Raw genomic sequence first — 115,343 nt, 5'->3', positions numbered from 1 at the left:
CCTCCAGCAACCCCTTCTTTGCCGAAGTGGTGCGCGGGGTGGAGCGCTACTGTTTCGAGCAGGGCTACAACCTGATGCTGGGCAACACCGAGGGGCAGGCCGAGACGGCGCTCTCCTACCTCAAGATGATGTTGCGCAAGCGGGTCGATGGCCTACTGATCATGTGCAGCGAGGGCCAACAAGAGGTGTTCAACCAGCTCGACTGGCTCAAGAGCCTGCCGGTGGTGGTGATGGATTGGGGGCTGGTCAGCGAGGATGTGGATCTTATCGCCGACAACTCCTTCCACGGCGGGTATCTCGCAACCCGCCATCTGATTGAGCTGGGCCATACCGCCATCGGCTGCATCACCGGCCCCCAGAGCCGCGCCCCCGCCAACCAGCGCCAAGCTGGCTTTGAGCAGGCGTTGCAGGAGGCGGGGCTCACGATCAATCCAGAGTGGATCCAGGAGGGAGACTTTGATTGCGCCAGCGGCTTTGCCGCCATGGAGCGGCTGTTGGCTCTCCCTGCGCGCCCCACCGCCCTCTTTGTCTGCAACGACATGATGGCGATGGGAGCCATCAGTGCCGCCCATCAGGCGGGCATTGTGATACCGCGGGATCTCTCCATCGTCGGCTACGACAACGTGGCGCTGGCGCAATACCTCTCGCCGCCGCTCACTACCGTCAACCAGCCCAAGGAGGAGCTGGGACGTCTGGCCGTCACCCGCCTGCTGGCGCGGATCAACGGCGAGGCGGTGGAGAACCACCTGATCACCGTCGACCCGGATCTGGTGATCAGACAATCCTGCGCCCCCCTGCCCGCGCAATCGTAACGGGCACCCGCTACCGGACAAAAACGCCGCGGAAAACAAAATCACCACACAACAAAAAGGCGACTCACCGAGTCGCCTTTTGCTTTTCTGCTATCCCGGATGCCTAGCGTTCACGCATCTCCATCCAGTTGTGCCCCTCGACCTGCCTCGGCTGATGGATGCCGCACGCCTCCAGCAATTCATCGACATAGGCGGGCACCAGCAGGGAGGCAGGCCCATAGCGCTTCTCGTCAAACTGGCTGCCCACCTCGCTCGGCTCGAGATTGAGCTCGATGGTATGGGCGCCGTTGAGGCCCGCCTCGTGGACAAACCCGGCGGCCGGATAGACAGCCCCCGAAGTGCCGATGGAGATAAAGAGATCGCACTGGGCCAGCGCGCTGTAGATCCGATCCAGTCCGAGCGGCATCTCGCCAAACCAGACCACATGGGGGCGCATCGGCTGGGGAAACTGGCAGCAGGAGCAGAGCTCATCCTGATGGAGATCGCCGCGCCACTCGATCACCTGACCGGACTCGGGGCAGCGGGCCTTGAGCAGCTCGCCGTGCATATGGATGAGGTTCTTGCTGCCGGCACTCTCGTGCAGATTGTCGATGTTCTGGGTGACCAGGGTGACCGAACCGGGTAAGAGACGCTCGAGGCGAGCCAGCGCATAGTGGGCCGGATTGGGATGAACCTGGGGCTGTTGCAGCTGTTTGCGGCGGGAGTTGTAAAAGCGCAGCACCAGATCGGGGTCCCGGGCATACCCTTCGGGGGTCGCCACATCCTCAACCCTGTGCTCTTCCCACAAACCGTCGCAGGCACGAAAGGTCTTGATGCCGGATTCCGCCGATATCCCCGCTCCGGTCAGGATCACGATATGTTTATATGACTGCGCCATAAGCTGCTCCGTCTATCCCCGCACAATAAATGTGACCTTAGCACAGGGAAAAAAGTGTCACTATTCGCCCTTGGTCTTAAGCGGCGCCGCTGGCGGCACTGACAACCAGCCATCCAGTACCGACAGATCCAGCCTGACAAAGACCATCTCCCGCCCGGTCACCAGCGTCAGCGGCAAGCCAAGGCGCTTGAGCAAAGTCAGCATGGGACGGTTCTGGGCCAGCACTTCCGCCGTCCACTCGCGGATCCCGTCCGCCCTGGCCAGCAACGCCAGCGCCAGCAGAATGCGCCGCCCCGCCCCCTTGTGCTGAAAGTGATCCGCCACGATGCAGGAGAACTCCGCCCGATCGGGATGAAGACGGCGGCGGATCGATTGCGCCTGCGCCAGCGGCTCACCGGCGAGATCGGTCAACAGCAGCGAGATCTGATGTTCGGGATGGTAATTGAGAAATTGCGCGACCTGCTCCGGTAGCGGCGCCCGTTTCGGGCGCATAAAGCGCAGATAAATGCTCTCTTCGCTAAGCGCATCATAGGCCGCCAGTATGCGGGCTGGCGCCACACCGTGCAGCTCGCGCAGCAGGCAAGGCACATCGGATACCTGCATCGCCAATGGCAGCGCGGCCCGGGATTCTGGATGGGGCCAACCCTCCAGCCCTTTGCCAAGGCGCTCCCGGTGCATGGGCCAGCAGAGGTAGCGCGCCATGGCTTACCAGCGCCCCGTGATACCGCGCTCTCGCCACAGGTCGACATCGAGCAGGTTGTAAGGGTCATCCAGATAGACGGCGATCCCCAGCTCCCGAACCCGGGCCATAAAGCGTCCCAGCAGGGAGTCGCCGGTCAAGGACTCCATCTCCGGCAGGATCCCCTGCCCCAGCAGCAAGGCTTGCAGCGGCAGACGCTCCAGCAGATCGAAGGGCAAGTGCTGGCTGTTGTCGAGCAGCAGCGCCAGCTTGCTCCCCGCCAGACTGGCTTGCAGCACCAATGCGAAGCGATCGGCATTGCTCAGCAGGTGATCACGCCGGTGGATCAGCAGGGTCAATTCGGATGGCGCACGCGACTGCTCCGCCAGCCACTCCTTGAGGGCATCCCAGCGGCTGGGCAAACCCGTCACCGCCAACCAGACCGGATGTGGAGTCGCGGGGCTGGAGAGCAGACCAAGCTGGCCTTGCACCTCCCCCTGCCAGCTACGAATCGTGCGGCGCTGGCCACTCAAGCGCTGCTGACGCAACGGCCCCAGATAGAGTCGGCGCAGCAACCTGAGCAACGCATCGCAGTCGAGGGGCTTGGCCAGCGCCGCCAGAATATTGAAACCGGCATCGTGCAGCAGGCGACGGGCACCGTCGATCAGCGTCTGCTCATGGGCCGAGAGCAGCACGATAGGCAACCCCTCTTGCTGCAACCTGGGCTGGCTCATCAGCAGGCTGATGGCATCCTGCTCCACCAGACTGAGATCGCACACCAGCAGGCGGGTATCGCCCGCCGCCAATGCGGCAAGACAGGCCGCCTCATCCTGTACCCACTGGCAAGATAGCCCCAGCGCGGCGATGGTTTGCTGCAACTGCATCCCCTGAAACGGGTGATCCTCGAGCAGCACGATCTTGTTGGCCGCCAGCCAGCAGCACCAGTCACGGTAACTGGCCGCGAGCCCTCCCAACCAATCCTCGCCGATGGCATAAATGCCCTGATGCGACTGCATTTGGGGAAAATAGTCTGCCTGCTGATGAGCGGCGGGATCGTAAAGCGCGATGGCGCCGGCCGCAAACAGCCCTTCCCACTGCCAGCAGGCATCCGGTTGGGTGCGGTGCAACGTCACATAGGAGGGTAGTGTCGTGGCGCTGGCCAGCGCATGAGAGACGCCGTCGAGGGCATAAAGCACGATGGGGCAAAATCCTGCCGCCTCGTGCTCTTCTGCATCGAGCAACGCCAGTAATTCTTCATCAGTGATGATCATCTTGAGCCCTCTTTGAAAACTGCTGGCTGAACTCATCCAATGCCCGGTTCAATCTGGCTTGCAGCGCCGGATGGGGCGCTTGCTGCCACTCTTCAATGACCACCACCAACGCAGTCGCCCCTACCATTCTGGCGGCCCCCTTCAACTTGTGTAAAGCAGCATTCACGCCAACTTCATCTTCTTCTGTGCAACAGCGATCAAGTTCGGCCAAATCATCACGGGTCGCCTTCAGATACAGGGCGGCCAGTTCATCGCTCAGCAGCGAGACAACCGGTGTCGGGGCGACAGCATTGCTCCCTGATCTGGCAATATGACGCAGCAAGGTTGCCAGCTCCTTGAGGGCGACCGGCTTGTCCAGATGACCATCGCAACCACAGGATTGCAGTTCATTGGCAGCCTGTTCGCTGAGATCCGCGGTGATCACGTAAACCGGCAGACGGGCCCAACGCGCTGATTGGCGCAACGCTCTGCACAGCTCGGCGCCGTTCATCACCGGCATCTGCAGATCGGTCAACACAAAGTCCACCTCGTGCTGCGCCAGCAGAACCAGCGCCAACTGCCCGTTGGCGGCAGTGATAACGCTGGCACCAAGTTGCCCCAGTTGCAGGCTGATCAGCTCGCGATTGACATCGTGATCTTCCACCAACAGGACCCGCATGCCAAACCCGGGCTGGGTACCGGCGATCGGCTGTTCAGGGGTTAATCGCGGTTGCAGCAGGGTAATGATGGTGCCGGGTACCCAGGACTCCCCCTGCCACGCCCAATAGTAGAGCCCCTGTTCGTCCACCTCCGCTTGCAGCGTATCCACGGCGTTGCTGACGGTGGCGATCCCCAACCGGCTGAGCCAGGGCGAAAGGGCCTCTGCCTCATCGTGAGGTAAAGAGAGCGCCAGTTGCCGCACTCTGGGCTGCCACTCCGGCTCCTGCGCCACCTGTTTGAGGGGTAACTCGCAGAAGAAGCGGCTGCCGCCTCCGACGCGCCCCTCGACATCGATAAGGCCGCCCATCTGCTCGATCAGCTGCTTGCAGATCGCCAGACCAAGGCCGGTGCCTGGTGCCCGCAGTTGCCCTTCAACGGCAAACTGTTCGAATGGCATAAAGAGCGTGGGGCGCATCCTGGCGGTGATCCCCGGCCCCTGATCATCGACCCCGAAGCGCAGGGTCGCGTCTGCCAGCTCGGCCCACAGCACCACCTCACCACGCTGGCTGAACTTGATGGCATTGGAGAGCAGATTGTGAAGCACTTGCCGTACCCGGTGAGGGTCGAGGGTCTGCAGGGCAGGCAGCGCCGGATCCAGTCGAAGGCGCAGTTGCAATCCCTTGGCCCGCGCCTTGGTCCAGTGCACCGCCGCCACGTGCTCGCACAGCTCGGCAAAATCGGTAGGCTGGGGCGAGAGGGAGAGTTGGCGGTTTTCATTGCGGCTAAAATCGAGCACATCGTTGAGCAGGCCGAGCAACTCGTCCCCCGCCTGCCGTACCCGTGCCAGTGCCGACCCTTGCTCCTGTGACAACGGCGTCGTGGCCAACCACTCCAGCAGGCCGAGAATGGCATTCATCGGTGTGCGGATCTCGTGACTGATGGCGGCCAGAAAACGGCCCTTCGCCTGCACCGCCTGCTGCGCCTGCTCATGAGAGTGCTGCAGTGCCTGATCCTGCTCGACCCGGGCGGTGGCATCCTGCATCACCGCATAGATCCGCCACCCCTGCGGCTGACTGCGGCCACGGCCATAGAGCTGCAACCAGCGCACACCCTTGGTGGGATGGTGGTAACGCAGGGTGAACGCGAAGGGTTTGCCTGCCTGCAACATGGCGAACATCTCGCGCCGCACCCGGCTGCGATCCTCGCGTTCCAGCATAGCGAGCACCCGTTTGGGCTCACGGCGGATCTGCTGGCTCGCCAACCCCAGCAGCTCATAACAGCCGCGGCTGATAAATTCGATGGCCCCCACCCGCCCCCGCTCGAACATAAACTGCAGCACCACGCCGGGCACGGTATTGGTCAGGGCGCGCAGACGGCGCTCTGCCTGACGCAGGAAACGGGCCTGCTCACGCAGCACGCTGATATCCGACAGGGCGATGAGATCGGTAGCGGGCGCCTGCTTGTCCAGCCGCAGCGGATGCTGGGCATAGGCGAAGACCTGATCCCCCAGCACCAGCTCCCCTTCGCTCTTCTGGGGCTGTACCGGCGGCAACATCAGTTGCTGCGAGTAGCGCAGGGCCAGACGTCGCCCCTGCTTGTTGGATTTGATCACCTTGCCCTCACTGTTGCGCAGATAGACGGGCACCGGCAGCGCCTGAAACATGGTTTCGCGCAACTCGCTCTCGATGGCCAGCGCCTTCTCGGCGGCGTGACGCTGGGCCACTTCCCGTGCCAGTTGCTGGCGAGAACGCCAGATCCCGCCGATGACGATACCGCTGATCAGCAGTGCCATGGCGATGGAACCAAACCAGGCGGCATAGCTCACGCCGGGCTGCTGCACGACGAGCAAGCGGCGCCAGCGCTGGTTAAGCTCATCGATCTGGGTGCTGGTCAGGGCCATCAGGTTGCGATCCATCACCCCGGCCAGCTCGGTCTGGTCTTTGTTGATGGCAAAACCCAGGCCGAAGCGATCCTCCAGCTCCTCGATATCGAGCCCTTCCAGCAGGTTGGTGCGCTGGGGATATTGCAGCTGATAAAGCTCGCTTAGCATGGAGTCAGCCTTGCCCTGTTTGATCACCGCCAGCCCTTGTTCCAGTCCATCGGTACGAAGCCACTCCTGATCACCGAGCAGGGCGAGCAGGGAGGGATCGTAGAGGGATTCCGGCACCAGAATGCGCTGGCGCTTGAGCTGGGTGATGTGATCGGCGACCACCTTGCGCTTGCTGATCAAGGCAAACCGGTTGATGGAGATCGTCCGGCTAAAGATGAATTCGTCCGTCAGTGCCGGGGACTCCGGTAAACCGGCCATCATGTCGGCCTCACCGCGGCGCAGCTTTTCTATCGCCTCAGCCTTGCTGGCGGCAGCCACCAACTGGTATTTCAGGCCGGTCTCCTGGGTGACCCAGCGCAGCACATCCGCACTCCACCCTTTCGCCTCCCCCAGCTCATTGACGCCGCTATAGGGCATCAACTCGGGATTAACCACCAGACGGACGGTGCGCCCCCGGCCAGAGAGCCAGGCCTGTTCGGTATCGCTGAAGTGCAACTGGTTGACATAGAGCGACCCTTGATCGAGGTAGCGACCCAGATCGGCATAGAGGCTGCCGGCAGGCATGTAGCGGATAGCGGTATCGATCAGGCGAGCCAGTTCCGGTTCGCCACGCATCATCAAGCGATAACTGACCACCCGCTCATCCCCCAGCAACCTGCGCAGTCGCAAGCCATCGGCGGGAAATTCGCGCATCAGATAACGCAATTGCAGGTAGTCACCCAGATAGGCATTCCCTTTGCCGCTCTCCAGCGCCGAATAGAGATCTTCCCCCTTCGGCAGTTGCCTGATCACCGCATTCGGGTAGAGCGCCCTGAGCATCCTGCCGGAGCTGGTAGCAGCCGGAACCAGAAAGGTCGCATGTTCGAGATCACCACGGTAGAGAATGGCGGCATCCGTCTCCATCATCGCCCGGCTGACCAGCATATCGGGCAACACGGTCGAGATCGGACCGACATGAGGGACTATGTCGCAGTGGCCTCGCAGCAGCGCATCGCGCACCGCTTGCCAGTCGGGCAGTTCGTGTACCTTGAGCGGGACTGGCAGCACGGCGGCCAGCTTGGCGATCCGATCCTTGAGCAGACCTCCCCCCGCTAACAAATAAGGGGGCGGAAGGGTTGCGGGATAACAGATCTCCAGCTGGGTGATGGAGTCGACATAGGCCTGGGTCGCCGGTGCCAGCGGCAGCACTGTGGTCTGCAATCTCGTAGACTGCGGCGGCTTGGCTTGCAACGGCATGACCAGCACACTGGTCAGAAGCAGAAGGGGAAATTTTGTCATCTGAAAACAAAAGCCAGGCATCTGCCTGGCTTTTTATCACTCGTTGGGTTCAACATTTTCTACCCTGGCCTTGAGCTTCTGGCCAGGCCGGAAGGTCACCACGCGACGGGCGCTGATAGGAATATCCTCGCCCGTCTTGGGGTTGCGTCCGGGACGCTGATTCTTCTCACGAAGGTCAAAGTTACCGAAGCCTGAAATCTTGACTTGTTCACCACGCTCTAGCGCCTGTCGGATTTCCTCAAAGAAGGCTTCCACCATATCTTTGGCTTCACGCTTGCTCATCCCGAGTTGGGTGAACAGGTGCTCTGCAATGTCGGCTTTGGTAAGCGCCATAGATCAATCCCTCAAGGATGCATTCAACTCTTCACCAAGGGCCCGCACGACATTGTCTACGGTCTCGGCAATCTCTTTCTCCTCCAGGGTGCGCTGGGTATCTTGCAATACAAGACTGATGGCCAGGCTCTTCTTGTCCTCTGCCATACCAGCACCCTGGTATACGTCAAACAAGTTTATTCCAACTACCTGATTTCCGCCAACTTTTTTAATTACCGCAAGCACATCACCTGCCAGAACCTGACGATCGACCACGACGGCGATGTCGCGACGGTTCGCCGGGAACTTGGAAACTTCGGCAGCCACCGGCACCTTGGCCGGGGTCAGCTTGTCCAGCTCCAGCTCAAACATCACCGCACGGCTCTTGAGGCCCAGCTTCTTCTCGAGGCTCGGGTGGATCACGCCGATGTGGCCGATGATCTCGCAATTACGCAGGATGGCTGCGCTCTGGCCCGGGTGCAGGGCGCTGTGCTCGGTACGCTCGAAGGTAAAGGTGGCCCCTTCGGCGGTCAAGTCCAGCACCGCTTCCAGATCCCCTTTCAAATCAAAGAAGTCGGCTGCGCGGGTTTTGATGTCCCAGTGCTCGTCACTCTGGTTGCCAGTGATGATACCGGCCAGCATCGGCTCTTGACGGATGCCGTTCTCGGCGCTTTCATCTTTGATGAAACGCAGACCCTGCTCGAATAGACGCACGCGCGGCTGCTGACGGTTCTGGTTGTAGACGACGGCTTGCACAAGACCCGGGAACAGAGAGACGCGCATAGCGGACATCTCGACCGAAATCGGGTTCGGCAGCACGATGGCATCGCTCTGCGGGAACAGGGTTTGCTGGGTCTTGGGATCGACGAAGCTGTAGGTGATCGCTTCCTGGAAACCGCGGTCAACCAGCAGGTCACGCACGCGCTTCAGGGTCACCTGCCCTTCTGCCTGCTCAACCATCGCCAGAGAGGCGGCGGGTTTGAGGTTCGGGATATTGTTGTAGCCGTAGATGCGGGCCACTTCCTCAATGAGGTCTTCCTCGATAGCGATATCGAAACGCCAGGAGGGCGCCAGCGCAGTCCAGCCGTCAGCATCCACAGTGACCTGCATGCCGAGGCGAGTCAGGATCTCAACCACTTGGGCATCAGCCACGCTGATACCGATCACCTTGTCGAGCTTGCTACGACGCAAGCGGATGGGTTCCGCTTTCGGCAGATGGGCATCGGATTTGACCTCGATGACCGGACCGGCTTCGCCGCCACAGATATCCAGCAGCAGGCGGGTGGCACGATCCATCACCTTGGCTTGCAGCTCGGGATCCACCCCGCGCTCGAAGCGATGGGAAGAGTCGGTGTGCAGACCGTAAGCGCGAGCACGACCGGTGATGGAGAGCGGCGCAAAGAAGGCACACTCCAGCAGGATGTCGGTAGTGGTCTCGGAAACACCGGTGCGATTGCCGCCGAAGATGCCGGCCATGCAGGCAGGGCCTTTGGCATCGGCAATCACCAGAGTAGTCTCTTTGAGCTTCACTTCGTTGCCGTCGAGCAGAGTCATCGGCTCATCGCTACGAGCGCGACGCACCACCAGTTCCCCTTCAAGCGTCGCCAGATCGAAGGCATGCATCGGCTGACCGAATTCCAGCAGCAGGTAGTTGGTGATGTCGACGATAGCGTCGATGGAGCGAATGCCGCCACGACGCAGCTTCTCTTGCATCCAGAGCGGGCTCTGGGCCTTGAGGTTCAGCCCCTTGATGACGCGCCCCAGATAACGGGGGCAGTCGGCTGGCGCCTCCACCCGGATCGGGAAGGTCGCATCGATAGTGGCAACAGCTGGCGCCCAGGTCGGCTCGACCACGTCCACGCTGTTGAGCACACCGATCTCACGGGCCAGACCGGCGATACCGAGGCAATCGGCTCGGTTCGGGGTCAGATCCACGTCGATGGAGACGTCGTTCAGATTGAGGTAGTCGCGAATATCGGTACCGATGGGGGCATCGGCCGGCAGCTCGATGATGCCATCGGCTTCAACGTCGATACCCAGCTCACTGAAAGAGCAGAGCATGCCGTGAGACGGCTGGCCACGCAGCTTGGCTTTCTTGATGGTGAAATCACCCGGCAGGGTCGCCCCTACTTTGGCCACACACACTTTCAAGCCCTGACGGCAGTTCGGCGCACCGCAGACGATATCAAGCAGCTCGGCCTCGCCCACGTTGACCTTGGTCACCCGCAGCTTGTCGGCGTCCGGGTGCTGGGCGCACTCGACCACTTCACCCACCACCACATTGTTGAACTGGCCAGCCACCGCTTCCACGGCGTCCACTTCCAGACCGGCCATGGTGATCTGCTCGGCCAGTGCATTGTCACTCAACTCGGTGCGGACCCACTCCATCACCCAGGATTTGCTGAATTTCATGTTCTCTCGCCCTTACTTGAACTGCTTGAGGAAGCGCAGGTCGTTTTCGAAGAAGGCACGCAGGTCGTTGACCCCGTAACGCAGCATGGTCAGGCGCTCAACGCCCATGCCGAAGGCAAAGCCGGAGTATTTTTCCGGATCGATACCAACCGAACGCAGTACGTTCGGGTGCACCATGCCGCAGCCCAGCACTTCCAGCCACTTGCCATTCTTGCCCATCACGTCTACTTCGGCACTCGGCTCAGTGAACGGGAAATAGGAAGGACGGAAGCGAATGGTCAGGTCTTCCTCGAAGTAGTTGCGCAGGAAGTCGTGCAAAATGCCCTTCAGCTCGGTAAAGCTGGCATGCTCGTCAACCAACAGACCTTCAACCTGATGGAACATCGGGGTGTGGGTCATGTCGTAGTCGTTACGATAGACGCGGCCCGGTGCAATGATGCGGATCGGCGGCTGTTGCTGCTGCATGGTGCGGATCTGCACACCGGAGGTGTGGGTACGCAGCATCAGATCAGGATTGAAGTAGAAGGTATCGTGATCGGTACGCGCCGGATGGTGAGCCGGAATATTCAGCGCATCGAAGTTGTGGAAGCCATCTTCAATCTCGGGACCACGGGCCACCTTGAAGCCCATCTCGCCAAACAGGCGCTCGATGCGTTCGATGGTGCGGGTTACCGGGTGCAGACCGCCATTCTCGATGCGGCGGCCCGGCAGGCTGACGTCGATGGTCTCTGCGGCCAGCTTCTGGTTCAGCACGGCGACTTCGAGTGCTTCACGACGCTCGTTCAGGGCATCCTGAACCTGCTGTTTGGCCTGGTTGATCACGGCGCCCGCGGCGGGACGCTCTTCGGCAGACAAGGCACCCAGGCCCTTCATCTGCTCGGTAAAAAAGCCCTTTTTACCCAGATATTTGACCCGGATTTCGTCGAGGGTAGCGATATCGCTCACGCCCTCAATTTCGGCTCTGGCTTGGCCGACTACTTCTTCAAGCTGTTGCATGTCTTCCTCGTCACCACTCCCGGTACAGGAGCCTTTAGGCTAAATAAGGTCAAGAGGGGAATAATACAAAAAAAGCCCCTTCGCTGACCATAGTTAAGGTGGGCTTTTCTCCCTACAAATCATTTTGTTATATCAAGCGAGTCTCATCGGCTCACCGCCACTCTTGAAATAGTGGAACAAACATCTAGTTTGTTGGCATATGAACCATTTGTAGAACAAGTCATCTCGCACATATCACCTTGTGTGGAGAAATCTGTAGCGCGTGTAAAACAGTGGACAGAATATGGACGGGAGAATGGAAAAAGTGATGTAAAACCGTGAATGACAGATACAAAAAAGGAGGCCTGAGCCTCCTTTTAACGTTTATAACAGGACTGGATTAAACCAGAGCTGCTTTAGCTTTTTCAACCAGGGCGGTGAAAGCCATTTTGTCGTGAACGGCGATATCGGACAGGATCTTGCGATCGATCTCGATAGAAGCCTTCTTCAGACCGTTGATCAGACGGCTGTAGGACAGACCGTTCTGACGGGCTGCAGCGTTGATACGCGCAATCCACAGCTGACGGAACTGACGCTTTTTCTGGCGACGGTCACGGTAGGCATACTGACCAGCTTTGGTTACCGCTTGTACCGCTACGCGGTAAACACGGGAACGGGCGCCGTAGTAACCTTTGGCGGCTTTCATTACTTTCTTGTGACGAGCTCGAGCAGTCACACCACGTTTAACTCTTGGCATTTTTCACATCCCCCCTTATGCGTACGGCAGACAAGCGACAACACGTTTGTGGTCGGCAGCAGAAACCATGAATTTCGGTCCCAGCTGACGCTTACGCTTGCTGCTCTTCTTGGTCAGGATGTGACGCAGGTGGTTGTGCTTGCACTTGAAGCGACCCGAGCCAGTCTTTTTGAAGCGCTTTGCAGCACCCCGGTTGGTTTTCATCTTCGGCATTTCATACTCCGCATTGTGAGTGACAACAAAATCGCAAGGCGAACCGACTCACGGGCGAACCCGTGAGTCAATTTCTTGTGGGCCTTAAGATTTCTTCTTGGGTGCGAGGACCATCACAGCTTGACGGCCTTCGACTTTCGGGAACGACTCGACTACGGCCAACTCTTCCAGATCGTTCTTGACGCGCTCCAGAACCTTGATACCAAGATCCTGGTGTGCCATTTCACGACCACGGAAGCGCAGGGTGACCTTAGCCTTGTCCCCGTCTTCCAGAAAGCGAACCAGGTTGCGTAGTTTTACCTGATAGTCGCCTTCGTCAGTGCCAGGACGGAATTTGATTTCCTTGACCTGGACGACTTTCTGCTTTTTCTTCTGTTCTTTGGTTGTTTTGCTCTTTTCGTAGAGGAATTTGCCGTAATCCATGATCCGGCAAACGGGCGGCTCAGCATTTGGACTGATCTCGACCAGATCAACTCCGGCCTCTGCGGCCAAGTTCAGAGCATCCTGAATGGTGGTGATGCCGATGGCTTCACCATCCAGACCAGTCAGACGAACTTCTTTCAGACGGATCTCTTCATTGATCCGGTGAGCGCGGGCTTGCGGTTGCTTGCCCAGTTTTTTTCCGCCTTTTATAGCTTATTCCTCCACTTTCTTTTGTCCGCGGGTCTGAACTTCCTGGGTCAACAGAGCGATGAACTCTTCAACAGGATAAGTGCCCAGGTCAGCCCCTTTACGAGTCCGTACTGCAATCTTACCGGCTTCAACTTCTTTATCGCCGCAGACCAGCATGAAAGGTACTCGTTTCAAAGTATGCTCGCGGATTTTAAAGCCAATCTTCTCATTTCTCAAGTCCGCTTTTGCGCGAATGCCCGCATCATTCAATGCTTTGGCTACTTTCACCGCATAATCGGCCTGATTATCCGTGATATTCATGACCACAGCCTGAGTCGGCGCCAACCAGGTTGGGAACAGACCAGCGTACTCTTCTGTCAGAATACCGATGAAACGTTCGATAGAACCCAAGATGGCCCGGTGGATCATCACAGGGACATGACGCTCGTTGTTTTCACCCACGTAAGTGGCACCCAAGCGACCAGGCAGGGCAAAGTCGAGCTGCACGGTACCACATTGCCACGCACGATCAAGGCAATCGTGCAGGGTAAATTCAATCTTGGGACCGTAGAACGCCCCTTCACCCGGCTGCAGATCGTACTTCAGACCGTTGAGCTCCAGCGCTTCGGCCAGTGCTTTCTCGGCGCGATCCCACATCTCGTCGGAGCCGATACGCTGCTCGGGACGAGTGGAGAGCTTGACCACGATGTTCTCGAAGCCAAAGGTACCGTAGACGTCATAGACCATACGAATACAGCCGGAGACCTCTTCCATGATCTGCTCTTCAGTACAGAAGATGTGAGCGTCATCCTGAGTGAAGCCGCGCACCCGCATCAGACCGTGCAGGGAGCCGGACGGCTCGTTGCGGTGGCAGGAGCCAAACTCGGCCATACGCAGCGGCAGATCGCGGTAGGACTTCAGACCCTGGTTGAAGATCTGGACGTGACCCGGGCAGTTCATCGGCTTGATGGCGTACTCGCGGTTCTCGGACTGGGTGGTGAACATGGCCTGGGCATATTTTTCCCAGTGACCTGAACGCTCCCACAGCACACGGTCCATCATGAACGGACCTTTCACTTCCTGATAGTCGTACTCTTTGAGCTTGCCGCGGATAAAGGTTTCCAGCTCGCGGAAGATGGTCCAGCCATCGTTGTGCCAGAACACCATACCGGGCGCTTCTTCCTGCATGTGATACAGGTCGAGCTGCTTGCCGATCTTGCGGTGGTCGCGCTTGGCGGCCTCTTCCAGACGCTGCAGATAGGCCTTGAGCTGCTTCTTGTCAGCCCAGGCAGTACCGTAGATACGCTGCAACATCTTGTTGTTGGAGTCGCCACGCCAGTAGGCACCGGACATCTTCAGCAACTTGAAGTGGTGGCAGTGACGCATGTTGGGCACGTGCGGGCCGCGACACATGTCGATGTACTCTTCGTGATGATAGAGACCTGGCTGGTCATCACGGGCAATGTTCTGATCCAGAATTTCGACTTTGTAAGACTCACCGCGCGCGTCGAATACATCGCGCGCTTCTTGCCAGGAGACTTTCTTCTTGATGACGTCGTAATCCTTGGCTACCAGCGCCAGCATGCGCTCTTCCAGGGCAGCCAGATCTTCATCGGTCAGGGTGCGATCAAGATCAACGTCGTAGTAAAAACCGTTGTCGATGACAGGACCGATGGCCATCTTGGTCTGGGGCCAGAGTTGCTTGATAGCATGACCCAGCAAGTGGGCGCAGGAGTGGCGCAGGATGTCCAGACCTTCTTCGTCTTTGGCGGTGATGATGGCCAGCGCAGCATCGGCTTCGATCAGCTCGCACGCATCCACCAGTTCACCGTTTACCCGACCGGCAATGCACGCCTTGGCGAGACCGGGACCGATGTCCGCGGCCACATCCATGACGGAAACAGAGTGGGCAAATTGACGTTGGCTGCCGTCAGGCAGAGTAATGATTGGCATTATATGTTTCCTTATACAGTGGTGACCCGTACCAAAGGTCACATGCGGGATGGAAAAGAGATTCAAAAAGGTGATGTTCTGGTTCTCCACAGCACTTTGCGAAGACGGCCTGACACGTAAACCGCATGTCTAACGTGACAAACCAAGCCAAAACGGCCCCATGCTACCAGAACTCAGGCGTGCTGTATCGGATTTGCAGATATTTTCTACAGCCAAATGAGTCGCTTGCCGACTATTCGCCAAGCAGGGATTGCCCGTTGAAGTCAAAGCTACTGCGGCCCTCCTCGACCAGCGCCAGCTCCTGCAGCACCTGAAGCGCCAGCTTGTTGCCCTTTTGCGCCGCCTGATAGAGCCATTGTTTCGCCTGAGGCAGATCGACCCTGCCGCTGACCCCCATCAGATGAAGTACGCCGACTTTCAGCATGGCCGGGACATCGCCATTACGTGCAGCAAGATCCATCCAGTGAAAGGCTTGGAGCAGATCCCGCTTCACACCGGCGCCGCGCAGATAGGCATCGGCCAGTCGATATTGGCCGAAGGGATCCCCCGCCTGCGCCGACTGGCGATAGAGGCTGATGGCCTGATGGATATCCTGCTCGCTCCCCTGCCCCACCTCATGACTCCAGCCCATCAGCGCCTGCGCCCTTGGTTGTCCTTGTTCTGCCAATGGCAACCAGATCCGGGTTGCCTCATCGAAGTGACCGGTACGCCAGGCACGGTTGGCTGCAGCCATCTCCTGCTCGGTGGAGAGCGGGATCAAGCGCAAGATAACCAGGGCAAGCAGACCGATAAACAGCCAGCGGGAAGTTGTAGGTCTCATGATGATTTCCGTGATCCAGTTCTCATTTCGTCTATGTAAACGAAATGTAGCGCCGCAATCAAGCAAGAGATCCCTGCAACAACCCTTTTTGCACCCGCTCGCTCAGCAGTAGTTGTCATTTATCCGGGGTGCCTGCAAAATGACTGTATATATAAACAGCATCGGTGCGCACCATGGCAGGACGAGGCAGCCCCCTCAATATCGATCACCGTTTTAGCGGCCCCCTTGTCGAAGCGGTCGACGATGGCTGGCAATCGTCCGGTTGGGATGCCGCTTTCACTCCCTCTGTGCCCGGCACCGAAGTGCGGGAGATCGATGCACGCAGCATCATCAGCTACAACAGCTCGCCGGATGTCCCCTTTGGTCGCTCCATCAACCCCTATCAGGGGTGTGAACATGGCTGTATCTACTGCTATGCCAGACCCAGTCACGCCTATCTGGAGCTCTCCCCCGGCCTCGATTTCGAGAGCAAGGTGTTTGCCAAACGCAATGCAGCCGATCTGCTACGTCGGGAGTTTGCCAAACCGTCCTATCAGCCACAGACCATCGTCATTGGCGCCAATACCGACCCCTATCAACCCATCGAGCAGCGCTATCGCCTCACCCGGCAGTTGCTGGAAGTGATGCTGGCCCATCGCCATCCGGTCGGGCTCATTACCAAGAGCGCTATGATCTTGCGCGACCTTGATCTGTTGACCGAGCTGGCCAGAGAGGGACTGTGTCAGGTGATGGTGTCGGTGACGACCTTGAACGAAACCCTGCGGCGACAGCTGGAGCCCCGCGCCAGCACGGGCGCAGGGCGCTTGAAAGTGATCGAAAAGCTGGCCACTGCTGGCGTGCAGGTAGGGGTACTGGCCGCCCCCATGATCCCGCGGCTCAATGAGCCGGAGCTGGAGCAGATCATCAAATCGGCCGCCGAGGCTGGCGCCAGCTGCGCCGATTACATCCTGCTGCGATTACCCCATGAGCTGGCACCGCTATTTGGTGACTGGCTCGATACCCACTATCCGAGCCAGAAGGAGGCTATTTTGAATCAGTTGCGAGCCAGCCGCGGTGGCGGGCTCAACAGTACCGCCTTCGGCACCCGCATGCGCGGTGAGGGGCATTTTGCCGATCTGCTGGCCCAGCGCTTTCGCCTTATCAGCAAGCGCCTTGGACNTGGCGGGCTCAACAGTACCGCCTTCGGCACCCGCATGCGCGGTGAGGGGCATTTTGCCGATCTGCTGGCCCAGCGCTTTCGCCTTATCAGCAAGCGCCTTGGACTTGGCAAACGCCATATTCAGCTCAGGCTGGATGGGTTTATCCGCCCCGGGGAGCAGTTGTCGCTCTTCTAATCCCCCCCCCCTCTTACGCCCTTCATACATCAAATGTACAACCCTTGCCAGCCAAGAGGTCGAGAGGAAGACCTGCCGCGACACATCCTGTGGAAACCCCGCTTTCCTAATTTTCCAAATTGGCCAACGAAGTAGCCATGTCGCCACAAGAAAGCGCTATCCGGGAATCCGGAGGTAACACCTTAGCCTGCGCGCTGATCCCGCCCCTGTTGCACCATTTCAACCGGCAGTCGCGAGGGTTCATGGGCTACTTCGTGCTCATCCTCTCCATACTGCGGCACCTCTGACGCTCCCCATACCCGGCTCCACCAAATTTCCCACGTGATCCAACTGGTCATATGCAGCTCCTGACGGTGAAGGTGATGGCAACGGCGCACCACTCGCTCGGCAGGATAGCGGCTGGGGATGACAGGGAAATGACAAAAAAATCACTTGTAAACAGGCAACGGGCCGTGGCGGGGAAAAGCCGAAACAGCTCACATATTCGGCGAAATAACCCTGAAAGCGGTCACAAATCTGCAGGTTGTGGATTGCAGCCCACCTTGTTCCCGCCAAAGCTGGCTTGCCCATTCAGGCATGTATAAAAACAGGGACACAATAATGAAACACACAGCGGGAATCTGGGCGATCGCAGGCATGCTGATCGCTCCCTTGGCGCACGCCGATGTCATACTGCACGCCTTCAACTGGAAGTACAGTGAAGTGACGGCCAAAGCCGACCTTATCAAGTCGGCCGGTTACAAACAGGTACTCATCTCACCGCCCCTGAAGTCCTCGGGCAACGAGTGGTGGGCCCGTTACCAGCCGCAGGATCTGCGCCTTGTCGACTCCCCCCTTGGCAACAAGCAGGAGCTCGAGCAACTGATCGCCGCCATGAAGGCTCGCGGTATCGCCGTCTATGCCGATGTGGTGCTCAACCACATGGCCAACGAGAGCTGGAAGCGCCAGGACCTCAACTACCCCGGCAGCGAACTGCTCGGCCAGTACGCCGCCAACCCGGCCTATTTCGAGCGCCAGAAGCTGTTTGGCGATCTGGGGCAAAACCTGCTGGCCGCCGCCGATTTTCATCCCGAAGGGTGCATCAGTGACTGGAGCGATCCGGGTCATGTCCAGTACTGGCGCCTGTGTGGCGGCGCCGGTGACAAGGGGCTGCCGGACCTGGATCCCAACAACTGGGTAGTAAGCCAGCAGCAGGCCTATCTCAAGGCGCTCAAGGGGATGGGGATCAAGGGCTTTCGGGTCGATGCGGTCAAACACATGAGCGATTACCAGATCAATGCCGTGTTCACCCCCGAGATCAAACAGGGGATGCATGTGTTTGGCGAGGTGATCACCACAGGGGGCGCCGGCAGCACCGATTACGAGCGCTTCCTCAAACCCTACCTCGACAACAGCGGTCAGGGTGCCTATGACTTTCCGCTGTTTGCCGCCCTGCGCGGGGCGTTGGGGTATGGCGGCAGCATGAACCTGCTGGCAGATCCGGGCGCCTATGGTCAGGCGCTGCCGGGTAGCCGCGCCGTCACCTTTGCCGTGACCCACGACATCCCCACCAACGATGGCTTCCGCTATCAGATCCTGAGCCAAACTGACGAGAAGCTGGCCTATGCCTACCTGCTCGGCCGCGACGGTGGCTCGCCGCTGGTCTACTCCGATCATGGCGAGACCCAGGCCAAGGATGGCTTGCGCTGGCAGGATTACTACCAGCGCGCCGATCTCAAGGGAATGATCCGCTTCCACAATGCGCTGCAGGGTCAACCGATGCAGCTGATCGGCAGCGGCGACTGCTTTGTGCTGTTCAAACGGGGCAAGCTGGGGCTGGTCGGCATCAACAAGTGCGACTACGAGCAGGAGTATTGGTTCGATACCGCCAGGTTCGAGATGAACTGGTATCGCAATTATCGGGACGTGCTCGACCAAGGTGCCGTGATCAACGTGCAGAGCCAGTGGGTACGGGTCGCCATGCCCGCCCGCAGCGCCAGAATGTGGCTGCAGGAGTGATCAGGCCAGCACCCTGCCCTACTTTTATCTGGCAGTCGTAAAAAGCAGACAAATAAAAAGAGCGACCACCAGGGTCGCTCTTTTTGATCAGAGAAGTTGCTCAGGTAAACCGAAGACGATTACTCGTCGCCCGCTTCCCCTGCATCGACCGCATCAGTGCCAGTCGCGGTATCGGTACCTTCAGATACCTCACCGTCCACGGCCAGAGCGTCGTTCTCGTTCTCGTCTTCGTCGCTCTCGGCGATGCGCTGCAGGCCAACCACGGTCTCATCTTCACCAGTACGGATCAGACGGACACCGCCGGTGTTACGGCCAATGACGCTCACCTCGGCAACACGGGTACGCACCAGGGTGCCGCCGTTGGTGATCAGCATGATCTGGTCGGTATCTTCGACCTGGATCGCATCGATCACCTTGCCATTGCGCTCATCCACCTTGATGGAGATAACGCCCTGGGTACCACGGCTCTTGGTCGGGTACTCGTCGAGTGCGGTACGTTTGCCGTAACCGTTCTCGGTCGCAGTGAGGATAGCTCCAACTCCGCGCGGAACGATGAGGGAAACCACCTTGTCACCGGCGCCCAGCTTGATGCCGCGCACACCGGCTGCGGTACGACCCATCGGACGCACGCCCTTGAAGGTGCCCTTGCTTTCGGTGCCTTCGCCATTGTCGCTGCCATCATCGTCATTGCCGGCATCGTCGTCGGTTTCAACGTCATCGCTGACATCCGCATCAGCGCGACCGCTGCCTTCCGCGAAGCGAACGACTTTGCCCGCATCGGAGAAGAGCATGATCTCGTTGCTGCCATCGGTGATATCCACCCCGATCAGCTCATCACCCTCTTTGAGGTTGATGGCACGAATACCGGAGGAGAGCGGACGGCTGAAGTCAGAGAGGCTGGTCTTCTTCACGGTCCCGTTGGCGGTGGCGAAGAACACATACTTCTCGGCATCATATTCCTTCACCGGCAGGATGGCGGTGATACGCTCACCCTCTTCCAGCGGCAACAGGTTGATGATCGGACGACCACGGGCGCCACGGGACGCTTCCGGCAGCTGGTAAACCTTGAGCCAGTAGACCTTGCCGCGGGTGGAGAAGCACAGAATGGTGTCGTGGGTGTTGGCCACCAGCAGACGTTCCACAAAGTCCTCTTCCTTGATCCGGGTGGCCGACTTGCCACGACCACCGCGGCGCTGGGCCTCGTAGTCGGAGAGCGGCTGATACTTCACATAGCCCTGGTGAGACAGGGTAACCACCACGTCTTCCGGGGTGATCAGATCTTCGATGTTGATCTCGGCACTGGACATGCTGATCTCGGTGCGACGCTCGTCGCCATACTGCTCGCGCACGGCCAGCAGCTCATCGCGGATCACTTCCATCAGACGAGCCGGGCTCGCCAGGATGTGCAGCAGCTCGGCGATCAGATCCAGCAGAGATTGGTACTCTTCCAGGATCTTCTCGTGCTCGAGGCCGGTCAGCTTGTGCAGACGCAGGTCAAGGATGGCCTGGGCTTGCTGTTCGGTCAGGAAGTATTGACCTTCACGGATGCCGAACTGTGGCTCCAGCCACTCTGGCCGCGCGGCGTCGTCGCCCGCTTTCTCCAGCATGGACGCCACATTGCCGAGTTCCCAGCCCTTGGCAACCAGGCCCGCTTTGGCATCGGCCGGCGTCGCACTGTGGCGAATAAGCTCGATGATGGGATCGATGTTGGCCAGCGCAACCGCCAGACCTTCAAGGATATGGGCCCGATCCCGCGCCTTGCGCAGTTCGAACACGGTCCGGCGAGTCACCACTTCACGGCGGTGCAACAGGAACGCATCCAGGATCTCTTTAAGGTTCATCACCTTCGGCTGGTTGTTATCGAGCGCCACCATGTTGATGCCGAACGTGGTTTGCAGCTGGGTGTGCTTGTAGAGATTGTTCAGCACAATCTCGCCAGACTCGCCACGTTTGATCTCGATAACAATGCGCATGCCGTCTTTATCAGACTCATCGCGCAGGGCACTGATGCCCTCAATTTTCTTCTCTTTGACCAGCTCGGCGATCTTTTCGATCAACCGCGCCTTGTTCACCTGATAAGGCAGCTCGTGAACGATGATGGTCTCGCGACTGGTCTTGTCGTCCACTTCCACTTCGGCCTTGGCGCGCACATAGACGGAACCACGACCGGTGCGGTAAGCCTGCACGATGCCGGAACGACCGTTGATGATGCCGCCGGTGGGGAAATCAGGCCCAGTGATATAGGTCATCAACTCATCGATGGTGAGGTCGCCATTCTCAATCAACGCCAGACAGCCATTGACTATCTCGGTGAGGTTGTGAGGCGGAATGTTGGTCGCCATGCCCACCGCAATACCGGAGGAGCCGTTGATCAACAGGTTGGGAACCTTGGTGGGCATGACAGCCGGGATCATCTCGGTGCCATCATAGTTCGGCACCCAGTCCACGGTCTCTTTGTCCAGATCAGCCAGCAACTCGTGGGAGATGCGGGCCATCCGCACTTCGGTATAACGCATGGCCGCGGCGCTGTCGCCGTCGACTGAACCGAAGTTGCCCTGACCATCGACCAGCATGTAACGCATGGAGAAATCCTGCGCCATCCGGACAATGGTGTCATACACAGCGATATCGCCGTGCGGGTGATATTTACCGATTACGTCACCGACCACACGGGCCGATTTTTTATAGGGCTTGTTCCAGTCGTTCCCCAACTCGTTCATTGCAAACAGAACGCGGCGGTGAACCGGTTTCAAGCCATCACGCACATCCGGCAGAGCTCGTCCTACGATCACGCTCATGGCGTAATCAAGATAGGAACTCTTGAGCTCTTCTTCGATGTTGACCGGCGTGATCTCTCTGGCCAGATCGCTCATAGAAAGCCTTATCCCTAATTAGTTGTTCTTTGGCTTAAACAGCGCGACATGGTAACACACTGAGCCAAATACCTTAAGCCACAAATCGGGTATCAGATCGGGCTGGTGTGACAAAGTCCGTCCGTTATAATGCCCGCCAGGACAATAGATTGCGCCCATGACTCATAACCGGGCGCCCGGCCACAGGATCTTCGAAAAATGCACAGTGACGCCAATGTCGATCTGACAGAAATCGCCAAGTTTGACGCCATCGCCTCCCGCTGGTGGGACATGGAAGGTGAATTCAAACCCTTGCATCAAATCAATCCGGTACGCCTTGACTGGATCACCGACAAAAGTGGCGGTCTGTTTGGCAAGCGCATGCTCGATATCGGGTGTGGTGGTGGCATTCTCTCCGAGAGCATGGCCCGCCGTGGCGCCAGGGTCACCGGCATCGACATGGGCAAGGAGCCGCTCGGGGTCGCCCGCCTGCACGCCCTGGAACAGGGTGTCGAGCTCGAATATCGCCAGATCACCGCCGAAGCACACGCCTTGGAGGCCGCCGGCCAGTATGACGTGGTCACCTGCATGGAGATGCTGGAGCATGTGCCGGACCCGGCCTCCGTGCTGCGCGCCATCGCGACCCTGGTTCGCCCGGGCGGACGGGTGTTTGTCTCCACCATCAACCGCAACCCGAAGGCCTATCTGATGATGATCCTCGGGGCCGAATACCTGATGAAGATGGTGCCCAAGGGGACCCACGACCACAAAAAGTTCATCACCCCGGCCGAACTGTGTCGCATGGGGGAAGCAGCTGGCCTGCTGGTGCGGGACATGAGCGGCGTCCACTACGCCCCCCTCACCAACCAGTTCAAGCTCGGCAAGAATGTCGACGTCAACTATATGGTGGAGTTTGTCCGCCCGGAGCACAGCTGATGAGCGCCTCTCACCCTGTGCCTCTGCGCTGCGTGCTGTTTGATCTGGACGGCACCCTGCTCGACACGGCCCCGGATCTCGGCGCCGCCGTCAATCACGTGCTGATAAGCGAAGGCTTTGCGCCGCTCTCTGACGACATTATTCGTCAGACCACCTCCCACGGAGCGCTCGGGCTGCTCAAGGCAGGGCTCGGCGACGAACTGCTTGAAGAGCTGGGGGCCACGCGCCTACGCAATGCCCTGCTCGACTACTACGCGGCCAACCTCTGCGTCGGTACCCGCCCCTATGAGGGAATGGTGGATCTTATCGAGTGGCTGGATGAAAAAGCGCTGCCCTGGGGCATCGTCACCAACAAGCCGGCCTTTCTCACCGAGCCGCTGCTGGCAGCCCTGCCGCAGCTTGCCAGCTGCGGCGTGACGGTCAGCGCCGATACCCTGCCGGTACGCAAGCCCGACCCCGCCCCCATGCTCTTTGCCTGCGAGAAGCTGGGGGTCAAGGCGGCTCACTGCCTCTATGTGGGGGATCATGTGCGGGATATCGAGGCGGGCCGCAATGCGGGCATGCGCACTGCGGTCGCTGGCTGGGGCTATCTGAGCGATAACGAGGATCCTGCCGCGTGGGGCGCCGATCTGCACTTCGATACCGTGCAGGCTCTGCACCACTGGCTGCGCTACGAGCTGACGGCCAAGGTGTGACCGCACAGCCTTATCAAGTAACGTGCAATAACGGGGCGGAGAGAGACTCCCCGCCCTCTTGAACCTCTTCATTTACGCTCTCATACGCTCTCACAACCTGCGCCGCCATCACACCTCTATTCATGGATAATAAAGGCAGCTTACCGGCTGTTGGATACCCATTTGACAAGCACGCAGCCTTCACAGACTGGCCACAAACCGCCATCGTCAGATGCAAAGCCCTTGCCACGCTAAGCCCGCAGCTGCGACAAGTGGACAGCTTTTGACCCTTGTTGCATAAGGGATAATCAGCCGCCGTTTGCTAGTAAAAAGCCCCCCGTTTCGCAAGCAAAAAAAGTTATTTAAATTTTCCATCTTCGATCGTGAGACTTGCATTTAGCGGAGTGGACGAATGAAAACCCGCTCACTGTGAGCGGTCACTAACTGATGGGGCAAGACTCACAATTTATCCACAGCTCGTCACTTATCCACACATTGCAATGGCGGGCTGACCTCACTATCTTGTAGCTCGAACTTAAAATAACACTACATCTTGTGATTCATCGCACAATCTCTACCCAACTCCCGCACACCGCCGGGGCCAGGGTGGTGCCATTGTGCGATGGTTTTTCGGGAATCAACTGAAGGTCATCAGCCAATGAACTTGTTTGTGACGAAGCGTAACGGACACAAAGAACCCATCGATCTGGATAAAATTCACCGCGTGCTGGACTGGGCCGCCGAGGGTCTCGACAACGTGTCGGTCTCCCAGGTAGAGCTCAAATCCCACATCCAGTTCTATGACGGCATCCGTACCGCCGACATTCACGAAACCATCATCAAGGCGACGGCTGACCTCATCTCCGAGCAGACCCCGGACTACCAGTACATGGCAGCCCGTCTGGCCATCTTCCACCTGCGCAAGAAGGCCTACGGTCGATTCGAACCGCCCCACCTCTACCAGCACGTGGCTCGTCTGGTGGACATGGGCAAGTACGACAAACACCTGCTGGAAGACTACACCCAGGCCGAATTCGAAGCGCTAAACACCCATCTGGATCACTGGCGCGATATGGATTTCTCCTACGCTGCGGTCAAACAGCTGGAAGGCAAATATCTGGTGCAGAACCGCGTCACCGGCGAGATCTACGAGAGCCCGCAGTTCCTCTATATGCTGGTTGCGGCCTGCCTCTTCTCCAAGTATCCGAAAGATACCCGTCTGGACTACATCAAGCGCTTCTATGATGCGGTCTCGACCTTCAAGATCTCGCTGCCGACCCCGATCATGAGCGGCGTGCGCACCCCGACCCGTCAGTTCAGCTCCTGCGTGCTGATCGAGTGCGATGACAGCCTGGACTCCATCAACGCCACCGCCAGCTCCATCGTGCGTTACGTTTCCCAGCGCGCCGGTATCGGCATCAACGCCGGTCGCATCCGCGGTCTGGGCAGCCCCATCCGTGGCGGCGAAGCGTTCCACACCGGTTGCATCCCCTTCTACAAATACTTCCAGACTGCGGTGAAGTGCTGCTCCCAGGGCGGCGTGCGCGGCGGTGCCGCGACCCTGTTCTACCCGCTGTGGCACACCGAAGTCGAGAGCCTGCTGGTACTGAAGAACAACCGCGGCGTGGAAGAGAACCGTGTTCGTCACATGGACTACGGCGTGCAGATCAACAAGCTGATGTACCAGCGCCTCATCAAGGGCGGTGACATCACATTGTTCTCCCCGTCCGATGCGCCGGGTCTGTACGATGCCTTCTTCGCGGATCAGGACAAGTTCGAAGCGCTCTACGTCAAGTACGAGCAGGATCCGGCCATTCGCAAGAAGACCCTGAAAGCGGTAGACCTCTTCTCCCTGATGATGCAGGAGCGTGCCGGTACCGGTCGCATCTACATCCAGAACGTCGATCACTGCAACACCCACAGCCCGTTCGACCCGAGCGTGGCGCCGGTACGCCAGTCCAACCTCTGCCTCGAAATTGCGCTGCCGACCAAGCCGCTCAACAACATCGACGACGAGAGTGGCGAAATCGCCCTGTGCACCCTCTCCGCCTTCAACCTCGGTGCCATCGAGAAGCTGGAAGATCTGGAAGAGATGGCCGATCTGGCCGTGCGTGCCCTCGATGCCCTGCTCGACTATCAGGACTACCCGATTGCCGCCGCCAAGAAGGGCAGCATGGGTCGTCGCACCCTGGGGATCGGCGTCATCAACTACGCCTACTACCTGGCCAAAAACGGTGCCCGCTACTCCGACAGCTCCGGTCTGGCGCTGACTCACCGCACCTTCGAGGCCATTCAGTACTATCTGCTGAAAGCCTCCGTGCAGCTGGCCCGCGAGTTCGGCCCCTGCCCGCTGTTTGGCGAGACCACCTACGCCCAAGGCATTTTGCCTATCGATACTTATAAGAAGGATCTGGATGTACTGTGCAACGAGCCACTGCATCTGGATTGGGAAAGCCTGCGTGAAGAGATCAAGTCCGTGGGTCTTCGCAACTCTACCCTGACTGCCCTGATGCCGAGCGAGACCTCCAGCCAGATCTCCAACGCCACCAACGGCATCGAGCCGCCGCGCGGCCTGGTCTCGGTCAAGGCCTCCAAAGACGGCATTCTCAAACAGGTGGTGCCCGAGTATGATCGCCTGAAAGATCAATACGAATTGCTCTGGAAGCAACCGAGCGTTGACGGCTACCTGCAGCTGGTCGGTATCATGCAGAAGTTTGTGGATCAGGCGATCTCCGCCAACACCAACTACGACCCGGCCCGTTTCGAAGGCAACAAGGTGCCGATGAAACAGCTGCTCAAGGACTTGCTGACCGCCTACAAATACGGCCTCAAGACCCTGTACTATCACAACACCCGTGATGGTGCAGACGATGCCCAGACCGATCTGCAAGATGACGGTTGCGCTGGCGGGGCTTGCAAAATCTAAGTCACGGCAAGATCTGATAACCGGGCGGGAGCATGAAGCTCCCGCTCTCCTGTTTTCTCTATTCACATATTCTGGTAACCATGGCCTATTCAACTTTCTGCCAAACCCAAAACGACCAGCTCAAAGAGCCGATGTTTTTTGGCCAATCGGTCAACGTAGCCCGTTATGATCAACAAAAGCACGAAGTGTTCGAGCGCCTGATCGAGAAGCAGCTCTCCTTCTTCTGGCGCCCGGAAGAGGTGGATGTCTCCCACGATCGCATCGACTATCAAGCCCTGCCGCCCCACGAGCAGCACATCTTCATCTCCAACCTGAAGTACCAGACCCTGCTGGACTCCATCCAGGGCCGCAGCCCCAACGTCGCCCTGCTGCCGCTGGTCTCCATTCCTGAGCTGGAAACCTGGATCGAGACCTGGGCCTTCTCGGAGACCATCCACTCTCGCTCCTACACCCACATCATCCGCAATATCGTCAACTCACCGGCCCAGGTGTTTGACGATATCGTGACCAACGAGCAGATCCTCAAGCGCGCTGGCTCCATCAGCCACTACTACGACGATCTGATCGAGTCGACCGCGCTCTACAACCTGCACGGTGAAGGGACCCATACTGTTGCAGGCCGCGAGGTGACCATCACATTGCGCGGGCTGAAGAAGAAACTCTATCTGTGCCTGATGAGCGTCAACGCGCTGGAAGCAATCCGCTTCTATGTCAGCTTCGCCTGCTCCTTTGCCTTCGCCGAGCGCGAGCTGATGGAAGGCAACGCCAAGATCATCAAGATGATCGCCCGCGACGAAGCGCTTCATCTGACAGGGACGCAGCATATGCTGAACCTGATGCGTACCGGCCAGGATGACCCCGAGATGGCCGAAATCGCCGCCGAGTGCGAACAGGCCTGCTTCGAGATCTTCAAGGAAGCGGCCATTCAGGAGAAAGAGTGGGCCGAGTACCTGTTCCGGGACGGCTCCATGATCGGTCTGAACAAGGACATCCTCTGCCAGTACGTGGAGTACATCACCAACCTGCGCATGAGCGCGGTCGGCCTGCAACCCGCCTTTGCCGGCACCAAGCAGAACCCGATCCCCTGGATCAACACCTGGCTGTCGTCTGACAACGTACAGGTCGCCCCGCAAGAGGTAGAGGTAAGCTCCTATCTGGTCGGTCAGATCGACAGTGAAGTGAATGCTGACGACCTGGGTGATTTCGAACTGTGAGTGACGCCACCAACACGCTGACCCCTGCCCCGCACGCGCCTGCCGAACAGCATGCGGCCGTGGCACCGCGGGTACATACCCGGGATGGTGCCGTGCTGCACGCCCATCCCGGCGAAAGCGTGTTGGAGACCCTGGAGCGCCACGGTCATCATGTGGAGTTCCAGTGTCGCAGCGGCTATTGCGGCGCCTGCCGTACTCCGCTGATGGCTGGCAAGGTGCACTATCCTGCGGTGCCGCTGGCATTTGTCGCCCAGGGGGAGTGCCTGCCCTGCTGCTGCAAACCGGTCGGCGCCATCAAGCTGGATATCCAGAAGAGCTGACATCGCCACAGGCTGGCAACTCGCGCAAAATAGAAAGCCGCCGGAGCAATCCGGCGGCTTTTTTGTCTCTTCATCTTTGCTCGGGCGCCCGATTACAGACGCCCGGCCCCTCAGAGGATTACAACCAGGGGGCGGCAGTCGGCCCGTGGTGCAGGCCCAGCTTCCAGACCCGACCAAAGTGCTTGTAGTGTCCGGCCGCGACACCGGCCTTCTCGCCCATGCCGTGATAGAGATCGAGGTGCCCCTTCTTCACCGCCCCGCCCACATCCAGCGCAATCAACAAGCGCAGCTGGTGCTTACCGGTCCAGTTGCCCTCTTTATCGAGCAAGGGGACTTCCGCGAGGATCGGGGTGCCCATCGGCAGCAGGGTCTTGTCGGCAGCAACGGCCGCCAGCGGCAGCAGCGGGATACCGGCAGCACCGATCACGTCATTGGTCGGGCGACGCTCGAAGAAGACATAGGAGGGGTTCTGCTCCACCAGCTCCTTGACGCTCTCCTCCGGTTGGCGGTTGGCCCAATCCTTGATGGCCTTCATCGACATCTGCTCTTTGGGCACTTCACCGCGATCGATCAGCACCCGGCCGATACTGACGTAACCGTGACCGTTCTTGCCGCTGTAGCCCAGATACTGCAGTCGATCGTCATCGCCATAGTGGACAAAGCCGGAGCCCTGCACATCCATCAGGAAGTTGTCGATAAGAGACTTGCTGTAGCCCAGCTCCAGCCCGCGGTTGGCCAGGGCCCCCTGATGGATCTGGGCACGGGTCGGACAGCTGCCACCACATTTGGGCATGGCATAGATGGGATACTTGTACTTGGCGTCCGGACGGTGACGCACCTCCAGCACCGGCGAGTAGTAACCGGTAAACAGCACGTTGCCCATCCGATCGGCGCCGCCCAGCTGGGCCAGGCTGATGCCGTAACGGGTGATGTCGGCAGGATTGCCACCATTGGCCACCCAACGGGAGAGCTGGTGATAGAGCTCGCCATAACGGCGGGTCATCTTGCCGGAACGCTGCAATACCAGTCGGCTTTGCGGGCCAAACTTGCTGTAGTCGGCACGCGCACGGCTATTGACCCGCTCCACCCTCACCAGATTCTCTGGCAAGGTCCCGTCCAGATACTGCTTGCCCAGATTTTCCGGCACCTCGCAGTTAAGAAAGCATCTGTTATCGGTCTGTTTTTTGGGCACATCTGCTTTATCAGAGTTGCCCGCACAACCGGCCAGTCCCAGCACTGCGGCGGTCAGCCAGTACGCGTGTTTGTTCATATGTCCTCATATAACGCCAAGAGCCATGCTCGGCGGGGAAGATGCCAAATTTGCAGGGGGAAAGCAAACGACATCAATCACTTGAAGCAGGATTTCTCCAAAGGGGATCCACTGGGTTATAACAAGGTGACAGGATGTACGAGGTGATGGATGGAACAGCTCGAAATCTTCCCGCTGCAGAGCCCCTGCATCGGGGTCTGCGAAGTGAACAACAAGGGCTACTGCAAGGGGTGCCTGCGCAATCGCGAGGAGCGTTTCAACTGGCTCACCATGACCCCTGCCCAGCAGCAGGAGGTGATGCGCCTGTGCCGCAACCGCAAGGCGCGGGTCGACGCCGCCCGCCGCAAGGCACAGGAAGGCGCCCAAAGTGAGCAACCGGATCAAGCGGGTTGGGATTTTTAAGCTCTTTCCTTACCTGTTTACGACCATCATTAAAAACGTTCCCACACGAAACCAAAAGCGGCCCGAAGGCCGCTTTGTTATTGATTGCATTTACTTACGCTACACCACTCAGGCTGTCGCCAGCTTGGCCTGCTCTTCACCGCGCTTGAGCATGGCGTAGGAGACGCCGGTCAACAGCGAGCCTGCGGCAATGGCCACGATATACATCATGACGTTGCTGATGGCGTGCGGGATAAAGAGCACGAACAGACCGCCGTGGGGCGCCATCAGCTCGCAGCCGAACAGCATGGAGAGCGCACCGGTCAGGGCGCCGCCCACCATGCAGGCCGGGATGACGCGCATCGGATCCTTGGCGGCAAACGGAATGGCCCCCTCGGAGATAAAGCACAGTCCCAGTACGAAGGAGGCTTTGCCCGCTTCCTGCTCCGCCTTGATGAACTTGGTGCGGGCCAGGAAGGTGGCGATCCCCATCCCCAGTGCCGGCACCATACCGGCGGCCATGACTGCAGCCATCGGGGCGTAGGTTTTGGAGGCCAGCAGGCCGACACCGAAGGCGTAGGCCGCCTTGTTGACAGGCCCCCCCATATCGAAGCACATCATGGCACCGATGATCACACCCAGCAGCACTGCGTTGGCAGAGCCCATGTTGTTGAGGAACTCGGTCATGGCATTCATGATGCCAGCCACCGGGCCACCCACTACGTAGATCATCACCAGACCGGTAAAGAGGCTGGCCACCAACGGAATGATCAGGATGGGCTTGAGCGCTTCCAGAGTGGTCGGCAGGCGCACCTTGTCGCTCAGGTACTTGGCGCTGTAACCGGCCAGGAAACCGGCCACGATGCCACCGAGGAAACCGGCGCCCAGCGAGCTTGCCAGCATACCGCCGATCATGCCGGGGGCGAGACCCGGACGGTCAGCGATGGAGTAGGCAATGTAACCGGCCAGCACCGGGATCATCAGGGCAAAGGCGGAGCCACCACCGATCTTCATCAGGGCGGCGGCCAGGGTGCCTTCCACCTTGAACGCTTCGATACCGAACACGAACGAGAGCGCGATAATAAGACCACCCGCCACCACCATCGGCAGCATAAAGGAGACACCGGTCAGCAAATGCTTGTAGGGGCCAGCCTTCTCTTCTTTCTTGGGCTGGCTGCCGCCACTGTGGCGATACAGTTTTGCCTCGTTCCACGCCTTGTCGAGCTCGGCGCGAGTTTTCTTGAGCGCAGCGCCTGTGCTGGTGCGATAGACCTGCTTGCCATCGAAACGGGCCATGTCCACTTCGATATCGGTGGCGAGGAACACCAGATCGGCAGATGCAATCTCTTCGGCAGTCAGGGCATTCTGGGCACCGACCGAGCCCTGGGTCTCGACGCGGATCTGGTAACCCAGCTGCTTGGCCATGGTCTCGAGCGCTTCTGCCGACATAAAGGTGTGGGCCACCCCGGTGGGGCAGGCGGTGACTGCGACGATGCGCTTGCCAGCGGCGGCGGGTTTAGCTGCTGCGGGAGCGGCTTGATGACGATAGACGCTGGCACCGCTGGTTGCGGCCTCCAGCAAGGCAGCCGGATCTTGCAGGGCGAGATCCATGCTGCCCTGATAGACCCGCTTGCCATCATAGGCAGCGAGATCCACTGGGGCGCTGGCGACAACCAGCACCAGATCGGCGGCGGCAATCTGCTCTTTTGAGGGGATCTGGCGCGGTTGCACGCTGGAGCCGACGTCGAGGGTGAGTTCCCAGCCAGCCAGTTTGGCCTGCTGTTCTATCCGTTTTGCAGCGAGAAAGCTGGTGGCAATGCCCGCCGGGCAAGCCGTAACCAAGATTGCTTTCATTGGGCATCTCCTGAGTTTTCCATTGAGGGGGTATTGCATTGAACCGGTACCAGCTCATCCAGAGGCTGTACGCGCACCTGTTCAAGTAAGGGGTTGAGCACACTGATATCGCTAAAACCGACCGCCACCTGGCTGACCGCCAAGGCCGAGACGGCGGTGGCCAGCCGCAGGGTCTGCTCCGGCGCCCAGCCAAGGCTGAGACCATGGGCGAGACCGGCGACCAGCGAGTCGCCAGCACCGACCGTGCTGACTACCTGCATCCGCGGCGGAATGGCCTGCCAGACTGCATCCGGGGCAAACCAGATGAGGCCATCGGCGCCGTTGGAGATCACCACGTTGGGGATGCCGCTTGCCTGCAGCGCGCGGGCACACTCGGCCTGCTCGCTCAGGGTCTTGATGGGGCGGCCAGCCCACTGCTCAAGCTCTTCCAAATTGGGTTTGACCAGGGTCGGCGCCGCCTTGATCCCTTCGCTTAAGGCCGCGCCGCTGCAATCGAAGATCACCTGCTTGCCCTTTGCCTTGAGCAGGCGGATCAGATGGGCGCAGTAATCGGGGGCCACCCCTTTGGGCAGGCTACCCGCCAGCACGAACCATTCCGCCTGCGATGCCAGCTCATCGATGGCCTGCTCCAGCGCGCTCACTTCCCCTTCATGGATGGTGAGCCCCGGCAGGTTGAGATCGGTGACCCGACCGGACTGCTCGGAGATCTTGACGTTGATGCGGGTGCTGCCCGCCACGCGCACAAAATGATCATCCAGCGCTCGATCTGCAAACAAGGAGACAAAGCTCTGCTCATTGTCAGCGCCAAGCCAGCCGGTGACGCCCACGTCGCGGCCCAGATCCTTGAGCACCATGGCGACGTTGATCCCCTTTCCCGCCGCGCGCAGGTTGGCCTCGCTCACCAGATTCACCTCGCCAAGGCTCATCGCCTCAAGACGGGTGGTGAGATCGAGCGCGGGGTTGAGGGTAATGGTGACAATCTTCATCAATGCGCCCCCTCGCCCAGACCGGCAGCGATGGCCTCACCGATCCCCTTGAGGGCGGCTTCGGCATCCGCTCCTTCGGCGCGAAACGCCAGACGGTGACCGCACTTAACGCCAAGGCCGATCACCTTCATCAGGCTCTTGGCAGAGACCGCCTCGCCGCTGCCATCCAGATTGGCAACCCGGATGTCGGATTCAAACTCTTTGGCCACCTTGACCAGCATGGCGCCCGGACGAGCGTGCAGGCCGTGGGGGTTGATGATGGTGAAGGTTTCGGAAAGACCGCTCGCGGGGCCTGCTTGCAGCATGGCCAAGCCCTCGTTGCCCGCCAGCGTGGCAAGTTGACCGGCCGCTGCCAGTTTGGCCAGATTCTCAAGTTGCGGCAGATGGCCCGCATCTGCGGCACACAGCAACAGCATGGCGCTGACCGGTAGCTCCCCTACGTTCAGTGCAGTGCTAGGCGTGGCCAGCACCCAACCGGTCTGGGCAGCTTGCGCACGGGCCAGCCAGACGCCCTCGCCCAGATAGGCGGGATCGCTTGCCAGCAGCGCCGTCACCATGGCAGCATCGCCCCAGCCAGCAGACTTGGCGCGCGCGGCCGCACCCAGCAACAGCTGGTCGCGATCATCGGCCGGGAAGTCAGCCAGAGTCAGGTATTGCACCTCTTTGGCGGCAGTGGCACCGGTCAGGATGTTGATGATGGTGTCGGCATCGGTAGCCTCTCTCAATTGCGCGGCCGCCTGCTCGTCACCCAGCACATGGGTGAGCTGGCGCAAAATGCCCAGATGCTCGTCGGACTTGGCGGCAATCCCGATGGCGACGTAGGCAATCTGCCCCTCATCCCACTCGATACCGTTGGGGAACTGGGCCACCATGACGCCGGTGCTCTTCACCAGATGGCGGGTGTCGGTGGTGCCGTGAGGAATAGCGATGCCGCTGCCAAGATAGGTGGCATGTTGCGCCTCGCGGGCCAGCATCCCATCCACATAGCCCGCTTCCACCAGACCGGCTTCGGTCAGTTTGCCTGCCAGCAAGGCAATGGCGTCCGACTTGGTCACCGCCGTCTGCCCCAGCAAGATCTGCTCTCGCGCCAACTTCAACATAGAGACTCTCCATCAGGTTCCGGCCGTGCCGGTAGATCACAATTGAACATTCGAGTAACTCGCCAGCTGACAATAGACCCGATCGCGGTTGTCTGTGATCGGTGCCTGATTTTCAGGCCACTGGGTCTCTTCGTTGCTGACAGGCTGAATCGTTTCACTTACACTCAGACTGAATCGTTTCAGCGAATTGATCAAGTACCCACAAAGAGTGCTTTTCAATGATATGATCCCGCGCACACTTTTCGGTGCCCTCACCCGGCAGTGACCGTGGGCCTTGCAACTCAAACAGAGCCAATATGATGAAACTGGATGAAATCGCCGCCCTCGCCGGTGTCTCGCGCACCACGGCAAGCTATGTGATCAATGGCAAGGCCGACCAATACCGCATCAGCCAGGCTACCCGTGACAAGGTGATGGCTGTGGTCACCGCCCACAACTACCAGCCGGACAGCCGCGCCGCCTCCCTGCGTGGCGGCCAGACCAAGACTCTGGGCTTTATCCTGCCCGATCTTGAAAACGCCAGTTACGCCAAGCTGGCCAAACGGCTGGAACAGGGGGCGCGGGCGCAGGGTTATCAGCTGCTTATCGTCTGCTCGGAAGATGATCCCGCCACCGAAAAAGAGTTGGCTCAGATGCTGGTGAGCCGCCATGTGGACGCCCTGCTGGTGGCCAGCTGTCTGCCGCCGGACGACCCCTTCTACGGCAAATTGCAGGCACAAGGCAGCCAGATCCTCGCCATCGACCGTGCCATGGCCGCCGATCAGTTCGTCACCGTCGCCAGTGAAAACGAGAAGGCGAGCTTTGATCTCACCAGCTCCCTGCTCACCCCTACCTTACGCCATATCGCCTTGATCACCGCGCTACCAGCACTCACGATCAGCAAGGAGCGCAAAGCCGGTTTCGAGCAGGCGGTCGCCAGCCACAGTGCGGCCTGCCACCTGTGCGAGGGGGATAACTTCTCCCGCCTTGAGGGGTATCGCCTGATCAAAGATCTGCACCAGCAACTGGGTCAACTACCCGAAGCACTGATCACTACCTCCTACATCCTGATGGAGGGGGTGCTCGACTATCTATTGGAACAAGAGATCGATATGAACCAGCTAGCCATGGCCACCTTCGGCGATGATCGGCTGCTCGATTTTCTCCCCTTTGGCATCAACTCCCTGCCCCAGCAGCACGATGCGCTGGCAAACCAGGCGCTGGAGCTAGCACTCAAGGCGGTGAACGGCGACTACCAGAGCGGACTGCACTATGTGAGCCGCACCCTCAAGCGCCGCCGCTAACCCGCTCCGTAGCAGATCAGGTTTGCTGGCAATGGGTGGGCAAAGAGAATAGATGACAATAAGGCTGCCAGCATCGGCAGCCTTATTGCTTCTCCCCACAACCCTGCCCGCACGCTCTGCTTTCTCTACCCGTCTGACCGACTAAACAGCCGGTCTCCACACCCCTTTTGCCCCTCAACGCCACGCCAACGTCAATACAAGGCCCTCCTCGCTCCCCTATCTGTGCTGCTGCCACTTGGCTTATCCGTATCTATGAGCCGCCCTATCAGTCGTTTTTTCGGTGCTTTTTTCTGCAATTAGCCACTACTGTCATCATTTATTTCCACTTATCGCCACAAGCCAGCACAAAACCCCAATAAAGGGGTTGTCTCCGCTATTTTGATCCGCTAACGTGGCAACCATCTTTTACAAGTGACAGGTTTTAGGTACAGATGTTCCCGTTCCGATATTGCCAGCCTCCGGCCTTATCCCCGGAGGCGCCTGCTGATAACGCCAATTGACCCCTCTTGTTGACGTCACTGCTGACACCACCTGTTTGCACTGACACCGCTACGTTCGGATGGATAACATGAATACCAAAACCCTGGGTTGTACCCTGTTGATTGCCGGCACCACCATAGGCGCCGGCATGCTGGCCCTGCCGCTGGCCTCCTCCTCCCTCGGCGGCCCCGCCACCCTGATGCTGATGGTCGGCCTCTGGGCCCTGATGGCCTTCACCGCCATGCTGCAGGTAGAGGCGAGCCTAAACACCGGCAAGTGGTACCTGCACCAGCTGGCGGATCATCTGCTCGGCCCCTGGGGCAAGCGCATCGCCTCCTTCTGTATCCTGATGCTGTTCTACTCGCTCGCCTCCGCCTACATCAGCGGCGGCAGCAGCCTGCTGGCACAGGCGCTGGCCGATGCGGGCATGACCCTCAGCCAAGAGCAGGCCGCCTGGGCCTTTACCCTGCTGTTTGGCGGCATGGTCTGTGTCGGCACCCGCTCGGTGGATTACCTCAACCGGCTGATGTTCACCGTGAAACTGGTGATCATGGTGGCGGTGCTGGCACTGCTGCTGCCGCGCGCAGAGGGGCAACATCTGCTCTCGATGCCGCTGGGTCAGGGCCTGTTGCTGGCGGGCCTGCCGGTCATCTTCACCTCGTTCGGCTTTCACGGCTCCATTCCGAGCGTGATGCTCTATCTGGGGGATTGCCCCAAGCAGCTGCGCCGGGTCTTTGTCTGGGGCTCTGCCCTGCCGCTGATCCTCTACGTGCTGTGGCAGGTAGCGATCCTCGGTCTGCTCGGCCAGCAAGCCCTGCTGCAAACTGGTGGCGCGCTGGACAGCCTGCTAGCCAACGTCGGCAAGCTGGTGAGCTGGCCTGCGTTTAATCAGGCGATGCACCTGTTTGCCGATCTGGCACTCGCCACCTCCTTCCTCGGGGTGACGCTGGGGCTGTTCGACTTTATGGCCAAGGTGACCCGTCGCAAAGATAACTGGCAGGGTCGCAGCCAGACCGGCCTGATCACCTTTGTGCCGCCCCTGCTGTTTGCCCTCTACTTCCCGCAGGGCTTTATCATGGCCCTCGGCTACGCCGCCATTGCGCTGGCGATCCTCGCGGTACTGCTGCCGGTGGCACTGGTATGGCAGAGCCGCAAACAGGCGCCCGCCCACCACTACCGCGCCCCGGGTGGCGTAGTGGCGCTGGGACTGGCCGCCGCCATGGGGGTGCTGATTGTCGGCGTACAGGTCAGCGTCAGCCTGGGAATGCTGCCCGCGCTCTAATCCTTGCCGCGATTCAATTCTCTTAATAGCAAAAGCCCCGCCAACGAATATTGGTGGGGCTTTTGCTATTAGGTCGATTTAACGTTCGCAACATCGCCATATGACGGGTCAATCTGGTACAGATGACTGCTACCCTCAGAGGCAAACCATTGAGACGCCATGCAATATCAATCAAATCACTGGCGACTCGACATCATCACTCCGGGAGCCAGATACCATGACCATACTGCCTGTTTACGCGGCCCTGCTCGCTCTGCTGTTTGTGTTGCTGGGCATTCGTACCATTCGCACCCGCCATAGCCGCAAGGTGGCGCTGGGGCACGGTGATGATCCCGCCATGCTGCGGGCCATGCGGGTACATGCCAATTTTGCCGAGTATGTCCCCCTCGCCCTGCTACTGATCTATTTTGTCGAAGCCACCAGCCAGCCCCCCTGGCTTGTCCATTTGCTGGGAAGTGCCCTGTTGCTTGGTCGCGTCTGTCACGCCTTTGGCATGAGCCACACGCCGGAGAACTTCCGCTACCGAGTGGCAGGAATGGGGCTGACCTTCGCGGTGATCCTGGTGAGCGCGGCCCATCTCCTGATCACGGCGCTGCTCCCCTGACGCTTTGTCGGCAGGCTACGCTGCCCCACCAAAACCCTGTCTACCGAAAATAGAAAAGCCCTGCCAGATTGGCAGGGCTTTTTCAGTCAACCGTACAGCGGGGGAGCCAGGCTCCCGAGCCGCTTACTGGTTGTGGGTAGCGCGACGGGGGCGACGGGCCTGAGCCGGTTTGCCCGCGCCATCAGCCGGACGCTGACCACCTTGCGGCTTGGGCTTGCCACCGTTACCGGTACGCGCACCACCTGCATTGCCATTAGAGGCAGAACGACCGGCGCCCTGACGCTGGCCTTGACCTTGCGGACGCGGCGGGGTGCGGCGCTGCTCGCTCGGATCACGAGGCTCTTTGCGCAGCGGCGCGCCGATACCACGAGCGATGTTGTCCAGGGTCTCGCGGGAGGCTTCAAAACCGGCCACCTGCTCGCACGGAATGTTCTGCTTGGTCAGACGCTCGATCGCCTTGATAAGCTTCCCTTCATCGGCAGCAACCAGAGAGATGGCGTGACCGGCAGCACCGGCACGACCGGTACGGCCGATACGGTGCACGTAATCTTCCGCCACGTTGGGCAGCTCGAAGTTGACCACTTGCGGCAACTTGTCGATGTCCAGACCACGGGCGGCGATATCGGTCGCCACCAGCACCTTGACGCTACCATCCTTGAAACCGGCCAGTGCGCGGGTACGGGCCCCCTGGCTCTTGTTGCCGTGGATGGCGGCAGCGCTGACGCCGTTCTTGTCGAGGGTCTCGGCAACGCGGTTAGCCATGTGCTTGGTACGGGTGAACACCAGTACCTGCTGCCAGTTGTTGCTGGTGACCAGATGGCTCAGCAGACCGATCTTGTTGGCCTTGTCGCACGGGTGAACCAGCTGCTCGATACGCTCGGCGGTGCTGTTGCGTGGGGCGACTTCGATCACCGCCGGGTTATCCAGCAGACCGGTGGCCAGTTCGCGGATCTCGTCGGCGAAAGTAGCGGAGAACAGCAGGTTCTGGCGCTTCTTCGGCATCAGGGCCAGGATCTTGCGGATGTCGCGGATAAAGCCCATGTCGAGCATGCGGTCCGCTTCGTCCAGTACCAGGATCTCCACTTCGTCAAACTTGACGGCGTTCTGGTTGTAGAGATCCATCAGGCGGCCGGGGCAGGCCACCAGCACGTCCAGACCACGGCGAGTCGCCATCATCTGCGGATTGATGCTGACGCCGCCGAACACGACGTGGCTGCGCATCGGCAGGTGTTTGCCGTAGTTACGCACGCTCTCGCCCACCTGGGCGGCCAGCTCGCGAGTCGGGGTCAGCACCAGCGCACGAATGCGGTTCGGAGAGACCTTGCGCTTGCTCTCCATCAGACGTTGCAGCATCGGCAGGGTAAAGCCTGCGGTCTTGCCGGTCCCTGTTTGGGCCGCCGCCATCAGATCGCGGCCAGCCAAAACGGCGGGGATCGCTTGCTGCTGAATGGGAGACGGGGTGTCGTAGCCTTGTTCGGCAACGGCACGCAACAAGGGTTCGGCCAGACCGAGGGAAGTAAAACTCATAGTTACCTGCTAGGGATAGTGGCGCCGGGGATTTGTGGTGGGGCTCCTCTGCTGAGCCGATGCCATCTCACAAGATCTGGGCCTATTGAGAAAACAACGATTTCCCCGGGGAGCAGAGCAAAGGGGAAAGAATAGAGGCGCAGTCTAACGGAGTTGCCCGGGATAAACGAGAAAAATGTGATGTTCCTCCCAGCACGAACAGAAAAGCCCCCTGCGGCCCCCCGAATAATCCCGTTGACCGCTGGCGCAGGCACCACACTATTAACTGCCAACATAATATCTGTCTCCGCAGCTCCGGCCCGGACATGCGGACGACAGGACACGTGAAAGAAGAACGGGATAACGAGGTTTGGCTATGACCACGCAATACGCTACCCGCAGCAGATGGTCCATTCGGATCGGCCTGCTGCTTATGCTGCTCTCCCCTGCGTTGCAGGCCGACCAGACCCTGACCGTGGCCTGGAGCCACTGGCCCCCCTTCAGCCAGATCGATAACCGGGGCGAGCTGGACGGGCTGGATGTCAGCCTGACCCGCCAGATCCTCACCCGGGCAGGCTTCACCCCCAGGTTTCGCGAGATCCCCTGGGCGCGAGCGCTCCATCTGGTGGAGCACGATCAGCTGGATGTGGCGATGGCCGCCCTGCCATTGCCGGAGCGCCAACAGTACGCCCGCTTCTCGGATCCCTACCGCCAGAGCGCGTATGTGCTGCTGAGCAATGACCCTATCCCCGGCCATCAGGATCGCTGGGCCAAGCTCGATACCCTGCCCGAACTTTGCCACAGCAAGGGGCTCAAGCTTGGCAAGCTGCGCGGCACCCGCCCCATCCAGCAGATGGAGGAGTGCCCCGCCCTCAAGGGGGCGACCGAGTACAACGCCGATGAGCGGATGATCGATCTGCTGCTGGCTCGCCGCCTCGATGGCATCATCATGGAGTGGCAATATGCCCGCTATCGGCTGGCCCAGCTAGGAGCCGAGGGTTTTATCAGCTGCCAGCTCTTGCTGCACCACCAACCGGTCAGCCTGATGTTTGCCAAAAACAGCGTGAGCGACGCGCAGCTCCTCAAGATCAACGAGGCGATCCACGCCTTGCCCAAAACCCATGGCAAGTTCTCGCCCCCCAGCTGCCGCCTCAATGCCGATCCGGGTGCCGCGGATCTGCTGACACGCACCATCAGTGAACATTGACGGAATAAGCCATCCCCCGGAAATAGCAAAGGCGACCATGAGGTCGCCTTTGTGTTGGTTACCGAACCGGATCTCCGAGCAGGAGCGATCAGTCGATAGGCAGCAGCGCCGATCAGCGCAACTGCGGGGTATGGGTCAACACCCCCTGATTCTGGGCACGATGGCGCAGCAGGTGATCCATCAATACCAGCGCCAGCATGGCTTCTGCGATAGGCACGGCGCGGATACCGACGCAAGGATCGTGGCGACCCTTGGTGATCATCTCGATGGCCTCGCCTTCGGTATTGATGGTCTTGCCCGGCACAGTGATGCTGGAAGTGGGCTTGAGCGCCATGCTCACCACGATATCCTGACCGGAAGAAATGCCGCCCAGAATGCCGCCCGCATGGTTGCTGGCAAAGCCTGCCGGGGTCATCTCGTCGCGATGCTCGGAGCCTTTTTGCTCCACCACCGCGAAGCCGTCACCGATCTCCACCCCTTTCACCGCATTGATGCCCATCATGGCATGGGCAATGTCGGCGTCGAGTCGATCGAACACCGGCTCACCCAGGCCCACCGGCACATTGCGCGCAATGACCTGCACCTTGGCACCGATGCTGTTGCCCTCTTTTTTCAGGTCGCGCATGTATTGATCCAGTTCCTCCAGCTTGCCCGCATCGGGGAAGAAGAAGGGATTCTGCTCAATCTGCGCGGCGTCGAACGCCTCGGCCTTGATGGGGCCGAGCTGGGAGAGAAAACCGGTGATCTCGATGCCATGCACCTGTTTCAGGTACTTCTTGGCAATGGCACCTGCCGCCACCCGCATCGCGGTTTCGCGCGCCGAGGAGCGACCGCCGCCGCGATAGTCGCGCTGACCATACTTCTGGTGATAGGTGTAGTCAGCGTGACCCGGCCGGAACAGATCCTTGATGTCGGAGTAATCCTTGGAGCGCTGATCGGTATTCTCGATAAGCAGCCCGATGGAGGTGCCGGTGGTCTTCCCTTCGAACACCCCGGAGAGGATCTTCACCTCGTCCGGCTCGCGGCGCGGCGTGGTGTAGCGGGAAGTGCCCGGCTTGCGCCGATCCAGATCGCCCTGCAGATCCGCTTCGCTTATCTCCAGCCCCGGCGGGCAACCATCGACCACGGCGCCCAGCGCCAGGCCGTGGCTCTCGCCAAAGGTGGTGACCCGAAAGAGTTGACCAAAACTGTTCCCTGCCATGCGCGCTCCTGCTTAGTTCTTGTAGATGGCGAAATGATCCTGATACTGCACCAGCTCGTCACGGGTCATCACAAAGACACCGTGTCCGCCGTTTTCGAATTCAACCCAGGTGAAGGGGATCTCGGGGAACTGGGCTTCCAGATGGATCATGCTGTTGCCCACTTCGACCACCAGCACGCCGTTATCCTTGAGGAAGTCGGCCGCATGGGCCAGCAGACGCTTGGTCAGCTTGAGGCCATCGGAACCGGACGCCAGCGCCAGCTCGGGCTCATGACGGAACTCGTCCGGCAGATCCGACATATCTTCGGAGTCCACATAGGGCGGGTTGGAAACGATGAGATCGTACTTGTCACCCGCCGGCAGATCGCGGAACAGATCGGAGCGGATCGGAATGACCTGCTGCTCCAGCCCGTGATCGTTGATGTTGCGCTCGGCCACGTTCAGCGCATCGACGCTGATGTCGATGGCATCCACTTCCGCTTCCGGGAACTCGTGGGCCATGATGATGGCGATGCAACCGGAGCCGGTGCACAGGTCCATGATCCGGGTCGGTTCATGTTTGAGGAAGGGCGCGAAACGGTTGGCCACCATCTCGGCAATCGGGGAACGGGGAATGAGCACCCGCTCGTCCACGTAGAACTCCCAACCGGCATACCAGGCCTTGTTGGTCAGGTAGGCAGCAGGTACCCGCTCCTGTACGCGGCGGATAATCAGCTCGGCAATACGGTGACGCTCGCTGCTGGTGAGACGGGAGTGGCGCATGGCCGGGTCTACATCCGGTGGCAGATGTAACGCGGGCAGTACCAGCTGCACAGCTTCATCCCAGGCGTTGTCGGTTCCATGACCGTAAAAAATCCCGGCGTCGTTGAAACGACTCATGGCCCAACGCAACATGTCCTGGATGGTGTGCATCTCGGCAACCACCTCATCGATAAATATCTTGTCCAAATCCACCTCCAAGTCGAGTAATATCCGGCCCGAGCCCAACTTATGTAGCGGGCAAGACGCATACCTAATAAATGAGCATCCGATGAAAAAAACGCCCTCACCGACAGACGAGGAAACCCTGCTGTTCCGCGATGCGATAAAAGGTACCCGGAAAATCAAGCAAGATACCATAAGGGCCGAGTTACGCCCGGTCAAGCAGAAACGCGAATTGCGCGAAACCCGCGAAAAGCTTGGGGTTGACCACTATTTCAGCGATGAGTATCAGCCCCATCTTGACGACGATGGGCCGACCCGTTACGTGCGGGAAGATGTGTCAAAATTTGAGCTGAAAAAGCTCAAACGGGGCATTTATCCGCCGGAGATCTATCTCGATCTGCACGGCATGAACCAGCAGCAGGCAAAACAGGAGCTGGCCGCCCTGCTCACTCTCTGCCAAAAAGAGAACATTCACGTCGCCTCGGTGATGCACGGCATCGGCAAACATATTCTCAAGCAGCGCATTCCCAGCTGGCTGGCCCAGCACCCCAATGTGCGCGCCTTCCATCAGGCTCCCCGCGAATGGGGCGGCGACAGCGCCATTCTGGTGTTGCTGGATATCGAAGAGTAGTTAGCCAAACGACCACACTATACTGAATATCAATATGTTATTCGCCGTGGAGGTCGCATGTTTACACAAGGTTCCCATGCCGACATAAAGTCATCCCTCGACGCCATCGGCGCTGCCGTGGCGGTATTCAGCCTCGACAAGGATGACCATTTTGTCCTGATATCAGCTAACGATACCTTCGCCAAGGCCTTCGAGATCGAGGTGCTTGGCTGCATTGGCAAACGGCTGAACGAAATGTTTCCCCGTTACATCACCAGCAGTATCGAGCAGCCGATGCACGAATGCGTGAGCCAGCAGACCGGGGTGGAGAGCGAGCTCCCCATCGACAGCCTGTCGCGCACCAGCTGGTGGCGCTTTGTCCTCTCCCCCATCATTCCCGAGCAGGCACGGATCAACCGGATCATCGTCACAGCCATCGACATCACCGCCAAGAAGCAGCTGGAAGAGGCGCTCAAGACCAGTCGCCGCCGCTTTGAAGCAGTCGTCAACTCTGCCTATGACGGCATCATCAGCGTCAGCAGCGAATCGCGGATCGAGCTTATCAACACCGCCGCTTGCGAGATGTTCGGCATCGACGAGAGCTATCTTGGCAAGCGGCTGGAAACCCTGCTGCCGCAGCGCTTTCGCGCCAACCACGACAGCTACTTCAAAGCGTTCAGTAACTCCCCCATCAATTCGCGCCCCATGCATGCCCGCGCCTCCGTGGTGGGGTTGCGCCGTGATGGCAGCGAATTTCCGCTGGAGGTGACCATCGCCAAGATCAATCTGGGCCAGACCACCGAGATGACCGCCATCCTGCGCGACATCTCCGAGCGGGCGCGACTGGTGGAGGAGCTAAAGGTCGCCGCCACCACGGATCCCCTGACCGGCATTGCCAACCGGCGTCGCTTCGATGAGCTGGTCAACGCCGAGATGCAGCGCTGCCAGCGTTTTGGCCACACCATGAGCCTGCTGCTGATCGACATCGATCACTTCAAGGAGGTCAACGACACCTTTGGCCACCAGCAGGGGGATCAGGCGATCCTGAGCCTGGTCAACCGGATCAGCAAGCAGCTGCGCGAGGTAGACATGCTGGGGCGCTGGGGCGGCGAGGAGTTTATCGTGCTGCTGCCGGAGACCTCGCTGGAGCTGGCCTGGGCCAGCGCCGAGCGGATCAGGCTAGCGGTGGAATCGGCCCGCCATGCGCTATCCGGAGCACTTGAGGTCTCATTGACCATCAGCATCGGGATCAGCGCCAGCAAGGGCAACCATGACACTGTAGAGAAGATGGTTAGACGAGCCGACACCGCCCTCTATATGGCCAAGAAACAGGGGCGCAACTGCTGCCGCAAAGAGGAGCCGGAGCCGATCTGAGGGCGCACGCCCCTGCCCTGTACTGACACTGCTAACCAGTGCCTTCAGAGATAACCAACCGCAACAAACACAAAAGCAGCGCAACCCTCTTCGGTAGCGCTGCTTTTTTCGTCCTGCTTTTGGTGCACTCTTCAATCACAACCATCAAGGGGACGGCTAAAGCGCAGTGGGCCACCATCAGCCAGAGAGAGCCTCACCGACAGCATGCCACCGTTGGGCAATTGCCACTCGAAAAAATCATCAAATCCGGCGGTCGTTAGGGCGCGGATCACCTTGGCGACCACACCGTGCGCCACCAACAGTACCCGCTCCCCCTGCATGGTCGAAGCCAGTGCCGTTAATCCCTGCGAGACCCGGGCAATCGCCTCGTCCAGGGTTTCACCACTGGGAGGTGCTTGCGCCCAGCGCCGGGTGATATTGCGCGCCCACAGTTCGGGATATCGCGCCCTAGCCTCTGCCTGTGTCAGCCCTTCAAACAAGCCGACATCCCGCTCACGAAAAGCTGGCGCAAGCTCAACAGGCAATCCCAACTGGCGAGACAAGATGGCCGCGCACTCTCTTGTCCGCAGCAGGGGTGAGGCCAGCAGCCGATCGAACGGCGGCAGTGCCACCGAGACTTCCTCAGCCAAGCGGGAGATCTGGCGCACGCCATCGTCATTGAGCCCGATATCCAACGCCCCCTGATAACGTCCCTCGGCATTGGCCTGCGTCTCAGCATGGCGGATCACCACCAGTTCCATGGTGCACTCCTCTTTCCTGCTATCTGCTTACTGGTTAAAACCGCAAACGGCTTCCCTGTCGGAAAATGCGATGACAATCCCCATCCATCTCATACACCAAATCGATTATTTAATAATCGAGCAAGATTACCTCGTTGGCAGTCAAAAAACATCTGCCGAACTATACACTTGCCTCCGTAAATAAATAAATACACAACATATTTGCCCCCAATAATGTTACGGTCTGTTTTTGTTAAAGACATTGTGTTCAAAACGATGTTATGGCATGGATTGACAGATGGATATAATAAACACCCTAATCATATACATGAGGAGGATGGCGTAATGGGTACACCATTCAAAAAAATGTTTAGCAAAAACTCACACAATAACTTTCCGAGCTCATCAGGCAACAATAATAAAACATAACCATTGCCCATCAATAAAATTTGATATGCACTGTTGTGCATCAATTTAAACAAGAAAAGTAAAGATGGTTGATAAGTACCGCTACACTACAACTACCCCGCAACATTGATAGATCTCTTTTTAATCGCTGGCGCTTATTCTCTCCCTCCGAACAAAAATATAAAAAGGGGGACAAGCCCCCTCTCTTTAATCCACCAGAAAATGGACTATCTCTTTATTTGGTTGTCACCAACGCCCAGGGGCCACCTTTGGCGGGATCATCCCCCTGCGTCCACCATTTGGCCTGATAGACGGCGCCCTTATAGCTTACCTTGCTGCCAGCGGTATAGACCTTGTTGGCCTCCCAGGCAGGCTGACCATCAACGGGCGGGTCAACCGGATCGACCGGGGCGGGATCGAGCTTGGCGACGATCCGCACTTTCGGCCAGTTCGCGTGGGAGCCGTAGAAGTTGGTCACGCACTTCTCGTAATCACCCGGTACCAACGCAGAATAAGCGGTCTGGAAGCCCACCAGCTCGCACTCGAAGGAGTAACCACCCGGGCGATCCGGATAGTATTTCCAGTTGCCATCCCAGTTGGTGTAGAGCACGTCAGTAGCACCGTTAAGATTGAGGCTGCCATAGGGGGTCTGCTGCCAGCAGGTGTTCTTCTCATCCGCCTTGATCGGGATCTGGTAGTGGTTGGCCAGCCCTTCCCAGTAACGGATGCGATTGACCGGCTGCCCCTTGTCCTTGTTCTGCTCACCGCACTCGATGCCGCCGTTGATGACGTTGATGGTTGTGCCAAAGCCATAGCCGATACCGGCGTCAGCTTCCCGTTTGGAGGGTACCCAGGTGCGATCAATCACGTGCAGCATGGCCGGTTTCGGGGCCTGCGGGGTGAGGAAGAACCAGATGGCCGAAGCGAGGTTGAGCCAGGAGTCCGCCACCAGTCCCGGGTTGTTGAGCAACACGGAGGCATCGCCGTCAAACATCGCCTCTGAGAAGGCGCCGTAGTTGAAGTGATAGGAGAGCTGCTTGGCGCCGCGGCCGAAGTACCCCTGACCAGTGCTGCAAGGCCACTTCTTGTTCTGCCAATCGTTCTGGCCACAGCCGGTGGTGTAACCAGTCTGCCCCTCTGACCAGCCCATCTCCCGCACATGCACCAGCGCCTGCTGCCACTCTTCCAACCCCAAGGGGTTGTCGGAGACGTTCTCCTTGGCGATATGGCCGCCAGTCTCCTGAGAGAAGTGGGCAAAGGCCGTCACAATGGATTTTTTACAGATGGCATCGGCATCACGCCCGTCGGTATATTCGCCGCAGAACGCAGGGAATTTGCCGATGGCCCGCAAGAAGCGGACATAGGTATATTCCGGCGCCGCCATCTGGGTTAAATATTCCCATTCAGATTGGGGAAATACCCGTTCAACCCGTTTTACGTTGTCAGGATTGCTTGCCAGACCCGGTTCAATGGCATCGACTATTTTATTTGACCGGGTGGCCAATGCTTTGGCCCATATTGCATACATGGGGTTGGCCGTCTTGGCCTTTTCCACGGCGGCCAAATCCGGTGCCGCAATCACATATCCCCCCGCATTTTGCGGATCGGGTTGAATATTCATGGCTGCACTCATTGCGGCATAGCTTGGCAATGCGCAGGCAGCGGCGATCAGCCAGGCGCAACGCTTGGGTTTGAACATGTTTACCGTCCTTGTTTGAATTAATGCGCTCCAAGAGTAGGTGTTTTAACCACTAAATTCACGATGAGAACTAAGAAATAAACGGAATTTGTGAACCATTTCACCTTGTGATATCCAGGGCAGCTGAAACAAAGAAAAGAACCCAAACGAAAACCTTAAAGCGTGGTCTGTCGCGACTTTTTGGAAGGATGAGACGGCCAGGTGATCTGCCATCGGTTCATTATTCGCTATGAAAAAAAATGACTGACACGCTCAGTCTGTCAGTCATCATCAATGTTCAAGAAAAATGCTCGAGAGAGCCGGACGTCAGGCGCGCACGGCACGGATCAGGATATTGCGCGGGGTCATGGGTTTGGCACAGAACTCCCCCACTTCGACCCGATAGCCCTGCTCTTGCAAAAAGAGCGCGCGATCCAGCGCCAGCCAGATCTCGAGAGGACGGCGAAACAGATGACGCACCAACTCCATGCGGGCGACATCGCCAAAGCGGCGCTCCCCGTGTGCCAAAAAGGCGGAATAGTCGAGCCCGGCTGGCAGCACAATCCCTTTGCGCTCGGCAGCCCAAGCGCAAAATGTCTCGAAGGTGCCGGTCAGCAGGCTCTTTTGCATATTGGGCACCGGCAGATACTCATCAACCCCGCGCACCTGACGCTGCAGGCAGTCAAATCCGAGCCGCCACACCACTTCCTGCTCCCGCAGACGGGCGATCCGCGCACCACCGGTCACCGTCTCCTGTAGTGGCAGCTTGAGATCCGCCTTGCTCAACAGCAGCTCGCTGGCGTTGGCAGCGGCCGACAGCGGGCGATAGTGGCTGGTGCGGATCAGGTGGTAGCAACAGGGAGAGATGGTCACGCCGCTGGCACTGCGCTCGGCCACCCGCTCCAGTAGATGGGTGTGCAGCTCGCCGCAGGCATGAAGTGCCATGGCGTGGTGTTCGGGGGCGATCAGCTCCGCCGACTCGGGGGCAAAGGCATCGGCACAGGTAAAGGTCATATTGGCGCCATCCCGCTCGGCCAGCAGCCGCCCTTCGTCACAGAGCTGATCTTGCAGCTCCAGACTGAGGATCGGAGCCTGTCGATGAAGTGACACCAGCCGCCCGAGGTGGCCCTTGCCGGCACACCACTCCAGATAGGGGCCCTGATGGGCCGGCAGACAGGCGGTGAACGATTCGATCTGGACCTGCTTGCGCCCCGGCATATGCAGCGCCATCTCCTTGCTGCAGGTGATGGGCTCGGGAGTGAAAGGGGCAAGCTGGCTGAGTTGCTGCAGCTCGGCCCCCTCGGCAATCCAGGGGGCAAGCAGCGTGCTGAGGGCATCCATATCCGCATCGAGCTCTGCCAACTGGGTCAGCGTCAGCCCATTGAGCTGTGCCGCCAGATCGGGCGCCTCATCGGCAAAGGCCATGGTCAGATGATGATATGGCTGATATTGCCACCAGCGCCGATAGCGGGTGAGCAGTCGATCCAGTTGTTGAAAACGTTGAGCCAGCACGAATGCCCCTGCCTTGCAGTCAAAAAGAGGCTCATTCTAGCGATCCCGCTTCAAATTGCACCCTCAATACCTGGCGATCAGCGCTACGCGACAACACGGCCAACCAGTGACCCAGGGCAGACCTGACAAAGTACGGGGTTTTATGCTATATTCCGCCCCCTCTTTCACGCGCCCCGCCCAACGCGGGTCGCTTTACACTAGCTATGGGACCAACAACATGACCATCAACGCCATTCTGCAAGCGCGCGCGGGCGCCAAGTGTGAACTGTGCAGCGCCGAGCAGGCGCTGACCACCTTCGTGGTGCCTCACTCTCCCGCCAGCGACGATGATCACAGCGTGGCTATCTGTAACACTTGCCGTGGTCAGCTGGAACAGCCTGACACCCTAGTGGTCAACCACTGGCGTTGCCTGAGTGACAGCATGTGGAGCCAGGTGCCTGCGGTACAGGTCATGGCATGGCGCCAGCTGAAAGCACTCTCCGGCAAGGGTGAGGTGTGGGCTCAGGATCTGCTGGACATGATGTACATGGAAGACGAAGCCAAGGCCTGGGCCGAAGCCGGACTGGCTGACGAAGATGACGACAGCACGCCGACCGTTGACTCCAACGGCGCCGTGCTGCAAGAGGGCGACTCCGTCACCCTGATCAAGGATCTGGACGTGAAGGGCGCCGGTTTCACCGCCAAGCGTGGTACCCTGGTCAAGGGCATCCGTCTGACCAACAACCCGCTCCATATCGAAGGCAAGGTCAACGGCGTGCAGATCGTACTGGTTGCCGCCTACCTGAAAAAGGCCTAATCCAAGCTCGATTGCGCTGCAGACAGAGCACAAACACAACGAAAAAGGATGGCGTCACGCCATCCTTTTTTATATCTGCTTGCCACAAACGGTCAACCTGAGCCCATAGCAGGCCAGCCAAAGCAAAAAGGCGCATCCGGATGGACGCGCCTTTTTTACATAGCCGATTCCGTTAACCGGCTGCGGGAACGGTCACTCAGGAGGAGAGTTTGCCGTCCAGCTCTGCAATTTTCGCAGACCAGTAGGCCGGGCCGGTTTCGTGGATATTGTTGCCTTCGGAGTCGACCGCAACGGTCACCGGCATATCTTCCACTTCAAACTCGTAGATCGCTTCCATGCCGAGATCGGCAAAGGCCACCACGCGCGCCTTCTTGATGGCTTTCGCCACCAGATAGGCGGCGCCACCCACCGCCATCAGATAGACCGCCTTGTGCTGCTTGATGCTCTCGACGGTTTTCGGGCCACGCTCGGATTTGCCAATCATGCCGATAAGGCCGGTGTCACCCAGCATCATGTCGGTGAACTTGTCCATCCGGGTGGAGGTGGTGGGGCCAGCCGGGCCAACCACTTCGTCACGCACCGCATCGACCGGGCCTACGTAGTAGATGAAGCGGTTGGTGAAATCGACCCCTTCCGGCAATCCTTCACCATTTTTCAGCATGTCGGCGATACGCTTGTGGGCGGCATCGCGACCGGTGAGGATCTTGCCCGACAGCAGCACGGTATCACCGCTCTTCCAGCTGGCGAGCTCTGCCTTGGTGATGCCATCGACGTTGACGCGGCGCACGTTGCCACCCGCTTCACGGGTGATCTCTGGCCAGTCGCTCAGTTTCGGCGGAGTCAGTTCGGCAGGGCCTGAGCCATCCAGTTCGAAGTGAACGTGACGGGTGGCGGCGCAGTTGGGGATCATCACCACCGGCTTGGAGGCGGCGTGAGTCGGGGCAGATTTGACCTTCACATCCAGCACGGTAGTCAGGCCGCCCAGACCCTGGGCACCGATCCCCAGCTTGTTGACCTTGTCGTAGAGTTCGACCCGCAGCTTCTCTTCGGTGGTATCGGGACCACGGGCGATCAGCTCCTGAATGTCGATGTGCTCCATCAGCGCCTCTTTGGCCAGCACGGCGGCCTTCTCGGCAGTACCGCCGATGCCGATGCCCAGCATGCCGGGCGGACACCAGCCCGCGCCCATGGTCGGCACGGTTTTGAGTACCCACTCGACCACATCATCTGAGGGGTTAAGCATCACCATTTTGGATTTGTTCTCGGAGCCGCCGCCTTTGGCCGCGATGCTCACTTCCACCTTGTTGCCGGGGATCATGTCGATATGCACCACGGCAGGGGCGTTGTCTTTGGTATTCTTGCGACTGCCAGCCGGATCGGCCAGCACGGAGGCGCGCAGCGGGTTGTCAGGATTGGTGTAGGCACGGCGAGTGCCTTCGTCCACCATCTCCTGCACCGTCATGTCGCTGTCCCACTGGACTTGCATGCCGATCTTGACGAAACAGGTCACGATGCCGGTGTCCTGGCAGAGCGGACGATGGCCTTCGGCGGACATGCGGGAGTTGATCAGGATCTGGGCCAGCGCATCTTTCGCGGCTGGGTTGGCCTCGCGGTCATAGGCCGCTTTGGCTGCCTGGACAAAATCCAACGGGTGGTAATAGGAGATGTACTGGAGGGCATCTGCGATAGAATCGATGAAATCCTGTTTTTTTATAATGCTCATATCATCCTCACTGGTCCTTATCCCTGCCAAAAGGCAGAGCAAGGGCTTCCATATGATGGGCCGTGCTGACGTGCTGGCTAAAAACTATCAACCAGCAAAAAACGAACGACACGGCAGTTTTTTCTTAAGTCACCGGCACCTATGATACGCTTGCCCACCAGCACCGACTAGGGTTCGGGAACTAAACTGTTGCCTGTGTAACATAAAATGACGCCAACACTTCATATCCATCATCTAGACCATCGCGCTGAACTCCATCAGCTTTTTGCCCGCCTGCAACATCAGCCATGGGCCATGTTGCTGGAATCGGCAGGGCCACTCGGCGCCGACAACGGCGTTGATATCATCAGCGCCGATCCGCTGGCGACCCTCGAAACCCGTGGTCTTGTCACCACACTCACCCGGCATGGCGAGACCAGCGAGCACCATGAAGATCCCCTCGCCCTGCTGGCCCGCACCCAGCAACAACTGCTGGGGGAACTGGATCTGTGCGCCACTCGCCTTCCCTTTATTGGCGGCGCCCTCGGTCTGTTTGGCTATGATCTGGGCCGCCGCTTCGAGCGACTGCCAATGCAGGCTGCCGCCGATATCGCGGTGCCGGACATGGCGGTGGGCATCTACGACTGGGCGCTGCTGCGCCATGTGGCGAGCGGCGACTGGCAACTAGTTCACTGGGGGGATGAAGCGGGCCTTGCCAAGCGGCTGGCCTGGCTTGAACAACAACAGGCCGCCCCGCTCCCCGCTTTTTCCTTGCAGGGGGCGTGGCAGAGCAATATGAGCCGCGCGGAATATGGCGAGAAGTTTGCCCGCATTCAGGAATACCTCGCCGCGGGGGATTGCTACCAGATCAACCTGACCCAGCGTTTCAGCGCCCCCTATCAGGGGGATGAGTGGCAGGCCTATTGCCTGCTGGCGGCCGCCAACAAGGCCCCCTTCTCTGCCTTTATCCGCTTGCCGGATAGTGCGCTGCTGAGCCTCTCCCCCGAGCGGTTCCTGCTGCTCGATGGCCGCCATATCGAGACCAAGCCCATCAAGGGCACTCGCCCTCGCCACCCTGATCCGGCTACCGATCGGCAAGTCGCGCTGGAGCTGGCCCAGGCCGACAAGGACAGATCAGAGAATCTGATGATTGTTGATCTGCTGCGCAACGACATCGGTCGGGTCAGCCGGCCGGGCTCGGTCAGCGTGCCACATCTCTTTAGCGTGGAGTCGTTTCCGGCGGTACATCATCTGGTTTCTACCATCCACGGTGAGCTGGATGCACGCTGGCAAGGGGTCGATCTGCTGCGCGCCTGTTTCCCGGGAGGTTCCATCACCGGCGCCCCCAAGATCCGCGCCATGGAGATCATCGAGGAGCTGGAGCCCCAGCGCCGCAATGCCTATTGCGGCAGCATCGGCTATCTCAGCCAGCATGGCCGGATGGATACCAGCATCTGCATTCGTACCCTGATCGCCGAAGCGGGTCGTCTGCACTGTTGGGCGGGTGGCGGTATCATCGCTGACTCCGATGCCGACAGCGAATACCAGGAGACCTATGACAAGGTCGCCCGCATCCTGCCGCCGTTGTCGGCGCTGTAACCCCGACCAGCAACCGCATCAAAGATGGAGCTGCCTCCCATGGATCGCCACGAACTGCTGACCCGCTTCCAGTTGCAGCAACCCGCCCCGGCCCACCGCCTCGCCATTGGCGGGCTCAGCCCGGCGGCGGTGTTGATCCCGGTGGTGATGCGCGACGAGGGGCTCAGCGTGTTATTGACCCGGCGCAGCCCCCGGCTGCGTCATCATGGTGGGCAGATAAGCTTCCCCGGTGGACGGCAGGATCCCGGCGACGAGAACCTCATTGCTACGGCGCTGCGGGAGACCGAAGAGGAGCTCGGCATTCCGGCGCAGCTGATCGAGGTGATCGGTACCCTCAACCCGCTCAATACGGTGTCACGATTCGAGGTGCTGCCGGTGCTGGGGCTGCTCGATGGCGACTATCCCCTCATTCTGAGCCCGGATGAAGTAGATCACGCCTTCGAAGTGCCGCTGACCCATCTGCTGGATCGGCGCAACCACATCCCCCTGCCCCTTGCCAGAGGCGGAAAACAGCACACCATCTACTGGATCCCCTGGCAACAGCACTTTATCTGGGGGGCCACCGCCAGCATGATCAACCAGCTAGCCCGACACCTCGCCAGATAACATCTCGCTTACATTTACGCGCACAAAATTTGCTCGTTAACACTAAACTAACGTGCCAGATGATAAACAAAAATTGAACTTTTCTTGTTTTGATCACATTTCCATAAGAAAGTGCGGTTTTCTGTGCCGTAAAGATGAATTTGATCAACATTTTTGATTAAAAAAACCGTATCCTTGCGCCGACTTAATAAGAACCACACATTCGGGGTGAGATAGATGTCAAACACAGTCACTGGCACGCAGGGAGTTGCGGCGTCAACGGAGCAAGGGATCCGCTCTACTCAAACCACTCGTTGGGAAAAACGCGACTCTACCTGGGTCATCAGCCTGTTCGGGACCGCGGTTGGCGCGGGTATCCTGTTCCTGCCGATCAACGCGGGTATGGGCGGTTTCTGGCCGCTGGTCGTCATGGCGCTGCTGGTGGGTCCCATGACCTATCTGGCCCACCGTGGTCTGGCCCGCTTCGTGCTTTCCTCCAAAAAGCCCAATGCAGACATCACCGAAGTGGTGGAAGAGCACTTTGGCGTGGGGGCCGGTAAATTAATCACCCTGCTCTACTTCTTCGCCATCTACCCCATCGTGCTGATCTACGGCGTGGGTATCACCAACACCGTTGAAAGCTTCATGGTCAATCAGCTGCAGATGAGTGCCCCGCCGCGCTGGATCCTCTCCATTGTGCTGATCATGGGCATGATGTCGGTGATGCTGGCCGGTGAGAAGCTGATGCTGAAAGTCACCGAGTTCCTGGTTTACCCGCTGATCGTCATTCTGGCCGGTATCTCTTTGTACCTCATTCCGGACTGGACCGGCGCCGCGCTGGAGCAAGTACCCTCCGCCAAGGATTTCGCCACCACCCTGTGGCTGACCATCCCGGTACTGGTCTTCTCCTTCAACCACAGCCCGGCCATCTCCAGCTTCTCGCTGGCACAGCGCCGCGATCACGGTGATCACGCCGTCCAGAAAGCCGATGCCATCCTCAAGCGTACCGCCATGGTGCTGCTGGGCTTCGTGATGTTCTTCGTCTTCTCCTGCGTCATGAGCCTGACACCGGCCCAGCTGGCAGAAGCCAAGGCCCAGAACATCGCCGTGCTCTCCTATCTGGCGAACCAGCATGCCAGCCCCATCATCTCCTACTTCGGTCCGCTGGTTGCGTTCGTGGCCATCGTCTCCTCCTTCTTCGGTCACTATCTGGGTGCCCGTGAAGGTCTGAAAGGGATGATCGTGCAGAACATGCGCAACTCCGGCAAAGAGCCGAATGCCAAGAAAGTCGAGATGTTCATCATCGCCTTCTTCATCCTGACCCTGTGGGGCACCGCCGTGGCTAACCCCTCCATCCTGGGCATGATTGAATCCTTGGGCGGCCCGATTATCGCCACCATCCTGTTCATCATGCCGATGTACGCCATCAAGCGCGTCCCGGCCATGGCGAAGTATCAGGGCCATATCAGCAACGCCTTCGTTGCGACCATGGGGATGATCGCCATCTCTGCCATCCTCTATCAGCTGGTTGGTTAATCTTCGCAACCTGCTCTGATAGCAAAAAAGCCAGCCGAACATTCGGCTGGCTTTTTTTATCTCTGCACATCCTCGACCAGCCCATCCCCTCCAGCCCATAGCCAATCCCCCCATCTGCTGGTCACCCGGACTCGCCATGGCGCCAGCGCGACCTTGACCAGCAACCGGTATGGAATAAATGCGTTTTCTGTCACCCCACACCACGCCGATACGCGCCAGCGAAGCGTCAAACCTTTGCATCGCCTCCGGGGTCTTTTCAAGGTGACTGGTATGCAACGGCTAATACTGTCGCCCTCCCCGTCTTTTGCAGAGAGAGACAGGCGTGTATCCAGACAAGGGGAACGGCAGGATCGAACTGCTGCTATCGAATAGACCAGAAACAAATAGACCAGAGACAAACAGAGAGGGACGGCCACCAGTGGAAGGGAACTATCTAACATGAGCGCTAGATAACAAGGGGTAAGCGATACCAACACCGCCAGATATACGAAACATCAGTCAATGAACTTGCGACCAGCTCAAGCAACGATGACGACATTGGCTCATAAAAAACGCCCTCCGAAGAGGGCGCAACATTATCGTGATGTAAACCGTTATCGGCTCACGCCTCGCTGCTGGGCAGCGCGGAAGGTGCCAGCAGGGTTTCATCTTCGGCCATGCAAGCTGCCGCGGTGAACAGCACGTCGGTAGAGCTGTTAAGGGCTGTCTCGGCAGAATCCTGCAACACGCCGATGATAAAGCCGACGGCTACCACCTGCATCGCGATGTCGTTGCTGATGCCAAACAGACTGCACGCCAGCGGGATCAGCAGCAAGGAGCCACCGGCCACGCCGGACGCACCACAGGCGCTGACCGTTGCCACCACGGAGAGCAGCACCGCAGTTGCCATGTCCACTTCCATCCCCAGGGTATGTACCGCGGCCATGGCCAGCACAGTAATGGTGATGGCGGCACCGGCCATATTGATGGTGGCCCCCAGCGGGATGGAGACCGCATAGGTATCTTCCGGCAGACGCAGTTTTTCACACAGCGTCATGTTGACCGGAATGTTGGCGGCAGAGCTGCGGGTGAAGAAGGCGGTCACACCGCTCTCTTTGAGGCAGGTCAGCACCAGCGGATAGGGGTTGCGCTTGATCTTCCAGAACACGATCAGCGGGTTGACCACGAAGGCGATAAACAGCATGCAGCCGATCAGCACCACCAGCAGTTGGGCATAACCAAACAGCGCATCGAAGCCGGTCTCGGCCAGGGTCGAGGCAACCAAACCCAGAATACCGAGCGGGGCGCAGCGGATCACCGCTTTCACTATGGTGGAGACACCGTGAGAGAGATCGGTGATCAACGCCTTGGTGCTTTCGTTGGCATGGCGCATGGCGATACCCAGACCAATGGCCCACGCCAGGATCCCGATATAGTTGGCATCCATCAGCGCCTTGACCGGGTTGGTCACCACGTTGAACAGCAGAGTCTGCAGCACCTCGGTGATCCCGCCCGGCGGGGTGATCTCGGCAGTATTGGCGACCAGATGGAGGTTGGAGGGGAACAGGAAGCTGGCGACCACCGCGACCACGGCCGCAGAGAAGGTGCCAAACAGATAGAGCAGCAGGATCGGTCGCATGTTGGTCTTCTGACCTTGCTTGTGACCAATAATGGCCGCCATGACCAGTACGAAGACCAGCAGCGGCGCCACCGCTTTCAGTGCGCCAACGAACAGGCTGCCGAGCAGACCTGCCGTTTTCGCCCACTCGGGCGCAAACAGTGCCAGCAAGATACCGAATACCAGACCAACCAGGATCTGGCTGACCAGACTGGTGCTATTGACCAGCCGAAGGAGGGGGTGTTGTTGTGTCATCAAAAAGTCCCTAGGCACCGTAGTGCATGAATCATGAGTCCTGTCAGCAATCTTGCACCCGAGCAACCCCTGTCGCCCGAGTGTGGTGTCTGTGGCCAGCCTTCTGTCGGGCCGATCCGCCAGTCACCGGATTGCATGACGGAATATCCCATTCGCCATCCTTTTTTTCCAGCAGCTCACCAAAAAATATCCCGTTTCCATCACAAAAAACCGCAACAAAACCTTAACCACAGTGCAACCACCCATTTTTGTACGTTTTATCGGCACACTCACCCTGCACCATGGGTCGCCATCCGTGACCGGTGTCACTGTGCTATCATCCCCCATTTGCTGCGGAGCCTTGCCATGATCCCATCCCTGCTCAACCAATATTTTGGTTTCTCCACACTCAGGCCAGGCCAGGAGGCGGTGATCAGCCGGGTGCTGGCTGGCCAGAGTGCCGCCGCCATCTTCCCCACCGGCTCAGGCAAGTCCCTCTGCTATCAGCTGCCCGCCCTCGCCCTGCCCCACCTGACCCTGGTGATCTCGCCGCTGCTGGCGCTGATGCACGATCAGCTCGCCTTCCTCAAAAGCAAGGGAATAAGCGCCGCCACCCTCGACTCGAGCCAAAGCCCGGAAGAGAGCCGCAGAGTGATGCAGCAGGCGCTGGATGGGCAGCTCAAGATCCTGATGATCTCGGTGGAGCGGCTCAAGAACGAGCGCTTTCGCCGCTTTATCGAACAAGTGCCCCTGTCGCTGCTGGTAGTTGACGAGGCGCACTGTATTTCGGAGTGGGGCCACAACTTTCGCCCCGACTACCTCAAACTGCCGAGCTATCGCCATGACCTGAAGATCCCGCAGGTGTTGCTGCTGACCGCTACCGCCACGCCAGCGGTTATTCAGGATATGCAGACCAAATTCGGCATCGAGCCTGAAGGAGTTGTAGTCACCGGTTTCTACCGTTCCAATCTTGATCTGGCTGTCATCCCCCTGGCGCCTGACGCGCGGGATGGCTGGCTCGCACAAACGCTGACGCAAGAGCCGGCTGCCCCCACCATCGTCTACGTCACCTTGCAGCACACCGCCGAAGCCTGCGCCGAGCAGCTTATTGGGCAAGGGATCAACGCCCGTGCCTACCATGCCGGACTCGACTCGGCGCTGCGCAGCCAGATCCAGCACGACTTCATGGCGGGCAAGGTGGATTGCATCGTCGCCACCATCGCCTTTGGCATGGGGATCGACAAAGCGGATATCCGGCGGGTCATTCACTACGATCTGCCCAAATCCATCGAGAACTACAGCCAGGAGATTGGCCGCGCCGGACGGGATGGCCAGCCATCACGCTGTATCGTGCTGGCCAACCAGAGCCAGCTGCCAGTGCTGGAGAATTTCGTCTACGGCGATACCCCGGATTTGAGTGCCATCCTCCAGCTGCTCGCCATCATCGGGCAGAGCGGGAACGAGTGGGAATTCACCCTGCTGCGCCTATCTAACGACACCAATATCCGCCAGTTGCCGCTGAAAACCCTGCTGGTCTATCTGGAGATGGCGGGCATCATCACCCCGGCCTACAGCTACTACGCCGACTACCGCTTCAAGTTTGTGCTGGATAAAGGCGAGATAGTGAGTCGCTTCAATCCGGATCGTCGCCAGTTTCTGGAGCAACTGTTCGCCTGCGCCCCGCAAGCGCGCAGCTGGTGCACCATGGACTTTGACGCCCTCTGGCAGGGCTATCAGGGGGAGCGACAGCGGGCGGTTGCGGCGCTCGACTACCTGCAGCAGCAGGGCTGGATCGAGCTCGAAAGCAAGCAGATGACCGAGGTCTACCGGATCACCCGTCAGGGGTGGGACAACGAGCAGGAAGCAAACGCCCTGCACGCCCTGTTCCTACAAAAAGAGCAGAGCGAGCTGGCCAGACTGCAAGCCATGCTCGACTTTTTCACCTCGGATGAGTGCCTGAGTCACCGCCTCGCCCGCTATTTCGCCGATGAGGCAGCGCCGGTTCATTGCGGCCACTGTTCGGTCTGTCGCGGCGAGGTGGCGCATCTCCCGCCCCAGCCCGAACTGACCATGCCAAACGAGGCGGGGATCCGTGCCTGGTGCGATCCGCTCATTGCCAAGACCGGTTCAGTGGATGCCCGGGTGCTGGCCCGCTTCCTGTGCGGTATCGCTACACCGCTGACCAGCCGGGTCAAGGCCAAATCGCTGGCGGGTGCAGGCCAACTGGCCGCACACCCGTTTGCCCGCGTCCTGACAGCAGTGCAACAAGCCTACCCTTGATCGGTGATCCCTATGTTCGGGTGATCGCGCGGCCTCTACATCCACCAGCAGCGATCCGCGTCTGCGGATGCTGAAAAAAGAAGACCCTCGCGGTTGCGAGGGTCAAGCCAACGGAAACGTGCTTAAACAGAGCTTGGTGAGGTAACAGTCAACTCTCTTGCTAAAGCGTCATGCTGCTCACACATCGCCAATCTAGGGCACCCGAAATGTAGCGTCAATGTAAAAATTAGAGCTCAAGCTCCAAACAAGCGCATTTACGTTGACGTACACGTAATGACATTTTCATCCATAGCCCCGCCAGCCCGCCCCCCTGTTGCCTTTCATCAAAAGCCTTAATCTTTTCGCAATAAATTCCCCGTTTCCCATAAACATTTATTTTTTATGTCTTTGACATTTACCTCACTATCGTGGCAAAAATAATTTAACAGTCAGTAACATAGCGGTGTTGTTGACTGACCCTTCCCGCACAAGGATCGGGCAGGATTCTTCAGAATTTAACCAATCAACCGTGATGGATTACTGGAGGCTGTTGACTAGGCTTTAAAAGCGCACAACACAAAAGCAGTCATCCACTTTTTTCAGGGTAAGCGACTATAACGAGGGCAAAGTTATGGGCATATTCGAGCATTACCAACAGCGATATGAGAAAGCGAGAGAAGAGGAATATACCATCCAGGAGTTCCTGGATATGTGTAAGCAGGACAAAGCCTGCTATGCCTCCGCAGCCGAACGTCTGCTGACCGCCATCGGTGAGCCGGAGATGGTAGACACCTCTGCCAACCCCAGACTGAGCCGACTCTTCTCCAACCGCGTCGTGGCACGCTATCCCGCCTTCAAGGATTTCTACGGGATGGAAGAGGCCATCGAACAGATCGTCTCCTACCTCAAACACTCCGCCCAAGGGCTGGAGGAGAAGAAACAGATCCTCTATCTGCTGGGCCCCGTTGGCGGCGGTAAATCCTCGCTGGCAGAAAAACTCAAATCCCTGATGCAAAAGGTACCCATCTATCGCATCAAGGGCTCACCGGTCAACGATCACCCCTTCTGCCTGTTCGATATCGAAGAGGACGGGGAGATCCTGGAGAAAGAGTACGGCATCCCGCGCCGCTACCTGCGCCCCATCATGTCCCCTTGGGTGGCCAAGCGCCTGCACGAGTTTGGCGGTGACATCAGCAAGTTCAAGGTGGAGAAGGTCAATCCCTCCATCCTCGATCAAATCGCCATCGCCAAAACCGAACCGGGCGATGACAACAACCAGGATATCTCCTCGCTGGTCGGCAAGGTCGACATCCGTATGCTGGAGCACTTCGCCCAGGATGACGCCGATGCTTATTCCTACTCCGGAGCGCTGTGCAAGGCGAACCAGGGTGTCATGGAGTTTGTCGAGATGTTCAAGGCGCCCATCAAGGTGCTGCACCCACTGTTGACGGCAACCCAGGAGGGGAACTACAACGGCACTGAAGGGCTCTCCGCCCTCCCCTTTGACGGCATCCTGCTGGCCCACTCCAACGAATCCGAGTGGCAGCAGTTCCGTAACAACAAGAACAACGAGGCCTTCCTCGACCGGGTCTACATCGTCAAGGTGCCTTACTGCCTGCGCGTCTCGGAAGAGGTGAAGATCTACGAAAAACTGCTGATCAACAGTGAATTGACCGACGCCAAATGTGCACCGGGCACCCTCGAACTGCTGGGTCAATTCTCGGTGCTGTCACGGCTGAAAGAGCCGGAAAACTCCAGCATCTACTCCAAGATGCGGGTCTATGATGGCGAGAGCCTCAAAGACACCGATCCCAAGGCGAAGAGCTACCAGGAGTATCGCGACTACGCCGGTGTGGACGAGGGGATGAATGGTCTCTCTACCCGCTTTGCGTTCAAGATCCTCTCCCGCGTCTTCAACTTCGACCACGCGGAAGTGGCCGCCAACCCGGTGCACCTCTTTTATGTGCTGGAGCAACAGATCGAGCGCGAGCAGTTCCCGCAAGAGCTGCACGATCGCTACCTTGAGTTCATCAAGGGCTATCTGACCCCGCGCTATGTGGAATTTATCGGCAAGGAGATCCAGACCGCCTATCTCGAGTCCTACTCAGAGTACGGTCAGAACATCTTCGATCGCTACGTCACCTACGCCGACTTCTGGATCCAGGATCAGGAGTACCGTGACCCCGAGACCGGCCAGCTGTTTGACAGAGCGTCCCTCAACAGCGAGCTGGAGAAAATTGAAAAACCCGCCGGGATCAGCAACCCGAAAGATTTCCGTAACGAAATCGTCAACTTCGTGCTGCGTGCCCGGGCCAACAATGCAGGCCGTAACCCCAACTGGACCAGTTACGAGAAGCTGCGCACCGTGATCGAGAAGAAGATGTTCTCCAACACGGAAGAGCTGCTGCCGGTTATCTCCTTCAACAGCAAAACCTCGGCCGAGGAGCAGAAGAAGCACGATAACTTTGTCGAACGGATGATGGAGAAAGGCTACACCCGCAAACAGGTGCGACTGCTCTCCGAATGGTATCTCAGGGTACGCAAGTCATCCTGACCCTGACTGTTCAAGGGGGAGTTATGGCGCATTTTATCGACCGCAGGCTCAACGGCAAAAACAAAAGCGCTGTCAATCGGCAGCGCTTCATCCGCCGCTACAAGAAGCAGATAAAACAAGCGGTCTCGGATGCTGTCTCCAAGCGCAGCATTCAGGACGTAGACAAGGGCGAGAACATCAGCATCCCGACCAAGGATATCGGCGAACCCCATTTCCATCAGGGGCAAGGCGGCAAACGGGAGATGGTGCATCCCGGCAATGATCAATTCGTCTCCGGCGACAAGATTGACCGCCCCAAAGGAGGGGGCGGTGGACAGGGTTCCGGCGAAGGGCAGGCATCCAATCAGGGTGAAGGGGCCGATGATTTCGTGTTTCAGATCTCCAAGGATGAGTACCTGGATCTGCTGTTTGAGGATCTGGAGCTGCCAAGGCTGCAGAAAACCCAGCTCAACCAGCTGATGGAGATGAAAACCTACCGGGCGGGCTACACCTCCAACGGGGTGCCCGCCAACATCAACGTGGTGCGCTCGCTGCAAAATTCGCTGGCGCGGCGCATGGCGCTGCAAGCGGGCAAGAAACGCCAGCTGCATGAACTGGAAGATAGGCTGGCCCTGCTGGCCGCCGATCCCAACGAACACTTTGCCGAAATCGCGCTGCTCGAAAAGGAGATCAGGGAGCTGAAACGGCGGATCGATGCGGTGCCGTTTATCGACACCTTCGATCTCAAGTTCAACAACTTCGTCAAGCGGCCCGTCCCTTCCAGCCAGGCGGTGATGTTCTGTCTGATGGACGTCTCTGGCTCCATGGATCAGGCCACCAAGGAGATGGCCAAGCGTTTCTATATCCTGCTCTATCTGTTCCTGAGCCGGACTTACAAGAACGTCGAGGTGGTCTATATCCGCCACCACACCCAGGCCAAGGAGGTGGATGAACACGAGTTCTTCTACTCCCAGGAGACCGGCGGCACCATCGTCTCCAGCGCGCTCAAGATGATGAACGACATCATCAACGAGCGTTACCCCGCCAACCAGTGGAACATCTATGCGGCGCAGGCATCGGACGGTGACAACTGGGCAGATGACTCACCGCAGTGCAGGGAGATCCTGGCGCGGGACATCATGCCAAGGGTTCGCTACTACTCCTACATCGAGATCACTACCCGTGCCCACCAGACTCTGTGGCACGAATATGAGTCGGTCGCCAGCCAGTTCCCCCACTTTGCGATGGAGCACATTCGCAAGGTCGAGGATATCTATCCGGTGTTCCGCGAGCTGTTCAAGAAACAAGCGGCGTGAGGAGGTCACATGATCGAAACTGAAAAACGTGTAGCGCCACTGGATGACGGACCAGACTGGAACTTCGATCTGCTGGAGACCTATCATCAGGAGATCGCCCGGGTAGCCCGTTTCTACAAGCTGGACACCTACCCCAACCAGATCGAGGTGATCACCGCCGAGCAGATGATGGATGCCTACTCCAGTGTCGGCATGCCCATCGGCTATCAACACTGGTCGTTCGGCAAGCGCTTTATCCATACCGAACGCAACTACAAGCGCGGCCAGATGGGGCTGGCCTACGAGATCGTCATCAACTCCGACCCTTGCATCGCCTACCTGATGGAGGAGAACACCATGCCGATGCAGGCGCTGGTGATGGCCCACGCCTGCTACGGTCACAACTCCTTCTTCAAGAACAACTACCTGTTCAAGGCGTGGACCGATGCCTCCTCCATCATCGACTACCTGCTGTTTGCCAAAAAATACATTACCGAGTGTGAAGAAAAACACGGTATTGAAGCAGTAGAGCGATTACTGGACTCCTGTCATGCGCTGATGAACTACGGGGTGGATCGTTACAAGCGGCCACAGAAGATCTCGATGGCCGAGGAGAAGCGGCGTCAGAAGGCGCGGGAAGATTATCTGCAGACCCAGGTCAACGAGCTGTGGCGTACCCTGCCCAAGCAGCATAAAGCCGCGGGGGTGGAGGACAGACGCTATCCCGCCGAGCCCCAGGAGAACATTCTCTACTTCATCGAGAAGAATGCCCCCTTGCTGGAGCCCTGGCAGCGGGAAGTGGTGCGCATCGTGCGCAAGATCAGCCAGTATTTCTATCCGCAAAAGCAGACCCAAGTGATGAACGAGGGGTGGGCCACCTTCTGGCATTACACCATCCTCAATCACCTCTATGACGAGGGCAAGCTGAGCGATCGCTTCATGATGGAGGTGCTGCACAGCCACACCAACGTGGTCTATCAACCGGCCTACAACAGTCGCTACTACTCGGGGATCAACCCCTATGCGCTGGGGTTTGCCATGTTTACCGACCTGCGCCGCATCTGCGAGAACCCGACCGAGGAGGACAGACAGTGGTTCCCCGATTACGCTGGTAGCAACTGGGTGGAGACCCTTCATTTTGCCATGCAGAACTTCAAGGATGAGAGCTTTATCAGCCAGTTCTTAAGCCCGAAGGTGATGCGGGATATGAAGCTGTTCGCCATCGATGACGACGATCTGAAGAACTATCTGAAGGTCTCCGCCATCCACAATGACGAGGGGTACCGTCAGGTGCGCAACACCCTGTCAGCCCAGTACAACCTCAGCAATCTGGAACCCAATATTCAGGTCTACAACGTGGCCGTGAAGGGAGATCGCTCCCTCACCCTGCGCTATGTGCCCCACAACCGCATCCCCCTTGGCGACTCGCGCCATGAGGTGCTCAAGCACCTGCATCAACTGTGGGGATTCGACGTGGTGCTGGAGCAGGATAACGGCGATCTGCCACCCGATATCATCGGCCGCTGCCCGGAGCGCAAACCGGGGATCTGATTGGTGACCTGATATCTCGGCGGCCCACTTCGGTGGGCCGCTTTTTTATGGCTCTGTCCCAATTACGTGTTGAAAGGCTAATCTTGAAGTAGGCCATCACCTTGAGGTCTACCATCATGGATACCCCAGCCTTTCAACACCTGTTGTCACTATTTCCCCAGTTAACCCTGCGCCAGCGCCGTGTTGCTCAGCAGGAGCTCACTGCACCCCACTCCATTACCTCGCTCAATACTCAGTTACCGGCATGCAGTGGCTGCCCACATTGTCAGGCAGATGTCGCCCAGATGGCGCCTTGGGGATGGAGTCGAGGACTGCGCCGCTACCGTTGCAAACTGTGTCTGCGCACCAGCACCGTTCTGACCAAAACGCCTCTGTCGCGGTTGCGCAAAGCACAGTGCTGGGAAGACTACGCGCAAGCCCTCATCGATGGACTGACCGTCCGCCAGGCAGCTCGGCGCTGTGGGGTCAGCAAAAACACCGCGTTCCTCTGGCGTCACCGCTTCTTGCGGGCCATGGCAGGTCATCAAGCCACATGGGAAGAGGGCATCGTTGAGGTCGATGAGACCTTCTTCCTCGAATCGTTCAAGGGGCAACGGGGACTACCACGTCCGCCAAGACATCGTGGTGGCAAGGGGCGAACCCGTGGAACCGGGCCGGATTACATTCCGGTGATGGTGGTGCAAGACAGGGCAGGCCACCATGCGGATTTTCAGCTAGAGAAGATAAATGCCGAGGTGGTCATCGCGGTCTTGAAGCCGCTGGTGTCACCGGATGCGGTGCTGTGTAGCGATGGTGCGGGGGTGTATGCCTGTTTCAGCAAAGAGCAGGGCATAACCCATCAGGTAGTGCACAATCGCCAAGGCGAACGAGTGGTCGGTGCGTATCACATCCAGCACGTGAACGGGTATCACCATCGGTTGAAAGAGTGGATGGAGCGTTTCCATGGCGTGGCGACCCACTATCTGAAGAACTATCTGGGTTGGCGCAGGATGCTGGAGCGTTACGGGAGGGCGTGAATATCAAAGCGTGTTTGCATGAGGCGCTGGGGCGCCCCATGCAACACGTAATTGGGACATAGCCTTTTTTATCGGCATTTAACCCTGTCAGCATGAGCGCTTCCCAAGCCATACAACCCGAACAAACCACCACATAGCAAGAGGCCCGCATGGTGTGCGGGCCTCTTTATCTTGCGGTCAAGCTGCAACGGCTATCAGTAGAAGCTCTGCTGCTCTGCGGCCATCGCCTTGAGGCGGGCACAGGGGGTAAACCGATCGCCGTGGCGCTTCTGGTAATGCTCCAGACGGCCAACCAGATGATCGATCCCGAGCGTATCCATATAGCGGAACGGACCACCGAGGAACGGCGGGAAACCGATGCCGAAGATGGCACCGATATCGCCATCTCGGGCCGAGGAGACCACACCGCTATCCAGCGCCATGGCCGCTTCGTTGAGCATCAGCAGCACGCAGCGCTCGGCGATCTCCTGACGGGCCAGCTTGGCGGAAGGCTTGATCCCGAGCACGCCATAGACGCTCTCGTCCACCGTCTTCTTGCCCTCTTTTCCTGTCAGCTTGTTGCGTGGCGCCGCCTTGCCATAGAGGTAGAAGCCCTTGCCGTTCTTGCGTCCCTTGCGATCGTTTTGCAGCAGCTTGTCGAACGCCTTGGGCGCCTGGAACTGCTCGCCGCCCAGCTCTTTCTCAAGGATGGGAGAGATCTTGGCGCCCACGTCGATACCGACCTCATCGAGCAAGGTGATGGGGCCAACCGGGAAGCCGAAGTCCAGCAGTGCGCTATCAAGCACCTCCACCGGCTCCCCTTCCAGCACCAGTCTTGCCGCCTCATTCATGTAGGGTGCGAGGATGCGGTTGACGTAGAAACCTGCTTCGTCCTTCACCACGATGGGCGTCTTGCCCTGGGCGCGGGCAAAAGCCAGGGTGGTGGCGACCGTCTCGGCACTGGTGCCCGCGTGGGGGATGATCTCCGCCAGTGGCATCTTGTCGACCGGGCTGAAGTAGTGCAGCCCCACGACCCGCTCCGGATGCTCAGCCTCTGCCGCAATCTGGTTGATGGGCAGTGAGGAGGTGTTGGAGGCAAACACAGTGTGCTCACCACACTCACGCTCCACATCCTTCACCATCTGGTGTTTGAGTGCGAGATCTTCAAACACCGCCTCCACCACCATGTCGACCCGGTGAAAACCGGAGTAGTCGAGGGTGCCGGTCAGCAGGCTCATCTGCTTTTCCAGCTCGCTGCGCAGGATGTGACGGCGCTTGAGCTTCTTGGCCAGAATGTCGTAGCTGTAGCGCATGGCATTACCGATGCCACTGCTGGCCACATCCTTGATCCGCACCGGCACACCCGCCTTGGTGGCGGTGACGAACGCGATGCCCCCTCCCATCAGACCACCGCCCAGCACGGCTGCATGGGCCACCTTGCGTGGCTCTGCTCCCTGATAGGTGACCTCTTTTTTCATCTCGGTGGTGGCAAAGAAGATGGATCGCAGGGCGGCGGACTCAGCCGTCATCACCAACTCGCCAAAGTGGCGGGATTCGGCGGCCAGACCGGCCTTCATCCCCTCCTCCACACCGATACGCACCACCTCGAGGATCCGCTCCGGCGCCGGGTAGTTACCACGGGTCTTGGCTTTCACCCCTTTGCTGGCCTGATCGAACAGCACCTTGCGGCCCAGCTTGTTGGTCTCCAGCACCTTGCCTTGCAGATCCCGTTTCAATTGATGGCGCGGTTTGCCTTTTTTGGCCAGCTTGATGGCGGCATCCAGCAAGATGGAGGGCGGCACCACATCGTCCACCAGCCCCAATTTCTTGGCCTGTTTGGCCCGTACCTGCTTGCCGGTCAGCATCAGATCCAGCGCCTTGGCCACCCCGATGAGGCGCGGTAGACGCTGGGTACCGCCAGAGCCCGGCAGCAGACCGAGCTGAACTTCCGGCAATCCCAGCACAGATTTACCGTGATCGGTCACCACCCGGCCATGACAGGCCAGCGCCAGCTCCAGCCCGCCACCGAGGCAGGGACCGTGGATGGCGGCGATCACCGGAATGGTCAGCCCTTCGATCTCGGCAAAGATCTCCTGTCCTTCCCGCGACAGGGTTTCGGCATCCTTGGCACTGGTGCAGGCGGCCAGCATGGTGATATCGGCACCGGCGATGAAGGAGTCCTTCTTGCCGGAGGTGATCACCAGACCGATCAAATCCTTGTTGCGTTTGACCTCGGCCAGTACGGTGCGGATCTCCTCCACAAAGGCAGCCTTGAGGGTATTCATGCTCTCGCCCGGCACATCCATGGTGAGGATGCCGATGCCATCTTTGCGAACATCCAGGGAAAAAGTCTTAGCGCTCATCATTCAACCTCCAACACCATAGCCACGCCCAATCCACCCGCCGCGCAGGCAGTGTTGAGCCCCAATCCCCCACCGCGACGACGCAACTCGTGCAGGGTCTGGGTGATCATCCGCGCACCGGTCGCGGCAAAGGGGTGGCCATAGGCCAGCGAACCACCGAGGACGTTGAACTTGTCCATGTCTACCTCACCGATGGCCTGATCGCGGCCCAGCTTGTCACGGGCAAACTCGTGGCTTGCAAACATCTTGAGGTTGGCCAGGGTCTGGGCGGCAAAGGCTTCGTGCATGTCGATAAGCGTCAGATCGCTGAGCGTGATACCGGCTCTGTCCAGCGCCAGCGGTGTGGCATAGGAGGGCGCCATCAGCATGTCTTGCCATACGTCGATGGCCGAAAAAGCGAAACTGCGAATGTAACCCAGCGGTTCGAGACCCAATTCCTTCGCCCGCCCTTCCCGCATCAGCAGCACGGCGGCGGCGCCGTCGGTGAGCGGGGTGGCGTTAGCCGCAGTGACTGTGCCATGAACCCGGTCAAACACCGGCTTGAGCTTGGCGTAGCTCGCGAGATCCGAGCTTTCACGGATGTTGTTGTCCCGCTCCAGTGGTGACTTGTAAGGCGGTACATGGGCGGTAAACACCTCGCCGCTGAGCTTGCCATCGGCCCAGGCCTGCGCGGCCAGGGTGTGGGAGCGGTGCGCCAGCGCATCTTGCGCCTCGCGGCTGATCTGGTGGCTCTTGGCCATCTGCTCGGCGGTCTGTCCCATGGAGAGGCCGGTGGAGTATTCCGCCACCGCAGGCGGCACCGGCAGCAGATCCTTGACCCGCAATTGACGCAGAATATTGAAGCGCTGCTGCAGATTGCGCGCCTTGTTGAGATCCACCAGGGCGCGCGCCAGCGTCTTGCTCACCCCGATGGGCAGCACGGAAGAGGAGTCGGCACCGCCGGCGATGGCGATATCCACGGTTCCGGCCATGATGGATTCGGTGACGTTGGCCACCGCCTGAAAACTGGTGGCGCAGGCGCGGGAGACACTATAGGCATCGGTGGTGACGCTCATGCCGGTACCGAGTACGATCTCGCGGGCAATGTTGGGGGCTTCCGGCATCTGCACCACCTGACCAAACACCAGCTGATCGATCAGCATGGGATCGAGATCGGTGCGGGCGAGCAACTCGCTCACCACCAGTTTGCCTAGATCGACTGCAGGCACGCCATGAAAGGCGGTGGCCTGCTTGGCAAAGGGGGTACGCAGCCCCGCCACGACGGCAATCCGTTCGCCCTGGCGAGTCGTCAGTTTCAATGGCTGTTTCATCCTGGCTCCTTGGTTTAAAAGGCAGAGGTCTGACCTCATTGCGCCACATCTTAACAATCCAATCACAAGTTTCATACAGCTGATTGAAACTAAATTAAGCACGGCAAGGCCCCTTTGCTCGCCCTTGGGGAGCAACTGGAGTATAAAAAGATCAACTTCCATAAAAACAACGGGTTTATCGCATGGCAGCGGCCGAGTTCAGCGCACTTAGGGACTATCTTGGCAGTCAGATTCTGGGACAGGAGGAGCTTGTCGAAGGGCTCTTAATCGCCCTGTTATGTGAAGGGCATGTGTTAATCGAAGGGGCGCCCGGTCTTGCCAAAACCCGCGCCGTCAAGGCGCTCGCTGGCGCCGTCGAGGGGCGCTTTGCCCGAATCCAGTTTACCCCCGACCTGCTCCCCGCCGATCTCACCGGCAGCGAGGTGTTCCACCCGCAGGATGCCAGTTTTGTATTCCAGCCAGGCCCCTTGTTCAACCATCTGGTGCTGGCAGACGAGATCAACCGGGCACCGGCCAAGGTACAATCAGCGCTGCTGGAAGCCATGGCCGAGCACCAGATCACCGTGGGCAAAAAGAGCTGGCGGCTGCCGCCGCTCTTTATGGTGGCCGCGACCCAGAACCCCATCGAGCAGGAGGGCACCTATCCCCTGCCGGAGGCTCAGCTCGACCGCTTTCTGCTCAAGTTGATGGTGGACTACCCGAGCCCCACCATGGAACTGGCCATCTTGCAGCTCAATGCCAGCGGCGAGCAGCTTGGCGCGGCGCCAGTGACCCTGAGCCAGACCACTTTGCAACGTGCCCGCAGCGAGGTGCTGGCGGTCACCATGCAAAGCCGACTGGAGCACTATCTGGTGGAGCTGGTCTGCGCCACCCGCCCGGGCAGCGGTCTGTGCCCGGCTCTTGAACCGCTGATTGCCGTGGGGGCCAGCCCCCGCGCCACACTGGGGCTGGCTCGCTCTGCCCGCGCCCGTGCCTGGCTCGCGGGGCGTGATTATGTGCTGCCGGAAGATATCCAGCTGCAAGCCTATCCGGTGCTGCGCCACCGCCTTATTCCCAGCTATCAGGCTCTGGCCGACAATCTGGATAATGACATCCTGATCGCCCAACTGCTGGATCAGGTGCCATGCCCCTAAATCCCGGTCTGCATCCCGATATTGCCCTGTCACTGCCACGGCTGCTCAATATCCGGCTCTGGGCCAATGCCAGAGCCAGACCGAGAGCAGGCAAAAGCAGCAGCGAACGCGGCAAACCGGGCCGCTCCCCCGGGCTCACGTTTCGGGAGCTGCGCACCTATCAGGCTGGTGACGAGGTGCGCCATATCGACTGGCGAGTGACGGCTCGCCTCGGTCGTCCCTATACCCGCCTCTATAGTGAAGAGCTGGATCAGGCGCACTGGCTGCTGCTCGATCTCTCTCCCGCCATGTATTTCGGCTCTACGCTGCAGCTCAAGGCGCGCCTGGGGTGCGAGCTGGCGGCAGCCCTGATCTGGCAAGGAATGAAGCAACACAACTCTCTGATCTGCCACGGGCTTATTCCCCAACACCAGAGCCAGCGCGGCAGCGTGCTGCCCCTGCTCGAATCACTCTGCCATCACTACCAGCAAGGGCTGGCACGACGTGCGCTCTCTCACTCGCTGGGCGACACCTTGTCCGGCCTGAAGCTGCCTCACGGAGCCAAGTTGACGATCATCACCGATCACAGGCCCTGCGAGTCGGCGCTCTGTCAGCAGCTGCAGCTGCTCTCGCGGCGCCACGATATTCACTATTGGCAGATCCGCGATCCCCTCGAGGCAGCCCTTCCCCGAGGCGGCCAACTGCCGGTGGCCATCGATCGGCCCGGGCAACACTATCAGGGCTGGCTGGATGGAGGCCATGCCGGTTTCTCCCGCCGCTACCGGCAATCCGCCGAGCAGCAGCTGGCCCACAGCAAGCAGCAGTTGCTGCCGCTGGTACAGCGCCTATACCTGCTCGATAACAGCCAGACGCTGCAACAACAGTGGCAGGAGGGATTATGTCATCAGGGATGATCTCCCCCGCCGAACTCGACAGCGCCAGTCCCGCCTCCGACGCCATCACTCCGCCACTGGCCGCCCTGATGCGCGACATTCACCCGGGGCCTGATCTAATTGAACAAGGTCTGGATCCTCGGGTGCAGGCGCTATTGTGGCTGCTGATCACCGGTTTCCTTCTGTGTCTGATCGTCCTGATTGCCCGGAGAGTGATACGTTACCGCCGCTGGTGCCGCCAGCTAGAGGGGGATCCGGCGCTGCTGGTGGCACGCATACAGGAAGCCCTGCGTCATGAAGCGCTACAACGCTGGCCCGAGGCGCGCCAACTGCAAGGAGAGGCGTGGCTCGCCTTTGTCGATCGTCACGGCGGCAGCGACTTCAGCCAGTTCGCCCCTCACTGGAGCAGTTGGCTCTATGGCAGCCAGAACCCGAGCAGCGAGCAGTGCGAACAACTGCGGCAACATTATCGCCGCTGGGGTCAAACCCTCTTCTTGCAGATCTCCCCCCGCTCGGGGCGCAAAGCCGCGCGGAGGCATTCATGATCCTGGCCTGGCCCTGGTTTGCACTGGCGCTGGTGCTGCCCTTGCTGGTGCGCTTCGGCTTGCCGCCCCTGCGCCACGGCTATCTGGCTCACCCCGGGTTTGCACTGTTACGCCCCCACGCCGGATTGCCGCTCTGGCGCGCTATATTGCTCTGGGGTGCCCTTATCCTCGCCCTCTGCCGCCCTCAATGGTGGGGAGAACCGGTGATCCAATATGAAGGGAGTCGGGATCTGCTGCTGGCGGTGGATCTGTCAGACAGCATGCGCACCCCGGATATGCTCGATAACGGCGAGCAGCAAGCGCGGCTGACGGCGGTGCGCCAGCAGATCAAGGCGCTGATCGCCAAACGGGCCGGTGACAGGGTGGGTCTAATCGTCTTTGCCGATCACGCCTACCTGCTATCTCCTCTCACTCAGGAGATCCCGGCGCTGTTGACCTTGAGCGACGAGCTCGATTTTGATCTGGTCGGCCGTACCACCGCCCTTGGCGAGGCAATCCAGCTGGCACGTCAACATGGGGATCCTGGTCGCCCCACTGCCCTGCTGCTGGTCACCGATGGCCGCAATACCGCAGGCAACGCCGACCCGCTGCAGGAGGCCAAACTCGCCGCGGCGCAGGGAATACGGATCTATACGCTGGGGGTAGGGGCCGATCCCGATACCTTTATTCAACCCTACGATGAGGCTGGCAGCGGTCAGGCCGATCCCAGCAGCGAACTGGACGAGCAGCTTCTTCAAGCGCTGGCGCAGACAGGCCAGGGACGCTACTTTCGGGCACGTACCCAGAGCGATCTCGATGCCATCAACGCGACCCTTAATGCCCTTGAACCGGCCCCCATGCCGGTTGCCCAGTACCAGCCGGTGAGCGAGCTCTACCCCTGGCCGTTGGCACTGCTTTGTGGCTTGCTGCTTCTGCCGTCAGGGCGCGGCAGGCTTGAGCTTCGCATGGTGCGTAACTGGCTGGCACGAGGCGCGCGCAGATGGAGCTGATCTTGCTCCGCCCCCTGTGGCTGATCGCACTCATCCCCTGGCTCTGGCAAGGGTGGCGCCATCGTCGCCAGCCGCCGCTGCTCGCACCTGCGATGCAGGCTTATCTGCTGCCCGCATCCCGCCCTCAGCGCCCCTGGCTCTGGCTGGCAACCCTGCCCGTGATTTTGGCCCTGAGCGGGCCGGCACTGCGCGGTGAGCTGCAACAGCAGCCTGCGGCGCCGCTCGATATCTGGCTGCTGGACTTGTCACGCTCGATGACCGCCACCGATCTCAAACCGGATCGGGCTACCCGGGTAAGATGGCAGTTGCAGCAACTGCTGAGCCGCGCCAAGGGCGAACGCATTGCGCTGATCCTCTACGCAGGCGATGCCTACCTCGCCATGCCGCCAACCCGGGATCATCAGGCCCTTTCGCTGCTGCTGCCCGACTTGCGCCCCGATATCATGCCGCTGCAGGGCAGCAACCCGGCACGGGCCGTTGAGCTTGCCATGAAGCAGATTGCTCCCGGTGAACAGGCGCGTCTGCTGCTGATCACCGACGACCTCACCACGAACCAGATGACCCAAATCGCCGCACTCTGGCCCTGCCAGCAGCGCCTTCTTTGCCGCGACACCAAGTCGGCACGCCTCGATATTCTGCTCGCCAGCAGCGGTCAACCGGCACCCATGCCCGCCATCCCGGCCAATGAGCTGGGTTTTGCTACCCGCTTGCCGGCACAACTGCCTGCCCCCGATAGTCAGGCCATGGCCGCGCTGGCCAATCGCCTCGGCGGTGAGCTGCAATGGCTTGGCAGCGACGTTCCTCGATTTGCCCCCCTCCCCACCACGACCTCGGCCCTCACCCCAGCGCCACTGGATCTTGGCCCCTGGTTGCTGCTCCCCTTGTTACCGCTCGCCTTGCTGGCCCGAGTCGGCGCTCGACTGATGGTGGCGCTGATGATGGGATCGCAACTGCTTGCACCGCAAGATCTGCAGGCAGCAGAGAGGGTGGATCTGCAAGCGATGCAGGCTTATCAACAGGGAGATTTTCAGCGGGCCGCTCAAAGCTTCAATGATCCGGTCTGGCGCGGCAACGCCTGGTATCGGGCCGGGGCCTACCGGCAAGCCATCGCAGCCTATCAGGAAGCGGCGAGTGCCACCGCCCACTACAACCGCGGCAATGCCCTGCTGCAACTGGGTGAGTTTGCGGCAGCCAAGGAGGCCTATCTGGCCGCCCTGGCGCTGGAGCCCGGCCATGAAGATGCGCTCTATAACCTCTCGCTGTTACAGGGCGGTGCGGCGGCCGCTCCCAACACCAGCAACAGCAGCAAGCAGCCCGAACCAGCGGCGGATCAGCAGGTGACCGCAATGCCCCTGCCACCCTCTCCCCCGGTGTTGTTGCTGGAGCAGCGACTGCGCAAAGAGGCACTTCGCAGGGACCTAATCAAGGTGGAGGAGCCCTGGTGACGCGGGCAGGATGGGGACTGTTGCTCGCACTGGCGAGTCCACTTTGCTGGGCCTTGCCCCCACGGGCAGAGGTGCTGCCGGGGGCCGACCCCAGCGATTGGCTGCTGATCATCGAAGCGGATGGCGAGCGCCAGAGTAGCGAGCTGGAGCTCACCCCCCTACTGCGCCAGTTTGCGGTGGGCAGAGTGACCATGAGCCGGGTCACGACCTCGGTACAACAACTGACTCGCTGGCAGATCCCGCTGCACCAGAGCAATTCACCCACTGATACAGAGGTGGTGATTGCCCCGCTCAAGCTGGGAAATGAGTTCACCCCCTCGCTCACCCTGCCACTGAGAGAGGCGAAAACAGCCGCGCTGCCACAGCCGGAGGCACCCTCGCCCCTCGAGATGCAGGCCAGCCTTGATCATCAGGGCCCGCTCTATCCCGGCCAGCCGGTGATCTACCGACTGATCCTGTGGCTGCCCACCAGCATGCAAAACCCGGCCCTGAGCGAGCTCAGCTCTGCCTACTTCACCATCCGTCGCCTCGGTAGCGATGAGTGGATCGCTCCCGCTCAGGCGGGTCTGCCCGGCAGGCTCACCCGCAGTTGGCTCGTTCAGGCAAAGGCGCCGGGGCTCTGGCACCTCGACTCACCCCGCTTGCAGGGGCGGCTCACGCAGCAAGGGGGCAAGGCGCAACGACTCTCGGCCCGCGCGGCACCACTCGAGGTGAGGGTGGACAAGGCCCCCGCCACGCCGGTGGCCACCCGGCTGACCCTGAGCCAACGGCTTGAACCGGCCACCACGGGCGAAGTGGGTGAACCGCTGATCCGGATCCTCACCCTGACCATGGAAAATGGTGACAGCGGCCAGATCCAGCTTGCCCCCCTGATGGCCCATCAACTGCCCACCGGCGTGCAGGCCCATCCCGATGGTGAGCAACAGCAGGAGCGTTACCGCGATGGCAAGCTGCTGTTTGAGCGGCAATGGCGCCAGACCCTGGTCGCGGAGCAGAGCGGCGACTATCAGCTCCCCCCCATTGACCTTCCTTGGTTTAATACCCAAAGTGGCCGGATTGAGCAGGCCAGCCTGCCCGCCATCAAGCTGACGTTCCAGCCAGCTACACGTTCGCAACCGGGTGATCAGCGCCCGCAGATGGCGCTGCGAGAGAGCCTTTGGTGGGTCGTACTGGCCCTGGCACTGCGTGCACTATGGCGCCACGGGCCCCGCTGGCACGCCTTCTATCGACTGCAGCACGCCCTTGGCCAACATCAGCCGGATGCCAGTCGCAAGGCGCTGATCCAGTGGGCGAGTTTGCGCTGGCAAGTCCCCTGTTATCAATCAGGCCAGTTGCCTGGCGCTGGGCATAATCGGGTCGGCAACGCGCTTGGTGAACTCGAGCGAGCCTGTTTTTCCCGGCCCTCTTCTGGCCAGCCCATCGAGTGGCGCACTCTGGCGCGTACCCTCAGGGCTGATGAAAGCGCCGGTATTGCGCACCTGATTTACCTGCTGGCGCACGGGGATTCTCGCTCCCGCCGCCACGCCCCCTGACAAGGATTGCCCTATGGCACTGCTGTTTTTTAGAAAAAAACGTGCTCGGCAGCATATTGGTGGAAATGATCCGGCCACTTCGCCGGTCTCTGATCCCATGGCTGACAAACAAACCAAATTTGAAGCACTGGTTCATGCACTGCACGGCGATCTCTACCGCTATGCCTATTGGCTGGCCCGGGATCCCAACGTGGCGGAAGATCTGGTGCAAGAGGCCTTCCTGCGTGCCTGGAAGGCGATCGATACCCTGCAAGATGACAAGGCGGCCAAGGGGTGGCTGATCACCATCCTCAGACGGGAGAACGCCCGCCGCTTCGAACGCAAACAGCTGGAGCTGGTGGATCTCGACGATCACCCTCAACCCCAGCATGATGTTCTGCACAGCGAACAGCAGATGGAGCACGAGTGGTTACACCGTCATATCGCCCGGCTGCCGGAGGAGTATCAGGAGCCACTGCTGCTGCAACTCGTGGGAGGATTCAGTGGTGAAGAGATCGCCGAGATGCTCGGCCTCAACAAGAACACCGTCATGACCCGACTGTTTCGCGCCCGCAACCAGATCAAGGAGGCGATGGAGCAGAAGAACCAAGCAAGAGGACACGGACATGGATGAACTCGAATTTCGCCGCAACGCCATGATCCAGCCCAACGATCAACAGCCGGACTTTCTCAAAGCCGCTGAAGCCAGCCAGGCCAATCGGAACTACCTCGACGAGATGAAGCAGTTCGACAGAAGCCTCAAGCGCGCCATGCAGGTAGAGGTCCCCGCCGGACTGGCCGAGCGGATCCTGCTCAGGCAAGCCATGCTGCAAGACAGTGACACGCAAGATGATATGCCGCCATCCCGACCCCTTGGTATGGCGCCAGTCAAGATCCGGACATCGACATCCTGGCGCCAGATCGCCCTGGCCGCATCGGTCGCCTTCCTGCTGGGGATGAGCACCCGCTGGATCACGCTGCCAGAGACGACGCCCACGGCTCTTTCCCTCGCACAAGTGGCCATGGCCCACGTCTATGGCGAAGCGCCCTTTATCCAGGGTATCGATGAACGGGTCAATTTACAGAGCATCAATGCCAAGCTGGAGATGTACGGAGCAACCCTGAAGGAGATGGATGGACTAAAGGTGACCTATGTCAATCACTGCTCGTTTTATCAGGGGCCAGCTTTGCATATGGTGATCAGGGGAGAGATGGGGCCAGTCACCCTCTTTATCGTGCCCAAACATGTCCCGCTAACCCTGCAACAGGCCAACTTTGAAGATGGCACCCTCAAAGGGGAGATAGTCCGGCTAAAAGGGGCCAATATGGTGCTGATTGGCGAGATGAAAGAGCCACTTGCACCCGTTGCCAGCGCACTACAGTCACAGCTGCAGTGGGCCATTTAACAAAGCCTGACCAGACCTGAATGACAGGCAGCCGTCACGAGCGGCAGCCTGTTTCCCACCGTTTCCCCCGCGTTGTCGCTCATTTGCCTCAAAATATCGAAAAATCGGCAAAATTATTTTTGTGACCTGGATCGGCAATCCAGGTCAATAATCCGCCGTTACCCTATGAAACTGATGAATTAAACAGCAAGTTAAAACAAATGATTAACACATCGATCACTTTTATGTATTCTGCTGTCACTGGTCTGATTTCTTACCTCCTACCAGATCCATAGAATCACGCCAGAATTGATTGGGAAGAAGCTGAAATAAAAACGGATTTTGTCGGGGTTTGCATTGAACGTGCAGCCAATATCGGCAAAAAAATCTGCCTACAAGAGAGAAAACCATGACGACAACTATTTTCAAGAAGAGCCTGATTGCCGCCACCATCGCGCTGGCCACCGGTCAAGTCCATGCTGCGGCATTCCAGTTGAACGAGCACTCGGCCTCCGGTCTGGGTCGCGCCTATGCCGGTGAAGCGGCTATCGCCGACAACGCCTCCGTACTGGCCCGTAACCCTGCAGCCATGACCACCTTCGACAAGATGGCGGTCTCTGTCTCCGGCACCTACATCAAACCGGATGTGGATGTGGAGGGCAAAATAGGGGGGGTTCTCCCAGCCAGTGAAAGTGGTATTGCGCCTGCCGCTTTCGTCCCCGCCTCTTATTTTATTCAGCCGCTGAATGACCAATGGGCTTGGGGCATCGGCCTATTTTCAAATTACGGCCTGTCTACCGAATATTCTGAGGCATTCAATGCGGGTTCAGCGGCAGGCAATACAGAGCTGGTCACCTTCAATATCAACCCTAATATTGCCTATCGTATCAACGAACAATTCAGCATTGGTGCAGGTATTAACGCTGTTTACGGTGCTGCGGAGCTCAACCGTTTTGCCGGTTTTAATCTAAGCGGGCTCCCGAAAGATACAAACGTCGCACATCTCAAAGGTGACACATGGGGCTTCGGGTGGAACGTTGGTACTCTCTATGAAGTCAACGAAAACCACCGTTTTGCTCTGACTTATCGCTCACAAGTGGATATGAGCTTTGATGGTGATTTTCAGGGCTCGACTGCCGGCGTAGCAGGTCTCCAGAATGGCAAGCCTGTATTTAAAACCGTAGATGGTAACCTGAAGCTGGATTTGCCAGCTCAGGCAGAATTTGCGGGTTATCACCGTCTTAATCCGCAATTTGCAGTTCATTACTCCGTCAACTGGACAGACTGGAGTGCGTTTGAAGAACTGAAAGCAACCAGCAGTGGCTGTAAAGATGGCGCAATTGTTGGCCAATGCTTGCAAAAACCCGAGAATTTTAAAGATTCCCTCCGTTATTCCATCGGTGGTACCTGGTATATCAATCCGGCCTGGGAAGCTCGTCTGGGCTTTGCCTATGACAATAGCCCGATCGAAGCCGAATACCGTAGCCTGAGTATCCCCGACTCAGACCGTATCTGGTATAGCGCAGGTGCCACCTACCACATCAACACCGATATGAGCGTTGACTTTGGTATGGCCTATCTGGACGGTAAAGAAGTTGACGTCAACGAAGGTCTGCCAAAACATGACAGCACTACTCGCTGGCAGGGTACTTCCCACGGCAACGCCTTCCTGGCCTCTGCTCAGTTCAACATGAAGTTCTGATTATTGATAAAATGGAAAGAGCGCCATCAGGCGCTCTTTTTTTGTCCATAAAATCCATTTCAGCGCACAGATGTAGCACACACGTGTTTATTTTTCTTTTTTAATCAAACTATTAGAGTGCTTCTCCCCAGCATTAAATCTTGTTTTGTCCTGAGACCCACCATGTCCGTTGCCTTGCTGGTCATACCATATAAAATCCTGCCTCCATTCATATGACCTATTTAACCTTCGGGTAACAGCAAGGATTTTGTCATGCATCCCATCATCAAACCGTCCGCGATCGCTCTGCTGGTGATCGCGGGTCAGACCCATGCCGCCGGGTTCCAGCTGGCTGAACAGTCCGCTACAGGCCTGGGACGCGCCTTTGCCGGTGAGGCCGCCATCGCGGATAACGCCAGCGTGCTCTCCCGCAATGCGGCTGCCATGACCCGCTTCAATCAGATGGCGCTCTCTGGCGGCGCCATCTATGTCAGTCCTGATGTCAATATTGAAGGCAACACCCGCTTGCCGACCAAACCCGGCATCGTCACTTCCGATGCCAGTGCACACGATATTGCAGCCGCGGCCTGGGTACCCAACGCCTATCTCATCATTCCACTCAACGAACAGTGGCGCCTCGGCTTCTCGGCAACCTCTTACTACGGTCTTGGCGTCAAGATGCCGGATAACTACAGCGCAGGCCACTTTGGCAATGTCTCAGATATCAAGACCATGGATCTGGGCACCTCACTCGCCTATCGGATCAATGAGATGTGGTCAATCGGTGCCGGGATCTCCGCTATTCAGGGCGAAGGCGAGGTCGGCGGCACCTTCCCCTCTCGCAACCTGATCGCAAAACATCTGCAAGGGGATGGCTGGGCATGGGGCTGGAATGTCGGCACCTTGCTGGAACTGTCGGAGCAAACCCGGATCAGCCTCTCCTACCGTCACGATGTCAATTTGACGCTCTCGGGTGACGCGATTGTGGGCCGACCCAATGCAGACGGCTCCGTTACCGAGCTCAGAGATACCGGCAGTCTGGATCTGCCACTGCCCGCGACGGCAGAATTGGCAGCATTCCATCAGCTGACTGACAAGCTGGCTCTCCACGGCAGCCTGAACTGGACCAACTGGAGCAAATTCGTTCAGCTGGAAGCTGATCTAAACAATTTGCAGAGCATGCATATCAAGGATGAGCACTGGGAAGATAGCTGGCGCTATGCCGTCGGTATGACCTATCAGGTCACTCCCCAGTGGCAACTGCGCTCCGGTGTGGCCTATGACGCCAGCCCGGTGCCAGCCGATCGTCGAACCATCTCCATCCCGGATGCCGATCGGCTCTGGTACAGTCTGGGGATGGGGTATCAGTTCACTCCCAACCTGACCGTGGATCTGGGGCTGACCCTGATCGATGGCAAAAAGGTGGATGTCACCGAAAAAATGGAGCTGCAACCGGGCAATCCGCTGACGACCTCCACCTTCCAGGGCACTTCCGAAGGGGATGCCTGGCTGGCTGGTGCACAATTGAGCTATTTCTTCTAACTTCCTGCCCTGTAGAAAAACGCTATGCCAATTATTGCCTTACTCAATAAGGTGAATACTGGCATAGTGTTCTGCAACACCATAAAATCAACCCAGTACCCATACTGGAGCAAGGCATGTATTCCTACGTAGCAAGACAGCCGATCCTCGACAGAGACCTCAATACCCATGCCTATGAGCTGCTCTTTCGCGATAGTCTGAATAATGTCTTCCCGAGTATCTCATCCCAGCAGGCGACATCACGCCTGGTGGTCGAACAGTTCCTGCAACAGAATATCGATCAGCTGTTGGGGGGCCGCCCCTGCTTTATCAATTTCCCCCACTCACTGCTGCTGGAGGGATTGGCAGAGTGCCTGCCGCCCGAAAAAGTGGTGATCGAAATTCTGGAAGATTCCCCACCGGATGATGCCCTGCTGGAAAAGGTGAAGCAGTTGCACACGCTGGGTTATCAGCTGGCACTCGACGACTTCACCATGTCACCGGATTGGGAACGCTTCCTCCCCTTTATCCACATCATCAAGTTTGATCTGCGCGCCACCTCCCTGCTGCAGATCAAGGTGTTTATCCAGCGGCATCAGACGCTGGGGCTCACCTATCTGGCGGAAAAAGTGGAGGACAAGGCAGAGTTCGAGCGGGTCAAACAGCTGGGGATCCAGCTGTTCCAGGGCTTTTTCTTCAGTCGCCCCGAGATGGTCAAACAAGCGACCATGGAGCCGGCGCAGGTCGTGGTGATGCAACTGCTCAATGTGGTCAACGAGACAGAGCCTGATATCAACAAGATTGAGCAGCTACTCGGGCAGGATATCTCCCTCTCCCTCAAGCTGCTGCGCTACGTCAACCACCTCAAAGGCCATACCAATCCCATCTCGTCATTTCGCCAGGCGGCCATTTATCTGGGCAACACCCAGCTAAAGCGCTTTGTCTCGCTGGTGGCAGCGACCAGCGCGGGCAAGGGCAAGAGCGCCGAGCTCTATCAGATGTCGATGATCCGCGCCCGATTCTGTGAGCTGCTGGCCCATGCTCACGCCCCGACCCAACAGGCACAACAGGCCTTTATCACCGGTCTCTTCTCCCTGCTGGATGTGCTGATGGAGCAGCCGATGGACAAGCTGCTGGGCACTATTCCCCTTATTGAAGATATTCGGCTGGCGCTGCTGGAACGCAAAGGCAATCTCGGTTTCTACCTCGCGTTTTGTGAAGATTACGAAAATGCCAACTGGTCAAGAGTCACGGCCAGAACCGCAAAGTTAGGGCTCAACGAGGATAAGGTGAGTCACCTCTATCTGGCCGCCACCACCTGGGTCAACGAACAGCTGCTGGCGATGGAAGCCACCGACTAATTCGTCGCGTCATTCACCTCGACCGCGATGGCTGTCGCCTCCCCACCTCCGATACAGAGCGCAGCCACTCCCCGCCGCAAACCCCGTTGCCGCAGCGCGGCGATCAGCGTCACCAGAATGCGCGCGCCACTCGCCCCCAGCGGGTGACCGAGCGCACAGGCCCCGCCATGCACATTGACCTTGTGATGAGGGATGCCGATCCCGCTCATGGCCAGCATGGTGACCATGGCAAAGGCCTCGTTGATCTCGAACAGATCCACCTCCTCCACCGACCATGCCAGACGCGCCAGCAGCCGTGAAATGGCGCCAATGGGCGCGGAGGTAAATTCGGCGGGCAATGCCGCGTGGCTCTGATAACCGACTATCCGTGCCAGCACAGGTACCTGCCAGGCTTGCGCCGTGGCGCCATCCATCAATATCAGCGCCGCCGCACCGTCCGAGATGGAGCTCGAATTGGCCGCCGTAATGGTGCCCTCCTTGCCAAATGCAGGCTTAAGGGTCGGGATCTTCTCCGGTCTGCCCTTGCCCGGTTGTTCGTCCTCGGCCAGCAACAAGCGATCACCGCGATAGATACTTGCCAGCTCGGATGCAAACGCGCCTGCTTGCTGTGCATCGCGGGCACGCTGCAACGACGCAAGGGCAAACTCATCCATGGCAGTGCGGGTCAAACCGGCCTGATCGGCGCTGCGCTGGGCATGTATCCCCATCAGCTGGCCGTCATAGGCATCTTGCAAACCGTCGAGGAAGAGGTGATCCAGCACCTTTTGATGCCCCATCCGAAAGCCGCTGCGGGCATTATCCAGCAGATAGGGGGCACGACTCATGCTTTCCATCCCCCCCGCCACCACCACCCGGTTATCCCCCAGACGAATGGTATCCGCCGCCAGCATCACCGCCTTCATGCCGGAGCCGCACACCTTGTTGATGGTGGTAGCGGGCACACCATCTGGCAGCCCCGCTTTCAACAGCGCCTGCCTGGCGGGCGCTTGCCCCACGCCCGCAGCCAGCACATTGCCCATAAACACTTCATCGACCTGCTCCGGACGCAGCCCGCTTTGCTGCAGTGCCGCCTCGATGGCACAGGCTCCCAACTCAGGCGCCGTTACCTCAGCCAATGCCCCCTGAAACGCCCCCATCGGAGTCCGTTTTGCCGCCACAATTGCAATATCCATTTGCCAACCTCTGTTTGTTACATGGCCATAACATAGGGGTTCTGACGCGATGGAACAAGAGTTGCAGTGCAGTTTACGTTTAGGTAAGGTGCAGACAGGATTTAGTTCGCCAAGAAGTCTGTATGAACAACAAGGATGAAGGACGGCGCTTCAGCATCAGTGAGCTGGCCCGGGAATTTGATATTACAACGCGCAGTATCCGTTTCTACGAGGATCAGGGGTTGCTCAACCCCGCCAGAGAGGGACAGACCCGCATTTATAGCAAGCAGGATCGGGTTCGCCTCAAGCTCACCTTGCGCGGCAAGCGGCTCGGGTTCAGCCTCGCCGAGATCCGCGAGCTGTTCGATCTCTATGATGCCGACAAGAGCAGCCGCACCCAGTTGCAGACCATGCTGGGACTGGTTGAGGAGAAACGGGAGACACTGCAACAGCAGATGGAAGATATCAGGATGGTGCTGCTGGAGCTGGATGCCGCCGAGCAGCGCTGCCAACAGGCGCTGAGCCAGCTGGGATAACCGGCTTGCGGTAGCTGATCAGGTAGTCCTTTCAGCCCGCTCACCAGATGCCAGATAGCAAAAAGCCACTCCTGAGAGTGGCCTTTCTTCAACCTGACGGTTCGCTATTAAACGCGAACGAAGTCCAGGTGGATCAGCTTGTAACGTACCGGGTGACGCTGGATAGCTTTCACTTTTACGTTAACTTCTTCACCGTTGATAACCAGAGTCAGTACAGACTCATAGAATTCCGGCTTCTCTTGAGCCAGAACCATTTTCTTGTGGTCAACAGTGATGGACAGGGCTTCTTTGCCTGCACCGTAAACGATGGCAGGAACTTGGTCAGCTTGACGCAGGCGGCGGCTCGCACCTTTCCCCAGGTCAGAACGGACTTCAGCTTGGAATACGAAAGACATAGTGTGTATCTCTTTTGGATGAATTTATGGTGCTAACTGCGACCGGTCAGCACCTCGCAAAACGAGCGCGAATACTACCACGGGCCAAATTCGGATACAAGGTACCGACTCTGCATTTAGCGCCCCTGCTCCAGCCGGGCAAATTGCTGCTGACGCTGGGCCGGGCTCAGGGCATCAAACTGCGCCAGGGTCTCGGCACGCGGGCAGTAAAGACCCTCCCCCGTTCTGACCCGAATGCTCTTGCCAAGCCGTGGTTGATTCTCCGCTACCAGCGCCAGCAAATAGCTGTAGGTATCGACCCCCTTGGCACTGGAGAGCTGATTGGCAATGCGCCACAGGGTCTCCCCCGCCGCGACCTGATGACACACGGTTTGTGGGCCGCCGGCTGCCGGATCCGAGAGGGTGAGCATGGCGTCACTGCCAGTGGATAAGCTAGCCGTACTGCTGGCGAGCGCCATCCCCCCCCCAATCAACGCATCTGCGCCAGTCATCCCCGCGGTGCGAAACGTCACGCCTAACTGAGCCAGCAGAGGTTCGCTCTCGTCGGTGTCGGTGTCGGTGTCGGTGGGAATATCGACACCACCGAACGCGTCTTGGGGTGTTCGGAACTCGGCAATAAAAGGCGCGATGGATTGCGCGCTATAACCAGGGAAACCACTGCCCTGCTGCACGATTGCACCCACCGCAACCGCCTGGCCCGGTGCTACCCCGTAAGCCATCTCATCGATGCGCCGCAGCCTTGCCAGATAAGTTTTGGAGAGCTCTGCCTCCCCCTCGAACAGATCGAAGGGAGGCACCAGCCGGGCGGGAAAGAGGATCTGCCAGCGACCATGCTTCTGCTTCTGGGCCAGCGGCGGGAACTGATTGCCACGCCAGGCCACAAACATCGCAGGCGGCGTGCGCGCCAGCGGGTAATATTCCGGGTTCAACTGCACCCAGGTTTGTTCCGCGATGGGTTGGTAACCGCTGATCACCACCTGCGCCACACTCAACCAGATCCCCAGCATCCTTGCCTCCCTGACTTGCGGTTTGAAGGGCGCCAGCTGCCTGGCAACCCCTTCTCATCACGCGCTATCGTGCTGTTAAAACAGTTAGATAGCAGCTTAGCACTGAGCGATGGCGTTAAGCACCCGTTTATCGGAGACCGGATACGGAGTCCCCAGATTCTGGGCAAAGAACGACACCCGCAGCTCCTCGATCATCCAGCGGATGTTGGCTACTTCGGCCGGGATCAGCTGGGATTTGGGGATCTTGGCCAGTAGCGCCTTGTACTCGGACTCCACACTCTGCACCTTGAGCATGTAGACCCGATCCCGGTTGGGATCGATGGCCAGTTTCTCCAGACGTCGCTCGATGGCACGCAGATAGCGCAGCAAGTCAGGCAGTCGCTGCCAACCGGTCTCGGTGACGAAGCCCTTATGGATCAAATTGCTCAGCTGCAGCTGGATATCCGACATGGCAAAGGCGGTGTCGAGCTGCATCTTGCCCTTGAGCCGCTTCTTGATCTCATGGGAGAGGGTCAGCACCGCTTCCACCTGCTTGGCCACCTCCACCACCGCATCGTTGAGCTCGGCGCGGACATACTCCTTGAGCGCCTCGAAACCGGCCTCGTCCCAGGCCAGCCCGCCATGCTGCTCGATCAGCTTGTCGCAGCCACAGGCGATGCAGTCGTCAATCAGCTCCGCCACCTTGCCAAACGGGTTGAAGTAGAGCCCGAGCTTGGCCTTGTTGGGCAGCTTCTCCTGCAGGTATTTAATGGGAGATGGCACATTGAGCAGCACCAGTCGGCGCTGGCCGGCCCACATCAGCTGTTGCTGGGCCACCGGGCTCTCTACCAACTGGATGGAGACCGAATCTTTCTCATCCACTAGTGCCGGATAGGCTTTCACTTCAAAACCACCGCGCTTCTGGCTGTACTCCTGGGGTAGCTCGCCAAAGCTCCACAGGGTGAGGCCGGACTGCTCGATATCGTCGTCTGCCACTTGCGACAAGGTCTCCTGCACCTTGCCGCGCAGGGATTCTTTCAGCGCCTCCAGATCTTTGCCTTCCGCCACCTTCTTGTGCTTGTCATCGACCACCCGGAAGGTGAGTTTCAGGTGATCGGGCACCGCAGCCCAGTCCCAGGATTCGCGAGGTACAGTGACACCGGTCATGCGGCGCAGTTGGCGCTCCATCTCGTCCAACAGCGGCCCCTGCTCCGGGTTGAGGGTGGCGAGCAGCGCGTCGGCGTAGTTCGGCGCTGGCACGAAGTTCTTGCGCATCGGCTTTGGCATCGACTTGATGAGGGCGACCAGCAGCTCATGGCGCAGCCCGGGGATCAGCCACTCAAACCCTTTCACTTCCACCTGATTGAGCAGCGGCAGCGGAATATGCAAGGTCACGCCATCCGCCGCCTCCCCCGGTTCAAACTGGTAGCTCAGCTTGAGCTTGAGTCGCCCCTGCTGCCAGAAGTTGGGGTAGTCGAGATCGCTGATATGGGCGGCATCCCCCTTCATCAGCATCTCTTTTTCGAAGTTGAGTAGCTCGGGATCCTGCTTTTGCGCCTCTTTCCACCACTTATCGAAGTGGCGGGCTGAAATCACCTCCTCCGGCAGGCGGGCATCGTAGAAGCGGAACAAGTCCTCGTCATCCACCAGAATGTCCCGACGCCGGGATTTGTGCTCCAGCGCTTCCACCTCGGCCAACAGCTTGCGGTTATCGCTGAAGAAGCGGTGGCGGGTCTCGAAATCCCCCTCTACCAGCGCGCGGCGAATAAACAGCTCGCGGCACAGCGCCGGATCGAGGCGGCTGAAGTTGATGGTGCGCTCATTGACCAGGGTCAGGCCATAAAGCGTCACCTTCTCCTTGGCCATCACGGCGCCATTTTTCTTCGACCAGTGGGGGTCGCTGTGGTGCAGCTTGATGAGGTGGCCTGCCAGCGGCTCCACCCACTCGGGCTCAATCTTGGCGTTGATGCGGGCGTAGAGGCGCGAGGTCTCCACCAATTCTGCGGCCATCACCCACTTGGGCGGCTTCTTGAACAGGCCCGAGGCCGGGAACAGGTGGAAGCGGCCGTTGCGGGCGCCAAGGAACTCGGGCTTTTCCAGATCCTTGTTGCCGATGTGGCTCAAGAGGCCGGTCAGCAGCGCGCAATGTACCGTCTTGAAATCCGCCGGTTCATGGTTGGCTTTAAAGCCCAGCTCTTTCACCGTCTGGCGCAGCTGGAAATGAATATCCTGCCATTCGCGCACCCGCAGGTAGGAGAGGAACTCCTTCTGGCACATGCGGCGGAACGGGTTGCTGCCAAGAAGATCCTGCTGCTCTTTCAGGTAGTTCCAGAGGTTAACGAAGGCGAGGAAGTCGGAATCCTTGTCTTCAAAGCGTCTGTGTTGCTCGTCGGCGGCCTGCTTCTTCTCCATGGGCCGCTCGCGGGGATCCTGAATACTGAGGCCCGCGGTGATCACCATCACTTCGCTCAGGCAGCCGGTTTGCGCCGCCGTGATCACCATCTTGGCAAGCCGTGGATCAAGGGGGATGCGCGAGAGCTGGCGACCGGTTTCGGTCAGCTGTAGTTTCGGCTCCTGATCCCGGGTGCCAGGCAGCTCTTTGACCGCCTCCAGCTCTTTGAGCAGGGTCAGGCCATCCTTGATATGGCGCGACTCCGGCGGCTCGACGAACGGGAACGCCTCCATGTTGCCAAGGCCGAGCGCCAGCATCTGCAGGATGACGGACGCCAGGTTGGTACGCAGGATCTCGGGGTCGGTAAAGGCCGGGCGGTTGTTGAAATCCTCCTCGGAGTAGAGGCGAATACAGATACCGTCCGCAACCCGGCCGCAGCGACCCTTACGCTGGTTGGCGCTGGCCTGGGAGACCGGCTCGATGGGCAGGCGCTGTACCTTGGTGCGCCAAGAGTAGCGGCTGATGCGGGCGGTGCCCGGATCGATCACGTAACGAATGCCCGGCACCGTCAGCGAGGTCTCCGCCACGTTGGTGGCCAGCACGATGCGCCGACCTGCGTGTTGCTGGAACACCTTGTTCTGCTCGGCGTTGGAGAGGCGGGCGTAGAGCGGCAGCACCTCGGTATCGCGCAGGTTGAGCTTGCGCAGAGCATCGGCAGTATCGCGGATCTCCCGCTCGCCGTTCATGAAGATGAGGATGTCCCCCAACCCTTCCCGGGCCAGCTCTTCAACCGCATCGAAGATCCCCTGCAGCTCGTCGCGCTCCTCCAGCCCTTCACTCTTGTCGCTGCTTTTTTTATCAACAAACAGGGGGCGATAACGCACATCCACGGGATAGGTGCGACCGGAGACCTCGATCACCGGCGCCTTGTTGAAATGACGGGAGAAGCGCTGCGGGTCTATGGTGGCCGAGGTGATGATCACCTTGAGATCCGGGCGCCGTGGCAGCAGTTGCTTGAGGTAGCCCAGGATGAAGTCGATGTTGAGGCTGCGCTCATGGGCCTCATCGATGATGATGGTGTCGTACTGGGTGAGCATCCTGTCGTTCTGGATCTCCGCCAGCAGAATACCATCGGTCATCAGCTTGATGTGGGTCTGCTCGCTCACCTGATCGGTAAAGCGCACCTTGTAACCCACGTAGTTGCCTAGTTCTGACTCCATCTCTTCTGCGATACGGGCCGCCACGGTACGGGCCGCCAGACGGCGCGGCTGGGTGTGGCCGATAAAGCCCTTCACTCCGCGCCCCAGCGCCAGACAAATCTTGGGGATCTGGGTGGTTTTGCCCGAGCCGGTTTCACCGGCGATGATCACCACCTGATGCTCACTGATCGCTTTGGCGATCTCCGCCTGCTTCTGGCTGACCGGCAAATTGTCCGGATAAGTGACCTTGGGTACACCGGCCAGACGGGACTGGTAACGCGCTTGCGCGGCATCAAGATCAGCGGAAATGGTCTCAAGCACGGCGGCCTGTTTGCCTTCAGGCAGCTTCTTGACCCCGTGCAGACGGCTGGAAAGGCGGCGGGCGTCGAGATTCATGCAGGCAGAGAGACGGCGGCGCAGCGCCTCGATAGAGAGAGACAAGGTACGAATTCCTTAAATAGGTGCCCAGAGGGGCCATATCGATAAGCTGGGAGCGATCCTAAAGAGCGAGCGGAGACGGTGCAAGCCTTAACGTAGCGCAATACATGGGAAGACAGAGAGATTGGCCGATCCTCATACATGGCAAAACAATTATTGTAAGATGGCATAACATCTATAAAGGCTGCGTCTGAAATAACCAAGGCAAGCCGCAGCTTGCCTTGGGAGAGAGGGAAAACAGGGTTAACCGTGGGTGTGATGGACAAAACAGGTGGTGAGCTGGGCGTGAATCGCTTGTATTACGTTGTGACGATTGATAACACCGAGCAGGCGTCCCTCCTCCACCACCGGATAGATCTTCGGCTTTTGCCCCATCATCATCTCGGCCAGCGTCAAAATGCTGGTATCGGGCCTCACCGTCAGCACCTCTTTGCGCATCACATCCTTGACCTGTGCCACCTGCTCGCAGTGGTAGGCCTCCTTGAGCATCACGGCGATACAATCCTGCTCGGAGATCCAGCCGATCAGATGGCCCTTCTCATCTACCACCGGCCCACCCAGCTGATGGCTGTTCAGAAATTTTTCGACCGCAGATTGCACCATCATGTCGGCTGTGAAGGTGATGGGTCTGCTCTGCATATAATCCTTGGCTTTTAGCGATTCCATATCTGTCCCCTAATGGTCATTCAAGCTCTCTTCTACATACCGATACGGCATTCTGCACGGCTTGTTCCAAGCATAGCTGGCTCACTGCAAGATGGTTCAGTGACCAACCCTCCCTCAACATATTGCATGCACCTCCTCGCGAGTCGGGATCGCCGCCATCATCATCTGCGGCAGGTGGTCAGCCAGCACCGCCACTACGGCGGGATCGACCCGTCCCTGATCCGCCAGTTGTTGCAAAAAGGCCAACGCATCACGAGCTGGCAACCCGCGTCGGTAAGGTCGGTCCTGCACCATCGCCTGAAAGATATCGGCCACCCGCAAAATACGCGCTTCCGGCGCCATGGCGGATGCTGGCAGATGGAACGGATAGCCCTCCCCGTCCGGCTCCTCATGGTGATAGGCCGCCCAGCAGGCAATCTCTTCAAAACCCTCGATGTGGCGCAGGATCTGGTAAGTCTCGAAGCTGTGGGCCTTGATAACGGCACGCTCCTCTTTCGTCAGGCTGGCAGGCTTGTCGAGGATTTCATCCGGTACCCTGAGCTTGCCCAGATCGTGCAATAACCCGGCGATCTCCAGCATGTCGCAGTGAATGGCACCCACCCCCATCTGTTCCGCCAACGCACGAGACAAGCGACTCACCCCGAGAGAGTGGGTCATGGTAAAGGGGCTCTTGGCATCGACGATGCCGGAGAAGATCCGCGCCAGCGCTTTCAGCTCCCCGTTCGAGGTCAGACAGGGCTCTCGCACCTGCAACATCTCCAGCATGTAGTCATTGATGGATCTAGCCTCCAACTGCAACCAGAATGCCTCCGAGCAGGATGCCTTGAGGAAGGCATCCACCAGCTCTGGGGCAAAGAACTCGTCACGACAATCCTGCAGCCGTGCGCGGATCTCGTCGGTGTGCATCAACAGCGAGCCGTCAGCGTAATGAGGGGCAGCCAGCGCATCACAGCGATCCACCAGAAAGATCAGGTTGGCCTGACGGGCAACCCTGGAGTCCACATCGGCCATCTCGCGCAACAGGTGCCAGTGGGTATGGTGATAACGGATAGGCAGCGCCAGCGGGGCCAGCAAACGGAAATCCTTGAGCAGCTGATACCCCACCTCGCAGTGGCGCTGGGAGGACTCCCAGTCGAACTCGCTGACCAGATGGTGATGGGTGATGGTCGAGGAGACACCGATATCATGCAACACCCCCAGCTCGAACAGCAGACAGCGCTCGGCGTCACTCATCCCCAGCCCCCGGCTGCACTCGGCGGCCATGATCCCGACGCGTTTACCGTGGGCCACATCGCCAATGCCCACCAAGTCCAGCGAGGCTGACAGGGCATAAACCACCTGTCTGAGATCTACTTGCAACGAAAAGGGGGCTGCGCGTTGTACTCTGTCCATGATCCGTATCCCATGGGATGTGATAGTTGAAGGTTGGAGTCGTTTTGCTCCTTACTGTCTATCAATTTAGTCAATAGCACGCGCCTTTGCCTCACCCTTTTCGGCGGATATCGGCCCCAACATTCACAAACTCGCACTCACACTGAAGCTCACAGCTTGCGATAAACCGCATTCTCAATCTGTCCATTATTTTTCAGTTAAATAATGAACGTGCCAGGCCGCCTGTTCGATGGCTAACTGACTCATATTTAAAAACGCGGGCGAGCTTAATAAACCACCACCCTGCTTTGCTTAAGTGTCAGTTAATTTAAATTAAAGTGTCGCTCTGGCAAAAATACCCAATAAACACGGCTGTTTATTTCCCCTGATTTGAATACCGCTTTATTACCCGAGATGTGATCCCTGTCACCCCGCCCATTAAGCAGCACCCGTTGACGACAGGGCCCCGCACCGCCCGTGCCCCTTGTGTTGTATGGGATGGCGCTCCCAAACAGGCTAAAAACACACCGGATAACCACCAGTTATATTCGCTATAAGGCGACAGAGAGATAACCGCTCAATAGAGTGAGACTGTTGAACGCTGTTTTGTGGAAACTGATGGGTCAACCCGACGGATTTCGCCCCGCTATTTTCCGGTCAAGGTGAGCTACGAGATAACACCACGCCTGTCTATGTTATTGGTGATGGCTGATATTTCCGCCCTGTCGATAGGTATTCCCGGTTTTCATCAGACCGCTTTGTGTAAACATTCACATCAGATTAGGAGTTGAGCCAATAATGGCCATTAATTTAAACAAAATAGCAATGAGCCTTGCATTAATGGCCACTGCCGGGAGTGCCGCAGCCGCCGCCAAACCCAACATTCTTGCGATCATGGGTGATGACATCGGCTACTGGAACATCAGCGCCTACAACCAGGGCATGATGGGCTACCAGACCCCGAACCTCGACCGTATCGCCAGCGAAGGTGCTGTCTTTACCGATCATTACGGTCAGCAATCCTGTACCGCCGGTCGCGCCGCCTTTATCACCGGTGAAGAGCCGTTCCGTACCGGTCTGTTGACCATCGGCATGCCGGGCTCTACCCAAGGTATTGCGGAGTGGACTCCCACCATCGGTGATCTGCTCAAGGAGCAGGGTTACATGACCGCTCAGTTCGGCAAGAACCACCTGGGTGACCGTGACCAGCATCTACCGACCAAGCACGGCTTCGACGAGTTTTTCGGTAACCTCTACCACCTGAACGCGGAAGAGGAGCCGGAAACTTACTACTACCCGAAAGATCCGGAATTCAAGAAGAAGTACGGCCCGCGTGGCGTGATCAAGGCCTCTGCCGACGGCAAGATTGAAGATACCGGCCCCATGACCCGCAAGCGCATGGAGCATGCTGACGAAGAGTTCCTCGAATCCACTCTGGCGTTCATGGATAAAGCGGTCAAGGCCAAGAAGCCTTTCTTTATCTGGCACAACGCCACCCGTATGCACGTCTGGACCCGCCTGCAAGAGAAGTATCAGGGCAAATCCGGCGTCAGCATCTATGCCGATGGCATGCTGGAGCACGATGACCACGTAGGTATCCTGCTCAACAAGCTGGACGAGCTGGGTGTCGCCAACAATACCATCGTGATCTACACCACCGACAACGGCGCCGAAACAGCTACTTGGCCGGATGGCGGTACCACCCCGTTCTACGGTGAGAAGGGCACCACTTGGGAAGGCGGAATGCGGGTGCCCCAGCTGGTTCGCTGGCCGGGCGTGATCAAGCCGGGCACCAAGGTCAACGCCATGATGGCGCACCAGGACTGGATGCCGACCCTGCTGGCTGCCGCTGGCGTGCCGGACGTGAAAGAGAAGCTGGCCAAAGGCTACAAGGCCAACGGCAAAGAGTGGCGCGTCCACCTGGACGGCTACAACTTCATGCCGTACCTGTCTGGTAAAACCGAGACCGCACCGCGCAACTCCATGCTCTACTTCTCTGCCAACGGCGAGCTGAACGCCGTGCGCTGGAATGACTTCAAGCTGAACTTCGCCACCATGCAGGGCAACATCTCCGATGCCACCCGCGAGATCCCGAACTGGCCGCAAATCATCAACCTGCGTGCCGACCCGTTCGAAAAGGCACCGCACGAGTCAGGCATGTACATGCGCTGGATGGGTGACAACATGTGGCTGTTCGTGCCGGTACAGGGCATCCTGAAAGGGTTCTTCGACACCCTGCCAGGCTACCCGATGCAGCAGAGCTTCCAGATGAACCCGGCCACCATCAGCTCTCAGAGCCTGATGCTGAAAGGCAAACTGGCAGAGCTGGACGCACTCAAGCAAAAAGTCGCCACCATCAAGTAAGGTGCTGACGCCAACGCCCATCAATGTATTGATGGGCGTTTTCACTTTCCGCACCGCTCCCCCGAACCGTGCGGAAAGTGAAAACCGGTTGGCGCCCCTGCCAGCCCCCTCGCTTTGCCTCGTTATACGCACTCAGTGGAAACCGCTATGAACCCCTTGCAACAACAGATCTCTCAACTCATCGAACAGGTTGGTCAAAGCGTGGTCGGCCAGTCCCATGTGATCCGCGCCCTGGTCATCGGCCTGCTGACCAATAGCCATGTGCTGCTCGAAGGTCTGCCCGGTACCGCCAAGACCCGCTCGGTCAAGGCGCTGGCCGAGGCGCTCAACGCCAGCTTTGGCCGCATTCAGTTCACCCCCGATCTGCTCCCCTCCGATGTGACCGGCACCGAGATGTATCAGGAGCACGAGGGGGCCCACCAGTTGCGCTTCCAGCAAGGCCCCATCTTCAACAGCATCGTACTGGCCGACGAGGTGAACCGCGCACCGGCCAAGGTGCAGGCCGCACTGCTCGAAGCCATGGCCGAGGGCACCGTCACCGTCGGTGACAAGAGCCACCGCCTGCCGGAACTCTTTATGGTGCTGGCGACCCAGAACCCCATCGAGCAGGAGGGCACCTACCCGCTGCCGGAAGCCCAGATGGACCGCTTCGCCCTCAAGGTGTCGGTGGCCTATCCCGACGACGAGGCCGAGCTGGCGATCATTCGGCTGGTGCGGGCCGAAGAGCGTGGCAACCGCCAGCAGGGCGCACATTTCGCCCCCCTCTCCCCCGAGCTGATCCTGCAGGCCCGGGCCGAGCTCTCGGCCATGACCATCTCGCCGCTGGTGGAGCACTACATCATCGCGCTGGTGATGGCGACCCGCCATCCCGACCGCTATCCGGACGCCGATCTGGCGCAGTGGCTTGCGGTCGGCGCCAGCCCCCGCGCCTCCATTGCGCTCGACAAGTGCGCCCGCGCTTATGCCTGGCTACAGGGCCGCAATCACGTGCTGCCCGACGATGTGCGCGCCATGGTGCCCAGCGTACTCGGCCACCGCTTTACCCTCAGTTATGACGCGCTGGCACAAGGGGTGGATCACCACCAAGTGGTGATGGCGCTGCTCGATCACGTCGTCATCGGATAAGTGACGCCATGAATCCTCGCACCTTATCTCATGACGGGCTGACCCATGGCGGACAGCCGCCCGGTGGCGACCCGCGCATTCATTGTGATTACCTGACGCTGGTGCGGCTGCAGGGGCTGGTCGGCCAGTTTTCACTGTTGCCACGGCTCAATAGCGGCAGTGTGCTGTGCGGCCGCCACCAGTCCCGTTTTCGCGGCCGGGGGCTCAACTTCGAGGAGCTGCGCCACTACCAGCAGGGGGATGACATTCGCACCCTGGACTGGAAAGTGACCCTGCGTACCGGTCGCCCCCATGTGCGCAGCTACAGCGAAGAGAAAGATCGCCACGTGATCCTCTGTGTCGATCAGCGCAGCAGCATGTTCTTCTCCTCGGTGGAGGTGATGAAGTCGGTGGTGGCCGCCGAAGCGGCCGCCCTGCTCGGCTGGCAGGTACTGAAAGAAAACGATCGGGTCGGGCTCGCCATTCTGCGTTGTGACGGCGTGGAGTGGCTGCGGGGCCAGCGATCCCGTGGCCACTGGCTGGCCAGGTTGCGCCAGCTATGCGCCGCCAATCATGCCCTCTCGGTGACCAGCCATGACAGCGAGGCGGGCGGGCTGGGTTCGCTGCTGGCGATGCTGGGCCGCCTCAAGTTGAAAAATGCCACCCTGATCTTTCTCAGCGACTGGGCAGGCGTCACCGAGGCCGAGCTGACCCGCCTCAACTACTTGCAGCAGCACAACGATGTGCTGGCCCTGCATATCGCCGATCCTCTCGAAGCGACGCTCTCGACAACCACCACCGCCAATGCCCCCTGGGTGGTCGGGGATGGTCAGTACCAGCTCAATATCGCCCCCCAACAGTTACCCATGCTGGATCAGGGGCTGGCTCGCCAGCAACAGCTGAAAAAAGATCAACTGGTGCGCTTGATGGCGCTCAAGGGCTTGCCACTCATCTGCCTCGACACCAGTGGCCACCACCTCGCCCATCTCATTACCGCCTTGGGAGGAACTCAGTGACGATCCACAAGCTACCCGGCACCTATATGCTGCGCGAATTGCAGGATGTGACCATGCCTGACGCCATCAGCTGGCAACCGCAAACTGCAGGCTGGCTGCTGCTTGCCCTACTCCTGGGCGCGCTGGCGCTGCTCTGGCTCTATCACAGGGTGCAGCGCTGGTGGCAGCAGCGTTACCGCCGTGAAGCACTGACGGCCCTGCGCGCCCTCAACTGGTCTGATGCCGGGGCCAGTCTGGGGCTGTTTCATATCATCAAGGCGGTGTTGACCCACCTTGATCCACGGCACGCCAAACTGTTTGGCATGGCCCTGCTGCAGACCCTCGACAACGCCCTGCCCGATCGGCAGCCCCGCTTCGCCACCGAGTTGGGGGAGCGCTGGCTGGTATCGCTGGTGTGTGATCAGGTGGTATTGAGTGTCAGTGATCAGCTCTGTCTGGTTTCCCTCTGCAGCGACTGGCTTGCCCATCACCAGCCCCTCGTTCACACCGCATCGCGGGCGACGGAGGCCCGCCATGCTTGATGCCGGTCTCGAGTTTGCTCATCCCCACTGCTTCTGGCTGCTGCCCCTGCCGCTGCTGGTGTTTCGCCTGATCCCGGCCTATCGCACCCGGCAGAGTGCCATCAAGGTGCCCTTCTTCACTCTGCTGATAGAGCTGCTGGATGAGCCGCCGCAAGAAGGGGCTACCCAGCTCACCCCCAGCTGGTGGCAACGGGTCGCCCTGATCACCGTCTGGTTGCTGGCGGTGGTGGCGCTGGCCAAACCCACCATCTATGGCCCCCCGCAAGTGCGCGAGCGGTTCGGGCGGGATGTGATGATCGTGCTGGATCTCTCCGGCTCCATGGCCGAGACCGATTTTTCTCCCGATCCCGGCAAGCCGATCAGCAGACTGGACGCCGCCAAAGGGGTGCTTGAACAATTCGCTGCAACGCGCGAGGGGGATCGACTCGGGCTGATCCTGTTTGGCGATGCCGCCTTTATCCAGGCGCCGTTTACCGCCGATCTCGATACCTGGCAAGCCCTGTTGCAGGAGACCGATGTCGCCATGGCGGGTCAGAGCACCCATCTGGGGGACGCCATCGGGCTGGCGATCAAGGTGTTTCGCCAAAGTGATCACAATGAGCCGAATGCCCAGATGGCCAGCAAACGGGAGAAGGTCGTCATCATCCTCACCGATGGCAACGACACCGGCAGTTTTGTCAGCCCCCGCGATGCGGCCCGGGTGGCGGCGGTCAACGGGGTGCGGCTGCACACCATCGCCATGGGGGATCCGGCCACCGTCGGCGAACAGGCCCTCGATCTCGACACCCTGCAGCAGTTGGCGACCCTGACCGGTGGCCAGCTGTTTCAGGCCCTCGATCAGGCGCAACTGACGCGCGCCTATCAGGTGATCGGTGAACTGGAGCCACAACGCTATGAAAGTACCCGCTTTCAGACCCGCGAAAGCCTGCACCACTACCTGATCGCCGCCAGCGTCGGCCTTTATCTCGGTCTCTTTTCCCTGTTGACCCTCAGGCGTTATCGCCTGCGCCCTGCTCGCCAAGGAGACACCCATGATTGACACCCTGTTCTGGCAACAACTCTGGTTGAATGTCCACTTGCTGCGTCCCTGGTGGCTGCTTGCCTATCTCCCCCTCATCGCCATCATGGTGCTGCGCTGGCGCATGGACGAGGCGGGCAACTGGCAACGGCGCCTGCCTGCACATCTGCGCAAGGCGCTGACGCTGGGTGAAACCGGCTGGAAAAAGAATCTGCCCCTCAAGGCGCTGGCGCTGTTGATGGGGCTCGCCATCCTGATCTGCACCGGCCCGACCTGGAGCCGCGAGCCCTCCCCCTTTGGCGAAGATCAGGGGGCGCTGCTGATCCTGCTCGATAACAGCGACTCCATGCTGGAAGAGGATATCGCCCCCAACCGGCTGGCGCGGGCCAAGCAAAAGATCAACGACCTGCTGGCGACCCGCGGCGGCGGACGCAGCGGTCTGGTGGTGTTTGCCGGCTCGGCCCACACCGCCATGCCGCTGACCCGCGACACCGCCGTGTTTGCCCCCTTTCTCGCCGCCATTCGTCCCGAAATCATGCCCAAAGCGGGCAAACATACCGAGCAGGTGATCCCCCTGCTCACCGATCTGCTGGCCGATGAGCGAGGCAGCACCGTGTTGCTGATCAGCGATGGCATCAGCCCGTCCGCCATCGCCCCGCTGGCCGACTATTTCCGTGGCCAATCCCACCAACTGCTGATCCTGGCTGCCGGCGATCCGGCGCAACGCGGCAAGCGCCCGCTGGAGCTCGCCTCTCTGCGGCAGCTGGCCAGCGACAGCGATGGCTCCCTGTTTACCATGACGGTCGATAATGGGGACGTCGCGGACATCAACCGCGCAGTGGCTCGCCACTTTCAGATCCACAGCGACTCCCTGATGCCCTGGCAGGACATGGGCTACTATCTGCTGTTTCCAGTGGTCGCCCTGCTGCTACTGTGGTTTCGCAAGGGCTGGCTGGTGCAGTGGAGTCTGGTGGCGGCGGTCGGTCTCTCCCTGTTGCAGACTACACCAGTGCAAGCCACCACCTTCTCGCTAGCACCGCCCGAGCCGCAAGCGCCAACCAGCAACCACTGGGCACAGGGGCTGAAACAGCAGTGGCTCGATCTCTGGCTCACCGCGGATCAACAGGGGCAGTGGTACTTCCAGCAGGGCGACTATCTGGAAGCGGCGAAACACTATGCGGATCCCTTCTACAAAGGGGTGGCCTACTACTATGGCGCCGAGTTTGCGCTGGCCCAGTCTGCCTTCCTGCAAGCCGACTCCGAACAGGCGCTGCTCTATGCCGGCAACGCCCTCGCCAGACAGCGCGAATATCTGGCCGCCCGCAGCCTGTTCCGGCAATTGTCGGATGAAGCGAGCGACCCCGTGGTGCGCAATGCGGCCGCCAACAACTATCGGGTGATGTGCGGGATCGTTGACGAGATCAATCGCGCCAGCCAGAGCCAGACCGGCACCCCGGACGGCCCGGATCACTCCCGTGAACTGCCCGAGGATGAACCGCGCACCGCCGAGGGGGCCGAGGAGAAAGTCCCCGCCGCCCTGATGGAGCGGGAAACCCTGACGGCGGATCAGATCCTGGCCAATCCGGCCCAGGCCGAAAAATGGCTGCGCCGGGTCGAATCTGACCCGGGCGACTTCCTGCAGGCCAAATTCCGCCTGCAGTTGCAGGAGCAGCAACAGCGATCACGTCAACCGCGGGTCGCCAGCCACGAGGAGCCTGCCCATGCGCACTAACTACCGGACGCAGCTCGCCATCACCCTGTTGCTCGGAACAATGTGGCTCGCGGCCATGCTGCTGCCCGCGACTGCCGCTGCACAGGAGCGCGCGCCAGCGGCTCAGGTGACCCTCAAGAGCTGGCTGAAAGATCAGGGAGAAAACAACGCCCCCTATGCCGTCAATCAGCAGATCACCCTCTATCTGGAGCTGGCCACCAACCGCTGGTTTACCGCTGGCACCCGCATCGGCCAGTTCGAGCTGCCTGGGGTCATGGTCAAACAGCGCAGCGAACTGGCGACCAACTTCACCCAGCGCCGCGATGGCGAAACCTGGTCGCACCAGCGCTGGGAGCTGACTCTCTATCCCCAGCAATCCGGCCAGTTCGAGATCCCCGCCATTGCGGTGCGCGTCACGGTCGCCCAGCCTGATGGGAGATCACAGCCGCTCACCCTCACCTCCCGCCCCCAACGCTTTGCCGCCGCCCTGCCCGACCCCGCCCTGACGGTCGGCGGGCGCTGGCTGAGTGCCAGCAACCTCACCCTGAGCCAACAGTGGCAGAACTCTGCAGACGACCAGGCTGACGGCGAGCTGCGGGTGGGGGATGCCATCACCCGCACCGTCACCGCCAACGGGCAAGACACCCTCTCGGTGCTGATCCCGCCGCTGATCCCGGCGATCGATAACGATGAGCGGGTACAGGCCTATCCGGCGCAAGCCCGGCTAGACGACACCCAGGAGCGGGGGGAGTACCTCTCGTCGCGCGAAGATCAGACCACCTATATCGTGCAGCGCGGCGGTGAATTGACCCTGCCCGCGCTGGAGCTGAGATGGTGGAACAGCCAGACCCGCCAACTGGAGACCCTGACGCTCCCCGGCCTGACCTTGCGGGTGCGCCACACGCCCGCCTCCTGGCTGGCGGCCTATGGGCCCAGGCTGGCTGCGGTGGCGGGCGCGCTGGCCCTGCTGGTACTGATGCTGCTGGCCATCGCCCGCTACTACCGCCACCGCCCTCGTCCGCTCGGCTGGCAATACGGCGCCGCCATCTGGCGCCAACAGTGGGGAACGGTACGGGTGCTGGCCTATCGCTATCTGCGTGCCAGACGCGGGGTGCTGGAGCTGGGCCGCGTCAGCGGCGATCCGGCGTGGCAACAGCAGCAGGCCGCCTTCCAGCAAGGGACGCTCGATCGGGCTAGATCGCTCAAAATGGGGTGGCGCCTGCTGGCGCTCCTGCAACTGCCCAAAGGCCTGCGTGGCGCGCGGCTGCGCCGCTATCTTGGCTGGCGAGCGGCCCTGCCGGGTCTGGTAACGCCGGATGACAGCACGACGACCGGCGATCACTCTGCCTGCCACGCATCCGCCAGCAACTCGGCCAGCAACTCGGCCACCAGCAATCGCGGCAAGAAAGAGGGATAACCGCAGCCCCTTCTGTGGTTGTACCTGCAGGCGCTCTTCATTACACTGCCGGAACTGGATACCGGCCAGCGGGCCGCGCCAAGTGATTGGTGTGGCACGCTTTATCTCCCTTGCTACCAAGCAACCTTTGCGGCCGCGTGATCGATCCCACGGACATGTAACGAGGCCCCCTTTGCTTGATATCCGCAGTACCGAGCTGAATCTCATCCCGATCTTTGTCGCCATCTATGAAGAGCGCAGCCTCTCGCGGGCGGCAACGCGCATGGAGATCAGTCAGCCCGCCGTCAGCAAGGCCCTCAAGCGGCTGCGGGAGATCTACGACGATCCCCTGTTTCACCGCAAGGTCGCGGGGATGGAGCCCACCTCCTTTGCCATCGACATCTATCCGGCCATGGCGGCGGCGCTGAAGAACTTCAGCTCGACCCTCTCCACCTCCCGTGCGTTCAACCCGCGCACCTCCCAGCGGGTCTTCTCCATCGCCTGCATCACCCTGGTCAGCGCCCGGCTGATCCCGGCCCTGCTGTGCAAGATCCGCGAGCAGGCTCCCGGCATCGCGCTGGAGGTACATCCCCTCTTTACCGAAGATATGGAGAGCGATCTGCGGATGCAACGCTATGACCTCATCATTGACATGACCCAGAGCGGGCGCAGCATGCTCAAGAGCGAGGTGCTCTATGCCGAGCAGGTGAAGGTGGTGTGTGCCAGCCACCACCCGCGACTGGGCAGCGACCTGACGGTGGAGGCGTATTTTACCGAGGAGCATGTGGCACTGGCCCAGTGGCAGGTACGGGGCAGCATGATCACCGCCGAACACCTGCCGCAAATGGCCAATCGCAATATCGTGGTACGGGTACCGAGCGCCATGGAGATGCTGCCCATCATTGCGCGCAGCGAGATCATCGGGGTATTGCCCCACTCCACCATAGAGACCTTTGCCGGCATCTATGACGTGCGGGTACTCCCCTTTCCGTTTGATGAGTCGGTGTTCAGTCTGTCGGCCATCTGGCACCCGAGCCGGACGGCCGAGGCGGGCCACCGCTGGTTGCGCCAGCAGCTGTTCGAGGTGGTCAGCGAGCTGGGGCTGACCCCCTCCATCGATCAGCCCTAGCGGGCATCACGCACCAGGCGCAGCCCCATGTCAGCCATCATCACCGACTGGCTGGCAAAATCGCGCCGGTAGTTCTCGCAAAGCTCTGCCTCGTAGGAGTAGCTGCCCCCTCGTACCGATTTATGGGCGAGGTGGATCTTGCTCTCCTGAGCGTTGTTCGGGTTATCTTGCGGGCTGTGGCGGTAGAAGGTCTCTTCAAAGGCATCGGCCACAAACTCCCCCACATTGCCGGTCATGTCGTAGATCCCCAGCTCGTTGGGCTTTTTCAGCCCCACCGGATAGGCGCGGTTCTTGGCGTTGTCGCTGTACCAGGCAACCTCGTCAATTTGATCGGAGCCGCTGTAACGATACCCCCGACTGAGCTTGCCCCCCCTGGCGGCATACTCCCACTCCGCCTCGGTGGGCAGACGGTAAGTGCCGCCGGTCAACGCGTTAAGCCGTGTCACAAACAGATTGGCCTGCTGCCAGCTGAGGTTGTTGACCGGTACGCTGGGTGACTGGAAGTAGCTGATGGAGGGCCCCATCACCGCTTCGAACAGGGCCTGGGTCACCTCGAATTTGGCCATGTAGAAGCTGTTGACCGCCACCGTGTGTACCGGCCCGTCAGCAGGTTTGGCGCCCGGTTCCTCAGATCCCATCTCGAAACGGCCTCCTTCCACCAGCACCATGTCCGCTTCAATCTTCTGCTGCAGCGGATGGATCGGCTTGTTCGCATGGTGCCAGAGGGTACAGCCCGCCACCAGCAGGGTGGTGGCCAGCAAGGGAATAGCAAGTTTGAATGGCGTGTTGTTCATCATCTGACCTGTGCAGTAAAAGAGATCGCCGCCGTTATTGGCCAGCAAAAACCGAAGGATTGCCCGCTTGGCTCGCGCGCTTGCCATTAAGCTCGGCCAGCACCTCGGGGGGCGCTATCTTGCCAAGTTCGCTCATGCAGGCATCGCTCTTGGGGTGAGCGTGGCGCAGATAGATGTCGCACACCGCATAGAGCTGCTCCGGCGCACCGGAGATCCGGTAGGACAACTCGAAGGAACCGATGGCCTTGTCGAGATCCAGCGGCTCTTGCAGCACCCCGTTGAGATACCAGAAGTAGCTGTTCGTGCCAGCGAGCTCCGCCGCCTGCTCCATGGTCGCCGCAGCGGCACTCTTGTCGCCGAGCCGGACTTGCGTCAGCGCCTTGGCGTAATGGAGGCTGGCATGCTCCGGCAGCGCGGTGAGCCCTTTGTCGAGCACAGCCAGCGCCTCGGTATCCCGTTGCTGGGCCCGCAAGTTGTCAGAGAGACCAAGCCAGAGCTGGGGATTGTCGGGCTGATTGGCAAGCAACTGTTCGTAGCTCGCCTGCGCCTTGGCCCATTGACGGGTCCAGCGATAGAGATCCGCCTGCAACGGCTGCAGCGCCGGATCTGGCTGTTTGGCGAGATAATCGCTCACCTCCGCCAGCGGCTGGCGCATGGCGCGCAGTTGCCCCTCATCCATGGCACCATAGTCACGGGCCAGATTGATTGTGACCGCGCGGCGCACCTCGGCGCTGCTGTCGGTGAGCAGCGGCGAGAGCAGCCGCCAACGGTGCGCAAACTGATAGGGGTCGGCGGCAATCACCGCCGCTTCGCGCACCAATGCGTGCTCATCACGCAGGCTTCTGGCCACCGCTACCAGACTGTTCTGGTTCGGGTAAGCAGCCAGCTGGCGCAGGGCATCGGCCCGCTCCACCGCTGGCAGGGAGATATCCTGGGCGTTATAGGCCCACTGCTGGATCTGTGCTGCCGAGATCTGTACTGCCGAGGGCGCCGCCGCAGATTGTGCGACCACCGGGGGCGTCTGCACCACCGCAGCCGACGGCTCGGCCGCCAGCACATGACCCGCACAGACCAGCCCAAGGGCCAACCACAGGGGGCGCACCGCCCCCGCCAACGGACGACGGCCATCACGCATCTTCAACATATTCACCCCTTATTTCGCCTGCGGCTTGTTGATCACCGCATCGCAGTATTTGCCATGCGCCACCGGATAACCGGCGCGGCGCAGGATATAGGCCATCGACTGATCGATGTGGTTGAAGAACTTGTGCCATCCCGCGCAGAGGTAGTTCAGACCCGCCTCCCCCTCGTCAGTGCGGATAAAGCGGTTTTTCGGGCACTCGCCATAGCAGGCAAACTGGTAGTCGCACTGCTGGCACTGGCGGGTCAGACTGCGTGACTTGGCAAAGCCGAACGCTTGCTGATCGGGGGAGTAGGCCAGCTCACTGAGCGGCTGATGGTGGATATTGCCGATCTTGTACTTGGGATAGACGTAGTGGTCGCAGGCAAACACATCGCCGTTGGGCTCCATTGCCAACCCCTTGCCGCAGATCTCCCCCAGGGTACAGAGGGGGTTCTTGCGTCCCATCCAGGTCTCGACACACGCCTCGAAATATTGCACGAAGACCCGACCCAGATCCCGCTCTGCCCACTCGTTGAAAATGGTGATGAGAAAATCCCCCCACCCTTCGGCCGAGACGCACCAGGGCTCGACTACCGAGTTCTTGTGCCACGGATTGAGGCGCTTGTCCCCCTGCCGGAGCTGCTCCTGCTGCTGCCAGGTCTGGGGCGCTGTGGTGCGAAAGCTCTTCTGCTCGACGATGGGGATAAACTGCATCTGGGGCGACTTCACCTCGTCACGCAGGAAGCGATAGACCTCCAGCGCATTCTTGCTGGTGAGGTTGTTGACGCAAGTCAGGGTGGCAAACTTCACCTTGTACTTGTGCAACAGCGCCACCGCCGCCATCACCTGCTTGAAGGTGCCACGGCCGGCGCGGTTGACCCGATAGGCGTTGTGCAGCAGCTCGGGGCCATCGATGCTCAGGCCAATGAGGAAGTTGTTGGCCGCCAGAAACTCGCACCACTCGTCGTTGAGCAGGATGCCGTTGGTCTGCAGATCGTTGGCGATCACCACCCCTTGCGGCTGGTATTTGCGCTGCAACTCGACCACTTTGCGAAAATAGTCGAGCCCGAGCAGGGTCGGCTCGCCCCCCTGCCAGGAGAAGATGATCTCGGGGGTATTCTGCCCCTCGATATATTGGCGGATATAGGTCTCAAGAGTCTGCTCGTCCATCTCGGGAGAGCACCCCTTCTTGTATTCCAGCAGATCCTGCTTGCTGAGGTAGTAGCAGTAAGTGCAGTCGATGTTACACACGGCCCCGATCGGTTTGGCCATCACATGCATCCGCTTGGATGCCTTGCCGTTGAACTGTGGACCCTGAGTAATCACCATAACTGCACCACCTGAAAAATTGTTGTTTTGAGGTGTGCAGTCTAAAGGCTCGTGCTGTCACGCGCTTGTTATACCCCTTATAACCAGAAGGCATGGGGCACCCGTGAGTAGAGGGATCGCAGGCTCCGGCAGCCAGCTGACAACGCCGCGTGCCACCACCATAACCGGCCATCAATACATCGCGTTAGAACGCTGGCTCAACTACTGTTAAAAGCATGCTGAACAACGAGTTAGCGCAAGCGGCCCGACAACAGGCGGCAACAACAACTCACCAGGGATGACCACCATGAGCCACAAAAAATCAAAATCAGCGCCATCGGATCCGACCACCGACAAGGAACCGCTTGGCAACAAGGCATACGAGAAGGAGTTACGGCGCCTGCATGCCTAGCTGGTGAAACTGCAGCAGTGGGTGGTACACAAGGGGCTCAAGGTCTGCATCGTCTTTGAGGGCCGTGATGGCGCAGGCAAGGGGGGAACCATCAAGGCGATCACCGAACGGGTCAGCCCCAGGGTGTTCCGGGTGATCGCGCTGCCCGCCCCCACCGAGCGGGAGAAGAGCCAGCTCTATTTTCAGCGTTACATTCCCCATCTGCCGGCTGCGGGGGAGATCGTGATCTTCGATCGCAGCTGGTACAACCGGGCCGGTGTTGAGCGCGTGATGGGATTCTGCAGCCCGGAAGCCAGCGACAAGTTCCTGGCTGGCACCCCGCTGGTCGAGCGGGCCATGGTCGATTCGGGCATCATACTGCTCAAATACTGGCTGGAGGTCAGCCCTGCCGAACAGGAGCGTCGCCTGCGAGACCGGATCGATGATGGACGCAAGATCTGGAAACTCTCCCCCATGGATATCAAATCGTTTGATCGCTGGGATGAGTACACCCAGGCACGAGATTTCATGTTTGCAGCCACCGACACCGCCTGGGCGCCCTGGTTTGTTGCCCGCTCTGAAGACAAGAAGCGGGTGCGGCTCAATATCATTTCTCACCTGCTCGCCCACGTCCCTTATGAGGCGTTGCCAAGTTCTCCTATCAAGCTGCCAAAGCGCAAGATCGGCAAGATAAAACCGGCCGATCATCCATTTCGCTATATCCCGGAACTATTCTGAACCCATCGGGGGAGCTAACGCTCCCCCTGCTCCCCTGACCATTGTTGCTGATACTGACGGATCGCCGCTCTGGCATTAAATAACAGACGCGTCTCCCCCAATTGTCGGGCCAAACCACAGCGGCGGACATTTTCCAGCACTTCGGGATTGAGCCCAGCCAGCCAGAGCTCACCCCCCTTGAGCCGCGCATGCTGATCTCCCTCCACCAGCATCATCAGGGCCGAATACTCCACATCAGTGACGCGGCTCATGTCCAGTACCACCACCCGGGGCTGATACTGTGCGATCAACTGCCGGATCCGGGCCGCGACATGCTGCACATTGATGAAAAAGAGGCGCCCCTCCGGACGAAGGATGATCAGCCCCGTAAAGGTCTCATCATCGGGATGACGCTCCGACAAGGGGCGCAAGACATCCTCTCCGGGTTTGCGCCCGATCACATAGACCCGGGGCTGGGCCGTCTGGCTCGCCAAGCCCAGCAGCGAGGCCAGGATGGCCACCACAATGCCCTGCAAGGTGCCAAAAATCAGCACACCCAGGCAAGCGATGATCGCCCAGCGAAACTCCATCATTCTGATCTGGCCGATCTTGCGAAATTCACCCGGCTGGATCAGCCCCACCGAATAGACGATCACCACCACGGCCAGCGTGGCGTGCGGCAGCCAGGAGAGCAGCGGTGCCAGAAACAGCATGGTTGCCAATGCCATTGTCGCCGTCACGACAGACGCCCGCTGGCTGACACCGCCCACAGAGCGCACCACGGCCGTCTGGGACGTCCCCCCTCCGGCGGGCATACTGCCACAAAATGCGCCGCCCAGATTGGCAAGCCCGGTAGCAACCAGCTCCCGGTTCGGGTTGAGCTCCGGCTCTCCCTCCCCGACAAAGGCTCGGCCAGCAGCAATGGTTTCGGTAAAGCTCATCAAGGCTATCCCGGCGGCGCCAGGCAACAGTTGCAGTACCAGCGCCAGATCAGGCAATTGCAACGCGGGCAGGCCGGTGGGAATGGTGCCGACAATCGACACCCCCTGCTCGTTCAGGCCCAACCCCCATACCAGCGCGATACCGATGGCAACTCCCAGCAAGGGCGCGGGTGAGTGCGGGAAACGCCACTCCATGAACACCAGCAGCGCCAACGTCACCAGGGCGATGGCCAGCGTCAACCATGAGGTCTGGGGCAAGGCCTGCAACAGATGATAAACATCGGCAAAAAAATTCTCTTTATGGATATGCACGCCGAACAGTTTGGGCAACTGATCCAGAATGATCACCAACCCAATCCCCCCCTTGAAACCGACCAGCACAGGCAAAGAGATAAAGTTGGCGACAAACCCCAACCGCAACACCGCCGCCAGCATCAGCAATATCCCGACCAGCATGGTCAGGGTTGCCGTGACGGTCAGCTGCCGGTCGGGATCACCATCCGGTACCACGATCCCCAACTGGGTCGCGGTCAGGATGGCCAGCGTACTGGTCGAGCTGACGCTGAGCACTCTGGAAGAGCCCAGCAGCGCGTAAAGCACCATGGGAACAAACGCCGTATAAAGACCGATCGCCACCGGCAACCCAGCCACGGTGGCATAGGCCATCGCCTTGGGTAGAACCACGGCAGCAGCGGTGATCCCGGCCAGTAAATCGGCAGTGGCACCCGGCTTGGCAGATGTGAGTGATGACATGTTACCTCCACGAACGATTTCAGCCCCCGAGGAGCTCAACCCGGGCGGTCAGGCCTCACTTGCACCGTGCCGACAGCACATGGCGCGAAATAGACGGTGCTTGCTCTAACTATCTGTCAAAACGCGATGGGCCATGCCGGTAGTTGCCAAATAAAGCTGGCAGGTCACAAAACCAGCACAAGCAGCTGGTGGCTCTCTTTGCATGTACACCACTGAAACGGGGCCACACACTCGGCGCCAGACACCTGTGGTCATAGTACGCAAGGGGTTGTTAATCAGGGGGCACATTCCAGTAGAGATCTGTGAGACCCGCGGCACTCATCGTCCCATCGCTGTGATAAGGTGGACCGAAATGGAGCTTTTTTTGAGGAATATCATGCCGATTGCACCACCCCCCTCCACTTTTCGCTGCCCAGAGTGCGGCTGGCACAAGACGGTTGCGCCCAAGAGCGACGTGATGGTGCGTGGTCACAGCTGGTTTGAGTCCTGTCCCGAGTGTCATCATGCGCCACTTGAACGCTCGCCAGCATCGGTGTTGGAACTGGCCATGGCAAAGATCAGAGATGTGATTGGCAAGTGACCATCACCACGACCAGAACGCCATGCTGATACCCCGACCACCTATTGCAGATGACCTTGATGTCACAGGTGCACACTATTCATCCGATCCTGATTGAGAAGGAGTCCATCGTTGAATTTTGAACAGTTGAAAACCCGTCACCGCACACTGCGTAAACACGCCCCCGGCAACCTCAACCTGCGAGTTCATCGTGCCTTAAGCTGGCTGCAACGCGCTGAAATGGCCGAAGATGAAGATGGCCGCTTCATCTTTCTCTGGATTGCGTTCAATGCGGCTTATGCCACTGAAATCGATGACAATCGTCGCCTCTCGGAACAGGAGACCTTCAAAGGCTTTCTGGAGAAACTGTGCGATCTGGATGAGCACAAAAAGATCGAGCATCTGGTCTGGCAGGAGTTCTCGGGCAGTATCCGCATACTGCTGGACACTCCGTTTGTGCTGCAAAGCTTCTGGGATTATCACAGTGGCAAGATCAGCGAACCCCAGTGGAAAGAGCGGCTGGCACAGGGCAAGAAGATGGCGACCCTGGCGCTTGCCAGCGGCAACACCCCGCAGTTGCTGGGGGTGGTGTTTAACCGCCTCTATACCCTGCGCAACCAGTTGATCCATGGCGGGGCGACCTGGAACAGCTCGGTTAACCGCAAACAACTGAAGGATTGTGCCAACCTGCTCGGCAAACTGGTGCCGCTGATCATCGAGTTGATGATGACCCATCCCGATACCCTGTGGGGGGATGCCTGTTACCCGGTGGTTGAGCTGGCTGGTTAATCAGCCGCAAGATTGAAGCTGCGACGGCCCCGCGGCTTCAATCCGTCCGCTCTGACAGATAAAAAGCCCCGGCCAACAGACCATATACCAACCGCACCCGCTCATCCCTGCCCAGCAGCACACAGAGTAGCACTTCGCCGCTTGCCAAATCGTCACCATGCCAGAAGCACCAGAGGGCTGCCTCCACTACATCCAGCCAGCTGGCATGGCCCAGCTGATTGCGTGACTTGCGCCGCCAGCTGCCACGTACCACAGCGCCGCTATTTGGAGATGTTGCTCCCAGCGCCCGCTGCTCCATCACGCTTGGCGTGAGTCCATCCAGCTTGGCCTCACCGCTGCCGCGCCCTCCCCGCAGCAATTTGTCGAGTAGCAGCGCCAACAGACGAAACGCATCCTGATCTTCAAAGCGAGCAGCCTCCCCCAGCAAATCGGCTGCACCGGTCATCAGTTGCTCACGCCCCAGATAGATTGGCTGTGACGTGCAATCCAGCCGATGTTGCTCGACATGGATAGCCAATGCCGTCACCACCGCCAGCGGTGAAGTCTCACCCTCTTGGTGACACGCGCCTTTGGCAAGCAGAGCGGTCAGCTCCCTAGCTTGCTCGGCTGACAGCAGGCAATAGATCCCCTTGATCAGGGGCATGGCCGCCTGACCTGATAACAGACTTGAGTTCATAGCGCCTCAGTGACGATCGCGTTTGAAGTGAGTGGTTTTATGACCGACGGTGACAATCTCGCCGTTTTGCAGGACCAGATAGTGACGGCGCAGCCGCTGGCAGCATTCCGCTGGCACTCCGTACTCGGCTTGCAGCATCGTCACGCCTTTGCGATCGAGATAAACCAGTTCGCGCCCCTGGTGATAAGAAGAACGTCCGATGCTCAGCAGCAGCTCTACCAGCTCGGGAGCAATACCGCGCTGCTGCATCCGGCACGCGGCGTGATGGCTGTACGCACTGTCCAGCTTCCCGTTCATGGCATGCTCCTTTGGCGCTCATTTCGATGGACTCATTATATGTAGCCTGTATACTCATGCCGATACTGGTTACATAAACATGTCGCATTTTGGAGCACGTATGGCACCCAAAGAGCTCACCTGGGATCAAACCCTGCGCTTTCGTCTGCTGGAAATCGTATTGCAGTGGGAGGGACGGCTGACTACCAATCATCTGATGACCGCCTTCAATATCGGTCGCCAACAGGCGTCACGGGATATCAACCACTACCTGACCCACTACTCACCGGAGGGGCTGGTCTATGACAGAAGCCTGAAGGGATACAAACCTACCGACCTGTTTGTGCCCCGCTTCAGTGAGGGCAAGGTAGGTGAATACCTGATGCTGCTGCACCGTGAAAAGCAGCACCAGCGCCAACACGAAGCAGGCCTGTTGACCCTGCCGCTGATAGATCTTCGCTACGGCCATATCGAGATCCTGGATGTGCCGAACCGCCATATCGACCCCAGGATTGTCCGGGGTCTGGTGCGAGCCGCGCACGGCCAGTTACGAGTCGATGTCGATTACGTATCCCTCAGCTCAGAGGAGCAGAGCGGCCGCAATATCGTGCCCCACACCCTGGTCTATGACGGGATCCGCTGGCACGTACGTGCCTACTGCGAGAAGAAAGGGGAGTATCTGGACTTTGTGATGAGTCGTTTTCGGGGCGAACCGGATCTGTTGGATGCCTCCCCTCACGGCCGGGATCAGGATCTGGAGTGGAACACCCAGGTAACTGCGGTAGTCGTTCCCAATCCAGGCCTCAGCGAGGGACAGCAGGCCATCATTGCCAGAGACTATGCCATGACAGGGAACCAGCTGTTGATCCGCCAACGGATCCCCTTGGTTCATTACGCATTGGAGCGGATGCAGGTGAGCTATAACGGCGAACACCAACAACATCCTCTGCTTTACCCGCTGGTACTGGCCAACCGGGAGGAGCTAATTGAGCAAGGCTGTACCTTCAAGCTCAAGAGTGCGGATTTGCAAATTTAAAAATGCAAAGGGCGCTTGGCTCCATAACTAAAGATGTTGAAATAGAGAGAGGCTCCCGGCACTGCCGGGAGCCTCTTCATTCAGGTTATAGGATTTAGATTGTGCTGAGTCGAGTCAGCAATTCATCATAATCGGCCAACTCCTGCTCCTTGTGCTGCAAGCCTTGGCGTACTTGATCCAGTTCTGACTGAAGATCCCGGGTCAGTTCCTCCTTAAGAGAGTTCTGCAGTTCTTCCAACTGGGCCAGCACCTGATTGATCCCCTTTTCCAACTGTTTTTCCAATCGGTCAAAGACATTTCCCAACGCTTCGTCCAGATAGCGGCGAAGCCTCTCCATCTCGTCACGTTCCTTGATCTGACCCGAGAAGGGGATGATCGAGCTGGCATCCCCAAGCGAGAGCCTCAGGGTCGGCATCGACAGGCGATTGATGGCGCCCTCCAGGGTGCTCCTGAACAGCGCGGGATCGAAGTGATCGCTCTTGGTATCCAGATGCTTGAGCAGGGCCTTGCGTAAACTGCTTTTAAGCTCGAGCGGGGAGATGAGACGGTTGATATGGCTTCGCATCTGATCCGCACACTGAGCACCATAATCGCGCACCTGTTCTATGGCATCGGCCGCATTGATATAGTCATAGCTAACAGTGTCGGTATAGTACTCGGTTCTGGTGCTACCCCAACTGAAGGGGTTGTACCAGCGTGATGTACTGACCTCATATGACCGGGTCACCTCTTTGGTGCCGCTACGAGTCTGGATATTTCTGAAACGACCGCGATCACGGGCCAATTGCGACAACATCTCCGCGCTATCCTTGCGCGCCCTTGCTGTCACACTTTCGACAATGGCCGTAAGCTCATTGGCGATGGCCGAAAAACGCTTATCGCAGTGTTGCTGCTGCAGTGCCAGCGACTGCAGATCCTGGGTCTTCAGCAGATGGATACGCTGCTTGATCCGCTCGGCAAAACCATTACGCCACTCAACAAGGCGTGCTTGTGTCTCTTGCTCAAAACCCTGCCGTTGCAGCTCCAACAGCGGCAGGCGATCACGGCGTGCCTGTTGATAGGCCCCTTTCAGCGCATCGAAGTTCGCCAAGCGTTGCCATTGCTCGGTTGTGATGGGCTCATCCCAGTATTCCTCGGCCATCTCCTGCAACTGGCGATGGGTGTGGCGCATGCTGTCACTCCAACGCGCCTCAGGCCAATTGGCAAAACCGTAGGCAAAGGTGCTGGCAAACACCGGCTGGGCTAATTGCTCCAGCATCTTGGCTCGCGCATCTTGCCCGCGCTCGCGGCTCTTTGTTACCTGCTCGGCCACTGTCTCGGCTGCCCCCCGCTGCAGGCGACGTCGGACATTGTTGTCGGCCTCATCCAGCGAGCCCCGGTGGGGACCGTCATCGTCAATGGCCGAATCAAAGTGCCCCGCTACCAGCACCAGGCGCTTGACCCCCTTGCCCGGCAGTTGTTCGCCTAGCAGTCCCACATCCGACTTGTCGAGGAACTGGCTGCAGCGGGAGAGAAAGAAGACCACATCACAGTTGGCCATATAGTCGCGGGTCTTCTGGGAACGACTTTGCACCGGATCGTTTAAGCCCGGAGTATCGACCACCTCAAACCCTTTGAGCTGTTCATCGGGCAGGGTCAGCATGGTGGACTTTACCAGAGCGGTGTAACGACCATCGTTACCGGCATACTGATTAAGCAGTCCCTGCAACCCCGCCAGATCGTCGGCATAGAAGGTTTCACAATGCTCTTCGCCACCCATTATTTGCCAGTGCTGCGCCAGATCTATCCCGGATGCCTGCCCCATGGCCACCAGCTCACGGGCGACTTTGCTCGCATCCCCCTCCCCTGCTTGATTGGCCTGCCCCACAATCTCGTCCCACTCCTGCTGGCTGTAATATTCCACCTGCAGGCTGTAACGCTCGCCATAGACCACCTTGGTCAGGTTGGCAGTCTTGGGCGTGGCGGCCTCAGGCAAGATCGGGCGGCCATCAAAGAGCAGGGCGTTAAGAAAAGTACTCTTGCCCGCCTTGATCTGTCCCATAATGCCGATATTGAGGGTCTGCTCCTGTTGCTGCCAGCGTTGCAATTTGGTTGAAAAGTCAGACGCGATTGACTTTAAATCAACGTAATCACCAGGAAACTTATGCTCTTCCAGCACACCCAATAAGTTATCAATATTATTTACAAACATAGGCCTCTCACTGAAATAGAAACTTTATTGATGGAGATACGTCCAAATCAATTCCATTCGACTTTATAAATTGAACAACTTCGCTAGGTACCGAGGTAAGTTCATTAATTCGCCCCACACTCAAGAGACGAATAAAGTACATGTAGTTGCCAACCACATGTTCGCCGACCACATGAATCTTGATTTTTTGAAGTGATCTCAACTCTGCCAGTTCTTTAGGCAGAGAGCTGACATTGAGTGACAGGAGTGTCAGACATTTAAGGCTCTTGAGTTGCCCTATACTAGGAAGTACTTCCGTGAGTCGATGAGAGTCGATAGTCAATGATTCGAGGTTTTCTAACAGATACAGTTCTTCGGGTATCGATTCCCACTGAACGGTGGCATCATTCCTCTTATAGTCAAGATTACTTAATTTTTTTACACTGCGCAGCGCATTTAAATTTCGAGGCAAGTTACTGGATGGGATACCCTGTTTATCCGCCCATGCAAATAAACGTTTTACTGCATTGGGGCGATAATCATAAAGAAACTCCATCCACCCTTTATAAGGTGACAGGTCCATATCATAGTGCGGATGGTCCAGTAACTCAGTGGGTAGCCCTAGAATAAATGCCGCCAGATATATGATAGAACTCAGCTCCTGCTCAGTAAGTTCGAAATAACCGGCTAGCGACTCAAGCAGCGACATGGTTTGCTTGTCAAGCGGCTTATCTACCCGGGCAAAGACCATAATATCGAGCAGCAATCCCCGGATAAGAGAGGGATCTTGCTTAATCAGCACGATCGCATCGCCCAATTTATCCTTCGCCAAACGCTCAGCAAGTTCGCACAAGCGGGGCTGTTGACCAGTCAACCCCATAGCAGGCAACCAGAGATCCAGCATCCGTTGCTGTTGCTCGCTGATGGTCCCCTCACTCAGCAAGACCATCAGCAGCAAGGCGACATAGTGGCTGCGAGTTACCTCATCCTTATCGGCCGCATAGTGTCCGTTATAAGGTTGTTCAAATATTCGTAAATTATCGATCTGACGCAATATATTCATATTGAAATCATCTATTGGCTTTATTAACAAACAAGGGTAACCAACTATTCAATCCATCAGGGATTGTTATAACCTTGGCAGCTACAGGTGGAAGACCACGATGATCGTAAACAGCTCCCCAAGCGTAGCCACGCCAATCTCCATCTTGAGCACATATACTTAAAACAATACATCTAGGGAAAAACAGCTGTCGATAAGCATCAATTTCCTTCGTGTAAACAACAATACTTTTGGGGCCAACGAACTCACCCGGCGAGTATGGCAGCTTAGGGAAAATATCGTAATAAACTAGCCAGCTTGGCCTCTTCCCGATGCCTCGCTCATATCTGGCAATCCTTACATCATCAGCAAATTGCTCCGCTTCTAGTCCAACCCCATCATTAAGTAACTTAAGACATAAAAATGAGAGTCGACGAATGGAGTCATTATTGTTAAGTAATAGAGCGGCTTGCTGTTGCAATCTGTTCAAGCCATTTTTAGATAAGGCACCTGAAATTCGTAACAGTATCATCAAATCGAACATAAATGAATGTGCCTTTGAAGAGTTACCTTTTAGTACAGACAAAGTTTCAAATAATTCTTTCTTATCTAGTTTTGCCACCTGCTGTAAATAAAATGATAATGGTCGTTCTATTTTCATAGAACGTAACAGCATTTCAAATAAGCGTGCCTGAGGCTCAGTCAATCCTCCTTCTTCCAGAAGATTAGCGGCCAATAGCGTTAGATAACGCTCCTTTTCTACCAACTCCTTATCTGTCATAAAGTGAGGCGCCAAAGGCTCCAGATCGGGCCGAACCTGATCCAGCATATCGAATAGCGATGGTTTGCTCATTGGGGCATTCCTTTTTGTTGTTTTATTGGAGCAATCAAGCCTGAAGCGCCTGCAAGGCGGGATAAGAGGGAATATCTCGGCGCAATAACTTCGGTAAGTTGGTCAGTGGAAGATCACGAGTCAGCGGCAGCCAGATCGCGGGATCACACTCTGTTGCAGATACGCACCACTCCTCAGCCAATTGCCCGAGCATATCCGAGAGCTGAATAGCGCTAAGATCCAGCAGACTCAAGTCATCCGGCTCCGGCAGAGGGATACCGACCCAATCCCCAATTTGCTTGAGTTGAGTAAAAAATCGCATCTGCACATCAGCCAACGTCTTGGCTACCTTTTCCCATTGCTCCAGCTCGTTCTTAATCTTGCGTTGCAGGTTATTGATATCATCCTGCACATCGCTATCGTCGCTTAAAGCAAGAATACGGTTGAACTTGCTGAGCTGACGCTGAGCCTCCTGACGCTCCTCATCGATAAAGCGCTGGTAGGCCATAAACTGACGCTTGAACTGCTTGGCAAAACCCAGCTCCCAGCTCGCTTCATTCCATCGGGCAAAGTAGTCCATCAGTGGATCCGCATTGAAGCCGGAACGGGGACGGGTCGAGAAGGGGATCACATCGAGCACAGCCACACCACGTTTGGCCAGAGTGTCACGCACCAGTGCCACAATTTTCTCGATCTCCTCGGCAGGATGCTTGTCAGCACGGCTGATCACCACCAGCTTCGGAATAGCGCGATCCAGTGTGCCAAGGAAGGATATATCCTCTTCGGTGATGGTGCCCTTATCCGCCGGTACCAACCAGACGATAAACTGGGCACTATTAAGCTGGGTCCGTGCCAGATTGGCATCGGTGCGCTCACTACCAACCTGATCCGCCTTGCTATAACCCGGAGTATCAAGCAGAGCCAGATTGTCCCAAGGCAGCGCCGGATGAGCCACAACGACCGATTTGAGCAGGCTGCTGATCTGGCTACCATAGCGGGATTTCTCATCATGGGTCAGGGTACGAAACTGCTCATGGCTTAAAGAAACCACCCGATTGAACAGGTTGATGGCATGCACCTCGGTCTGCTCCCCCTTCCCCTGCACTAAATAAGTGGGCAATGAAGTGGTCGGGTCCACCTCGGTGACCAAGCATTTGCGATCACCTATAAGCGCATTAATAAGCGATGATTTACCCGCACTGAAACTCCCTCCCAGCCCCACGACCACCTTACTTGGCAAAGCCGGGTATTCGCAGAACTCGCGAAAACGGGTCATCTCCAGCCGTAGTGCTTGCAGCAGGTCGGTAATGTTATCCGGGCTCCCCTTGCGGGCCAGCGCGGGCAACTCCTGCTCAATGATTTGCTCAAGGGCTTGGGAAGGTGCGAACAAGTCCCTGATGTGAGATCATGAGTCCCACTTGGCATCAGGGATAAGGTTCAGCATGAGTCACC

Annotated in this window: 89 protein-coding genes and 2 pseudogenes (1 of these 91 running past the window's edge); 47 read left to right on the top strand and 44 right to left on the bottom strand. The window is 59.0% G+C overall.

Translation table 11 applies throughout. The annotated features are described in order from the left end of the window. Window positions 1–812 carry the 3' portion of a substrate-binding domain-containing protein gene (locus tag BSP75_RS13880; protein WP_075113586.1) on the top strand. It extends 202 nt beyond the left edge of the window, so the window shows 812 of its 1,014 coding nt (coding positions 203–1,014); its start codon lies beyond the left edge, outside the window; it ends in the stop codon at window positions 810–812. A 103-nt stretch (window positions 813–915) separates the two neighbouring features. Here the strand turns inward: BSP75_RS13880 and cobB are convergent, their stop codons facing one another. From cobB to BSP75_RS13820, 12 genes are all read right to left on the bottom strand, one after another. Beyond that, complete coding sequence (gene cobB, locus BSP75_RS13875) at window positions 916–1,689, bottom strand: Sir2 family NAD+-dependent deacetylase (RefSeq protein WP_075113585.1); 774 nt, start codon at window positions 1,687–1,689, stop codon at window positions 916–918. 60 nt (window positions 1,690–1,749) lie between these two features. Further along, entirely contained in the window at window positions 1,750–2,391 is a 642-nt protein-coding gene (locus BSP75_RS13870) for a GNAT family N-acetyltransferase (RefSeq protein WP_075113584.1), read from the bottom strand. A 3-nt stretch (window positions 2,392–2,394) separates the two neighbouring features. Further along, window positions 2,395–3,639, bottom strand: a complete 1,245-nt coding sequence (locus BSP75_RS13865) for a response regulator (RefSeq protein ID WP_075113583.1) — start codon at window positions 3,637–3,639, stop codon at window positions 2,395–2,397. Next, window positions 3,626–7,627: a transporter substrate-binding domain-containing protein gene (locus tag BSP75_RS13860; RefSeq protein WP_075113582.1), complete on the bottom strand. Its 4,002-nt coding sequence runs from the start codon at window positions 7,625–7,627 to the stop codon at window positions 3,626–3,628. The genes BSP75_RS13865 and BSP75_RS13860 overlap by 14 nt, the downstream gene beginning before the upstream one ends. Before the next feature lie 15 nt (window positions 7,628–7,642). Then, window positions 7,643–7,939, bottom strand: coding sequence for an integration host factor subunit alpha (gene ihfA, locus BSP75_RS13855; RefSeq protein WP_005300715.1), 297 nt, complete (start codon window positions 7,937–7,939; stop codon window positions 7,643–7,645). Between the two features lie 3 nt (window positions 7,940–7,942). Then, complete coding sequence (gene pheT, locus BSP75_RS13850; RefSeq protein ID WP_075113581.1) at window positions 7,943–10,330, bottom strand: phenylalanine--tRNA ligase subunit beta; 2,388 nt, start codon at window positions 10,328–10,330, stop codon at window positions 7,943–7,945. Between the two features lie 12 nt (window positions 10,331–10,342). Next, complete coding sequence (gene pheS / locus BSP75_RS13845) at window positions 10,343–11,326, bottom strand: phenylalanine--tRNA ligase subunit alpha (protein ID WP_005351972.1); 984 nt, start codon at window positions 11,324–11,326, stop codon at window positions 10,343–10,345. Window positions 11,327–11,705: 379 nt separating this feature from the next. After that, window positions 11,706–12,062 carry a 50S ribosomal protein L20 gene (rplT, locus tag BSP75_RS13840; protein WP_005336687.1) on the bottom strand — a complete coding sequence of 119 codons (357 nt, stop codon included), beginning with the start codon at window positions 12,060–12,062 and terminating at the stop codon, window positions 11,706–11,708. A 15-nt stretch (window positions 12,063–12,077) separates the two neighbouring features. Next, window positions 12,078–12,275, bottom strand: coding sequence for a 50S ribosomal protein L35 (gene rpmI, locus BSP75_RS13835; protein WP_005336688.1), 198 nt, complete (start codon window positions 12,273–12,275; stop codon window positions 12,078–12,080). Window positions 12,276–12,359: 84 nt separating this feature from the next. Beyond that, window positions 12,360–12,890 (bottom strand): translation initiation factor IF-3, encoded by a 531-nt coding sequence (gene infC / locus BSP75_RS13830; RefSeq protein ID WP_205422431.1) that lies wholly within the window; start codon window positions 12,888–12,890, stop codon window positions 12,360–12,362. 21 nt (window positions 12,891–12,911) lie between these two features. Beyond that, the gene (thrS, locus tag BSP75_RS13825) at window positions 12,912–14,840 is read right to left on the bottom strand and encodes a threonine--tRNA ligase (protein ID WP_042061697.1); all 1,929 of its coding nucleotides are present in this window, start codon (window positions 14,838–14,840) and stop codon (window positions 12,912–12,914) included. A gap of 232 nt (window positions 14,841–15,072) precedes the next feature. Continuing rightward, window positions 15,073–15,660 carry a tetratricopeptide repeat protein gene (locus BSP75_RS13820; RefSeq protein WP_075113579.1) on the bottom strand — a complete coding sequence of 196 codons (588 nt, stop codon included), beginning with the start codon at window positions 15,658–15,660 and terminating at the stop codon, window positions 15,073–15,075. Window positions 15,661–15,833: 173 nt separating this feature from the next. Here BSP75_RS13820 and BSP75_RS13815 point away from each other — a divergent pair, with 173 nt between their 5' ends. Next, window positions 15,834–16,994, top strand: coding sequence for a PA0069 family radical SAM protein (locus BSP75_RS13815; RefSeq protein ID WP_253186635.1), 1,161 nt, complete (start codon window positions 15,834–15,836; stop codon window positions 16,992–16,994). A gap of 182 nt (window positions 16,995–17,176) precedes the next feature. Here BSP75_RS13815 and BSP75_RS21830 read toward each other — a convergent pair whose 3' ends face one another. Beyond that, the gene (locus tag BSP75_RS21830; RefSeq protein WP_162851499.1) at window positions 17,177–17,332 is read right to left on the bottom strand and encodes a hypothetical protein; all 156 of its coding nucleotides are present in this window, start codon (window positions 17,330–17,332) and stop codon (window positions 17,177–17,179) included. Between the two features lie 262 nt (window positions 17,333–17,594). Between BSP75_RS21830 and BSP75_RS13810 the strand changes: the two genes are divergently transcribed. Then, the gene (locus BSP75_RS13810) at window positions 17,595–18,992 is read left to right on the top strand and encodes an alpha-amylase family protein (RefSeq protein WP_075113578.1); all 1,398 of its coding nucleotides are present in this window, start codon (window positions 17,595–17,597) and stop codon (window positions 18,990–18,992) included. A 119-nt stretch (window positions 18,993–19,111) separates the two neighbouring features. Here BSP75_RS13810 and gyrA read toward each other — a convergent pair whose 3' ends face one another. Further along, entirely contained in the window at window positions 19,112–21,865 is a 2,754-nt protein-coding gene (gene gyrA, locus BSP75_RS13805) for a DNA topoisomerase (ATP-hydrolyzing) subunit A (RefSeq protein ID WP_075113577.1), read from the bottom strand. A 198-nt stretch (window positions 21,866–22,063) separates the two neighbouring features. Here gyrA and ubiG point away from each other — a divergent pair, with 198 nt between their 5' ends. From ubiG to yfaE, 5 genes are all read left to right on the top strand, one after another. Then, a complete protein-coding gene (ubiG, locus tag BSP75_RS13800; RefSeq protein ID WP_075113576.1) occupies window positions 22,064–22,780 on the top strand; it encodes a bifunctional 2-polyprenyl-6-hydroxyphenol methylase/3-demethylubiquinol 3-O-methyltransferase UbiG in 717 nt (238 codons plus the stop codon). After that, window positions 22,780–23,475, top strand: coding sequence for an HAD-IA family hydrolase (locus BSP75_RS13795; RefSeq protein ID WP_075113575.1), 696 nt, complete (start codon window positions 22,780–22,782; stop codon window positions 23,473–23,475). Before ubiG ends, BSP75_RS13795 begins: the two co-directional genes overlap by 1 nt. 637 nt (window positions 23,476–24,112) lie before the next feature. Next, window positions 24,113–26,380: a class 1a ribonucleoside-diphosphate reductase subunit alpha gene (gene nrdA / locus BSP75_RS13790; RefSeq protein ID WP_075113574.1), complete on the top strand. Its 2,268-nt coding sequence runs from the start codon at window positions 24,113–24,115 to the stop codon at window positions 26,378–26,380. Window positions 26,381–26,460: 80 nt separating this feature from the next. Next, window positions 26,461–27,594 carry a class Ia ribonucleoside-diphosphate reductase subunit beta gene (nrdB, locus tag BSP75_RS13785; protein WP_042061736.1) on the top strand — a complete coding sequence of 378 codons (1,134 nt, stop codon included), beginning with the start codon at window positions 26,461–26,463 and terminating at the stop codon, window positions 27,592–27,594. Next, entirely contained in the window at window positions 27,591–27,914 is a 324-nt protein-coding gene (gene yfaE, locus BSP75_RS13780; protein WP_075113573.1) for a class I ribonucleotide reductase maintenance protein YfaE, read from the top strand. The genes nrdB and yfaE overlap by 4 nt, the downstream gene beginning before the upstream one ends. Before the next feature lie 118 nt (window positions 27,915–28,032). Here the strand turns inward: yfaE and mltA are convergent, their stop codons facing one another. Then, window positions 28,033–29,184, bottom strand: coding sequence for a murein transglycosylase A (mltA, locus tag BSP75_RS13775; protein ID WP_075113572.1), 1,152 nt, complete (start codon window positions 29,182–29,184; stop codon window positions 28,033–28,035). 150 nt (window positions 29,185–29,334) lie between these two features. Here mltA and BSP75_RS13770 point away from each other — a divergent pair, with 150 nt between their 5' ends. Further along, the gene (locus BSP75_RS13770; RefSeq protein WP_075113571.1) at window positions 29,335–29,586 is read left to right on the top strand and encodes a DUF1289 domain-containing protein; all 252 of its coding nucleotides are present in this window, start codon (window positions 29,335–29,337) and stop codon (window positions 29,584–29,586) included. A gap of 108 nt (window positions 29,587–29,694) precedes the next feature. Here BSP75_RS13770 and fruA read toward each other — a convergent pair whose 3' ends face one another. From fruA to fruB, 3 genes are read right to left on the bottom strand one after another with little or no spacing between them, the layout of a single operon-like run. After that, window positions 29,695–31,419 (bottom strand): PTS fructose transporter subunit IIBC, encoded by a 1,725-nt coding sequence (fruA, locus tag BSP75_RS13765; protein ID WP_042657382.1) that lies wholly within the window; start codon window positions 31,417–31,419, stop codon window positions 29,695–29,697. Further along, window positions 31,416–32,405: a 1-phosphofructokinase gene (gene pfkB / locus BSP75_RS13760; protein ID WP_075113570.1), complete on the bottom strand. Its 990-nt coding sequence runs from the start codon at window positions 32,403–32,405 to the stop codon at window positions 31,416–31,418. Before pfkB ends, fruA begins: the two co-directional genes overlap by 4 nt. Further along, window positions 32,405–33,505, bottom strand: coding sequence for a fused PTS fructose transporter subunit IIA/HPr protein (gene fruB, locus BSP75_RS13755; RefSeq protein WP_075113569.1), 1,101 nt, complete (start codon window positions 33,503–33,505; stop codon window positions 32,405–32,407). The genes pfkB and fruB overlap by 1 nt, the downstream gene beginning before the upstream one ends. Before the next feature lie 296 nt (window positions 33,506–33,801). Between fruB and cra the strand changes: the two genes are divergently transcribed. The 3 genes from cra (at window position 33,802) to BSP75_RS13740 (ending at window position 37,154) form a co-directional block, all read left to right on the top strand. Beyond that, entirely contained in the window at window positions 33,802–34,788 is a 987-nt protein-coding gene (gene cra, locus BSP75_RS13750) for a catabolite repressor/activator (RefSeq protein ID WP_075113568.1), read from the top strand. Between the two features lie 568 nt (window positions 34,789–35,356). Next, the gene (locus BSP75_RS13745; protein WP_058051939.1) at window positions 35,357–36,550 is read left to right on the top strand and encodes an aromatic amino acid transport family protein; all 1,194 of its coding nucleotides are present in this window, start codon (window positions 35,357–35,359) and stop codon (window positions 36,548–36,550) included. Between the two features lie 217 nt (window positions 36,551–36,767). Continuing rightward, entirely contained in the window at window positions 36,768–37,154 is a 387-nt protein-coding gene (locus tag BSP75_RS13740; RefSeq protein WP_075113567.1) for an MAPEG family protein, read from the top strand. Window positions 37,155–37,277: 123 nt separating this feature from the next. Here the strand turns inward: BSP75_RS13740 and BSP75_RS13735 are convergent, their stop codons facing one another. After that, window positions 37,278–38,681, bottom strand: coding sequence for a DEAD/DEAH box helicase (locus tag BSP75_RS13735; RefSeq protein ID WP_042657388.1), 1,404 nt, complete (start codon window positions 38,679–38,681; stop codon window positions 37,278–37,280). 355 nt (window positions 38,682–39,036) lie between these two features. Between BSP75_RS13735 and BSP75_RS13730 the strand changes: the two genes are divergently transcribed. Next, window positions 39,037–39,867: a transporter substrate-binding domain-containing protein gene (locus BSP75_RS13730; RefSeq protein WP_075113566.1), complete on the top strand. Its 831-nt coding sequence runs from the start codon at window positions 39,037–39,039 to the stop codon at window positions 39,865–39,867. A 112-nt stretch (window positions 39,868–39,979) separates the two neighbouring features. On the opposite strand, the gene aroC is transcribed toward BSP75_RS13730, so the two are convergent. Together aroC and prmB are read right to left on the bottom strand one after the other, a co-directional pair. Next, window positions 39,980–41,068 (bottom strand): chorismate synthase, encoded by a 1,089-nt coding sequence (gene aroC, locus BSP75_RS13725; RefSeq protein ID WP_021230156.1) that lies wholly within the window; start codon window positions 41,066–41,068, stop codon window positions 39,980–39,982. A 12-nt stretch (window positions 41,069–41,080) separates the two neighbouring features. Beyond that, window positions 41,081–42,016 (bottom strand): 50S ribosomal protein L3 N(5)-glutamine methyltransferase, encoded by a 936-nt coding sequence (gene prmB, locus BSP75_RS13720; RefSeq protein WP_058051987.1) that lies wholly within the window; start codon window positions 42,014–42,016, stop codon window positions 41,081–41,083. An 82-nt stretch (window positions 42,017–42,098) separates the two neighbouring features. On the opposite strand from prmB, the gene smrB reads away from it, so the two are divergent. Both smrB and BSP75_RS13710 read left to right on the top strand, forming a co-directional pair. Continuing rightward, window positions 42,099–42,623, top strand: coding sequence for an endonuclease SmrB (smrB, locus tag BSP75_RS13715; RefSeq protein WP_005333198.1), 525 nt, complete (start codon window positions 42,099–42,101; stop codon window positions 42,621–42,623). A gap of 57 nt (window positions 42,624–42,680) precedes the next feature. Further along, window positions 42,681–43,976, top strand: coding sequence for a diguanylate cyclase (locus BSP75_RS13710; RefSeq protein ID WP_075113565.1), 1,296 nt, complete (start codon window positions 42,681–42,683; stop codon window positions 43,974–43,976). A gap of 131 nt (window positions 43,977–44,107) precedes the next feature. On the opposite strand, the gene BSP75_RS13705 is transcribed toward BSP75_RS13710, so the two are convergent. From BSP75_RS13705 to BSP75_RS13695, 3 genes are all read right to left on the bottom strand, one after another. After that, complete coding sequence (locus BSP75_RS13705; protein WP_075113564.1) at window positions 44,108–44,716, bottom strand: histidine phosphatase family protein; 609 nt, start codon at window positions 44,714–44,716, stop codon at window positions 44,108–44,110. 622 nt (window positions 44,717–45,338) lie between these two features. Further along, window positions 45,339–46,802: a chitinase gene (locus tag BSP75_RS13700; protein ID WP_075113563.1), complete on the bottom strand. Its 1,464-nt coding sequence runs from the start codon at window positions 46,800–46,802 to the stop codon at window positions 45,339–45,341. Window positions 46,803–47,108: 306 nt separating this feature from the next. Further along, window positions 47,109–48,293, bottom strand: coding sequence for a methyltransferase (locus BSP75_RS13695; protein ID WP_075113562.1), 1,185 nt, complete (start codon window positions 48,291–48,293; stop codon window positions 47,109–47,111). Window positions 48,294–48,510: 217 nt separating this feature from the next. Between BSP75_RS13695 and BSP75_RS13690 the strand changes: the two genes are divergently transcribed. Then, entirely contained in the window at window positions 48,511–49,089 is a 579-nt protein-coding gene (locus BSP75_RS13690; protein WP_075113561.1) for an alkylphosphonate utilization protein, read from the top strand. A 196-nt stretch (window positions 49,090–49,285) separates the two neighbouring features. Here the strand turns inward: BSP75_RS13690 and BSP75_RS13685 are convergent, their stop codons facing one another. After that, on the bottom strand, window positions 49,286–50,812 hold the full coding sequence (locus tag BSP75_RS13685) for a fumarate hydratase (protein ID WP_075113560.1): 1,527 nt from the start codon (window positions 50,810–50,812) through the stop codon (window positions 49,286–49,288). A gap of 294 nt (window positions 50,813–51,106) precedes the next feature. On the opposite strand from BSP75_RS13685, the gene pabB reads away from it, so the two are divergent. The 3 genes from pabB to BSP75_RS13670 all read left to right on the top strand — a co-directional run bounded on the left by pabB (window position 51,107) and on the right by BSP75_RS13670 (window position 54,511). Next, entirely contained in the window at window positions 51,107–52,390 is a 1,284-nt protein-coding gene (gene pabB / locus BSP75_RS13680; protein WP_232100273.1) for an aminodeoxychorismate synthase component I, read from the top strand. Between the two features lie 39 nt (window positions 52,391–52,429). Beyond that, on the top strand, window positions 52,430–52,996 hold the full coding sequence (locus BSP75_RS13675; RefSeq protein WP_075113558.1) for a CoA pyrophosphatase: 567 nt from the start codon (window positions 52,430–52,432) through the stop codon (window positions 52,994–52,996). Window positions 52,997–53,212: 216 nt separating this feature from the next. Then, window positions 53,213–54,511 (top strand): serine/threonine transporter, encoded by a 1,299-nt coding sequence (locus BSP75_RS13670; protein ID WP_042657394.1) that lies wholly within the window; start codon window positions 53,213–53,215, stop codon window positions 54,509–54,511. A 601-nt stretch (window positions 54,512–55,112) separates the two neighbouring features. Here BSP75_RS13670 and sstT read toward each other — a convergent pair. Further along, on the bottom strand, window positions 55,113–56,363 hold the full coding sequence (gene sstT / locus BSP75_RS13665; RefSeq protein ID WP_058051928.1) for a serine/threonine transporter SstT: 1,251 nt from the start codon (window positions 56,361–56,363) through the stop codon (window positions 55,113–55,115). 345 nt (window positions 56,364–56,708) lie between these two features. On the opposite strand from sstT, the gene BSP75_RS13660 reads away from it, so the two are divergent. The 5 genes and pseudogenes from BSP75_RS13660 to BSP75_RS13640 all read left to right on the top strand — a co-directional run bounded on the left by BSP75_RS13660 (window position 56,709) and on the right by BSP75_RS13640 (window position 65,058). After that, window positions 56,709–58,622: an ATP-dependent DNA helicase RecQ gene (locus BSP75_RS13660; RefSeq protein WP_075113557.1), complete on the top strand. Its 1,914-nt coding sequence runs from the start codon at window positions 56,709–56,711 to the stop codon at window positions 58,620–58,622. 610 nt (window positions 58,623–59,232) lie between these two features. After that, the gene (locus BSP75_RS13655) at window positions 59,233–61,155 is read left to right on the top strand and encodes a PrkA family serine protein kinase (RefSeq protein WP_075113556.1); all 1,923 of its coding nucleotides are present in this window, start codon (window positions 59,233–59,235) and stop codon (window positions 61,153–61,155) included. A 23-nt stretch (window positions 61,156–61,178) separates the two neighbouring features. After that, complete coding sequence (locus BSP75_RS13650) at window positions 61,179–62,450, top strand: YeaH/YhbH family protein (RefSeq protein ID WP_042060435.1); 1,272 nt, start codon at window positions 61,179–61,181, stop codon at window positions 62,448–62,450. 9 nt (window positions 62,451–62,459) lie between these two features. Further along, on the top strand, window positions 62,460–63,980 hold the full coding sequence (locus BSP75_RS13645; protein WP_042060437.1) for a SpoVR family protein: 1,521 nt from the start codon (window positions 62,460–62,462) through the stop codon (window positions 63,978–63,980). A 116-nt stretch (window positions 63,981–64,096) separates the two neighbouring features. Further along, window positions 64,097–65,058: pseudogene (locus BSP75_RS13640) on the top strand (IS1595 family transposase). 132 nt (window positions 65,059–65,190) lie between these two features. On the opposite strand, the gene fadJ reads toward BSP75_RS13640, so the two are convergent. Continuing rightward, window positions 65,191–67,338: a fatty acid oxidation complex subunit alpha FadJ gene (gene fadJ, locus BSP75_RS13635; RefSeq protein WP_075113645.1), complete on the bottom strand. Its 2,148-nt coding sequence runs from the start codon at window positions 67,336–67,338 to the stop codon at window positions 65,191–65,193. After that, on the bottom strand, window positions 67,338–68,648 hold the full coding sequence (gene fadI / locus BSP75_RS13630) for an acetyl-CoA C-acyltransferase FadI (protein WP_075113555.1): 1,311 nt from the start codon (window positions 68,646–68,648) through the stop codon (window positions 67,338–67,340). The genes fadJ and fadI overlap by 1 nt, the downstream gene beginning before the upstream one ends. Window positions 68,649–68,830: 182 nt before the next feature. On the opposite strand from fadI, the gene BSP75_RS13625 reads away from it, so the two are divergent. From BSP75_RS13625 to BSP75_RS13575, 11 genes are all read left to right on the top strand, one after another. Then, window positions 68,831–69,781: a MoxR family ATPase gene (locus BSP75_RS13625; RefSeq protein ID WP_075113554.1), complete on the top strand. Its 951-nt coding sequence runs from the start codon at window positions 68,831–68,833 to the stop codon at window positions 69,779–69,781. Next, window positions 69,772–70,674, top strand: coding sequence for a DUF58 domain-containing protein (locus BSP75_RS13620; RefSeq protein WP_075113553.1), 903 nt, complete (start codon window positions 69,772–69,774; stop codon window positions 70,672–70,674). Before BSP75_RS13625 ends, BSP75_RS13620 begins: the two co-directional genes overlap by 10 nt. Continuing rightward, complete coding sequence (locus BSP75_RS13615) at window positions 70,659–71,198, top strand: DUF4381 domain-containing protein (protein WP_075113552.1); 540 nt, start codon at window positions 70,659–70,661, stop codon at window positions 71,196–71,198. Before BSP75_RS13620 ends, BSP75_RS13615 begins: the two co-directional genes overlap by 16 nt. Beyond that, window positions 71,195–72,187, top strand: a complete 993-nt coding sequence (locus tag BSP75_RS13610; RefSeq protein ID WP_075113551.1) for a VWA domain-containing protein — start codon at window positions 71,195–71,197, stop codon at window positions 72,185–72,187. The genes BSP75_RS13615 and BSP75_RS13610 overlap by 4 nt, the downstream gene beginning before the upstream one ends. Continuing rightward, complete coding sequence (locus BSP75_RS13605) at window positions 72,178–73,632, top strand: VWA domain-containing protein (RefSeq protein WP_075113550.1); 1,455 nt, start codon at window positions 72,178–72,180, stop codon at window positions 73,630–73,632. The genes BSP75_RS13610 and BSP75_RS13605 overlap by 10 nt, the downstream gene beginning before the upstream one ends. A 20-nt stretch (window positions 73,633–73,652) precedes the next feature. Beyond that, window positions 73,653–75,164, top strand: a complete 1,512-nt coding sequence (locus BSP75_RS13600; protein ID WP_075113549.1) for a BatD family protein — start codon at window positions 73,653–73,655, stop codon at window positions 75,162–75,164. A gap of 13 nt (window positions 75,165–75,177) precedes the next feature. After that, the gene (locus BSP75_RS13595; protein WP_075113548.1) at window positions 75,178–75,777 is read left to right on the top strand and encodes a sigma-70 family RNA polymerase sigma factor; all 600 of its coding nucleotides are present in this window, start codon (window positions 75,178–75,180) and stop codon (window positions 75,775–75,777) included. Then, window positions 75,770–76,549 carry a DUF3379 domain-containing protein gene (locus BSP75_RS13590; protein WP_075113547.1) on the top strand — a complete coding sequence of 260 codons (780 nt, stop codon included), beginning with the start codon at window positions 75,770–75,772 and terminating at the stop codon, window positions 76,547–76,549. Before BSP75_RS13595 ends, BSP75_RS13590 begins: the two co-directional genes overlap by 8 nt. Window positions 76,550–76,937: 388 nt before the next feature. Then, window positions 76,938–78,230, top strand: a complete 1,293-nt coding sequence (locus tag BSP75_RS13585) for an outer membrane protein transport protein (RefSeq protein WP_075113546.1) — start codon at window positions 76,938–76,940, stop codon at window positions 78,228–78,230. 252 nt (window positions 78,231–78,482) lie between these two features. Next, window positions 78,483–79,751, top strand: coding sequence for an outer membrane protein transport protein (locus tag BSP75_RS13580; protein WP_075113545.1), 1,269 nt, complete (start codon window positions 78,483–78,485; stop codon window positions 79,749–79,751). 116 nt (window positions 79,752–79,867) lie between these two features. Next, window positions 79,868–81,091 carry an EAL domain-containing protein gene (locus BSP75_RS13575; RefSeq protein WP_042060457.1) on the top strand — a complete coding sequence of 408 codons (1,224 nt, stop codon included), beginning with the start codon at window positions 79,868–79,870 and terminating at the stop codon, window positions 81,089–81,091. Here BSP75_RS13575 and BSP75_RS13570 read toward each other — a convergent pair. After that, complete coding sequence (locus BSP75_RS13570) at window positions 81,088–82,263, bottom strand: thiolase family protein (protein ID WP_075113544.1); 1,176 nt, start codon at window positions 82,261–82,263, stop codon at window positions 81,088–81,090. The genes BSP75_RS13575 and BSP75_RS13570 overlap by 4 nt on opposite strands. A 122-nt stretch (window positions 82,264–82,385) precedes the next feature. Here BSP75_RS13570 and BSP75_RS13565 point away from each other — a divergent pair, with 122 nt between their 5' ends. Then, window positions 82,386–82,778, top strand: a complete 393-nt coding sequence (locus BSP75_RS13565; protein ID WP_005360322.1) for a MerR family DNA-binding transcriptional regulator — start codon at window positions 82,386–82,388, stop codon at window positions 82,776–82,778. Between the two features lie 107 nt (window positions 82,779–82,885). Here BSP75_RS13565 and rplY read toward each other — a convergent pair whose 3' ends face one another. The 5 genes from rplY to BSP75_RS13540 form a co-directional block, all read right to left on the bottom strand. Next, window positions 82,886–83,173, bottom strand: coding sequence for a 50S ribosomal protein L25 (gene rplY / locus BSP75_RS13560; RefSeq protein WP_033136429.1), 288 nt, complete (start codon window positions 83,171–83,173; stop codon window positions 82,886–82,888). Window positions 83,174–83,289: 116 nt separating this feature from the next. Next, window positions 83,290–84,180, bottom strand: a complete 891-nt coding sequence (locus BSP75_RS13555) for a hypothetical protein (RefSeq protein WP_075113543.1) — start codon at window positions 84,178–84,180, stop codon at window positions 83,290–83,292. Between the two features lie 96 nt (window positions 84,181–84,276). Further along, window positions 84,277–88,191: an ATP-dependent RNA helicase HrpA gene (gene hrpA, locus BSP75_RS13550; protein ID WP_075113542.1), complete on the bottom strand. Its 3,915-nt coding sequence runs from the start codon at window positions 88,189–88,191 to the stop codon at window positions 84,277–84,279. A 240-nt stretch (window positions 88,192–88,431) separates the two neighbouring features. Continuing rightward, window positions 88,432–88,854 carry a CBS domain-containing protein gene (locus BSP75_RS13545; RefSeq protein ID WP_075113541.1) on the bottom strand — a complete coding sequence of 141 codons (423 nt, stop codon included), beginning with the start codon at window positions 88,852–88,854 and terminating at the stop codon, window positions 88,432–88,434. Window positions 88,855–88,968: 114 nt separating this feature from the next. Beyond that, window positions 88,969–90,246 carry an HD domain-containing phosphohydrolase gene (locus BSP75_RS13540; RefSeq protein WP_075113540.1) on the bottom strand — a complete coding sequence of 426 codons (1,278 nt, stop codon included), beginning with the start codon at window positions 90,244–90,246 and terminating at the stop codon, window positions 88,969–88,971. An 804-nt stretch (window positions 90,247–91,050) separates the two neighbouring features. Between BSP75_RS13540 and BSP75_RS13535 the strand changes: the two genes are divergently transcribed. From BSP75_RS13535 to BSP75_RS13500, 8 genes are all read left to right on the top strand, one after another. Further along, window positions 91,051–92,589, top strand: coding sequence for an arylsulfatase (locus BSP75_RS13535; RefSeq protein WP_253186633.1), 1,539 nt, complete (start codon window positions 91,051–91,053; stop codon window positions 92,587–92,589). 147 nt (window positions 92,590–92,736) lie between these two features. Beyond that, a complete protein-coding gene (locus BSP75_RS13530; RefSeq protein WP_075113538.1) occupies window positions 92,737–93,714 on the top strand; it encodes a MoxR family ATPase in 978 nt (325 codons plus the stop codon). An 8-nt stretch (window positions 93,715–93,722) separates the two neighbouring features. Continuing rightward, a complete protein-coding gene (locus tag BSP75_RS13525; RefSeq protein WP_075113537.1) occupies window positions 93,723–94,709 on the top strand; it encodes a DUF58 domain-containing protein in 987 nt (328 codons plus the stop codon). Beyond that, window positions 94,706–95,230 (top strand): DUF4381 domain-containing protein, encoded by a 525-nt coding sequence (locus tag BSP75_RS13520; RefSeq protein ID WP_075113536.1) that lies wholly within the window; start codon window positions 94,706–94,708, stop codon window positions 95,228–95,230. Before BSP75_RS13525 ends, BSP75_RS13520 begins: the two co-directional genes overlap by 4 nt. Next, complete coding sequence (locus BSP75_RS13515; protein ID WP_075113535.1) at window positions 95,223–96,269, top strand: VWA domain-containing protein; 1,047 nt, start codon at window positions 95,223–95,225, stop codon at window positions 96,267–96,269. The genes BSP75_RS13520 and BSP75_RS13515 overlap by 8 nt, the downstream gene beginning before the upstream one ends. Further along, a complete protein-coding gene (locus tag BSP75_RS13510; RefSeq protein ID WP_075113534.1) occupies window positions 96,262–97,980 on the top strand; it encodes a VWA domain-containing protein in 1,719 nt (572 codons plus the stop codon). Before BSP75_RS13515 ends, BSP75_RS13510 begins: the two co-directional genes overlap by 8 nt. Continuing rightward, window positions 97,970–99,376 (top strand): BatD family protein, encoded by a 1,407-nt coding sequence (locus BSP75_RS13505; RefSeq protein WP_083617178.1) that lies wholly within the window; start codon window positions 97,970–97,972, stop codon window positions 99,374–99,376. Before BSP75_RS13510 ends, BSP75_RS13505 begins: the two co-directional genes overlap by 11 nt. A gap of 172 nt (window positions 99,377–99,548) precedes the next feature. Beyond that, on the top strand, window positions 99,549–100,484 hold the full coding sequence (locus BSP75_RS13500; protein WP_075113533.1) for a LysR family transcriptional regulator: 936 nt from the start codon (window positions 99,549–99,551) through the stop codon (window positions 100,482–100,484). On the opposite strand, the gene BSP75_RS13495 is transcribed toward BSP75_RS13500, so the two are convergent. From BSP75_RS13495 to BSP75_RS13485, 3 genes are read right to left on the bottom strand one after another with little or no spacing between them, the layout of a single operon-like run. Then, on the bottom strand, window positions 100,481–101,278 hold the full coding sequence (locus tag BSP75_RS13495) for an SUMF1/EgtB/PvdO family nonheme iron enzyme (RefSeq protein WP_139405514.1): 798 nt from the start codon (window positions 101,276–101,278) through the stop codon (window positions 100,481–100,483). The genes BSP75_RS13500 and BSP75_RS13495 overlap by 4 nt on opposite strands. A 34-nt stretch (window positions 101,279–101,312) precedes the next feature. Further along, on the bottom strand, window positions 101,313–102,422 hold the full coding sequence (locus BSP75_RS13490; protein ID WP_148140717.1) for a tetratricopeptide repeat protein: 1,110 nt from the start codon (window positions 102,420–102,422) through the stop codon (window positions 101,313–101,315). Window positions 102,423–102,431: 9 nt separating this feature from the next. Next, window positions 102,432–103,730 (bottom strand): anaerobic sulfatase maturase, encoded by a 1,299-nt coding sequence (locus tag BSP75_RS13485; RefSeq protein ID WP_075113532.1) that lies wholly within the window; start codon window positions 103,728–103,730, stop codon window positions 102,432–102,434. Between the two features lie 286 nt (window positions 103,731–104,016). On the opposite strand from BSP75_RS13485, the pseudogene ppk2 reads away from it, so the two are divergent. Further along, a pseudogene (gene ppk2 / locus BSP75_RS13480) lies at window positions 104,017–104,838 on the top strand (polyphosphate kinase 2). 14 nt (window positions 104,839–104,852) lie between these two features. On the opposite strand, the gene BSP75_RS13475 reads toward ppk2, so the two are convergent. After that, the gene (locus BSP75_RS13475; RefSeq protein WP_075113531.1) at window positions 104,853–106,511 is read right to left on the bottom strand and encodes a SulP family inorganic anion transporter; all 1,659 of its coding nucleotides are present in this window, start codon (window positions 106,509–106,511) and stop codon (window positions 104,853–104,855) included. A gap of 691 nt (window positions 106,512–107,202) precedes the next feature. Between BSP75_RS13475 and BSP75_RS13465 the strand changes: the two genes are divergently transcribed. Continuing rightward, entirely contained in the window at window positions 107,203–107,859 is a 657-nt protein-coding gene (locus BSP75_RS13465) for a HEPN domain-containing protein (RefSeq protein ID WP_075113530.1), read from the top strand. A 37-nt stretch (window positions 107,860–107,896) separates the two neighbouring features. Here BSP75_RS13465 and BSP75_RS21995 read toward each other — a convergent pair whose 3' ends face one another. Both BSP75_RS21995 and BSP75_RS13455 read right to left on the bottom strand, forming a co-directional pair. Beyond that, window positions 107,897–108,535 (bottom strand): ADP-ribosylglycohydrolase, encoded by a 639-nt coding sequence (locus BSP75_RS21995; protein WP_232100270.1) that lies wholly within the window; start codon window positions 108,533–108,535, stop codon window positions 107,897–107,899. Between the two features lie 6 nt (window positions 108,536–108,541). Further along, a complete protein-coding gene (locus BSP75_RS13455; protein WP_075113529.1) occupies window positions 108,542–108,832 on the bottom strand; it encodes a DUF4258 domain-containing protein in 291 nt (96 codons plus the stop codon). Window positions 108,833–108,932: 100 nt separating this feature from the next. Here BSP75_RS13455 and BSP75_RS13450 point away from each other — a divergent pair, with 100 nt between their 5' ends. Then, window positions 108,933–109,847 (top strand): WYL domain-containing protein, encoded by a 915-nt coding sequence (locus BSP75_RS13450; protein ID WP_075113528.1) that lies wholly within the window; start codon window positions 108,933–108,935, stop codon window positions 109,845–109,847. Window positions 109,848–109,941: 94 nt separating this feature from the next. Here BSP75_RS13450 and BSP75_RS13445 read toward each other — a convergent pair whose 3' ends face one another. The 4 genes from BSP75_RS13445 to BSP75_RS13430 form a co-directional block, all read right to left on the bottom strand. Then, a complete protein-coding gene (locus BSP75_RS13445; protein ID WP_171971597.1) occupies window positions 109,942–111,933 on the bottom strand; it encodes a dynamin family protein in 1,992 nt (663 codons plus the stop codon). A gap of 112 nt (window positions 111,934–112,045) precedes the next feature. After that, window positions 112,046–113,080 carry a hypothetical protein gene (locus BSP75_RS13440; protein WP_075113526.1) on the bottom strand — a complete coding sequence of 345 codons (1,035 nt, stop codon included), beginning with the start codon at window positions 113,078–113,080 and terminating at the stop codon, window positions 112,046–112,048. A 7-nt stretch (window positions 113,081–113,087) separates the two neighbouring features. Beyond that, complete coding sequence (locus tag BSP75_RS13435) at window positions 113,088–113,912, bottom strand: hypothetical protein (RefSeq protein WP_075113525.1); 825 nt, start codon at window positions 113,910–113,912, stop codon at window positions 113,088–113,090. Window positions 113,913–113,946: 34 nt separating this feature from the next. Further along, window positions 113,947–115,281 (bottom strand): dynamin family protein, encoded by a 1,335-nt coding sequence (locus BSP75_RS13430; RefSeq protein WP_148140716.1) that lies wholly within the window; start codon window positions 115,279–115,281, stop codon window positions 113,947–113,949. Window positions 115,282–115,343 lie beyond the last annotated feature (62 nt).

Source organism: Aeromonas sp. YN13HZO-058, from assembly GCF_001921245.1.
In the GTDB taxonomy this organism is placed as follows: domain Bacteria; phylum Pseudomonadota; class Gammaproteobacteria; order Enterobacterales; family Aeromonadaceae; genus Aeromonas; species Aeromonas allosaccharophila.
This window is presented reverse-complemented; position numbering and strand designations above follow the sequence as displayed.

Coding starts and splice junctions, on each gene's coding strand:
- cobB (WP_075113585.1), bottom strand. CDS start 1,689: ATGGCGCAGTCATATAAACATATCGTGATCCTGACCGGAGCGGGGATA.
- BSP75_RS13870 (WP_075113584.1), bottom strand. CDS start 2,391: ATGGCGCGCTACCTCTGCTGGCCCATGCACCGGGAGCGCCTTGGCAAA.
- BSP75_RS13865 (WP_075113583.1), bottom strand. CDS start 3,639: ATGATCATCACTGATGAAGAATTACTGGCGTTGCTCGATGCAGAAGAG.
- BSP75_RS13860 (WP_075113582.1), bottom strand. CDS start 7,627: ATGCCTGGCTTTTGTTTTCAGATGACAAAATTTCCCCTTCTGCTTCTG.
- ihfA (WP_005300715.1), bottom strand. CDS start 7,939: ATGGCGCTTACCAAAGCCGACATTGCAGAGCACCTGTTCACCCAACTC.
- pheT (WP_075113581.1), bottom strand. CDS start 10,330: ATGAAATTCAGCAAATCCTGGGTGATGGAGTGGGTCCGCACCGAGTTG.
- pheS (WP_005351972.1), bottom strand. CDS start 11,326: ATGCAACAGCTTGAAGAAGTAGTCGGCCAAGCCAGAGCCGAAATTGAG.
- rplT (WP_005336687.1), bottom strand. CDS start 12,062: ATGCCAAGAGTTAAACGTGGTGTGACTGCTCGAGCTCGTCACAAGAAA.
- rpmI (WP_005336688.1), bottom strand. CDS start 12,275: ATGCCGAAGATGAAAACCAACCGGGGTGCTGCAAAGCGCTTCAAAAAG.
- thrS (WP_042061697.1), bottom strand. CDS start 14,840: ATGCCAATCATTACTCTGCCTGACGGCAGCCAACGTCAATTTGCCCAC.
- BSP75_RS13820 (WP_075113579.1), bottom strand. CDS start 15,660: ATGAGACCTACAACTTCCCGCTGGCTGTTTATCGGTCTGCTTGCCCTG.
- BSP75_RS21830 (WP_162851499.1), bottom strand. CDS start 17,332: ATGACCAGTTGGATCACGTGGGAAATTTGGTGGAGCCGGGTATGGGGA.
- BSP75_RS13810 (WP_075113578.1), top strand. CDS start 17,595: ATGAAACACACAGCGGGAATCTGGGCGATCGCAGGCATGCTGATCGCT.
- gyrA (WP_075113577.1), bottom strand. CDS start 21,865: ATGAGCGATCTGGCCAGAGAGATCACGCCGGTCAACATCGAAGAAGAG.
- ubiG (WP_075113576.1), top strand. CDS start 22,064: ATGCACAGTGACGCCAATGTCGATCTGACAGAAATCGCCAAGTTTGAC.
- BSP75_RS13795 (WP_075113575.1), top strand. CDS start 22,780: ATGAGCGCCTCTCACCCTGTGCCTCTGCGCTGCGTGCTGTTTGATCTG.
- nrdA (WP_075113574.1), top strand. CDS start 24,113: ATGAACTTGTTTGTGACGAAGCGTAACGGACACAAAGAACCCATCGAT.
- nrdB (WP_042061736.1), top strand. CDS start 26,461: ATGGCCTATTCAACTTTCTGCCAAACCCAAAACGACCAGCTCAAAGAG.
- mltA (WP_075113572.1), bottom strand. CDS start 29,184: ATGAACAAACACGCGTACTGGCTGACCGCCGCAGTGCTGGGACTGGCC.
- BSP75_RS13770 (WP_075113571.1), top strand. CDS start 29,335: ATGGAACAGCTCGAAATCTTCCCGCTGCAGAGCCCCTGCATCGGGGTC.
- fruA (WP_042657382.1), bottom strand. CDS start 31,419: ATGAAAGCAATCTTGGTTACGGCTTGCCCGGCGGGCATTGCCACCAGC.
- pfkB (WP_075113570.1), bottom strand. CDS start 32,405: ATGAAGATTGTCACCATTACCCTCAACCCCGCGCTCGATCTCACCACC.
- fruB (WP_075113569.1), bottom strand. CDS start 33,505: ATGTTGAAGTTGGCGCGAGAGCAGATCTTGCTGGGGCAGACGGCGGTG.
- cra (WP_075113568.1), top strand. CDS start 33,802: ATGATGAAACTGGATGAAATCGCCGCCCTCGCCGGTGTCTCGCGCACC.
- BSP75_RS13745 (WP_058051939.1), top strand. CDS start 35,357: ATGAATACCAAAACCCTGGGTTGTACCCTGTTGATTGCCGGCACCACC.
- BSP75_RS13740 (WP_075113567.1), top strand. CDS start 36,768: ATGACCATACTGCCTGTTTACGCGGCCCTGCTCGCTCTGCTGTTTGTG.
- BSP75_RS13735 (WP_042657388.1), bottom strand. CDS start 38,681: ATGAGTTTTACTTCCCTCGGTCTGGCCGAACCCTTGTTGCGTGCCGTT.
- BSP75_RS13730 (WP_075113566.1), top strand. CDS start 39,037: ATGACCACGCAATACGCTACCCGCAGCAGATGGTCCATTCGGATCGGC.
- aroC (WP_021230156.1), bottom strand. CDS start 41,068: ATGGCAGGGAACAGTTTTGGTCAACTCTTTCGGGTCACCACCTTTGGC.
- smrB (WP_005333198.1), top strand. CDS start 42,099: ATGAAAAAAACGCCCTCACCGACAGACGAGGAAACCCTGCTGTTCCGC.
- BSP75_RS13710 (WP_075113565.1), top strand. CDS start 42,681: ATGTTTACACAAGGTTCCCATGCCGACATAAAGTCATCCCTCGACGCC.
- BSP75_RS13705 (WP_075113564.1), bottom strand. CDS start 44,716: ATGGAACTGGTGGTGATCCGCCATGCTGAGACGCAGGCCAATGCCGAG.
- BSP75_RS13700 (WP_075113563.1), bottom strand. CDS start 46,802: ATGTTCAAACCCAAGCGTTGCGCCTGGCTGATCGCCGCTGCCTGCGCA.
- BSP75_RS13690 (WP_075113561.1), top strand. CDS start 48,511: ATGACCATCAACGCCATTCTGCAAGCGCGCGCGGGCGCCAAGTGTGAA.
- BSP75_RS13685 (WP_075113560.1), bottom strand. CDS start 50,812: ATGAGCATTATAAAAAAACAGGATTTCATCGATTCTATCGCAGATGCC.
- pabB (WP_232100273.1), top strand. CDS start 51,107: ATGTTGCTGGAATCGGCAGGGCCACTCGGCGCCGACAACGGCGTTGAT.
- BSP75_RS13675 (WP_075113558.1), top strand. CDS start 52,430: ATGGATCGCCACGAACTGCTGACCCGCTTCCAGTTGCAGCAACCCGCC.
- BSP75_RS13670 (WP_042657394.1), top strand. CDS start 53,213: ATGTCAAACACAGTCACTGGCACGCAGGGAGTTGCGGCGTCAACGGAG.
- sstT (WP_058051928.1), bottom strand. CDS start 56,363: ATGACACAACAACACCCCCTCCTTCGGCTGGTCAATAGCACCAGTCTG.
- BSP75_RS13660 (WP_075113557.1), top strand. CDS start 56,709: ATGATCCCATCCCTGCTCAACCAATATTTTGGTTTCTCCACACTCAGG.
- BSP75_RS13655 (WP_075113556.1), top strand. CDS start 59,233: ATGGGCATATTCGAGCATTACCAACAGCGATATGAGAAAGCGAGAGAA.
- BSP75_RS13650 (WP_042060435.1), top strand. CDS start 61,179: ATGGCGCATTTTATCGACCGCAGGCTCAACGGCAAAAACAAAAGCGCT.
- BSP75_RS13645 (WP_042060437.1), top strand. CDS start 62,460: ATGATCGAAACTGAAAAACGTGTAGCGCCACTGGATGACGGACCAGAC.
- fadJ (WP_075113645.1), bottom strand. CDS start 67,338: ATGAGCGCTAAGACTTTTTCCCTGGATGTTCGCAAAGATGGCATCGGC.
- fadI (WP_075113555.1), bottom strand. CDS start 68,648: ATGAAACAGCCATTGAAACTGACGACTCGCCAGGGCGAACGGATTGCC.
- BSP75_RS13625 (WP_075113554.1), top strand. CDS start 68,831: ATGGCAGCGGCCGAGTTCAGCGCACTTAGGGACTATCTTGGCAGTCAG.
- BSP75_RS13620 (WP_075113553.1), top strand. CDS start 69,772: ATGCCCCTAAATCCCGGTCTGCATCCCGATATTGCCCTGTCACTGCCA.
- BSP75_RS13615 (WP_075113552.1), top strand. CDS start 70,659: ATGTCATCAGGGATGATCTCCCCCGCCGAACTCGACAGCGCCAGTCCC.
- BSP75_RS13610 (WP_075113551.1), top strand. CDS start 71,195: ATGATCCTGGCCTGGCCCTGGTTTGCACTGGCGCTGGTGCTGCCCTTG.
- BSP75_RS13605 (WP_075113550.1), top strand. CDS start 72,178: ATGGAGCTGATCTTGCTCCGCCCCCTGTGGCTGATCGCACTCATCCCC.
- BSP75_RS13595 (WP_075113548.1), top strand. CDS start 75,178: ATGGCACTGCTGTTTTTTAGAAAAAAACGTGCTCGGCAGCATATTGGT.
- BSP75_RS13590 (WP_075113547.1), top strand. CDS start 75,770: ATGGATGAACTCGAATTTCGCCGCAACGCCATGATCCAGCCCAACGAT.
- BSP75_RS13585 (WP_075113546.1), top strand. CDS start 76,938: ATGACGACAACTATTTTCAAGAAGAGCCTGATTGCCGCCACCATCGCG.
- BSP75_RS13580 (WP_075113545.1), top strand. CDS start 78,483: ATGCATCCCATCATCAAACCGTCCGCGATCGCTCTGCTGGTGATCGCG.
- BSP75_RS13575 (WP_042060457.1), top strand. CDS start 79,868: ATGTATTCCTACGTAGCAAGACAGCCGATCCTCGACAGAGACCTCAAT.
- BSP75_RS13570 (WP_075113544.1), bottom strand. CDS start 82,263: ATGGATATTGCAATTGTGGCGGCAAAACGGACTCCGATGGGGGCGTTT.
- BSP75_RS13565 (WP_005360322.1), top strand. CDS start 82,386: ATGAACAACAAGGATGAAGGACGGCGCTTCAGCATCAGTGAGCTGGCC.
- rplY (WP_033136429.1), bottom strand. CDS start 83,173: ATGTCTTTCGTATTCCAAGCTGAAGTCCGTTCTGACCTGGGGAAAGGT.
- BSP75_RS13555 (WP_075113543.1), bottom strand. CDS start 84,180: ATGCTGGGGATCTGGTTGAGTGTGGCGCAGGTGGTGATCAGCGGTTAC.
- BSP75_RS13545 (WP_075113541.1), bottom strand. CDS start 88,854: ATGGAATCGCTAAAAGCCAAGGATTATATGCAGAGCAGACCCATCACC.
- BSP75_RS13540 (WP_075113540.1), bottom strand. CDS start 90,246: ATGGACAGAGTACAACGCGCAGCCCCCTTTTCGTTGCAAGTAGATCTC.
- BSP75_RS13535 (WP_253186633.1), top strand. CDS start 91,051: ATGAGCCTTGCATTAATGGCCACTGCCGGGAGTGCCGCAGCCGCCGCC.
- BSP75_RS13530 (WP_075113538.1), top strand. CDS start 92,737: ATGAACCCCTTGCAACAACAGATCTCTCAACTCATCGAACAGGTTGGT.
- BSP75_RS13525 (WP_075113537.1), top strand. CDS start 93,723: ATGAATCCTCGCACCTTATCTCATGACGGGCTGACCCATGGCGGACAG.
- BSP75_RS13515 (WP_075113535.1), top strand. CDS start 95,223: ATGCTTGATGCCGGTCTCGAGTTTGCTCATCCCCACTGCTTCTGGCTG.
- BSP75_RS13510 (WP_075113534.1), top strand. CDS start 96,262: ATGATTGACACCCTGTTCTGGCAACAACTCTGGTTGAATGTCCACTTG.
- BSP75_RS13505 (WP_083617178.1), top strand. CDS start 97,970: ATGCGCACTAACTACCGGACGCAGCTCGCCATCACCCTGTTGCTCGGA.
- BSP75_RS13495 (WP_139405514.1), bottom strand. CDS start 101,278: ATGAACAACACGCCATTCAAACTTGCTATTCCCTTGCTGGCCACCACC.
- BSP75_RS13490 (WP_148140717.1), bottom strand. CDS start 102,422: ATGTTGAAGATGCGTGATGGCCGTCGTCCGTTGGCGGGGGCGGTGCGC.
- BSP75_RS13485 (WP_075113532.1), bottom strand. CDS start 103,730: ATGGTGATTACTCAGGGTCCACAGTTCAACGGCAAGGCATCCAAGCGG.
- BSP75_RS13475 (WP_075113531.1), bottom strand. CDS start 106,511: ATGTCATCACTCACATCTGCCAAGCCGGGTGCCACTGCCGATTTACTG.
- BSP75_RS21995 (WP_232100270.1), bottom strand. CDS start 108,535: ATGAACTCAAGTCTGTTATCAGGTCAGGCGGCCATGCCCCTGATCAAG.
- BSP75_RS13455 (WP_075113529.1), bottom strand. CDS start 108,832: ATGAACGGGAAGCTGGACAGTGCGTACAGCCATCACGCCGCGTGCCGG.
- BSP75_RS13450 (WP_075113528.1), top strand. CDS start 108,933: ATGGCACCCAAAGAGCTCACCTGGGATCAAACCCTGCGCTTTCGTCTG.
- BSP75_RS13440 (WP_075113526.1), bottom strand. CDS start 113,080: ATGAATATATTGCGTCAGATCGATAATTTACGAATATTTGAACAACCT.
- BSP75_RS13435 (WP_075113525.1), bottom strand. CDS start 113,912: ATGAGCAAACCATCGCTATTCGATATGCTGGATCAGGTTCGGCCCGAT.